The organism is Pseudoalteromonas sp. CuT4-3 (assembly GCF_035666335.1).
Lineage (GTDB): Bacteria > Pseudomonadota > Gammaproteobacteria > Enterobacterales > Alteromonadaceae > Pseudoalteromonas > Pseudoalteromonas atlantica.
The window spans coordinates 310,514-425,856 of sequence record NZ_CP142030.1; the positions used below are offsets into that span (position 1 = coordinate 310,514).

A 115,343-nucleotide genomic window follows, 5' to 3' on the forward strand; every position below is an offset into this window, starting at 1 on the left:
AACATGTAAAAGTAGCAACGGTAACAAATTTTCCTAGTGGTGATGCGCCACTGAGCGATGTGATAAACGAAACACTGATAGCAATTGAGCGCGGCGCGGATGAAATAGATTTAGTGATCCCGTATAAAGCACTTATTGCTGGCGAGCACAGCAAAGTGCTGGAGTATGTAACTCAAAGTAAAAAAGCCTGCGGTACAAAAGCGCAATTAAAAGTAATTATAGAAAGTGGCGAACTTAAAACTGCAGAGCTAATCACTAAAGCTACAAACTTGGCTATTCAAGGCGGAGCTGATTTTGTAAAAACCAGCACAGGTAAAGTGGCAATAAATGCAACGCTTGACGCAACAAACGTGATGCTCAGCGCTATTAAAGAGTCGGGTAAGGTTGTTGGTTTTAAAGCCGCAGGCGGAGTTAAAACTGTTACTGATGCAAAGGAGTATTTAGCACTGACACGCTCAATTATGGGCGATGACTACTTACAAGCCGCTACATTTAGGTTTGGCGCATCAAGCTTACTAAGTGATGTATATAAAGTATTAGAAAAATAACCAAGGACATATAATGAAACCAAGAAATTCAGGGATGCAAAACCTGGTCAATAACCTTGTTAAAGGTGCCATTTTGGCCGGTGTTGTAGGGTTTGGCTTAACTGCATGTACTAACCCAAGCACGCCTGCAGGTGAAGAAGGGTATGTGTACGAAAAACCAAGAATATTTGGCGAAGGGGGCTACCAAGGCACCATGAAAGGACCTGCTAACTATGGTGTTTCTTTACTTCGTAATGAAGTGGTAAATATTGATATGCGACCTAATACGTATACTGAAACATTCAGAATTCTTGCTAATGATGATTTAAATATAAAATTTGATTTTCATGCAGTAATAGGGATTCAAAGTGGCTCGGTAAAAACAGTTGTAGAAGAGTATGGCGCTGAGAACTGGTATAAACGCTTTGTGCGTGAAACGTTTAGAACCTATGTGCGTGACATTGTGCAAAAGTACGACAGTGGTGAGCTGAAAACAAACCGCGAACAAATAGCGCAAGAAGTTAGTTTGCGTTTACAAACTTATTTATCATCAACGCCCTTTAAATTAGCAAATGTAGTAGTGGGAGATATTAATTACCCAGCCATTGTCGCAAATGCTGTAGAGAAAAAGCTTGCCGCGCAGCAGTTACTAGCAGAGAAAGAAACACAAAAAGAAATAGCACGCAAAGATGCTGAAATAAGAGTGGAAGAAGCAAAAGGTATTGCCCAAGCTCAAAAAATAATTAACGCAACGCTTACTGCAAATTATTTACAACATGAAGCTATAAACGCGCAGGCAAAAATGGCTGAGTCGCCTAACCATACAACGGTTTATATTCCAGTTGGTAATAATGGCGTGCCGCTAGTAAAAGGGGCTAATTAAGCCTTTTTATTATTAAGGACTTAATAGTTTATCGAGATTTTGCAATGTGGGTATCTTTTAGACTTGTGTTAATGATTTGCGTAAGTATAATAGGCATCCACTTTGCAGGGGCGTAGTTCCAATTGGTAGAACAGCGGTCTCCAAAACCGACGGTTGGGAGTTCGAATCTCTCCGCCCCTGCCATTTTTACTCATAAGTTGAGTAAGTCTGGGGTTAAAAATCGGTTTAAATAAGTCTGTTTTTAAGTTTAGATTTTAATGGATTAACCCTGCCGTTGTGTAGGGTTGTTGTGTCTGTAGTTAAGGTAATAATATTATGAGCACGAATGTAGAAACACCATCAAGTGCGATGGAGTCGGTAAAGTGGTTAGTAGCAATCGCGCTACTTGCAGGCGCAGTTGTTGGTAATCACATGTTTGCAGATCAGTCTGTATTACTACGTGCAATTGGCGTTGTGGTTGCTATAGCAGCAGGTTTAGGTATTGCCTCGCAAACCGCTAAAGGCCGTGACTTTTTAGCATTTGCTAAAGAAGCACGCATTGAAGTACGTAAAGTTGTTTGGCCAACGCGTCAAGAAACTACCCACACGACATTAATCGTAATGGTTGCAACAGTGATTATGGCGCTTATCCTTTGGGGATTAGATGGCATTTTATTCCGCGCTGTAGGCTTTTTAACTGGATTGGAGATCTGATCCCATGTCGGATGACAATAACGAAAAGAAATTACGCTGGTACGTTGTACAAGCATTCTCTGGTTACGAAAAGCGTGTAGCGCAAACGTTATCAGAGCACATTAAAATTGAAGGTCTTGAAGAGAGCTTTGGTGAAATATTAGTACCAACAGAAGAAGTTGTTGAGATGCGCGCCGGTCAAAAGCGTAAATCTGAGCGTAAATTCTTCCCAGGTTACGTACTAGTACAAATGGACATGAACGATGCAAGCTGGCACTTAGTGAACAGCACTGAACGTGTAATGGGCTTTATTGGTGGTACTTCTGACCGCCCAGCGCCTATTAGTTCTAAAGAAGCAGAACGCATTCTTAACCGTCTTCAAGAAAACGCTGAAGCACCTAAACCAGCTACATTATTTGAGCCAGGTGAAGTTGTGCGTGTTACTGATGGTCCATTTGCTGACTTTAGCGGTGTTGTTGAAGAAGTTGACTACGAAAAGAGCCGCGTGAAAGTGTCGGTACTTATTTTTGGTCGTTCTACACCGGTTGAACTTGAATTTGGTCAAGTTGAACAAGATAAGTAATTGATTAAAAAAGCTTCGCCATTATTTACTTAAATTTTGGCACGAAGCTTGAAAAAGGCCGCTGATTAACTTATAATCAGCGGCCTTTTTGTATTAAGGCAAAAATTTATTTTTGCTCGCAAAAAGTACGAAACCAATTTTTAAACTGGGAAGCCGTTAGAGTACGCGTCCTCGCGCGCACAAGGCTAAGACCCACCAAATGAGGTATTTATAATGGCTAAAAAAGTTGAAGCTTTAATCAAGCTACAAGTTGCCGCTGGTATGGCTAATCCTAGTCCTCCAGTAGGTCCTGCACTAGGTCAACACGGTGTAAACATCATGGAATTCTGTAAAGCGTTTAACGCGCGTACAGAGTCTATCGAAAAAGGCGCTCCAGTTCCTGTAGTGATCTCTGTTTACGGTGACCGTTCATTTACGTTCGATATGAAAACGCCACCTGCTGCTTACTTACTTAAGAAAGCTGCTGGTATCAAATCAGGCTCAGGCCGTCCTAACACTGAAAAAGTAGGCACAGTAACTCGTGCTCAACTTGAAGAGATCGTTGAGACAAAACGAGCTGACCTTACAGCGGCTGATATGGACGCTGCGGTTCGCACTATCGCAGGTTCTGCGCGTGCGATGGGCTTGAACGTAGAGGACTAAGAAATGGCTAAATTAACTAAACGTATGCGTACTATCCGCGAAAAAGTGGAAGTAACTAAAGATTACGAAATCAATGAAGCAGTTGCTCTTTTAAAAGAGTTAGCGACAGCTAAATTCGTAGAAAGTGTTGACGTTGCTGTTAACCTTGGTATTGACGCTCGTAAATCTGACCAGAACGTTCGTGGTGCAACTGTACTACCTAACGGTACTGGCCGTGATGTTCGTGTTGCTGTATTCACTCAAGGCGCTAATGCAGAAGCTGCAAAAGAAGCCGGTGCTGAATTAGTAGGCATGGAAGATCTTGCTGAACTAGTTAAGAAAGGCGAGATGGATTTTGACGTTGTTGTTGCATCACCAGACGCTATGCGTGTTGTTGGTCAACTAGGTCAAATCTTAGGTCCACGTGGTCTTATGCCTAACCCTAAAACTGGTACTGTAACACCTAACGTTGCAGAAGCAGTTAAAAATGCGAAAGCAGGTCAAGTACGTTACCGTAATGACAAAAATGGTATCATCCATACTACTATCGGTAAGGTTGATTTCACTGCTGAGCAACTTCAACAAAACCTTGAAGCTCTAATCGTTGCGCTTAAGAAGGCTAAACCTTCTCAAGCTAAAGGTGTTTACGTTAAGAAAGTAACCATCTCTACAACAATGGGCGCAGGTGTTGCTGTTGACCAAAACACTTTAAGCACTTCTGTAGCTTAATAGGTGTTTACATGGCGTGAAATTTGTACTATAATTTTGCGCCATTTTGTTGAATAATTTATTATTTAACAAGTAAAGAATTCGGGTTGAAGTCCATAATTTCGCTAAGCTCTTGAGTGATGCGATAAATTGGGCTTCCGTCCAAGACCGTAGGCGGCTTCGGCCTTAATATTACCTACGTAGACGGTGTGAATCCCCAGATAGATTTTTCCTAATCTCTTCTGGCTCTCGCCGTAAAAAGCATCTCTATCAAGTTTGTTGATAGGGAAGAGTAAAACAGGGAAGCCGAGTGTCGGTGACCCATTAAACCAGGAGTAACACCCATGGCTTTAAATCTTCAAGGCAAAAAAGCAATTGTTGCTGAAGTCAACGAAGCAGCCAATGGTGCTCTTTCTGCAGTTGTTGCAGATTCTCGTGGTGTAGCAGTAGGCGCAATTACAGCCCTTCGTAAAGAAGCTCGTGAAGCTGGTGTATGGATGAAAGTTGTTCGTAACACTCTAGCAAAACGTGCTGTTGAAGGTACTGAATTTGAATGTCTATCTGATTCGTTAGTTGGTCCAAGCTTAATCGCTTTCTCATCAGAGCACCCTGGTGCTGCTGCGCGTATCTTCTCAGATTTCGCGAAAAAGAATGAGAAATTTGAGCTTAAAACGGCCGCTTTTGAAGGTAACATCGTAGACGCAGCAATGCTTGCTACATTACCTACATACGATGAAGCTGTTGCACGCTTAATGAGCGCTATGAAAGAAGCGTCTGCTGGCAAATTGTGTAAAACAATTGAAGCAGTACGTGTACAGAAAGAAGAGCAAGCTGCTTAATTTTAAGCTGTTTAACCTCTCTTTCGGTGTAAATTTATTTGGACCTAGAGTCCGTTAATTATTAGGAAATTTGTAATGTCTGTAACTAAAGACCAAATCCTTGACGCAATTGCTGAAATGTCAGTAATGGACGTTGTTGCTCTTGTTGAAGCAATGGAAGAAAAATTCGGCGTAACTGCTGCAGCTGCTATGGTAGCAGGTCCTGCTGCTGAAGCTGCTGAAGAGAAAACTGAATTTGACGTAATCCTTACTGGCGCTGGCGCTAACAAGGTTGCGGCAATCAAAGCTGTACGTAGCGCAACAGGCCTAGGCCTTAAAGAAGCGAAAGCTCTTGTTGAAGCTGCTCCTGCACCTATCAAAGAAGGTGTATCTAAAGAAGAAGCTGAAGCACTTCAAAAAGACCTTACTGAAGCTGGTGCTGAAGTTGAGGTTAAGTAATCTAGCTCACGCTAGGTTCGCTGCCTGAGTAATCAGGCAAGGGCTGGTGATTATTTAATCACCGGCCTTTTTGCGCTATAGAGTTATGTATTCCTGTAGCTCAAATAAAATCTGATTTTCTCTTTACTTTCAACGCTTTATAGTTTGCTAGTGTTGCTAAGACGGAGTTAATTAGAACAACAATTAAATGTTGTAAATCTTGGCATAGATGCCAGTTAAGTCTGTTCTTACAAGAACAGGTCGGGTCAAAGATCAGCAAGCTGAGGAACCCCATGGCTTACTCTTATTCTGAAAAGAAACGTATCCGTAAGGATTTTGGTAAACGTCCACAAGTTTTGGATATACCTTTCTTACTGTCGACACAGTTAGAATCGTTTAAAAAATTCTTAGTCCCAGACGCTGATGGCGATCATGGTTTGGAAGCAGCCTTCCGTTCTGTGTTCCCTATTAAAAGCTACTCGGGAAATTCTGAGCTTCAATACGTAAGTTATCGTATTGGTGAGCCAGTATTCGATGTAAAAGAATGTCAAATTCGCGGTGTGACTTATTCTGCTCCACTTCGCGTGAAACTGCGTCTAGTAGTTATGGACAAAGAAGCTCCAGGCACAGTTAAAGACATTAAAGAGCAAGAAGTTTACATGGGCGAAATTCCGCTCATGACTGATACCGGTACTTTTGTAATCAATGGTACAGAGCGTGTTATCGTTTCTCAGCTACACCGTAGCCCTGGTGTATTCTTTGATAACGACCGCGGTAAAACCCATTCATCGGGTAAAGTATTATATAACGCACGCGTTATACCTTACCGTGGTTCATGGTTAGACTTCGAATTTGATGCAAAAGATAACTTATATGTACGTATAGACCGTCGTCGTAAATTACCGGCGTCTATTATTTTACGTGCACTTGAGTACTCTAGCGAAGAAATCTTAGATATGTTCTTCGATACTACCGCGTTTGAAGTAACTGACGGTAAAGTTCTTATGGAACTTGTGCCTTCACGTTTACGTGGTGAAACTGCCGCTTTTGATATCAAAGGCGAAGACGGTGAAGTACTTGTTGAAAGCGGTCGTCGTATTACGGCACGCCACATCAAGAGCATCGAGAAAAAAGGCATTAATCAATTAGAAGTACCACATGAGTACATCATTGGCCGTATTGTAGCTAAAAACTATGTTGATGAGTCAACAGGTGAAGTTATTGCAAACGCTAATGACGAGCTATCACTAGAGTTGATGGCTGAATTGGTTAAAGCAGGTCACACTAAAATTGAGACGTTATACATCAATGAAGTGGACAGCGGCGCTTACATGTCAAATACATTAAATATTGACTCGTCTAGCAACCGTTTAGAAGCATTAGTAGAAATTTACCGCATGATGCGCCCAGGCGAGCCACCGACGAAAGACGCGGCTGAAGCCTTATTCGAGAACTTATTCTTCTCTGAAGAACGTTATGACTTATCTACTGTAGGTCGTATGAAGTTCAATAGCCGTGTTGGTTACGATACAGACACAGGCCCTGGCACATTAAGCAAAGAAGACATCGTGTCTGTTATGAAAGTATTAATTGCTATTCGTAACGGTCAAGGCGATGTTGATGATATTGACCACTTAGGCAACCGTCGTATACGTAGTGTTGGCGAAATGGCTGAGAACCAATTCCGTGTTGGTCTAGTACGTGTAGAACGTGCTGTACGTGAGCGTTTAAGCTTAGGTGACCTTGACGCGATAATGCCACAAGATCTTATTAACGCTAAGCCTATTTCGGCAGCGGTTAAAGAGTTCTTCGGTTCGTCTCAGTTATCACAGTTTATGGACCAAAATAACCCGCTATCAGAAGTAACGCATAAGCGTCGTATTTCTGCATTAGGTCCGGGCGGTCTAACGCGTGAGCGCGCTGGCTTTGAAGTACGTGACGTTCACGTAACTCACTATGGTCGCGTATGTCCAATCGAGACTCCTGAGGGTCCAAACATCGGTCTAATTAACTCGTTATCTACGTACGCACGTACAAATGATTACGGTTTCTTAGAAACACCTTACCGTAAAGTGGTAGATGGTGTAGTAACTGATGAAGTTGATTATTTATCAGCCATTGAAGAAGGTCAGTTTGTTATCGCACAGGCGAACTCAAACTTAACCGAAACCAATGAGTTTGTTGATGAACTTATTCCGTGTCGTCACAAAGGTGAATCTACCTTTATGGGTCGCATGGACCAGCAATATATGGATGTATCACCACAACAGGTGATCTCTGTAGCGGCAGCACTTATCCCGTTCCTAGAACACGATGATGCTAACCGTGCATTGATGGGTTCAAACATGCAACGTCAAGCAGTACCAACATTGAAAGCGGATAAGCCGTTAGTAGGTACAGGTATTGAGTTAACACTAGCGAAAGATTCTGGTGTAACGATTGTTGCTAAACGTGGTGGTGAAGTAATGTACGCCGATGCTAGCCGCATCGTTGTAAACGTACATGACGATGAGCGTATTCCTGGTGAAGCGGGCATCGATATTTACAACCTTACTAAATACACACGTTCTAACCAAAATACATGTATTAACCAAAAACCAACGTGCATGGTTGGCGAACCGGTTACTCGTGGTGACGTGTTAGCAGATGGTCCTTCGACTGACTTAGGTGACTTAGCCCTTGGTCAAAACCTTCGCGTGGCATTCATGCCATGGAACGGTTATAACTTCGAGGATTCAATCTTACTATCAGAGCGCGTAGTTGAAGAAGATCGTCTAACGACTATCCACATTCAAGAACTACAGTGTGTTGCCCGTGATACTAAATTAGGTCCTGAAGAGATCACTGCAGATATCCCGAATGTGGGTGAGTCTGCGCTAGGCAAGCTTGATGAATCAGGCGTTGTTTATATTGGTGCTGAAGTTAAAGGCGGCGATATCCTAGTAGGTAAAGTGACTCCGAAAGGCGAGACGCAATTAACACCTGAAGAGAAGCTACTGCGTGCTATCTTCGGCGAAAAAGCGTCTGACGTTAAAGACAGCTCTTTACGTGTACCAAACTCTGTAACTGGTACTGTAATTGACGTACAAGTTTTCACCCGTGATGGTGTTGAAAAAGATAAGCGTGCGTTAGAAGTTGAAGATATGCAGCTTCGCGAAGCGAAGAAAGACTTCAACGAAGAGTTCCGTATTCTAGAAGCTGGTGTATTAGACCGTGCTCGCAAGCTACTTGCTGCAGCAGGCTTCGATGAAGACAACTTAGCGTCACTAAATGCTGAAAAGCTACTTACTCAAAGCCTTGCACAAGAAGACAAGCAAGCTGAACTTGAGCAACTAGCTGCACAGTACGATGAGCTTAAAGCTGAATACGATAAGAAGTTTGAAAACAAACGTCGTAAAATTACTCAAGGTGATGACTTAGCACCAGGCGTACTTAAGATTGTTAAAGTATACCTAGCTGTTAAACGTCGTATCCAACCGGGTGATAAAATGGCGGGTCGTCACGGTAACAAAGGTGTTATCTCGACTATCGTACCAGTAGAAGATATGCCATACGATGATAAAGGTCGTACGGTAGATATCGTACTGAATCCACTAGGTGTACCATCACGAATGAACATCGGTCAGATCCTTGAAACACATATGGGTCTAGCTGCACGTGGTATTGGTGAGCGCTTAGAGGAAATGATGAAGGAACAACGTGAGCTACATGAGCTACTTGAATTCATCAAGCAAGCTTACGAAATCGGTGAATCTCGTCAAGAAGTAGATATTGCTAGCTTCTCTGATGATGAAATTCGTCGTTTAGCTGATAACTTAAAAGGTGGTTTACCAATCGCTACTCCTGCATTTGATGGCGCTAAAGAAGACGAAATCAAAGATATGCTAGAGCTTGGTGGATACCCAAGAAGTGGTCAGGTTACACTCTATGATGGCCGTACTGGCGATCAGTTTGAACGTCAAGTAACTGTTGGTTACATGTACATGCTTAAACTTAACCACTTGGTTGACGATAAGATGCACGCACGTTCTACTGGTTCTTACAGCCTTGTTACTCAGCAGCCGCTGGGTGGTAAAGCACAGTTCGGTGGCCAGCGTTTTGGTGAGATGGAAGTATGGGCACTTGAAGCTTACGGTGCTGCTTACACTCTACAAGAAATGCTAACAGTGAAATCGGATGACGTGAACGGTCGTACTAAGATGTATAAAAACATCGTTGATGGTAACCATAAAATGGAACCAGGTATGCCAGAATCGTTCAACGTATTGTTGAAAGAAATCCGCTCACTGGGTATCAACATCGAGTTGGAAGAAAATTAAGCCAATTAGATGCTGCAGTTAACCCTGCAGCATCTGTTACGGCTGAATAGAATGTAGGGGCGAGATTATCCGCCCTCAAGATTAACTCCGACAGGAGAGCTAAGGTGAAAGACTTACTTAAGTTTCTGAAGCAACAAAATAAGACCGAAGAATTCGATGCAATTCGCATTGGTCTTGCTTCACCAGACATGGTTCGTTCATGGTCATACGGTGAAGTAAAGAAACCTGAGACTATTAACTACCGTACTTTCAAGCCTGAGCGCGATGGCTTATTCTGTGCCCGTATTTTCGGCCCAGTGAAAGATTATGAGTGTTTATGTGGTAAATATAAACGCCTTAAACACCGTGGTGTGATCTGTGAGAAGTGTGGCGTTGAAGTTACACTTACAAAAGTGCGTCGTGATCGTATGGGTCATATCGACCTTGCGAGCCCAGTAGCACATATATGGTTTTTAAAATCATTACCGTCTCGTATTGGCTTAATGCTTGATATGACACTTCGTGATATTGAACGTGTTCTTTACTTCGAATCATTCGTAGTGACTGAGCCTGGTATGACAACGCTTGAGCGTGGTCAACTATTAGGTGAAGAAGAATACCTAGATGCACTTGAAGAGCACGGTGATGAGTTTGAAGCTAAGATGGGTGCAGAAGCAGTATTAGACTTGCTTCGTGAACTTGATCTTGGCCAATTAATTGCAGAAATGCGTGAAGAGTTACCAACAATTAACTCTGAAACGAAGCGTAAAAAGATCACTAAGCGTCTTAAGTTAATGGAATCGTTCCACCAATCAGGCAATAACCCTGAGTGGATGATCATGACAGTACTTCCAGTATTGCCACCTGACTTACGTCCATTAGTACCGCTAGACGGTGGTCGTTTTGCGACATCTGATCTAAACGACCTTTACCGTCGTGTTATTAACCGTAATAACCGTCTTAAGCGTCTATTAGATTTAGCTGCACCAGATATTATCGTACGCAACGAAAAACGTATGTTACAAGAAGCGGTAGATGCGCTACTTGATAACGGTCGTCGTGGTCGTGCAATTACAGGTTCTAACAAGCGTCCGCTTAAATCTCTTGCTGATATGATCAAGGGTAAGCAAGGTCGTTTCCGTCAGAACTTACTTGGTAAGCGTGTAGATTACTCTGGCCGTTCTGTAATCACGGTTGGTCCTACACTTAAGCTTCACCAATGTGGTCTTCCTAAGAAGATGGCACTTGAGCTATTCAAACCATTCATCTATGGCAAATTAGAGCGTCGCGGCATGGCTACGACAATCAAGGCTGCTAAGAAAATGGTAGAGCGCGAAGTAGCGGAAGTATGGGATGTACTAGACGAAGTAATTCGTGAACATCCAGTATTACTTAACCGTGCACCTACACTTCACCGTTTAGGTATCCAAGCGTTCGAACCTGTACTAATAGAAGGTAAAGCAATCCATTTACACCCATTAGTATGTGCGGCTTACAACGCCGACTTCGATGGTGACCAAATGGCGGTACACGTACCGTTAACGCTTGAAGCTCAGTTAGAAGCTCGTGCACTAATGATGTCTACTAACAACATTCTATCTCCAGCGAATGGTGAGCCAATCATCGTTCCTTCACAGGATGTTGTATTAGGTCTTTACTACATGACGCGCGATCGCATTAATGCGAAAGGCGAAGGCATTGTATTTAAAGATCCTAAAGAAGCAGAAAAAGCATACCGTAGTGGTAACGCAGAACTTCACGCGCGCGTTAAAGTGCGTATTAGTCAGTCAATCACTAACGAAGCAGGTGTTGTTGAAGACACTGTAACGCTTATCGACACTACTGTTGGTCGTGCAATTCTGTCTCTAATTTTACCTAAAGGCATGCCGTTTGAGTCAATCAACCAAGCATTAGGTAAAAAGCAGATTTCTGGCTTATTAAACGAGTGTTACCGTCGTCTAGGTCTTAAAGACACTGTTGTGTTTGCTGACCAAGTTATGTACACCGGTTTCCACTACGCAATGAAGTCAGGTGTTTCAATTGGTATCGATGACTTAGTTATCCCACCAGTTAAAGCATCAATCATTGAATCAGCTGAAGCTGAAGTAACTGAAATCAACCAACAATTCCAATCAGGTCTTGTAACGGCTGGTGAAAAGTACAATAAAGTTATCGATATCTGGTCACGTGTAAATGAAAACTTATCACGTGAAATGATGGCCAACTTGTCTAAAGACACGGTTATCAATGCCAAAGGTGAAGAAGAAGAGCAACCGTCATTTAACTCAGTGTTTATGATGGCCGACTCAGGTGCTCGTGGTAGTGCCGCTCAGATCCGTCAGCTAGCAGGTATGCGTGGTCTAATGGCACGTCCAGATGGTTCAATCATCGAGACGCCAATCACGGCTAACTTCCGTGAAGGTCTAAACGTACTACAGTACTTCATCTCAACGCACGGTGCGCGTAAAGGTCTTGCCGATACAGCACTTAAAACAGCTAACTCAGGTTACCTAACGCGTCGTCTAGTAGACGTTGCACAAGATTTGGTAATCAATGAAGACGACTGTGGCACAGAAGATGGCTTAACAATGAAACCGCTTATTGAAGGTGGTGACGTTGTAGAAGCACTTCGCGAACGTGTACTAGGTCGTGTTGTAGCTGAGCCTGTGGTTATCCCTAATACAGATACTGTATTAGTAGAACGTAATATCATGCTTGATGAAAAACTGTGTGACCTTTTAGAAGAGCACTCAGTAGATGAAGTTCGCGTACGTTCTGTTATCACCTGTGATAACGACTTTGGTGTATGTGCTAAGTGTTATGGTCGTGACCTTGCACGTGGTCATATCATCAACGCGGGTGAATCAGTAGGTGTTATCGCGGCACAATCAATCGGTGAGCCGGGTACACAGCTTACGATGCGTACATTCCACATCGGTGGTGCGGCATCAAGAGCATCAGCTGAAAACAATGTACAAGTTAAAACTGACGGTACGTTAAAACTACATAACGCTAAGTATGTACTTAATACCGACGGTAAGATTGTAATTACTTCACGTTCAACTGAAATCACTATCATTGATAGCTTCGGTCGTGAAAAAGAGCGTTATAAAGTACCTTACGGTGCGGTACTAACAGTACAAGACAATGCAGAAGTTCAAGGTAACGACATCGTTGCTACTTGGGACCCGCATAGTCACCCAATCGTTCTTGAGCATAAGTCAAAAATCTCGTTCAGCGATATTGATGACTCAAATACTGAAGCACAAACTGATGAACTAACCGGCTTAACCCGTGTAGTTGTTAAAGACCTTGCTAAAGTAAATGCGAAAGAGCCTAAGCTTATCATCGAAAGTGAAGAGCGCGGCTTGCAAGAAACACGTCTACCTTCATTCACTACGATTGAAGTGACAGATGGCGTTACAGCAAACCCAGGTGACGTACTTGCACGTATTCCGCAAGAAGGTTCGAAAACTCGTGATATCACGGGTGGTCTACCACGCGTAGCCGACTTATTTGAAGCACGTAAGCCAAAAGATCCAGCTATCTTAGCTGAAATCACAGGTACTATTAGCTTCGGTAAAGAGACTAAAGGTAAGAAACGTTTAGTTATTACACCAGCTGAAGGCGATCATTACGAAGAGATGATTCCTAAGTGGCGTCAACTTAACGTGTTTGAAGGTGAGCAAGTGTCTAAAGGTGAAGTTATCGCCGATGGTCCTGAATCACCACATGACATCTTACGCCTACGTGGTGTGACTCATGTTGCTAACTACATTGTTAACGAAGTGCAAGAGGTTTACCGTTTGCAGGGCGTTAAGATCAATGATAAGCACATTGAAACAATTATTCGTCAGATGCTACGTAAATGTACCATCCTTGACGGCGGTGATACTGAGTTCTTAGCGGGTGAGCAAATTGAAGTAGCTCGCGTTAATATCGCTAATCGTGACCTTGAAAAACAAGGTAAAATCCCAGCGAAGTTTGAAATACAACTTATGGGTATCACGAAAGCATCACTAGCAACCGAATCTTTCATCTCGGCAGCGTCTTTCCAAGAAACAACACGTGTTCTTACAGATGCCGCAGTGAATGGTAAGAGCGATGAGCTTCGTGGTCTGAAAGAAAACGTAATTGTGGGTCGTCTGATCCCAGCCGGTACTGGCTTTGCGTATCACCAAGACCGTATGGCTCGCCGCAAGCAGGGTGAAGTTGTTGAAGAGCAAACAGTAAGTGCAGAAGAGGCAACTCAAGCACTAACAGATGCTCTGAACGCAGATTTATCTGGAAATCAATAAACTCTTATTAATCAACAGATTAATAAATCGTAAGACAGTTATCTACTGTCTTACGATGAGTTTAGGTTGACAGGTTAAACTTTGCTCATTAAAATTCCGCCACCCATTTACTTGCATGTATGTTACAAGCTTGTAAAAAGGGCGGATTTTTTTATTTTTTTCAGTAGTAATTTTAATTTCAGGAGCTATTTAAATGGCAACTATTAACCAGCTAGTGCGTAAGCCACGTCGTAGCAAGGTTACTAAAAGTAACTCAGCTGCGCTTAAAGCGTGTCCGCAAAAGCGTGGTGTATGTACTCGCGTATATACAACTACACCTAAGAAACCAAACTCAGCGTTACGTAAAGTAGCTCGTGTACGTTTAACTAACGGTTTCGAAGTAACATCATACATCGGTGGTGAAGGTCATAACCTTCAAGAGCACAGTGTAATCCTAATCCGTGGTGGTCGTGTTAAAGATTTACCAGGTGTGCGTTTTCACACTGTACGTGGTGCACTTGACTGTGCAGGCGTTAGCGACCGTCGTCAAGCTCGTTCTAAATACGGTGCAAAACGCCCTAAAGGCTAATTGTTTTCCGTTAGTAAGGCCAAGCACTAAATATTATTAATTATTGTTTTGGGTGATTGTTCCAAAAGGACAAACCTGAATAAACCGGAGATACAAAATGCCTAGAAGACGCGTAATAGGTCAACGTAAAATTCTTCCAGATCCTAAGTTCGGATCGGAACTTCTTGCTAAATTCGTTAACATCGTAATGTTAGACGGCAAGAAATCTACTGCTGAAAAAATTGTTTATGGTGCGCTAGACGTGGCTGCTGAGAAATCAGGCAAGTCGCACCTAGAAATCTTTGAATCTGCACTTGATAACATCCGTCCACAGGTAGAGGTTAAATCTCGCCGTGTTGGTGGTTCAACTTATCAAGTTCCAGTTGAAGTACGTCCAGTACGTCGCAACGCATTAGGTATGCGTTGGTTAGTAGACGCTGCACGTAAGCGTGGCGAAAAATCTATGGGCTTACGTTTAGCTCAAGAAATCGTTGACGCTGCTGACAACAAAGGCACTGCGGTTAAGAAACGTGAAGACGTTCACCGTATGGCTGAAGCGAATAAAGCATTCGCACATTACCGTTGGTAATCTGTCCTTAACCTTTAAGAGGATCATATGGCACGTACAACTCCACTTGAGCGCTACCGTAATATCGGCATAGTAGCTCACGTAGATGCAGGCAAAACCACCACAACAGAACGTGTTCTGTTCTACACAGGTCTTTCTCATAAGATCGGTGAAGTACATGATGGCGCCGCAACTATGGATTGGATGGAGCAGGAACAAGAGCGTGGTATCACAATCACTTCTGCTGCAACAACGTGTTTCTGGAAAGGGATGGACGCGCAATTTGACGACCATCGTATCAATATTATTGATACTCCAGGACACGTAGATTTCACTATCGAAGTAGAGCGTTCTTTACGTGTACTTGATGGTGCGGTAGTTGTTCTTTGTGCTTCATCAGGTGTACAGCCGCAAACTGAGACAGTTTGGCGCCAAGCGAACAAATACGAAGTTCCAAGAATGATCTTCGTAAATAAAATGGATCGCACCGGCGCTGACTTCTTAACGGTTGTAGACCAGGTGAAATCTCGTCTTGGAGCAACGCCTGTTCCAATCCAGTTGCCAATTGGCGCTGAAGACGACTTTAAAGGTGTTATTGACCTTATAAAAATGAAAGCCATTAACTGGAACGAAGCGGACCAGGGTATGACTTTCTCTTATGAGGCAATACCGGCAGAACTTCAAGAGCTCGCTCAAGAATGGCACTCTCATTTAGTTGAAAGTGCAGCTGAAGCCTCTGAAGAACTAATGGATAAGTACTTAGAAGGTGAAGAGTTAAGTGAAGCAGAGATTAAATCCGCCTTACGTCAACGCACATTAGCGAACGAAATTGTTCCCATTACGTGTGGTAGTGCATTTAAAAACAAAGGCGTTCAAGCTGTGCTTGATGGCGTTGTTGAATACATGCCTGCACCAACACAAGTGAAACAAATCCAAGGTATCCTAGAAAATGGAACTGAGGAAGAACGTCCAGCTGATGATAAAGCGCCGTTTGCTGCACTTGCATTTAAAATTGCAACAGACCCGTTTGTTGGCACTTTAACCTTTTTCCGTGTTTACTCTGGTACTGTTAAACAGGGTGACGCGGTTTATAACCCAGTTAAAAGTAAGCGTGAGCGATTTGGTCGTATCGTACAGATGCATTCAAACTCACGTGAAGAGATCAAAGAAGTTCACGCAGGCGATATTGCGGCAGCTATTGGTCTTAAAGACGTAACAACAGGTGAGACACTGTGTGATCCGAACTCTATCATTACGCTAGAGCGTATGGAGTTCCCAGAGCCAGTTATCTCTGTTGCGGTTGAGCCTCGCACAATCGCTGACCAAGATAAGATGGGTATTGCACTAGGTAAACTAGCCGCAGAAGATCCGTCTTTTCGTGTACAAACTGACGAAGAATCAGGCCAGACTATAATCTCTGGTATGGGTGAACTTCACCTTGATATCATTGTCGACCGTATGAAACGTGAATTCAGTGTTGAATGTAACGTTGGTAAGCCGCAGGTTGCATACCGAGAAACTATTCGTTCAACTGTTGAAGTTGAAGGGAAGTTTGTACGTCAATCAGGTGGTCGTGGTCAATATGGTCACGTCTGGGTTAAACTTGAACCGATGGATATTTCGGATGATGAAGCACCAATTTATGAGTTCGTTAACGAAACTGTAGGTGGTTCGGTTCCAAAAGAATTTATCCCTGCGGTAGACAAAGGTATCCAAGAGCAAATGTCTCAAGGTGTACTGGCAGGCTACCCATTACTTGGCGTTAAAGCGACTTTATATGATGGTTCATTCCATGATGTAGACTCGAATGAAATGGCATTTAAAATTGCAGGTTCAATGGCAATGAAAGCTGGGGCGCTTAAAGCTGACCCTGTACTTTTAGAGCCAATGATGAAGGTTGAAGTAATCACTCCTGACTCAAACATGGGTGATGTAGTTGGCGACTTAAACCGTCGTCGCGGCATAATCGAAGGCATGGAAGATGCAATAGGTGGACTTAAGCAAGTTAATGCTCAGGTTCCTCTTTCTGAAATGTTTGGTTATGCAACTGCTTTACGATCTGCAACACAGGGCCGTGCTTCTTACTCTATGGAGTTTTTGAAGTACGCTGAAGCCTCTAAAAATGTTGCAGATACAATAATTTCAGCTCGCGCTGTTATATGATTTTAGCTTGTCTGGCTCAATAGTGAGTCAGGCTTTAATTTCTTAATTAGGAATTTTTTAAGATGGCAAAAGAAAAGTTTGAACGCGTAAAACCGCACGTAAACGTTGGTACAATCGGCCACGTTGACCACGGTAAAACTACACTAACTGCAGCAATCACTAACGTACTTGCAAAAGTATACGGCGGTGTTGCTAAAGATTTCGCATCAATCGATAACGCTCCAGAAGAGCGCGAGCGTGGTATCACAATCTCAACTTCTCACGTTGAGTACGATACACCAACTCGTCACTACGCACACGTAGATTGTCCTGGACACGCCGATTATGTTAAAAACATGATCACTGGTGCTGCTCAAATGGACGGCGCTATCTTAGTAGTAGCTGCGACTGACGGCCCTATGCCACAAACGCGTGAGCACATCCTACTTTCTCGTCAGGTTGGCGTACCTTACATCGTTGTATTCATGAACAAATGTGACATGGTTGACGACGAAGAGCTACTTGAGCTAGTAGAAATGGAAGTTCGTGAACTTCTTTCTGAGTACGACTTCCCAGGTGATGACTTACCACTAATTCAAGGTTCTGCTCTTAAAGCACTTGAAGGCGAAAAGCAGTGGGAAGACAAGATCGTTGAGCTTGCAGAAGCACTAGATTCTTACATCCCAGAGCCAGAGCGTGACATCGATAAGCCATTCATCATGCCTATCGAAGACGTTTTCTCAATCCAAGGCCGTGGTACAGTAGTAACTGGTCGTGTTGAAGCTGGTATCATCAACGTGAACGACGAAGTTGAAATCGTTGGTATCAAAGAGACTACTAAGTCTACTTGTACTGGTGTTGAAATGTTCCGTAAGCTTCTTGACGAAGGTCGTGCTGGTGAGAACATTGGTGCACTTCTACGTGGTACTAAGCGTGAAGATGTTGAACGTGGTCAAGTACTTGCTAAGCCTGGTTCAATCAACCCACACACTACATTCACTTCAGAAGTATACGTACTTTCTAAAGATGAAGGTGGTCGTCATACTCCTTTCTTCAAAGGTTACCGTCCACAGTTCTACTTCCGTACAACTGACGTAACAGGTGACGTACAGTTACCAGAAGGCGTAGAAATGGTAATGCCTGGTGATAACGTTAAGATGACAGTAACTCTAATCGCGCCAATCGCGATGGACGAAGGTCTTCGTTTCGCTATCCGTGAAGGTGGCCGTACTGTAGGTGCTGGTGTTGTAGCAACTATCGTAGAGTAATAGTTAACGTTTAAGTTAATTAATACTATAAAAAGCCCGAGCTTAGCCTCGGGTTTTTTAATGCCTGAAATTTACGTCATGTGAAGGTGGCGCTATTACCTTTAGGCGTAGGTGCAACGTAGCAACGTTCAATGAGTAATAGTTAACGTTTAAGTTAATTAATACTATAAAAACCCGAGCTTAGCCTCGGGTTTTTTAATGCATGAAATTTACGTCATGTGAAGGTGGCGCTATTAGCTTTAGGCGTAGGTGCTATGTAGCAACGTTCAATGAGTAATAATTAGCCTAGCTAATTAATACTAAAAAGAGGTCACATCGGTGGCGCTATTACCTTTAGGCGTAGGTGCAACGTAGCAACCTTCAATGAGTAATAGTTAACGTTTAAGTTAATTAATTCTATAAAAACCCGAGCTTAGCCTCGGGTTTTTTAATGCCTGAAGAAAAGTGATTAGTGTTTAGCTATCAGCTTTTAGCTGCTTTGCGTTAATGTAAATAATGCTGTTTGGGCTGGCTTTACAAAGCCCGAGTAGAAGTGGTCACTGGTGTGTAAGGGGGTTTATTGAGTGAATAACTATCGACACTTACAGGGTATTAGCCTAAGCTAAAAATGGCTTAAATTTACAACAGGAAATGGGCGATGAATAATAAAAATAACTATCCGCAAGGTATATTTTGCTGGGCTGAACTGTGTACTCATAATTGGCAAGACGGGAAAGCTTTTTATACCTCGTTGTTTGAGTGGGGAAATGATGATCAGCCCATTGGCGATGATGAGTATTACACTATGCTACAAAAGCAAGGTGACGATATTGCTGCCATGTATCAAATGCCTAAAGAGCAAGTGGCCTCTACGCCTAGCTACTGGCTTACCTATATTGCCGTAGATGATGTTGATGCATGTGCAATTAAGGCGCAAGAGCTCGGTGCGCAAATTATAGCAGGCCCTCATAATGTTATGGATGCAGGGCGTATGTTAATGCTTAAAGACCCCGCGGGTGCCACGGTGGCATTGTGGCAAGGTAAAGAGCATATAGGATGTAAGCGTCCTTGTGAGCTCAACACGCCTTATTGGCATGAAATGGCAACGCGCGATAGTGAAACAAGCCGTCATTTTTACTGTGAACTATTGGGGTGGAAAAGTGAAACAAAGCCTATGGAAGGTATGGATTACACCTTGTTTTTAGTTGCAGGTAAGCCGGTAGCAGGCATGCTACAAATGACTGATGAGTGGCCACAAGACGTACCTCCCCATTGGATGATTTACTTCGCCGTGGATAACTGCGATAGCTATGTAAAAAAAGCGGCGACTCTTGGAGGGCAAGTATGTGTACCTGCCACAGATATTCCTGATGTAGGGCGTTTTAGTGTTATTTGCGACCCTCAAGGCGCCGTATTTTCTATTATTGAATCGGCAATGGATGATATTAAAGCTTAGTCATTAACAGCGCTTAAGGCTAAATTTTAGACTTTAGTGTGGTTATTTAGGCGCAGTAATTATGTGCTTTTTTGCTATAATGGCGGGTAATTACACCGTCAGTCAGCAAGAGAGCACAATGGAATTTGAACAAGATAGTAAATTAACCTTACCGTTATTTATTTTAAATGAGTCGCTTAGTGAGCGAGATGTAGAAAAGCCCGATTTAGACATTTCATTTGCTCTTGATGATGAGCTACTGACGCAGATATGCCAAAACCCAGCACCTGATAGCAGTATCGCTATTAGTTTAAAAGAGTATGAGCTTGCGCCGCATAGCAGCGAATTTAATGCGTTATTAAACCAAGAGCACGATGCACAAATAACGCTGACCCACGGCCCACTGTTAAGTGTGGTGTTAAATACCCACGACAACCAGACTTTTGTCTCTCCACAAATGGATATGATGCCAACCTTCGACCTGGGTGATGAGGATGAAGAATGAAAAAAATTCTGATCAGCACATTCGTTTTTATTATCCTCAGCGGGTGTGCTTATTTAGGCAATGCTCACTACAACGACTTATTTGGTGATGAACAAACGCAGCAGCGTATAGTGCCGCATGATACAGGTGCTGGTGCCGAGTTTTTGCAAGAAGTAAAACCTGTGCTAGATACACGCTGTGTAGTATGCCATGGCTGTTATGATGCGCCTTGTCAGCTAAAGCTTTCGTCCCCTGAAGGGATAGATAGAGGGCTAAGCAAAGAGCTTGTTTATGATGGTACACGGCTATTAGCCACTACACCAAGCCGGTTATTATTTGATGCAACCAGCACTGAGCAATGGCGTAAAAAGGGCTTTACTCCGGTACTTAACGAACGTGACCAAAACCCAGAAGCAAACCTTGCCGGTGGGGTTTTATTTAATTCTTTAGTGCTTAAGCAAAGTGCACCGTTACCAGAGAATGAAATTCTTGATGATGAATTTGACTTTTCACTTAGCCGCTCTCAAACATGCGCCACTATGGGAGAATTCGATCGTTTAGCTGCAGAGCAGCCTCATGGCGGTATGCCTTACGGTTTACCGGGCGTGTCTAGCCAGAAATTTTATCATTTACAAAAGTGGCTTAAAGACGGTGGAAAAATGGCGCATATTAAACCGCCCACCAAAGCCGAGCTAACAAACGTTAAAAACTGGGAAACGTTTTTAAATCAAGACAGCTTAAAATACCAATTAGCCGCACGTTATATTTACGAGCATTGGTTTTTAGCCCATATTTATTTTGGTTCTGATAAACCACAGAGCTTTTTTAAACTGGTTCGTTCAAGTACGCCGCCAGGCGAAGAAATTAAGCTAATTAATACGCGCCGACCATACGATGACCCTAAAGTAAGCCGTGTGTATTACCGTTTACTACAAGACCGCTCAACTGTTTTATCAAAAACACATTTACCGCTAAAGCTTGATGATGCAAAGCTTGCACGTATTTATGAGCAATTTATAGCTCCCGATTATACGGTCACTAAAATGCCAAGTTATAAGAGCGAGGCGGCATCTAATCCTTTTAAAACGTTTGAAGTAATTCCTATTAATTCCAAGTATCAATTTATGCTTGATGAGGCTGAGCTAATTATTATGGGCTTTATTAAGGGGCCTGTATGCCGCGGCCAAATTGCACTTAATGTGATTAACGATCATTTTTGGGTTGCCTTTGCAGACCCTGAAAAAGTCGCGACTCCAGCAGTTGAAGACATGTTACTTCAGCACGAAGAAGCCCTTGAATTACCTGCAGCAGAAGAAAGCAATGTATTGCCTATCTCTAGCTGGGTTAAATACTCAGTGCGTGAGAAAAAATACTTACAAGCCAAAGTTGAGCTGGCTAACGAGATGTTTAAAAACGGAGAGCATTTAACCACCGACCTATTGTGGAAAGGTGAAGGCCATAACAAAAATGCAGCGCTTACAATATTTCGCCACTTTGATAGTGCTACGGTAGTGAAAGGCTTTATTGGTCAAGAGCCTAAAACTATGTGGGTATTAGATTATGCGCTATTTGAGCGTATTCATTACTTACTTGTTGCAGGCTTTGATGTATACGGAAATATCGGCCACCAATTAGTGACCCGCCTATACATGGACTTTTTACGTTTAGAGGGTGAGCAAAACTTTTTGGCTTTATTACCTGAAGCGAAGCGCCATCAAATTAAAAAAAGCTGGTATAGAAAGTCTCCGCCAAGCTTATCTAAGTTTTTTAAAAACAACCGAGAGTTTAGCCAACCTAGCGGTATTGAATATAAAACGGATGACCCACAACACGAGCTGTATGGGTTAGTTAAGCAAACTTTAGCGCCAGTACTGAGTGAGCACTACGACTACACAAAAGTACCCACGCCATTAAATGCACTGAACAATATGCCAGCTAAGGCTATAAATTTATTACCGCAGTTATCGTATATTTTGGTTAAGCAAGACGATGCTTCACATAAAGCTTACACGCTTATTCATCACAACGCGCATTACAATATTTCCAGCTTATTAAATGAAGATGGGCAGCGCGCTTATGATGAAGATACCGCCACCCTAGTGCCAGGCTTTATTGGTGATTACCCTGCGGCTATTTGGTATTTAAATGATCAAAATGAAGTGGGTGAGTTTGCACAGCTATTACCTATGATGCAAATTGAAGCAGATTATGCTGCATTAAAAGTAAAATTTGGTATTCGTCGCTCACATCCAGAGTTTTGGAAATACAGCGACATAATGCACCAAGTAGCTAAAGAGTATCGTGGCGTTGAATTTGGTATGTTTGACTACAACCGATTAGAAAATCGCTAACTGGTAATTACAAAAGTGTCGCAAGTATTGCCCTTTTTGCCTCACACTTAATACATTTAGCCCAGTCATGTTACTGGGCTTTTTATTTATATAATTACTAAAGCTGATGTTGAGTTTTCTATATATAGGCTACACTTAAAATAAAAAAGCGGCCTTGTATGTTTAAAATTATTGCCAATGTAAGACAGCGTTACCGATGGGCGCTTATTGCTATTGCTCTGTTAATAAGTGGCTCAGCATTGTTGCTGCAGTATGGTTTTTCTGTACAAAAGTACGATGCCAAAATTATTAATATGGCAGGTAAGCAGCGCATGCTCTCGCAAAAAATTGCTTGGCATAGCAATGCACTTCTTTCATCACGAATCGATGTTGCTACCCATACCAATTCCCTCGAACACTCTCTCGCACAATTTAAAACAGCTCATGAGGTATTACTTACCAAGCAAGGTAGTAGTTACCGTTATTTAACGCCAGAATTAGTAAAGTTATACTTTGCTGAGCCAGCTAATCTAGATAGCGAAGTGAATGAATTTATTGCCCAAGCTAGTTGGCTGCTGTACCAAAAAGGCGAGGTAGACACACAGGTGCTCAACGTAGTACATGTAGAAAACCTGCTAGCTAAGCTTGACCGCGCGGTTACTTTATTTGAGCAACATGCAGTAAAAAAAGTTAACCGCGTGTCTAATTTAGAATTGCTGTGCTGGTTAGTCGCCATGGTGTTATTGCTCGTTGAGCTAAGATTTGTGTTTATGCCGATGGAAAAAGAGGTGGAACGCACCTTAACAGCTCTTCAAAAACAAAAGGACTTTGTAGCGCAAATGAGCCAAAACAAAGAGCACTTTATTGCCAGAGCAAGCCACGAATTTAGAACACCGTTACAGGGATTAATTACGTCGATTGATGAGCTAACCATCGATTCCGAGCAGCAAAATATTAAAACGCAAGCAAGCTACTGCGCCCTTAGACTTCTATCTATGCTTGATGAGCTACAAGACCTACAAGCACTAAGCACAGGAAAGTGGGCGCCAATTCTTAAAAACGAAAACCTTTTAGAATCCATAAACAAAGTGGTGTTGGCGTATGAGTATGCAGCGCAGCAAAAAGGGCTAACATTAATCACTCATTTTGATGAGTCTCTTAATTGTTTTTGTAAATTAGATCATCAGCGCTTACAGCATGTATTAACCGAGCTAATTAGCAATGCAATAAAGTTTACCGACAAGGGCGAGGTTGAAGTTGCTGCAAACATGCAAAACTCGCAATTACAATTAACCGTTAATGATAGTGGGTGTGGTTTTTCTAGCGAAATAACAGAACTAGAGTTTGACTCATTTAAACAAACTAACCACTTTCAAGGCCTAAGAACCGGATTAACACGGGCGCAGTATGTTGTTAAAGCGCTGCATGGTTCGCTTTCATTTAAAAACAACGCAGCGAGTGGCGCTCATGTTACGCTTAACTTGCCGATTGAAATTACGAACCAGCAAACAGAAAGAGAAGTCGAAAAAAGCTTTTTTGCCTTGTGGTTGAAGACAACGAATTAAACACCTTGTTACTCACACGTATTTTGGCAACGTTAGGTGTGGACTATGAATGCGTTGTAAATGGCCTAGAAGCCTGCGAAAAGGTAGGTAAGGCTGACTATGATGTGGTGTTTATGGATTTAAACATGCCGGTCATGGATGGCTTTGAAGCGACTAAAAAAATACGCAAAGAGCTAAATAAAACCATGCCCATAATCGTTGTTACAGCAAATACCTCAGCCGAAGACATGGACTTAATTTATGAATATGGCGCGAGTGAGCATATTCATAAGCCCATAAGTAAGCAGGCAGTGGCTGATGCATTGGTAAATGTATGCATAGCTAATGAAATAAATTAATACGCAATTAAATACGCTTGCTAAAGCAATTTACTATACGTTAAGTTGTTTATTTAGCTTATGGTAAAGGCAGTATTGTGCAAAGTATTGTATTTGAACAATTTAGTGGTTATTTAAAAGGGCATGGTAAAAGCCGTTACACAATTAATGACTTAAGTTGGCAAGTGAATGCTGGTGAGCACTGGCTATTACTAGGCGCTAATGGCGCAGGTAAATCGGCATTGAGCGCCGCATTAACGGGTGAAGCTAAGCAGCAAAGTGGTACTTTTAAAAGTACCTTTAATAGCACGCAGCTTGTGTCATCTGATGTGCAAAAGCAGTTAATCAAAAATGAAATTGAGCATGAACATCACAGCTTAGTAAAAGATTTTATCTTCCCTCAAAATAGTAGCTACAACCATGAGCTACGTACAAAACTAATAGATGCCTTTAATTACAGCGCCCTTTTAGAGAGGCATTTTAGAGATCTCTCTACCGGCGAAACCCGTAAACTCCTACTTATAAATGCGCTAAGTAGTCATGCTGATTTAGTGGTACTAGATGAGCCATATGATGGCTTAGATAAACATTCGTGTGAAGTGCTAAACACTTTATTAGAAACAGTTAGCTCAACAATTAACTTTGTGTTTGTGTTAAATAGGCTTGATGAAATCCCGCCGTTTATTACTCATTACGCTTATGTAAATCAGGGGCAGTTGCAGCATGTACTTAATAATCCAAACGCAGAGCAGCGTGCTGACTTGCTTAAACTACTGCATTTAACCCATGCCGCTTTAGAAATACCTCAACCGGATGACTCCCAAGGCCGTGCAGAGTATACCGCCGATACATTGATTAAGCTTAGTAATGCAAAGGTTAGCTACGCTGGGGTTGATGTATTTAAAAATCTCAATTGGCAAATTAATAAACATCAACACTGGCAACTTAGTGGTAAAAATGGCTCAGGTAAAACCTGCTTATTAAATTTAATCACTGGCGATAACCCTCAATGCTACAGCAATGATATTCAGGTATTTGGTTTTAAACGCGGAAGTGGTGAAAGTATTTGGGATATAAAACAACATATTGGCTATATATCAAATGCACTGCATATGGATTATCGAGTAAGTATATCGGCATTGAATACGGTTATTTCTGGATTTTACGACAGCATTGGTTTATATCAAAAGCCAACAAAGTCACAGGTAAATACAGCTAAGCAATGGTTAGCGCTGATTGGGTTAAGCGATAAACAAAATAGCTCATTTACGCAACTTTCATACGGCGATCAGCGCATGCTATTAATAGTGCGTGCTATGGTAAAACACCCCACGTTACTTATTTTAGATGAACCTTGTTTGGGGCTTGATGAAGCAAATAGACAGCGAGTACTAATATTAATAGAGAAAATTTGTGCCGCAAATACCAGCACCGTTATTTATGTAAATCACCATGCGGCAGACAAAATTAAAGGGATTGAGCATTACTTAAAAATGGAAGATTTTAATTAAAGGCTGGGCTGAATATGCCCAACCTTTAACGCCACGTTATAGGCGAGTAATGGTAAAGCCTGCATCAGTTAACTGTTTAATTAAACCGTGTTGCTCTGGTAAGTGCAGCGCGCCTACAGCAATAAACAGCTTTTCGTTAGTTAAGCGAGGCACTAATTGCTCCACCCATTTATTATTACGATTAACTAGCATAACTTGCTCGCTTATTTCACCGTAGTTACTCTCGTCAAAACTCATGTTGTAGTATTCAGTCAGCGTATCCATATCACCATTTTTCCAGGCGTTTACTAACTTAATAAAATAAGTATTAATATCGGCAAGCTGTTCAAACGTTTCTTCAATCATTTCATTACTGAGCAAAGCCATGCCATCAAACATTTGCAGTTGCTGCTCTAGCGTTTCTAACTCTCCAATCGTGATATTTTGCTTTTTAGCGTAAGCAAGTACTTGCTTGTCTATACCTGTTTGGTCAGAAAACCCTGCATTTTGAAATTCAATTTGCATCATGGTTACCATTACAGCCCAAGGTTTGAGGCCATTAAACATAGCTATATCAATCGATTTTTTAGCAAAGTAGTCTTTAAGCTTATTGTAGTTTTGTTTTGAGAGTTCTGTTTGTAATGTTTTGCCATCTTTAAGCATCATAAAGGGCATTGAACGCTGCTGCATTTGCAAAGGCGTGAGTTTACTAATATCTACTTCAACAACAACTTGCTCGCTTTGATCTATAGCCTTAGTTACTTTTTCTGGTAAGCCTTTCATGCTGGCGTCGCCTACGTGAACCGTGCCAAACAAGTAAGAGCTAGTACCGTTTTTTTCTACTTTAAATAATGCCGGCGCTGCGACACTATTAAAACTAGTTGCTATAAAAAGTGCCAGTATAAAGAACTGACTAATTCGAGAGAGGGCTTGCATGGTTTGTCCTTAAATCTAATTGAGTTGCCTAAATACTAGCTTAAATTAAAGCGCTTTAATAAACCTATTTGGTTATATTAAACACTTTTAAATGCGCTTATGAATTTAGTTGCACTAGGGCACTTTATTTAAATAGGGTGAATGTAATTGAGTGGTGCGTAATAGGGCTTGCGGAGTAAACCTGCCTAATTAGCAAAGTTTTAAGTTATTTACCGTGCTGCGCTGTTATTTGTACTACAATGTATCAAAAATTAATCAAGCCCTATATGGCTATTATGTGGCTAGTGAATTTACTTGATGCAAATTAACGTATAGATTTTTCATTTAAGCCTTTTTTTGTGAATTTAAAATCCGTTTAAAGTCGCTTTTTGCTCTTTTGTTGAATTAAGTTTGGTGTTGACTTACTCGCCTCAGCGCGGTACAAATACATATACAGAGCGAAGAGTAATACTTCGTAACAAATGAACACATTTTGGTATTAATTACATGCTTACAAATGCACTTAACCTAGTCCTGATTATTATCGTGGTGATTATTCCCGCGAGGGCTTCGTAGTGCTATAAACTTAAGCATTAAAAAGCCCTCCGCACCTAACCGTTCGGAGGGCTTTTTAGTTTTAAGCACAAAGTTTTAAAGATTTTATACCAATTCGCTTAATTAAGTGATCTATTTTGAGGATAGATAAACGTGTTGATAGCTAGGCAAAAAATTCGCTATTTAGTTGTTCTAAATGAGAATTTTTTAACGCAGATAGCGACACTTTTAGCCCCCTAAAAATAATTAAGTATTATTGCGGATTGGTATTAGCTATAAGTTTTTTAAGTAAGTATGTAATTGGGTTGTCACTGAGGAATGAGGATTAATTAATGACAGGCGCAGAACTAACAATCGATTTATTAGCCAAGCACGGCGTAAATGAAGTATTTGGCTACCCTGGCGGAGCTATTATGCCCATTTACGATGCGCTGTATGGCGCGCCTGTAAAGCATTACCTTACTCGCCATGAGCAAGGCGCTGGTTTTGCCGCAGTGGGTTATGCTCGCAGCACAGGCAAATTAGGCGTTTGTTTTGCTACCTCAGGCCCAGGCGCTACTAACTTAATAACAGCACTTGCCGATGCAATGATGGACTCAGTGCCATTATTAGCAATTACAGGTCAAGTACCGACTGCCGCTATTGGCTCAGATGCATTTCAAGAAGTCGATGTACTAGGTATGTCACTGTCGTGTACTAAACATAGCTACATGGTAGAGCGCCCAGAAGACTTAGCTGAAATATTACAAGAAGCCATGCACTTAGCTCAAAGTGGTCGCCCAGGCCCAGTGCTTGTAGATATTCCAAAAGATATTCAAATGGCGCAAGTACCTTTTAAACCTTGGTTAGCTGCTGATGAATATTTACCACAACTTGATTTAAACCAAGTAGCCATTGCAAACCAGTTATTAACTGAAGCAAAGCAGCCAGTAGCGTATGTAGGTGGTGGCGTACAAGCCGCCGATGCGCAAAATGAGTTAATGCAGTTTTTAAACAAAACACAAATGCCAGCGGTATCAACATTAAAAGCGCTAGGCAGTGTGTTACCAGATTACGAGCACTACTTAGGAATGTTAGGCATGCACGGCACACAAGCGGCTAACATAGCAGTACAAGAGTGTGATGTACTTGTATGTATAGGCGCGCGCTTTGATGACCGCGTAACGGGCAACTTAGCCAAATTTGCAGCCAAAGCAAAAGTAATACACTTAGACATTGACGCGGCCGAAGTAGGTAAACGCAAACCTGCTAAAGCGTCCTTAATTGCTGATCTAAAAACCTCATTACCCGCACTTGAGTGTGTTGTAACACCTAAAGCATGGTGCGATACAAATAAGCTCATGAGCGAAAAACACGCATGGCGTTACGACTACCCAGGCGAAAAAGTATTTGCCCCGTATTTATTGAACCAGTTAAGCCAGCGTATGCCAAAAACAGGCGTAGTGTGCTGCGATGTAGGCCAGCACCAAATGTGGGTGGCGCAACATATGAAATTTAACCACCCAAGTAATCACTTAAGTAGTGGTGGCGCAGGCACTATGGGCTTTGGTTTACCAGCGGCTATTGGCGCACAAGTAGCACGCCCAGACGATTTTGTAATAACGGTGTCGGGCGATGGCTCAATCATGATGAACATTCAAGAGCTTGCCACTATACGTCGTAACAATTTACCAGTAAAAATACTAATATTAGATAACCAACGCTTAGGTATGGTTCGTCAATGGCAGGAACTGTTTTTTGAAGGGCGTTACTCTGAAACCAATCTTTCAGATAACCCTGATTTTGTTCAGTTAGCGGCGGTATTTGGTATTCCTGGGCAAACAATTACTAAAGCCAACGAAGTAGACGATGCAATCACTGCACTGGTAAACAGCGAAGGGCCGTATATTTTACATGCCTGTATAGATGATAAAGAAAACGTATGGCCGCTTGTACCACCAGGGGCTGCAAATGACGAAATGATTACGGAGAAAGCACAATGAAACACAGCTTAACTATTGCATTGAAAAACCAAAGTATTGCGGTGGAGCGCTTTTTACGTGTTGTGCGTCACCGTGGTTTTGACCTTACGCATTTTCAGCTTAATACAGATGAAGCTCAATATACGATAGCAATGACGGTCGATAGCGATAAGCCTATTCATCTATTAACCAGCCAGCTAAATAAGTTGGTAGACGTGAAAGAAATCAGCTTAGAAAATTTACAGCAACAAGCAGTGTAACTGCTAACGAAACACATTTACGCGTTACTGAATATAACCATCAGTAACTCAACAATTTTTAGAATGAGGAATGCCCGCTTACACAGCGGCAAAACAGAGGTAACTATGGCTAAATTAAGAAGTGCAACAACAACTGAAGGACGTAAACGCGCAGGCGCACGTGCATTATGGCGCGCAACAGGCATGACCGACACCGACTTTGGTAAACCCATTATTGCTGTAGTTAACTCGTTTACGCAATTTGTACCAGGGCACGTACACCTTAATCAGCTTAGTGAGCTAATGGCTGAAACAATCACGCAAGCGGGCGGCGTACCAAAAGAATTTAACACCATCGCAATTGATGACGGTATCGCAATGGGCCACGGTGGTATGCTTTACTCACTGCCTTCTCGTGACTTAATTGCAGACTCTGTTGAATACATGGTTAACGGCCACTGCGCCGATGCGATGATCTGTATTTCTAACTGTGACAAAATCACCCCAGGGATGATGCTTGCAGCGCTACGTTTAAATATACCGGTTATTTTTGTATCGGGCGGGCCAATGGAAGCGGGTAAAACCAAACTTGCTAACATCGATATTAAACTAGATTTAGTTGATGCCATGGTAAAAGGCGCTGATGAAACAGTAAGTGATGCTGATTCAGAGCAAGTAGAGCGCTCTGCGTGTCCTACCTGTGGCTCGTGTTCGGGTATGTTTACTGCCAACTCAATGAACTGTTTATTAGAGGCTATTGGCCTTGCACTACCGGGTAACGGCACAACGCTTGCAACGCATAAAGATCGTAAGCAACTGTATGTAGAAGCCGGCGCTCGCATTGTTGACTTGTGTCGCGAGTACTACCAAAAAGACAACCACGACGTGTTACCGCGTGCAATTGCAAACAAAACAGCCTTTATGAACTCTATGGTGGTTGATATTGCCATGGGTGGTTCATCTAATACCGTATTGCATTTATTAGCAGCAGCACAAGAAGCCGGTGTAGATTTTGATATGTCGCACATTGATGAGCTATCTCGCAAAACCCCATTTTTATGTAAAGTAGCCCCAGCTACACCTGAGTACCACATAGAAGATGTGCATCGCGCTGGTGGCATGATGGCAATTGTACGTGAGCTAGGTAAAGCGGGTTTAGTTGATTTATCGGTAAACCACGTAGCGGGTATGACGATGGGAGAGCTTGTTAAAAAGTGGGATGCGACTGATCCTACAAACGAAGCAGCACAAAAGTTTTACCGTGCGGGCCCTGCCGGTATTCGTACTACAAAAGCAATGAGCCAAGAGTGCCGTTGGGATGAAGGCGATAACGACCGAGAGCATGGTTGTATCCGTAGTGTTGAGCATGCCTTTAGACAAGATGGTGGCTTAGCTGTGCTTTCAGGAAACTTAGCGGTTGATGGCTGTATTGTTAAAAGTGCAGGTGTAGTTGACGAAATGCTGCATTTTGAAGGCACCGCCGTGGTGTACGAATCACAAGATGATTCAGTAGAAGGTATTTTAAACGACGAAGTAAAAGCCGGTGATGTTGTGGTTATTCGCTACGAAGGCCCTAAAGGCGGCCCAGGTATGCAAGAAATGCTTTACCCAACGAGCTACTTAAAATCAAAAGGCCTTGCTGAAAAATGTGCCTTGATCACCGATGGACGCTTTTCGGGCGGCACCTCTGGTTTATCAATCGGCCACGTATCGCCAGAGGCGGCAAGCGGTGGTGCTATTGCGTACGTTGAAAATGGCGACAAAATTATTATTGATATTGCAACGCGTGAGATCACGCTTGCATTAAGCGAGGAAGAGTTTGAAGCGCGTAAACAAAAGCAATTAGCGCGTGGTAAACAGGCGTATAAGCCCCTTGACCGTGAGCGTTATGTTTCGTCGGCATTAAAAGCCTATGCACTACTTGCAACCAGTGCCGATAAGGGCGCAGTACGTGATTTAGCCAAACTGGAGGAGCTTAGCTAATTATGGTTTCTCAAGAGCTCGATTATTTTCGCGCTATTATTCAGGCCAATATGGAACCGCTAGCTAAAGTGACTGAGGTCAGCGAAATGCGCGACCTCAGTGATAAATTAGGCAACCATGTTTGGTTAAAGCGTGAAGATCAACAGCCCGTGTATTCGTTTAAGTTACGCGGTGCTTATAATAAATTAAACAAGTTACCAAAAGGGTCTGTTGTTATTACGGCATCTGCGGGTAACCATGCACAAGGTGTGGCGCTTAGTGCTTCACATCTTGGCCATAAAGCCACTATTGTTATGCCAGTTACCACGCCTGAAATAAAAGTAAGTGCGGTACGTGCGCTGGGCGGTGAAGTGGTTTTACATGGCCATCATTTTGATGCTGCAAAAGCACATGCACTTGAACTAACAGAGCAACGCAATGGCGTATTTGTACCGCCTTTTGATGACCCTGATGTAATTGTGGGGCAAGGCACAGTGGCTCGCGAGCTTATGCAGCAACTCAACGAGCTTGATGCGGTATTTATCCCTGTTGGCGGTGGTGGTTTACTTGCTGGTATGGCGGTTTATATCAAATCATTACGCCCCGATATAAAAGTCATTGGCGTAGAAGCTGACGAAAGTGCATGTTTACAAGCCGCGCTTAAAGCGGGCGAGCCTGTTGAGCTTGACCGTGTTGGCAGTTTTGCCGATGGCGTAGCGGTTAAAATTATTGGCAGTGAAACATTTCGCTTAGCGCAAAAATTTTGCGATGAAGTTGTAACTGTTAGTGGCGATGAAATTTGTGCCGCTATGCAAGATATTTTTGTCTCTACGCGCGCAATTTCAGAGCCCTCAGGTGCACTTGCAACCGCAGGGCTTAAAAAGTGGAGCCAGCAATCGGGCTTAAAAGGGCTGCATTTAGCAGCGGTGCTTTCGGGTGCTAACTTAAATTTTGACCGCTTACGTTATGTGGCTGAGCGTACTGCGCTAGGTGAAAAAAACGAAGCACTACTTGCGGTGACCATTAAAGAAGAAAAAGGCAGCTTTAAGCAGTTTTGCACCTCTTTAGGTGGCCGGGCTATTACTGAGTTTAACTACCGTTATGCAGGCCCAGGTGAAGCGCAAATATTTGTAGGTATTGCCCTGCGCCAGGGTGAGCAAGAACTCAACGAGCTAAAACAAGACCTAACTAACAACGACTACCAATTTTGCGATTTATCAGATAACGAACTCGCTAAATTACACGTACGTTATATGGTAGGAGGTAAAGCACCGGAGCAGTTACACGAAAGGTTATTACGGTTTGAATTTCCGGAATACCCAGGAGCCCTTGCGCGCTTTTTAGATACCTTAGGTAGCAATTGGAATATTACTTTATTCCATTATCGCAATCATGGGGGGTCTATCGGAAATGTACTGGCGGGCTTTGCTATTGAGCCAAGCCAATTTGATATGTTTAACGAGCACTTAAACCGCTTAGGTTACAGTGTACAAGATGAAACACATAACCCGTGTTTTACGCAGTTTTTAACCTCTCAGCCACAAAGCCCAAACGTTGACAATTTAGCCTCAGCTTAGGGTTTTTATAAGCAAGTATGCACGTTTGCATGCTTGCTTTATCGTGTGTTTTAAATATAGTTACAGCTAATGACTACTATTTGGAACACCCAGTTGCTTATTAAAGGATTAATATTTGTAATTTTGCTTTTTTGCAGCCAACTAATGGCTCAAGAATCAGTCACTTTACAACTAAAATGGACCCACCAGTTTCAGTTCGCCGGCTATTATATGGCTCAGCAAAAAGGCTACTACAAAGACGCCGGACTTGATGTAACCATACGCGAAGCCAATCCTAAAATGCCTGACACTTTCACGCCTGTAGCAAGTGGAGAAGCCCAATTTGGCGTAGCGCATTCGGGTATTTTACAACAAAGAGTAAACGGCCAACCGTTTGTAGCAATGGCGGCTATTTTACAGTTTTCTCCTTACTGTTGGATGGTAAAAGACAGCTCTGATATTTTTCACCCCCGCGATTTTACCGCTAAACGTATTACCGAAGTGAGTAAAAAAGACAGTACCGAGCTGCTAGTTATGCTTAAACGCAGCGGTATTGATATTGCTACTTTAGAGGTATACGAAGGCGATGAGCCCGCGCTACAAGCGTGGCAAGAAAACAAACTTGATGCAATGCAAGTGTATGTCACCACTCAGCCTTACTTTATGACTCAGCAAGGGGTATCGCACCGCCTTATATGCCCACAGCGCTATGGTATGGATGTGTATGGTGATGTGCTATTTACCAGCGAATCAATGCTTAAAAAGCACCCGCAAACGGTCGAAAAGTTTTACCAAGCGAGCTTAAAAGGTTGGCGCTATGCGATGATGAATATGGATGAAGCCATAGCAATTACTCAGCAAGTGTATGCGCCAAACAAAAGTTTTCATCAGCTAGCTTATGAAGCCGAAGTATTGAAAGACTACATAATGCCGCCTACGACCCATTTAGGGAATATGTCGATGGCCAAGTGGCGCTTAATTGCAGATTATTATGGCATTAAGCAAACGCAATTTGACGAGCACAAAGCTGGGTTTGTTTATAAATACCAAGAGCCAGAGCGATTACAACTGTCGTGGATGCTAATAGCCGCCTTTATTGTGAGTATTATTTCGATCCCTCTTTATTTGCGTTTAATACTTGGAAAAAAATAACCGCTTAATGCTGCTCTGCGCAACTGGTATAATTAAACGTCTTTTTACTATTTTAAGTTGTTATGAACCTAGCTGAGCAGTTTGCAGCACTCGATGCAGTGCTAATGAATACCCGCGAATATTGGCAATGTACAGCATTTGATTTTGATGAATTACCGTGGCCTGAGCTACAAGCGGCGTTAAATAACTTATCAGATGAAGATGTCGCAAGGCTTGATAACGATCAGCAACAGCTTTATCAATTTTTTAGCCCGTTTATTGCTGGGGTAGAGCAGCTACCTGAGCTGTGTAATTTACCAAAAAGCCAGCAGCAACGTAGTGAATACCCGTTTTGGATAAGTAACGGTATTAAAGGGCGTAAGTTTGAGCAACTGCAAGACTTTGTTTCAGCATTAACGAGTAACACACAGCCTGTACTTGAATGGTGCGCAGGTAAAGGGCATTTAGGCCGAATGCTTGCTTATAACGGCGCGCAAAGCGTACACAGTGTTGAGCTACAAGGGCACCTTTGCGAGCAAGGAGAGAACAGTGCACGCAAGCAAGGTTTGGCGATGAAATTTAGCCAAGCTAATGTGCTTGAAGATGAAACACGCCATTTTTTTAATACCGACACACATGCGGTTGCACTGCATGCATGTGGCGCATTGCACCAAACATTTATGCAGCACGCCAGCGCCGCTAGGGTAAAACGTATTAGTTTTTCGCCGTGCTGTTATCACTTATTTACCGATAGTCGTTATCAGGCAATGAGTGAGCTTGCTCTTGCTAGTAAGCTTAATTTAACGCACCGCGATCTAAAACTGGCGCTGCAAGAAACAGTTACAGCCCCTTCACGTGTAGCTAAAATACGAAAAACTGAGGTGGAATGGCGCTTAGGGTTTGACGCACTTCGAAAGTCACTCACTCATGAACAATATTACGTGAGTGTGCCTTCCGTTAACAAAGCCGTGTTTTCTGATACGTTTGCACAGTTTTGTGCTTGGGCGGGGGATAAAAAGTCTATAAGTATCCCTCAAGATACTGATTACGATAAGTTTTTGTTAATTGGTAAGGCGCGTAAAAAAGTAACAGAGCGAATCGAACTGGTTCGACATGTGTTTAGAAGAGCAATAGAAGTTTGGCTTGTGCTCGATCGTGCTTTATATTTGCAACAGCAAGGTTATCACGTTTCAGTTACCACCTTTTGTGAGAAACAATTAACTCCTCGCAATATTTTAATTCTTGCAAACACCAACTAAAAAGGCGCTCATTATTTGTCTTTTCTGGGGTGTAATTTCTATCCCGTCCTAAATAAGAGATGCAATGAGAAAGCTAAAAAATTTATTCGAAAACAACAAACGTTGGGCTGCACGTACAACCGAAGCCAACCCTGAGTTTTTTAAAATATTATCAATGCAACAAAACCCAGAGTACTTGTGGATTGGCTGTTCAGACTCGCGTGTTCCTGCCAACCAAATTGTTGATTTACTGCCGGGTGAATTATTTGTACACCGTAATGTAGCTAATGTGGTAGTACATACTGACCATAACTGTTTATCGGTAATGCAATACGCGGTAGAGGTGCTTAAAGTAAAACATATTATGGTGGTTGGCCACTATGGCTGTGGTGGTGTTCAAGCGGTATTAAATAACGCCAAATTTGGTTTTATTGATAACTGGTTACGCCATGTTGGCGATGTAAAAGAAAAACACTTAGAGCAGCTTAATGCAATGGATGAACAACAGCGTTTAAGCCGCTTGATTGAGCTAAACGTTATTGAGCAAGTACGCAACGTGTGCAGAACAAACATAGTTCAAGATGCATGGGATAAAGGCCAAGAGCTAACGATTCATGGTTGGGTATATGGATTAGAGAACGGCCACTTGCACGACTTATCATCGGTTGTAACCTGCGCCGATGAAGAAGGCGATGTGTATAAAAAAGCCGTTGCACATGTACTCGCTAAAGACGGTTGCGAGTAATTTAAACAATGACTAAAACGGCAATAATCATAGGGGCAACAGGGGTTGTGGGGAGTGAGCTATTAACGCTTTTACTGCAAAGCCCTGCGTTTGGCCATGTGATTGCTATAACTCGCCGTAAGCTGGACGTTGAACATACTAAGCTCACTAATCAGGTTATTGATTTTGATTGTTTAACTAACTACTGCGCGTTATTTAAAGGGGATGTGTTTTTTTCGTGTTTGGGCACTACTAAAAAGCAGGCTGGCTCAACAGCGGCGCAGCGTAAAGTTGATTTTGATTATCAGTTTATTGCGGCGCAAATGGCGGCAAACAATGCAGTGAGCCATTACTGCTTAGTGTCATCAAGCGGCGCTAATGCGCACAGTATCAGCCCTTACTTAAAAATGAAAGGCGAGCTTGAGCAGCACATAAAAACGCTGGGCTTTGCAAAAGTAAGTATATTCCAGCCGTCTTTATTGATTGGTGAGCGAAACGATACACGAATAGCTGAGCAAATAGGCGCATTTGTGTTACCTGTTATTACTCAACTTCCTTTTTTAAAACGTTATAAACCCATTACGGGTAAGCAAGTGGCGCTAAAAATGTGCGCTGTAAGTTTAGCGCAGCAACAATCACTGCAATACTATGTATTAGAGGCACTTTTTGATACATAGTGGGCTTTTAGTTAAAACTAAAAGCAAAAAAAGCAGCCTTAGCTGCTTTTTTTGTGGCTGAGTATACATACGTAAATACGTGCTACTCGGCGTTATTTTTAGCATTTAGTTGTTGCTCTAGTAACACAACTTTTGCTTCAAGCTCAGTGAGTTTTTCACGAGTACGAATAAGTACTTGGCTTTGCACATCAAATTCTTCGCGGCTAACAAAGTCCATTTCAGCCAGCTTATTTTGTAAAACTTGTTTGGTTTTACCTTCCAGTGTATCTGCTAGGTTTTTTACACCTTGCGGCATGTTGTTGGTGATTTGCTTAGCAATTTCTTCAAGTTTTGCTGGATTGATCATAATCGTCCCTTGCTGTTGCCCTAAAATGATAATGACTAATATTACCTTATACCTAAGGTATTTAATACATGATCACCACAATGGAATTAATTAATCTAATGGCTATGCCTGTATCTGTGGTTACGGTAAAATTAGCTGCCTTTTAAAACTCCATGGTCGTTATGAAACTCAATCCAAAACAAGATGAAGCAGTAAAATATATTAGTGGTCCGTGTTTAGTACTCGCGGGTGCAGGCTCAGGTAAAACGCGCGTAATCACTAACAAAATTGCTTATTTGGTGCAAAAGTGCGAGTACAAAGCACGTAATATTGCTGCGGTAACGTTTACGAATAAAGCGGCCAAAGAGATGCGCGAGCGTGTATTACAAACGCTTAATAAGCAAGAAGCGAAAGGGCTGTGGGTATCAACCTTTCATACCCTAGGGCTTGAAATAATTAAAAAAGAGCTCAAAACGCTTGGCTTTAAAGAAGGTTTTTCGCTGTTTGATGACCAAGATACTAACCAGCTGTTAGGTGATTTAACCGAAGACGAACTTAAAAAAGACAAAGACCTACTTAATCTATTAAAAATGCAAATAGGCAGCTGGAAAAACGAATTAATCTTGCCAGAGCAAGCCATACGCGAAGCACGTGATGCGCAAAAGGCGTTATTTGCGCAGCTTTACGCGCGTTATCAAAATCAGCTGCGAGCATATAACGCACTGGATTTTGACGATTTAATAATGATCCCCACCTTATTACTGAGTAGTAATGCCACCTCACGAGAGCGTTGGCAGCAACGATTTAGGTATTTGCTGGTGGATGAATACCAAGATACCAATACCAGCCAGTACCAGCTTGTTAAGTTATTAGTAGGCGAGCGAGCGCGTTTTACTGTGGTAGGGGATGATGACCAATCTATTTATTCATGGCGCGGAGCCCGCCCCCAAAACTTGGTACTGTTAAGTAAAGATTACCCCGGCCTTAGGCTCATAAAGCTTGAGCAAAACTACCGCAGTGCCCAGCGCATTCTAAAAGCAGCAAATATTTTAATTGCCAATAACCCGCACGATATCGAAAAAAAGCTATTTAGTGAACTTGGTTACGGTGAGCCGATTAAAGTGATTGGCTGTAGGGATGAAGAGCATGAGTGCGAGCGAGTTGTTGCTGAAATAATTTCTCATAAATTTATGAAGCGCACCAGCTATAAAGATTACGCTATTTTGTATCGCGGTAATCACCAGGCGCGCGGTTTTGAAAAATCATTAATGAGTAACCGCATTCCCTATAAAATTAGTGGCGGAATGTCGTTTTTTTCGCGTTCAGAAATTAAAGATATTATGGCGTATTTACGCTTGTTGGTTAACCAAGACGACGATAATGCTTTTTTACGCATTGTTAATACGCCGCGCCGTGAAATAGGCACCGTTACACTTGAAAAGCTAGGCACACTTGCAAACGAAAAGCACCAAAGCTTATTTGCCACCTGTTTTGATAACGACCTAGGCTACCGCCTTAAAGGGCGTGGCTTAAATGCGCTTTCGGGGTTTGCACGTTGGGTTGTTGAGCTTTCAGATAATGCAGTGCGTAGCGATACGCTCGAAGCGGTAAAAGACTTGGTACGTAATATTAACTACGAAGCGTATTTATATGAGTCATCGCCAAGTGCCAAAGCGGCAGAAATGCGCATGAAAAACGTCTCTGAGCTGTATCGTTGGATCACCGATATGCTCACCGGAGATGCCGATAACGAACCGATGACCTTACCTGAAGTGGTCAGTAAATTAACGCTTCGCGATATGCTAGAGCGTAACGAGGAAGAAGATGAGTCTGATGCGGTACAGTTACTTACTTTGCATGCATCTAAAGGCTTAGAATACCCGTACGTATTTATGGTTGGGATGGAAGAGGGGTTATTGCCACACCAAGTAAGTATTGACGAAGAAAACGTAGATGAAGAGCGCCGTTTAGCATACGTAGGGATCACACGGGCCCAGCAAGAGCTGACACTAACGTATGCAAAAATACGTCGTCAGTTTGGCGAAACCTCACAAACAGAGCTAAGCCGCTTTGTGCAAGAGTTACCGCAAGATGACCTAGCGTTTGAAAACAAAAAAGCCCCAAGCTCGCAAGCTGAGCGCATGGAAAAAGGCCAAGCACGGGTCGCTAACTTAAGGGCGATGCTGAAAAAACCTAGTTAATAGACTGCGCGGCGTTGTTATTAGCCGCTACTGGCTCCGATAAGCCTTGCTGCTTAGCAACAAATAAGTTTAGTCCGTATTTATCTAGCAAGGCTCTAAAGTTGAGTATAGAAGGGCCTTTGGCAATAACTTTTATGCCTTTTAGCTGAGTGATTGCCAGTACACCTTGTAATTGCAAGTTAAAGCTTTCTTGTTGCAGTACGCGTTTACTAAAGGTTGAGCTAAGTAGTACATAATCGAAGGTAATGTCGGTCAGTGCATTTAGCTCACAGCGGTCTTTTGCAAAGTTATTTAAGCCAATGCTGTAGCCAAGCTGCGAGAGCTTTTTAAGATTTTCTAGCTGAGTTGCACAGGCGTAACGTATTTCTTGGTCGTCAAACAATAAACACAGTTGGCTTTGCCCTTGCAGCTTACTTAATACCTCAGTAAATAAATTAAATTCAAGCGCTTCTAAAAGTAGCCCTGAGCATGGCAATAACACCATGGCTACATTTGCCGCTAAGGCATGGGAATAGGCGTGTTGTAATAGTTCTAATTCAACTTGGAGGTGCTGCTCTTTATCGGTTGCAAACTTTTTCAGTACTTCAAAACTGGTATAGCCTAATACAGGGTGTTCACCAAAGGCTTCAAATAGTGATTCTGATTGCTGTTGTTCATCAAGGTTTATAATATCTGCACTTCTAAAGCTCATCGGGAGTGAATCAAGATGGTGCTGTGCTGGAGATTCTGCACTTGTTAGTGTTTGTGTTAATAGTGGGTGGAACAGCTCATAGCGGTCGCGCCCTGCATTTTTAGCGTAATACATAGCAGCATCGGCATCGCGAATAATTTCATCGGTATGCTGATAACTTGAATTTGAGTACGTTATACCAATACTTGCACCACTTTGAATGCAGGTACCTTTGCTGCAAAATGGCTTTTTCATTATATTAATAATGCGATCAGCTACATCTTCTGCTTGTTGTAGCTCTGTTAAGTGGGTAAGCAAAATTACAAATTCATCACCACCAAGGCGAGCGAGTAAATCGTGTTCGCGAATACAATGCGAAAATAAATCAGCCACACTTATTAAAAATTGATCGCCGGCATGGTGACCTAGTTGATCGTTTATATCTTTAAACTTATCTAAATCAATAAATAACACAGCAAAGTGATGATCAGGAAAACGATGGTAATGCTGCAGTGTTTTTTCTAGCTGGGTTAAAAACAAGCTGCGGTTAGGCAGGCCTGTTAATGAGTCGTGATGCGCATCATGATAAAGCTGTTGCTCTACTTTTTTACGCTCATCAATTTGCATTTGTAAATGTAGGTTAGCTTGCTGCAGCGCTTTTGTTTTTTCGTTAACTCGATACTCTAACTCTTGGTGGCTAGATTTAAGTGCTTGAGTGGCTAATTTTGTTTGTAAAACCGTGGCAATTTGGTGTGATACAAACGTAATAAGCTCGCAGTCATCGTTGCTAAAAATATGATTGTTATTATACGCTTGGCATACTATTAAGCCGATAACCCCTTGCGATGTTTTAAGCGGCGCACCTAGCCAGCTGGTGGCCATTTGCTCTTTAGGTACAGGTGTAGAGCGTTGTACTACACCCTTTTTTAGTAACTCTCTCGCTCTGCTTGGGTTAATAAGCTGAGTTCGCTCAGTACTAATTACTAATTCACTATACCCTTTTGCAAAACGCCTAGGCTTTGCCTCTGATCTAAATTCGTCGGCGTAATATGGGAAGTCTATCCACCCAGTTTTCTTATTATAAAGAGCGATATACAGATTATCAGCATATGTAATCGTTCTAATTATTTGATGAATTTTTAAATAAGCATCATTAAGATTTTTTGCCTGTGTGGCTATTTCTGAAATCTTAAATAGGATCTGCTGTCGTTGAGAAGCACGTTTACGCTGCTCAACTTCTATGTTGAGCGCTTCGTTGCTTTGAGTAAGTGCACGTGTACGAATTTTAACTTCAGATTCAAGAAGTTCACGTTTCTTTACTCGCTCTATAGCAGTGGCTAAATAAAGTGACATGACCTCTAAAAGCTGAATTTGCTGAGAGCTGTAGTATTTTTCAGTATCATAGCTTTGCGCAGCAAGTACACCAATAATATGCTCACCTTGGTAAACTGGTACGCCCACCCAATGCTCTGCTGGCGTGCCCAGCGCTTTGAATAAGCCTCGGTCTGCGGCGTCTCGCATTTGTTGCTTAGTAAAATACGTTGTTTTACCTTCCTTAAATACATAGCCCGTTGCACCTTCATCGAAACTATTTGCTTGATGAAGCGGTACCGAAATACCATCTTTCTCATCTGCAAAATAAGATAGTTCAAGTGAATTGCTATATTCGTTTAATAGTACAACATAGAAGCTTTTACTGGGTACGTACTTTTGTAAAATATCGTGGATGGCTGGGTATAAAAGTATTAATTCAGCCACAGTACTAGCTTGCTCTGATAGTTGTATCAGGGCATTTTGTAAGTGGTGGGATTGTCTGTACTTTTCAAGTAGTGCTCTAAGTTTCTTATTTTGGTGCTCTAATTTACTCGGTTCAGTTCGTTTATCTTCCAATGATAGTAGCCGATAGTTATTATTGTATGTTTATTAGCCATATGATTTCATTGTTCAGGTCTATCGTCAAGTGACTATCACACTAAAACTTGCTATTAAAACACTAAAAGTGGTACAGAAAGGCTTTCCTAATTAACTTAAGTCAGCCTTATCGGGTTTATGGTTATTTAGATGTCATGAAATCAATAGCTGCGCTAATCTCATCATCAGAACAATCCATACATGTTCCTTTTGGCGGCATCGCATTAAAACCGTTGATAGCGTGATCAAGCAGTACATCTTTACCTTTAGCGATACGCGGTGCCCAGTCATCAGCTGATTTAGGTGCACCTAGTGCGCCAGTACCGTGACAGGCAAAACATGCGCCTTGGTACACTTGCTCACCAGAGCGAGGGCCAGTAGGAGCTGCGGCTGCAGCAGCTTTCTCGCCTTCAAGATAAACAGCGCCAACTGGTGCTAAACGTTTTTTAATCGCATCTTCAGTCATAGAGTTATCATATGGCTGTGCGTATGCGGTGGTTGCTAGCACTAATAATGCTGCAGCTGATAGTTTTTTCATTTTGCCTTGCTCACTTCGATTTGAACGTGATCAATCACGATTATAGATGACGGAAATTAAACCGATTATACCTTTGTGTAACAATTTATAAAACGCCCACTGGTGTTTTTATCGATAAAACTGGCTAATTTTTGCGTTAACGCAATAAAATTGCATGTTTCAGTTAACAAACATTTATAATCGGTGGCTTAGTAAATCACTATTTAAGCTAATGCTAGTACGCTTTTAACCAATTTTTCGATCCCCGCATCGGCATCTAAAATAGACTGCGCCAGCATATAAGCAGGGGTGGTAACGAGTTTATTGTCCTCATCAATCACAATATCATCAACCGCACAGGCTGTGTGAGTAGAGCCTAGCTGGGTTAAAGCGCTTGCGGTCTGTTCATCATTACCTATGGTTAAAGTAGCCTTGGGATATATAAACGGAATTAAAGCCGGCGCAATACACATGTAGCCAGCGGCTTTTTGTGCATTAGCAAATTGTTTACAGGCCTCTAATACTAGGTCGTTTATCTGCGCATCAGCGCCTTTAACGGCAAAATCACATAAGTTTTTAGCGGCGCCAAATCCCCCTGGTACTATTAACGCATCAAATTCAGATGCCTTTAATTCGCTTAATGATTTTATATCACCACGGGCAATGCGTGCTGCCTCAGTGAGTACATTACGGTTGCTTGGCATTTCTTCACCGGTGAGGTGATTAATGGTGTGAAGTTGTTCTATATCAGGAGCAAAACATTGATATGCAGCACCGTTTTTAGCTATGTGCAGCAGTGTTAATACTGCTTCGTTTATTTCACTGCCATCGTACACACCACAGCCGGCTAATATTACAGCTATCTTTTTCATGCTTTTGTGCTCCTTAAGTATTTTAAATAAGTCGTTTGGATGAAGTTTAACACGGGCCAAAACACACACTAAAATAATTTTTTAGTTTAAAAAGTATTCGCAGTGCAAGTTGTATTGCGGTTTATGTCATTTTTGCCTGTGCGCTCATAAAAAAAATTATAAAGGATCGCTATGATCTTTGATCCATTATGCTAGAATACTCCTCCTGTTATTTAAATGGATACAAATAACTAAAGTGACTAACAGCGGATGTATCAGTTAGAAAACCTTTTTCCACATTGGTTTTAAAATAATAAAAAAAAGAACCTCGTATTATCTTTTTTAAACAAAACAAGCAGTTATTTATTTTTCTAAGCATTTTATTATGCATTGGAGGAATAGCTCGTGGCTGTTATCTACAAAGTTATCCACAGGTTGCTCCGCAATAATTATGGCTACTAAGCGTAATTCACTGTCGTTTTATTCACAACCTTATGGCATGCTTGTAATAATATTACTTTTTTGTATTTAGGATCCAAATTCACCATGGCTCAGATCCCCGAAAACCCGCTAATTTTAGTTGATGGCTCTTCATATTTATTTCGTGCTTATCATTCTCCACCGCATTTAACCAACTCTAAAGGTGAAGCAACTGGCGCTATTTATGGCGTGGTAAACATGCTTAAAAGTTTGATCAAACAATATGATCCGAGCCACATGGTGGTGGTGTTTGACGCCAAAGGCAAAACGTTCAGAAACGACATGTATAGCGAGTATAAAGCTAACCGTCCGCCTATGCCTGACAATTTACGAACGCAAATAGCGCCACTGCACAGTATTATTAAAGCGATGGGCTTTCCGCTAATTAGTATTGAAGGGGTTGAAGCCGACGATGTTATTGGTACGTTTTCGCGAATAGCAACTGAGCAAAAGCGCCATGTATTGGTTTCTACAGGCGATAAAGACATGGCTCAGCTAGTTAATGAGCATGTTACGCTAATCAATACCATGACCGACAGCATTTCAGATCCTCAAACCGTTGTTGAAAAATTTGGTGTGGGTCCAGAGCTAATCATCGACTATTTAGCGCTAATGGGTGATAAGGTTGACAACATCCCTGGTGTTGAAGGCTGTGGACCTAAAACAGCTGTTAAATGGTTACAAAAATATGGATCGCTTCAAGGTGTAATTGATAATGCCGGCGATATTAAAGGCAAGATTGGTGAGAAGCTTGCAAACGCCCTTGATCATTTACCACTTAGTTATGAGCTTGCCACCATTAAATGTGATGTTGAGGTAGAGTCAGACCTAGATACCTTTAAAGTACAAGAGCCAAATAAAGATGAGCTTATTGCACTGTATGGTGAGTGTGAGTTCCGCCGTTGGTTAGCTGAGCTGCTTGATAACCCAAAAGATGCAGAAAAAGCGCTCCCTACTGAGGCAAATGAACTGCCAAAAGTAGAAGATGCACATTACGAAACTATCTTAACCGAATCACAATTTGATACGCTTATTGAGCAGCTAAATAGCGCTGAGTTATTTGCCTTTGATACCGAAACAACCAGCCTTGATTACATGCAAGCGCAGTTAGTAGGTATGAGCTTTGCTGTAAAAGCAGGCGAAGCTGCTTACTTACCAATTGCACACGATTACCCGGGTGCACCAGAGCAATTAAGCCTTGAATATGTAATGCAAAAGCTTGGGCCAATCCTCGCCGATGCTAACAAAGCTAAAGTAGGGCAAAACCTAAAATACGACAAGAGCGTACTGGTTAATGCAGGCTATGAGCTCAATGGCATTAAGTTTGATACTATGCTTGAGTCGTACGTATTTAATAGCGTGGGCACTCGCCATGACATGGATTCATTAGCGCTTAAATACTTAGGCCATAAAAACATTAGCTTTGAAGATATAGCCGGCAAAGGGAAAAAGCAGCTTACCTTTAATCAAATTGAGCTTGAGCAAGCTGCGCCTTATGCAGCAGAAGATGCCGATATTACACTGCGTTTACACCAAGTACTTTGGCCAAAATTAGAAGCTGATGAGAAGTTAAAGTCAGTATTTGAAACAATAGAAATGCCATTAGTGAATGTTATTTCTGATATTGAACGCACCGGCGTAGCAATTGATAGCAACATGCTGGCGGCGCACAGCCAGCGTTTAGGCGAGCGTTTACTTGAACTTGAAAAAGAAGCGTTTGAGATAGCTGGCGAACCATTTAACCTAAGCTCGCCAAAGCAGCTGCAAGTACTTTTATTTGAAAAACTTGAGCTGCCAGTCATTAAAAAAACACCTAAAGGTGCACCTTCAACGGCTGAAGAAGTGCTACAAGAACTTGCCCATGACTACCCACTACCTAAGGTGATTATTGAGCACCGTGGTTTATCTAAGCTTAAATCAACCTATACCGATAAATTACCATTGATGGTTAATGAGAAAACACAGCGCGTGCATACTTCTTATCATCAAGCTGTTACGGCCACAGGGCGTTTGAGTTCTACCGATCCTAACTTACAAAATATCCCAATTCGTTCTGAAGAAGGACGCCGTATACGTGAGGCATTTGTAGCGGCACAAGGCTATAAAATTGTGGCTGCCGATTACAGTCAAATTGAGCTGCGTATTATGGCGCATTTATCGCAAGACAAAGGGCTACTAAATGCCTTTGCTAATGGGTTAGATGTACACAGTGCAACCGCTGCTGAGGTATTTGGAGTTGAGCTAGAGGATGTAACCACAGATATGCGTCGTAAAGCTAAAGCAGTAAACTTTGGATTAATTTACGGCATGTCAGCCTTTGGTTTAGCGCGTCAGCTTGATGTGCCACGCCACGAAGCGCAGCACTACATAGATAAATACTTTGAGCGTTTCCCTGGGGTACTTGAGTACATGGAAACAACCCGCGAAAAAGCGGCCGAGAACGGGTACGTAGAAACTATTTTTGGGCGTCGATTACACTTACCCGAAATTAATGCACGTAATGGAGCTCGCCGTAAAGGCGCCGAACGTGCAGCAATCAATGCACCAATGCAAGGCACAGCCGCTGATATTATTAAAAAAGCAATGCTGAGCGTGCATAGCTGGGTTAATCAACAAGCTCCCAATACCATTAAGTTACTAATGCAAGTACACGATGAATTGGTGTTTGAGATTAAAACCGATTGTGCGCAAGCATACACAAAGCAGATTTGTGAGCTAATGTCGCAAGCGGCTAGCTTAGATGTCCCTTTAATTGTAGAAGCTGACGAAGGTGAAAACTGGGAACAAGCCCACTAACCTAAAACATGCTTACATTTTAAAAGCGCCGCAAGGCGCTTTTTTATTGCCTCTAAATAACTCACTCAATTAAGCGAATCGATATAAGTATTTCTACGCGTAAACAAAGTTTAGTTAAAAGTAGGTTAATTTAAGCAACTATTTGTATTAAATAGTTATATGTTCGTCAATTCGAACTATTTTGGCGGAATACCATTGTATTTTTATGCGCGCTTTTGCTAAAGTGCGCGCGTCCTCATCCTGTAGGACATCCTGTTGATGATGCATCTGAAAAGGTGCAACAAATTGATAGCTTCTCCCCAGTTTGCTATATCGGCCTGCTTGTTTTAAGCAGGCTGCTTTTTCTTCCTCATTAGATTGCCCTTTAAAGCTAAATGGCTCCTCTAAGCGCTTTTTTACTATTCACACTTTATGCTCATTTATGTTTATTATTTTTTTTGCCATACCTAGCGCGCCCTCAAACGGGTATATGTATAAAGCAGTTATAATGCAAACGTAGGCAAGTAAAGCTATCTCACGCAATTATTAGCGTGGATGTTGCGGTATGGCCCTAAAAAGCATCAGTTATAGGCTGTTATATCGTTATTAATTTTTTAATAACAGTACGGGCTAAGTAATTTAGCGCCGTCTTTAATTTGAGGTGGTTTGCCCCTATTTCAGGTGATAGTATCGAAAGCGCTATTATTCTCATTTTATTTTAGGAGTGCGTTATGTTTAAAACGTTAGCCATTATCGGTTTATCGTTATCAAGTGTTGCTTTGTCTAATGCCGCTCATGCAGATTGGCAGCTAGTCAATGACAAGAGCCAATTAAGTTTTGTTTCTATCAAAAAAGACTCGATTGCTGAGGCACATCATTTTACTAACCTAGAAGGAACACTTTCAGACAGTGGTGCTTTTAGTGTAAATATAGACTTAACCTCTGCAGAAACACAGATCCCTATTCGCAATGAACGTTTAACTCAATTTGTATTTGAAGCGGCTAAGTTTCCTCATGCAGTTTTAACTGCGGATTTAAAAAAGCAATTAAGTAATATTAAAAAACCGGGCCAGCATGTATTAAAAGAGGTTGATGCGCAGCTTGATTTTCATGGTAATAAAAAGCCATTAAAAATAAATGTACTTGTTAGCAGTGCCGAAAATGGCGATTTAAGCGTGTCGTCGTTTACGCCTGTGATTGTAAATAGCCAAGACTTTGGTGTGACCGAAGGCGTTAAAAAGCTACAGCAATTAGCTGGTTTACCTGCCGTTGCTACAGCCGTACCAGTTACTTTTGCGCTAACACTTAAAAAACAGTGATCTCGTTAACGGCGCTTAGTAAGCAATTAAGCGAGCCTAGCAAACCGTTTGGTAGTTGGCAGCCTACCGAGTGTGGTGAGCTGCCGATTATGATTAACGAGCATGGGCAGTGGTTTTACGATGGCAGCGAAATTACTCGCCCCGCGATGGTAAAACTGTTTGCCAGTGTTGTATGCAAAGAAGGTGAGCAGTTTTATTTAAAAACACCCATCGAAAAAATAGCGATAGAGGTGCAAGATGCGCCTTTCGTTATCGTAAGCTGGCATATTGAGAACACAGCGCAAGGGCAGGTTATGTGTTGTGTAGATAATTTAGCACGGCAATGGTTAATCAGTGCTGAGCAGCCTCTTTATATAAAAAACTATAAAAATGCAGCGGTGCCTTATTTGCAATTACCTTATGGGTGTAGCGCGCGGGTATCACGAAGTGTGTTTTATCAGTGGGCTGAAATAGCCGACGCTGATGAGCGCGGCTATTTTATAAAATCAGCAGGGGGAAAGTTTTATCTTTCGTAGGTGCTTATTTTTAAGCGTCTGAGCTGTCTTCATCACTTTGCGGCGGTGCAACAGCCACAATTGGCCCTAAATACCACTCATCTAGCTTTTTAGCGACTTCCGGTAAACCTGTTCCCTTAAGTGATGAAAAAGCGTGTACAGTAATATCACCGTCTAGTTCACTTAATTCACGGCGTACTTGCAGTACTTGTGCTTTACGCGCACCTTGCTTGAGCTTATCGGCTTTAGTTAAAAGCGCCAGTACCGGGATTTCGCTGCCAATAGCCCAGTTAATTAGATCTTTGTCTAAATCTTTTAATGGGTGGCGAATATCCATTAATATAACAATACCTTTTAAACTTTGACGTTTTTGTAGGTACTCACCCAGTGACTTTTGCCACTTCTTTTTCATTTCAATAGGCACTTTAGCAAACCCATAACCGGGTAAGTCGATTAAGCGCATATCATCTACTTCACCTAATTCAAAGGTGTTGATTAACTGCGTACGACCTGGCGTTTTACTGGTACGTGCAAGTTTTTGATCTGTCAGTGCATTAAGAGCACTTGATTTACCTGCATTAGAGCGACCTGCAAACGCGACTTCAATTCCCGTATCAGCAGGTAATTTAGTGATGTCTGGCGCGCTTGTTACAAAAGACGCAGTATTATATTTGATACGAGATTTGAGCACAGGCTCTCCTAAAAACGTAAAAGTTAATCTTATTGAGCTAAATTCACTCAGGGCGCGTATTTTATACTATAAAGGATGTATTAAAAAGCGTATTTAAACACCTAAAAACTCTATAAATGGCACTATTAAAGCTGCTTAAAGGTTAATCTAGGTCAAAACCCTATAAATTATAAGCTTAATATGAGTAGAAAACGTGCCAGAGAATTTTTTATCGTGTAGAATACATGAATTACAACATCCATATTGTAGATGATACAGGGTCGGAAACAGAGAATTCACCATGAAAAAAATAGCACTATCTTTAACAATATTGCTTGGTGCGTTGTCAGCAAGCAACGCAACAGCATTTGATGGCGATGTAAACGCAGGTAAAGAAAAATCAGCAACGTGTGCGGCTTGTCACGGCCCAGACGGTAATGCACCGGTTAATATTTACCCTAAACTTGCAGGCCAGCACCCAGATTACATCCTTAAACAACTTAAGGATTTAAAATTAGGTATGACTTCAGGCGGTAAAGAAGGCCGTATGGATCCTGTAATGAGCGCGATGGCTATGCCACTTAGCGAACAAGACATGAAAGACCTATCTGCTTATTTTTCTTCATTGAACATGACTGAAGGCGCCACCCCAAAAGACGTGGTTGAAGTTGGTCAGATGCTTTACAAAGCAGGCGATGCTGAACGTGGTATTCCGGCTTGTGCGGCGTGTCATGGTCCGCGAGGCAATGGTTCGTCTCTTGCTAAGTTTCCTAAAATTTCTTTTCAGCACCCAGAGTACATTAAAGCTCAGCTAGAGAAGTTTCGTGATGGAACCCGTAAAAACGACCATAACGGTATGATGCAAGATATAGCGAAAAAGCTAACTGATAAAGATATTGAAGTACTATCTCAATACTTAGGTGGCTTACACTAAAGTCGTATTTATCTAGTATAAGCTAGTGTAATACTATGTAATATGATTAAAAAGCAGCTTGAGCTGCTTTTTTTGTGTCCATATTTTAACGATATCACCCTTTAGTTTGTGAGACATTTGCCATGCTATTTTGTAAGAAATAACTTATTTTAAAAATATTTTTACAGTTAAACTTATGTTTATTATAAATTTTTTGTTTTTTATATATGCTCTATGTAAGAAAAATTATATAAACCAGTTGTAACAAAAATATTAACGGGTAAATTAACCACTGTCGCAAAACAACAATAACAACATGGATTATGCTAAAGGAAAATGGCGCTACACGACTGAATAGCACATTGAAGGTGCTACAAAAGGAAATAACAAGAAAGCGTCAGGATGACCGTAAATAATAAAATCTCAAGGAAGTTTAATAATAAAAACAAAATGGAATGTAACAAGGAAGGTTAAAATAATAACAATACGGATTGATAATAATAAAAATAATAAAGACTAAAAAAAGTCGAAGGGAGAAGTGTCCAGATAATGGCGCTCAGATTAGTAGGCGGTAGAGATGTTTTCTCTACCGCCTTTTTATTTGTCCTGTTACAATACCCACCGTTTAGCAATAAGCTAATGCGCTAATTCAACGAGCAACCCAAGCTTTAATGCGCAAATCGAATTCTTCTGGCTAGGCCAGCACTGCGATGCTCATGTTATGTGCCTCGCTCAAAACCTCTTAAGTGAGATGATCAAGATATGAGTAGAAAGAAAAAATCACGCAAAATTCCTTCAAACGGCCCTGTTCGTTTAAGCCAAGATAAGCTTAAAGAAATGCGTGCGTTAAAAGAGCAACGAGTTAAAAAACCAAAGGGTGCTAAGCCTGGTTCTCGTAATGCACCTGAGCTATTAGATAGCGATACTAAAAAAGCAAACTCAGCGCCAAAAGATAAGCGCGTCGGCAGTAAAAAAGCCGTGCCTTTAGTGGCTAGTGCACCACAGCCGCAAGTAGAAATGAAGCGTAACTTAAAGCCAACAGTTGAGCTTAAAAAGGTTACAGAGCCAGAGCTTACGCCTGAGCAAGAGCTAGAAGCGCTTGAAAACGATGAGCGTTTACTTAAGCTCGTTGAGCGCCATGAGCAAGGTGAAATGCTGACGGGTAAAGATGCGAAGTACTTTAATAGCCGTATTGCTCGCCACCAAGTACTTTGTAAGTTACTAGGTATCGAAGATGAAGACGAAGACGAGTTTGAAGATGATTTTGAAGATAACTTCGAAAGCGACGGTAACTCAGATTTCGATAAGTACCTTTCTGATGATTTAGCCAATGAGTGGCTAGATGATGATGACGACAAATAGTAAGGGCGCTTAATGAGTACCGCAGTGATTGTAGCCTTGTTTGTAGGTGCTGTTATTATTGCTGGCTTAGCATTTTATGCAGGTCAGTTGCTCTATAAGCTTAACGCGCAAAAAAAGTTAATTGCGCAAAAGCAAGCTGAGCAACAGCAAAAGCTTAAGCAGTCGCGCTTAAAGCGTAACGCTAAACTTGCAGATAGCATTCATCTAATTGCTCGTGCAATGGCTGAAGAGCAATGTGAGTACTCTGAAGGCTGTTTACGGATTTGGGTTTTAATGTCTCAGTACGCTTTTGAAGATGAGCGAGATTTAACGCTAGCGTACCCAGGCATTTATAAAATGTATAACGTTGTGAAAGAAATGCCGACCCACGATGCACGAAAAAAATACTCTAAAAAAGAGATTTTTAAGCAAGATACAGCACGTTGGCGAGCTGAAGAAAACTTTAGTGATGAGATTAAAGCCGATTGCGACAAAATCATTGTTGAGTTTAAAGCTGCGCCGGGCAGCGAAAACATCGTGTTTAATTAAACCCAATAGAAAATACAAAAAGCAGACTCAGGTCTGCTTTTTTTATGCCTGCTTATCAACACGTTTTTACCACCTCAAACGTGATAAGCGAATTGGTATATTAATTAAATCACTCGTGAGAAACGGGTTTTACTTATTTGCTTTTGTAAGTGAGCATCAAAGCACATACATATAATACGAATAAATAGATTTCCGCGAGGCGTGACGCGTATTACCTTATCGTTTATATGCACCATGTCATCGTCTATTAAAGGCTTTAGCGCTAACAGCGCATCCGCAAAATACTCATTAAAATGTATAGAATGCTTTTTCGCAAATGCGTGCGTGTCTAATTCAAACTGGCAAATAAGTGATTTAATAGCCTCCGCGCGTATTACATCATCGTGCGTTAAATGCATTCCTTTATGTATAGCACTGCCGGCTTGCGTTTCTATTTCGTGATAATAATGCTTAAGCACTTTTTGGTTTTGTAAAATGGCCGTGCCAATTTGCGAAATAGACGAGACCCCTAAACCTAATAAGTCGCAATTACCGTGAGTAGTATAGCCCTGAAAGTTGCGATGTAACTGCCCTTTATTTTGCGCGACTGCAAGTTCGTTGTCGGCTTTTGCAAAATGATCCATACCAATAAACTGATAGCCTGCAAAGGTCATTTGCGCCAAGGTGTTTTTAAACATGGTTAGCTTGTCGTGGGCACTGGGTAAGTCAGCCTCTTTTATTTTACGTTGCGCTGCAAAGCGCTCTGGTAAATGTGCGTAATTAAATACAGAGACTCTGTCTGGGCATAAGGCAATTAATTGCGCTATTGTTTTTTCAAAGCTTTGGGGTGTTTGTTTAGGTAGGCCATAAATCATATCTGCATTTATAGACTTAAAGCCAAGCTCGCGGGCTTGGGTTATCAGTGCTTTAACGGTATCTACTTGCTGCGTGCGGTTAACCGCTTGCTGTACCTCATCGTTAAAATCTTGAATACCAAAGGATACGCGGTTAAAGCCTAAAACCCGTAAGTGTATAAGCATATCTTTAGCAAGGGAACGTGGGTCTATTTCAATGCCTCGCTCAGTGTTGCGGGTAAAGTGAAAGTGCTGCTCTAATAAGTTAATTAAGCGCGTCATTTGCTTTACAGTCAAAAAGGTTGGCGTACCACCCCCTAAATGCAATTGCTCCACTGTGTAGTGTTTAAATAAAGGGGCATGTGCTGCTATTTCTTTTGTTAAATAATCTAAATATACATCGGCTTTAGACTGATGGCGTGTGATCACCTTGTTACATCCGCAGTAATAGCAAAGCTCACTGCAAAATGGGATATGAATATACAAAGAAAGTGAGCGACTAGATGATGATTTTATAGCGCTAACAAGGTCTTGTTGCTGATACCCCTCGCTTAAAGATAAAGCGGTAGGGTAGGAGGTATAGCGGGGCCCTGACACGTTATACTTATTTATAAGAGTTTGATCCCATTTTGGAAGCTTTATCATCACGCGCACCTTATGTATTAATGAGGTGTTGAGTATAAAAAGCTTTTAAGGGAGGGGTTTTGATCTACAACAAAAAAGGTGCCTAAGCACCTTTTTAAAAGAGTATTTTTTGTTAATACGTTATGTTGTGGGCATCTTTTAAGTATTGAAACAATTCTTTATAGCCTTTGCCTGGCTTTTCAGCTTTAACTTCTTTAGCGGCGTTGCGTACCAATTGGCGCATTTTTTGGCGCTCAAGGGTTGGGTATTGCTCAATAGTTTCGTTAATTAAATCATCGCCTTGCTCAATTAAGTCAGTACGTAATTGCTCAATTTTTTTAATTAAAACCTCAGCTTGGTTATTTTTATTAAGCATTACGTCAATAATGGCTTTAATTTCTTCAACGTTTTCTACTGTGCGTAGCGTTTTAGCAATGTAATTTAAGTGGCGGCGGTACGCATCGCTTTTATTACTGATTTTATCAGCAACTACCATGGCTGCTTTCAAATCGTCATTGAGTGGTAAGCGTTCGCGTTGCTTTTTCCCCATTTTAGCAATTTCAGAACCTAACTGATGAAACTCTTGCGCGTCGCGCTTTAGTTCACTTTTTGATACGTAAATAATTTCTTCTTCAATTTCAGCAGGCTTGCCTTTTTTCTTCGCCATGGGGTGCTCTTAAGTAAAAATAACTTTTGCCATTATACGCGATTCTTTTAGTGATTAATATTAGCTGATGTGGTGCAGTGAGTGTGTTAGCATTTAGAGATAAGAAATGCGTGCAATATTGCCTTAAGGCTCAGGACTTAATTTATGAAAAGCCAACAACACGATCCAATTTATTCTCAAATCTCTCAAGTAAAAGATGCCGTAGCTGAAGTGCTCGAGCATGCTAAAAAATTGGGTGCCACTGCCGCAGAAGCTGCTATGTCTAGTACATCGGGTTTATCGGTAAGCACACGCATGGGTGAAGTAGAAACCATAGAGTTTAATCAAGATGGTGGTTTAGGTATCAGTGTTTATGTAGGGAATAATAAGGGCTCGGCGTCTACTGCTGATCTAAACCCAAAAACACTGCGCACGGTAGTAGAAAAAGCCATTGATATTGCCAAATTTACCTCAGACGACCCTTTTAATGGTATTGCCGATAAAGAACTACTCGAGTTTGCCCCTAAGGACCTTGATTTATATCACCCGTGGGATGTAAGCCCTGAGCAAGGTATTGAGCTATGTCACGCTGCAGAGCAAGCCGCTTTAAATGCTGATGAGCGTATTGTTAATTCAGATGGTGCAAGTTTTTCATCGCACCAAGGCTTACGTGTGTATGGTAATAGCCATGGTTTAATTGCTGGTTTTCCACGTACGCGCCACAGCATTAGCACTATGGTAATAGGCAAAGAAGGCGAGCACATGCAGCGCGACTCTGCTTATACTGTTGCTCGCGATCAGGGCGGACTTAACGACGCTGCTGCGGTAGGCCTAGAAGCCGCCACCGAAACTCTGGCTAAACTAAATAGCCAAAAGCTGGGTACTATGAAAGTCCCTGTTATTTTTAGAGCCGATATTGCCAACTCATTGTTTGGCCATTTAGTGTCGGCAATTGGCGGCGGGGCGCTTTATCGTAAATCGAGCTTTTTACTCGACAGCTTAGGCACTCAAGTATTTAGTAAGAACGTTAATATTGCTGAGCGTCCTCATATATTAAAAGGATTAGCGTCGTCGCCTTTTGATAGCGAAGGGGTAAAAACGATTGACCGTGAAATTATTCAAGGCGGTGAGCTGCAAACGTACTTATTAGCAAGTTATGCAGCGCGTAAACTAAATATGGCTCCAACAGGCCATGCAGGCGGTATTCATAACTGGTTAGTTGAGCAAACGCACAACGATTTATCGGCTTTATTAAAAACCATGGGAACAGGCTTATTAGTTACCGAGCTGATGGGGCAAGGCGTAAACACCGTTACGGGTGACTACTCGCGTGGAGCAGCTGGTTTTTGGGTAGAAAACGGTGAAATTCAGTACCCTGTTAGTGAAATTACCATTGCCGGAAATTTAAAAGACATGTTTAAAGGTATTTCGGCCATAGGGGGCGATATTGAGCGCAGAGGCGGCATTCAAACCGGCTCAGTACTTATAGAGCAAATGCAAATAGCAGGCGCTTAATAGCAATTAGCAATAATACTTAATTAAGCGAATTGGTATAATATAAAAGCACATATTAAAGCCGAGCATTTAAACGCTTGGCTTAAACGTGCTTTATTTAAATTTTTGAGGTGTTGAATGGCTAAAGATAGGTACGCACCAAAACCCCTGACTGACATTATGGCAGGCCTTAATAATCGCTTATCGGCCTATGCAGGTAAAAGCCAAGCGCTTGATAAGCAACAGGTGTTGCTTAAAGAGTTTTTAGGCCCAAAGCTTGCTGAAAAATGCCGTGTGAGTAATTACCGCGATGGCACGTTGATGATTGAAGCTGTATCGGCGGCAATTGCCCTTAAACTTAATTATTTAAAAATGGATATGCAGTCGCATTTTAGAGCGGCAGGCATGGCAGAGCTCGGACAAATTAAAATTGTTGCAAACCCTCAAGCAACAGCGCGCTTAAGCCCAACTGCAGATAAACCCGGCCCCGCAGGTAAAGCACCTGGCAATTCAAGAAAAATGAGCCAGCAAACTTCAGATTACCTTAATGCCATTGCCGCATCAGCGCCACCTTCGCTGAAAGAAAAGCTAGAGCGCCTTGCTCGCCATGGTAAAAAATAACTCCCAAAAGCGCGATTATGTTTGTTGGTAGGGCTATTTTGTTACCTCGTCTCATAGAAAATACTTTGTTACATATTCTATTTTATTGTTTCTTTAATGGGGTTTATCATACAAATTCGGCGTGTTGTTTTAACCGCCTAAATATTAATTTCATTAAGTGAAAGCATCGCAGGGCGCTTTTATTTTTTCTCTGGCATGCAATAGTTTAATGAAATAGATATTTTATTCTTTACTAACAAACGGAATAATTATGAAAAAAGTAACTATTACCGCTGCAAGTATCGCACTTGCACTGGGCCTAGTAGGTTGCGGTGAAAAACAACAAGAAGCGCAAGTGGCCGACACCGCTGCCGTTACAGCACCGGCAGAAAAAACGCTTGAGCTAGGTGTAAACCTTGCCAATATGGATGAGTCGGTTCGTGCACAAGATGACTTTTATTACCATGTGAATGGACAGTGGCTTGCTAAAACAGAGATCCCTGGCGATAAGTCGAACTACGGCTCGTTTACACAGTTATACGACGAGTCGCAAAAAGCGATGAAAACAGCGCTTGAAAGTGCCGCTAATAATAGCAGTGCTAAAAAAGGCAGCGATGAGTACAAAATTGGCGCTTTTTACAAAAGCTACATGGATAAAGACACACGTGATGAGTTAGGTATTACACCTTTACAACCTTCACTTAATACCATTGATAGCCTAGATTCAAAAGCTGATCTTGCTCCTTTAATGGCTAAAATTCAACAGCAAGGTGCGAGCTTACCATTTGGCTGGTTTGTAAATAACGACGCTAAAAATTCAAGTGAATACGCGCTGTACTTATCGCAATCTGGACTTGGCTTACCTGATCGTGATTATTACTTAAAAGATGATGAAAAATTTACTAAAATTCGCGCATCTTACGAGCAATACATAACAGATATTTTAGCTAAATCTGGCGTTGAAAATGCCGCTGATGCTGCGAAAAGCGTTATCGCATTTGAAAGCGCTTTAGCTGAGGCGCAATGGAGCCGAGTACAAAGTCGTGATGCAACTAAGTCATACAATAAAATGACCGTAGCTGAGGCAAACAAGCTAACAGGCGACTTTGATTTAGCTGCATTTTTCAATAGTGCTGGGGTAGATACCTCAGACATTATTGTACGTCAGCCAAGCTACTTAGAAGGGTTTGCTGATGTGTACAAAGAAACAGATTTAGCAACGTGGAAAAACTATTTAAAGTTTCATTTTGTAAGTGGTTACGCGCAGTTACTGAGCACTGACTTGGTTGATCTTAAATTTGATTTTTACAGCACCACATTACGCGGCGTAAAAGAGCAAGCGCCACTTTGGAAAAAAGCGGTTGATGCATCTAACAGCGTACTTGGCGAAATTTTAGGTAAAGTATACGTAAAAGATAACTTCCCGCCTGAAGCAAAAGCACGTATGGAAGAGCTGGTAGATAACGTTATTAAAGGTTACGGCGTTGCTATTGAAAACCTTGAGTGGATGAGCCCTGAAACCAAGCTTGCAGCCCAAGAAAAGCTAAACAAATTTACCCCAAAAATTGGCTACCCAGATAAGTGGAAAGACTACTCACAGCTGAGCATTAACCCTGATGAATTAGTGGGTAACTACATACGTTACAGTCAGTGGGCTTATAGCGACATGATTGCTAAATTAGGCAAGCCAGTGGACCGCTCTGAGTGGCACATGACGCCACAAACAGTTAATGCTTACTACAATCCTGTAAATAACGAAATTGTATTCCCAGCTGCTATTTTACAGCCACCGTTCTTTAATTTAGAAGCCGATGACGCTGTAAACTACGGTGCAATTGGCGCAGTAATTGGCCACGAGCTAGGTCACGGTTTTGACGACCAAGGTGCTAAATACGATGGTGACGGTAACTTACGTAACTGGTGGAGTGAGTCTGACCTTAAACAGTTTGAAGAGCGTACCGGCGCGTTAGTAGCGCAATACAACGAATATAAACCATTTGAAGATGCGGGTGTTAACGGCGAGCTTACCCTTGGCGAAAACATTGGCGACCTAGGTGGTTTAACGGTGGCTTATAAGGCGTATCAATTATCGTTAGGTGAGAACAAAGCGCCCGTTATTGATGGCTACACCGGCGATCAGCGTTTCTTTATGGGTTGGTCACAAATTTGGCGTCGTAAGTACCGCGATGAAGAGCTACGTAACCGCTTAATGACAGACCCGCATTCACCAAGTCACTACCGTGTTATCGGTATCTTGTCGAACATGCCTGAGTTTTACCAAGCGTTTGACGTAAAAGAAGGCGACAAAATGTATATCAAACCAGAAGACCGCGTAAAAATTTGGTAATTGATAGCCTGTTAGTTAACCTGAATCTGGTTAAGAGATAAATTACCCCGCATTTAGGTTGATAAATAAAAGCCAGTAAGTGTTTAGCTTACTGGCTTTTTTATATTTAAATACTGAGTACTAATACCAATGCGCAATAATACTTAATTCAGGGCTACTGCATGAGTGTTTTATGCATCCAGCTTTGATTACTTAAAATATCTTTATACAAAGCAAGCTGGTTTTGCGCACGTTCTAAATTATGTTCTGCATGGGTGGTTTTAAAGTACACGTCGTTATTTAAGTAATCAGTTAAAAACCGCACACTGAGCATTAACGGCATAACTTTAGCGCCAAGCAGCAAACTTGCTTGCTCTTTGTTGCTAATAGCCGATTTAAGGGGGGCAAGGTAGCCTTTAACAAGCGCAGTAAATACCTCTTTGCGAATAACCACTTTATCAAGATTAATCGAATCTTCTGGCTCAGCGCAGCAAAATGTGCGCACCATGTCTCCAAAGTCATACAATAAAAAGCCTGCCATACACGTATCTAAATCGATAACTGCTTTTGCTTTATATGTATTGCTGCAATACAGCATATTATTTATTTTAGTGTCGTTGTGGCACACCCGGGTGGGCAAATCGGCTGTTACGTCAGCGAGTTCTTTTACTAAATGCTGTTGTGCAATGCAGTAGTCAATGTCGTTTTTACACTGCTGGAGCCGCTCTTTAGTGGCGGTGCTAATAGCTGTATTAAGCTGCTCAAAGCGCATAGCTAAGTTATGAAAGTCAGTAATAACAGGGTAGAGACTTGATGCGTCAAAATCGAGCAAGGCACGTGTAAAGGTGCCAAATGCAAATGCGGCTTGCTGTGCGTGATGGGGCTCTGTAACCACATCTTCGCTAATACTTTGGCTAATAAAATTAAGCACGCGATAGTACGCGTTGTTAATTGTAATAAGGTATTCACCTTGGCAAGTACTTATATGCTTAACAATGTCGAGCGGGTAAGTATTTGCTTGTTGTTTAGCGCTTAGGTGCTGCTCAATTAACTGGGCGTTATTGACCAGTTGTGCTGGCTTTTTAAATACATGAGTATTGAGCTTTTGAACAACAAATTGCTGCGCAGCATTAGTTAACAGCCACGTGGTGTTTATATGTCCGCTGCCTAAAGAGCTCACCTGAGTAAGCTCAGGGTTTAGCGCTAATAGCTCACTTAATTTATTTTGTATTGCTGTATTCATGTACTTTAGGCGTATCGCGCTTGTATTTTTTCGATAATCTCGGCGTTAGCAGCAGGGAACTCATAGTTACTAAGCTCATTAATAGCGACCCATTCACTTGGTTGCCCTTCGGCGCCATGTGCTTCACCGCTAAAGTTACTCACAACGTGAATATCAAGTTTTACACATTTATCGCCATAGTCATGTTCAATCACCATCAGTTGGCTAGAGCTGTGAATGGTAATGCCAACTTCTTCACTTAGCTCACGTTTAAGTGCAGCAAATACGCTCTCGCCAGCTTCTACTTTCCCGCCTGGAAATTCCCATAAGCCACCTTGATGTTGCTCATCAGCGCGCTTGCAGATAAAGATGGCGTTATTTTTTTTTATTACGCCTACCGCTACATTTACAATTTTTGTTGTCATGTTTTTTCTCCATAAAAAAAGCGACGCTAGCGTCGCTTTTTAATTACATACAATGCGTCGTTACTTTAATTTACCACAACATTGCTTAAACTTTTGTCCTGATCCACACGGACACGGATCGTTACGGCCAACTTTAGGCGCTGTTCTTGCCATTACAGTTGCGCTTTGAGGTGCTTCACCGCCTACATGTTCAGCTTCTTCGTGTTGGTACTCGCGAGGGGCATTTTCACTTTTACGGTGTTGCTCTTCTACTTTTTCAACATCTTCTTCGGCACGAACTTGTACTTTACTTAAAATGCCCACTACATCAACTTTTAAGTTTTCAAGCATTTCGGTGAATAGCTCAAACGACTCGCGCTTGTATTCTTGCTTAGGATTCTTTTGTGCATAGCCACGTAAGTGAATACCTTGGCGTAAATGATCCATTGCAGCAAGGTGATCTTTCCAGTGCTGATCAAGACTTTGAAGCATAATCGCTTTTTCAAACTGACGTAGTACAGAGTCGCCAACTTGCTCTTCTTTTTGCTTGTAAGCTTGCTCAACCGCTTGCTCAATACGCTCACGAAGTTTTTCTTCGTATAGTTTATTGTCATCTGCTAACCACTGCGTGATAGGCAGCTCAATCAGGAAGTCTTGTTTTAAGCGCTCTTCAAGGCCTGGTATATCCCACATTTCAGCAAGGCTTTGTGGTGCAATGTATTGATCAATAACACCGGCAAGTACATCACCACGGATTGCTGTAATGGTTTCTGAAATATCGCCTTCTTCAAGCAGCTCGTTACGTTGAGAGTAAACAACACGACGTTGATCGTTTGCTACATCATCGTACTCAAGTAATTGCTTACGTACATCAAAGTTACGTGCTTCTACTTTACGCTGAGCGTTTTCAATTGCGCGGTTAACCCAAGGGTGCTCAATGGCTTCGCCGCGTTGCATGCCTAGTTTACGCATCATGTTAGTCATGCGCTCGCCGGCAAATATACGCATTAACGCATCATCCATCGATAAGTAAAAACGGCTAGAGCCGGCATCACCCTGACGACCAGCACGGCCACGTAATTGGTTATCTATACGGCGCGATTCATGACGCTCAGTACCAATAATGTGTAAACCGCCAGCTTCAATTACTGCATCGTGGCGAATCTTCCACGCCGCTTTAATTTCAGCAATTTGCTCATCTGTTGGGTTTTCTAGTTTTTCAACTTCGCTGTTCCAGTTACCACCAAGCACAATATCGGTACCACGACCAGCCATGTTGGTTGCAATTGTTACAGTACCTGGTAAGCCTGCATCCGATACGATGTCAGCTTCTTGCGCGTGGAATTTAGCATTAAGTACGTTATGCTTAATTTTTTCTTTGCGTAAAAACTGCGATAAATACTCAGAGCTTTCAATCGAAATAGTACCTACAAGCACAGGCTGTCCGCGCTCTTGGCAATCTTTAATATCGGCTAAAATAGCTTCGTATTTTTCTTCTTGTGTTAGGTAAACTAAATCGGCGCGATCATCACGGATCATCGGCTTATTAGTTGGCATAACAACCGTGTCTAGGCCGTAAATAGATTGAAACTCAAATGCCTCAGTATCGGCTGTACCAGTCATACCGGCTAAGGTTTCGTATAAACGGAAGTAGTTTTGGAAAGTAATTGAAGCCAGTGTTTGGTTTTCGTTTTGAATTTTTACACCTTCTTTAGCTTCAACAGCTTGGTGTAAACCTTCAGACCAACGACGACCTTCCATTGAGCGCCCTGTGTGCTCATCGATAATAATGACTTCGTTTTCTTTAACAACGTAATCAACATCTTTTTGATAAAGCTTATGGGCACGAAGTGCTGCATACACGTGGCTCAGTAAGGTAATGCTTCCGGCAGAGTAAAGCGAGTCGCCTTCTTCAATTAAACCACGCTCAGTAAGTAGGTCTTCTACTTTAATTTGACCGCGCTCAGTTAAATGAACTTGCTTAGACTTTTCGTCAATTGTGTAATCGCCATCGCCTTCAATGCCTTCTTCGTCTTCTTTTTCTTGAAGCTCTAAAAGCGGCACAATTTTATTGATTTCGATGTATAGCTCAGAGCTATCTTCAGCTGGGCCTGAGATAATAAGTGGTGTACGCGCTTCATCAATTAAGATTGAATCCACTTCATCCACTACTGCATAAAACAATGGACGCTGTACGCGCTCATCAATGCTAAATGCCATGTTGTCACGAAGGTAGTCAAAACCAAATTCGTTATTTGTACCGTAGGTAATGTCAGCAGTATAAGCTTGCTTTTTCTGTTGTGGCATCATGCCTGGTACGTTACAGCCCACAGTTAGGCCTAAGAACTCAAATAACTCGCGGTTTGTTTCAGCATCACGTTTAGCAAGGTAGTCGTTCACGGTAATTACGTGCACGCCTTTGCCTGTTAAGCCATTTAAGTAGGCTGGAAGTGTGGCTGTTAGGGTTTTACCTTCACCGGTACGCATTTCTGCAATACGACCTTGATGTAAAACCATGCCGCCTAATAGCTGTACGTCAAAGTGACGCATGCCATTTACACGCTTTGACGCTTCGCGTACCACAGCAAATGCTTCTGGTAGAATGTCGTCAAGGCTTTGTCCGTTATCGTAACGTTCTCTAAACTCAGCTGTCTTAGCTCTTAAATCTTCATCAGAAAGCGCTTCTAATTGCGTTTCTAGCGCATTAATTAGCGCGACCGTCTTTCTTAGGTTTTTAATAGTGCGGTCATTGCGACTACCAAAAATCTTGGTAAATAAATTAGATATCATGATAAAACCGTTACAATGTATTCTTTGTTAACCGAGTGTCGGCTAACCCATTTTTTACAATTGGTAATTAATATGTACTTTTACATAACCTGTAGAACATATTAATTAGCAATTTTGTATTAAAGAGCCTCAAAGCACTGTTTAATACGTGTGCTACTATACCAGACTCTGCCAAACAACAAACTATCTCAACTAAAAGATGTGTATTAAAAACAGAAAAATTTGATCTGATGCGTAAAAACCACTTTAACTGATTTAATTACGCTAAAAAATAGCAGCAAGTTGTGAAGATATGGTGTTAAAAAATTTAAAAACAAGAGTGCTAGGGCATGCAGGCCTCGGGTGATTGAAATTCATTCAATCCACAAAGCTCAACACGCCCTAGATGGGTTAATTTTATACTTAGTTACCCACCTTATTACGCTGTGTATTTAAAGCTTAAACTGATTAACCGTTTTGTTTAAGGCAACAGCAAGGTCGCTTAAATCGCGCGCTTCATCTGCTAAAATGTGTGCGTGATCAGCGGTGCTGTTTACTAAGCCATTAATTGCTGCAAGGCTGGTATTAATATCCTCTGCGACAACGGTTTGTTGCTCAGTTGAAGTGGCAATTTGGTGGCTTTGGTCTTGCACTTTAGTTACCGACTGAGCAATGTTTTGTAATGAACTTAGCACTTCTTTTGTTTGCGATACTGAGCCTTCAGTTTGCTCTTGCCCTTGTAGCATCATTACCGACGCTTGTTGGGCAATTTGCTGTAAGCGAGAAATCATATTACGAATATCGTCTGTTGATTCTTGCGTACGGCTTGCCAGTGAACGTACTTCATCGGCAACTACCGCAAAACCACGGCCATGCTCACCTGCACGCGCAGCTTCAATGGCGGCATTTAGAGCAAGTAAGTTGGTTTGATCGGCAATGGAGTTAATTACATCCACCAATGCACCAATGTTATTACTTTCTTGCTCAAGTCCTGCTACCACTTTAGATGCTTCACCTATGTGTAGCGCAAGTTCGGTCATCACACGTTGTGCTTGAGTTGAGCGGTCAGCCCCTTCGGCAGTAATGGCTTGTACTTCTTCGGCGGCGCTGTTGGTATGCTGTGCGTTACGCGATATTTCAAGTACAGTGCTGGCCATTTCGGTTACGGCGGCACTTACGCTGTCTACTTGTTGTTTTTCTTGCTGTATTTCGGTGTTGGTTTGAGCAGACACGTTTTTAAGTTGCGCTGCGGCATTAGTCAACTGCTCAGCTTGTGCGGCTGTTTCTAGCATCATGGCGCGCAGCTTATCAATGAATGTATTCATGTGATTGGCAAGCTGGCCGACCTCATCCTGGCTGGTAATATTAATCTTTTGGGTTAAATCGCCTTCGCCCGATGCAATATCACGCATTATATTAGTTAAAGTGGTAATAGGCTGCGAGATCATGTGGGTTGCCCATAATATCATCGCTAAAATGATCACTAAAATAATCACCACTGCGGTGGTTGTGGTGGTAACCGCCTCATTAACGGGGGCTTCAATCATGCTGGTTGGGATCAGTATACCTACATACCAATCTAGATAAGGTTGCTCTAGTTGTAAGCGATGGTACACCACATAATACTCTTCTCCTTTTAAGGTCACCAATTGGCTGCCTTCGAGGTTATTACGCATTTGTGCGTTAAGCTCTGTAAAGCCTGAAGTATTATTAAACTGGCTTTCAAGGCCATCTAGCCCTTCTTTACCTTTAGGGCCTTCGTCGGTGTTAGACAGCTTATGGCCGGTAGCATTTGAAAAGTGTACAACCTTTTGATTGCCATCGAGTAAAAAGCCATAGCCTTGGCCGTTAAAGCGAATACCTTCAACCATATCGTTGATTTTATTAAGCTGTAAATCAACGCCGCCCATACCAATAAGTTTACGCTGTGCGTTGTATACCGGCTGTTGTACAACTGCTGAGGCAACCCCAGTGGTTAAATCGACCGATATAGGGCCTACGTAAAGTTTATTAATTTGCAGGGCTTCTTGCCACCAACCACGTTTATAGGCGTAGTAAGGTTGGCCATTGTAATGGCTGGTACGCTCGTTTTCTTTAAAGTATTCACCGGTGGTTGCTGATGCGAAAAACGCCGACAGTACATTTTCGTCATTTGAGCTAATGCGTACAAAGTCTTGATTAACTTCGTTGTAGCCGGGGGCATTTTTAATCGGCTGATCGCGAGTATCCCAATTTTCAAAAAAATTAACTAAATGCGGGTTATTAACAAACGTAGAAACCAGCTTGCCATACTTTGCAAAGTAGCTTTGCATTGAAAGTTGTTCGCTTTGTAGGTAGCTTTGAGCTTCGCGCTCAATGTTTACTCTGGAAAGGTTAGCGATGTGATTTACAAAAAATGTTGAAGCAATAATTAGCAAAATGGTGATGGTGCCACCAATCAATAATAATATTTTCTTCCGTAATGATAAATTATTTAGCATAAGTGCACGTATTATTGTTTTTTAGTAGGTTGTATCTAATCATATCTTACTTTAAATCTCTATGAAGTTAGATAAAAAGCACTAATTATGCGTTTAAAATGAAGGGTTATGCAAAAATGGAAACAAAAGCTAATAAATTAGTAGTATTAGGCGCAGGCTGGTTGGGTCATACTTTGTGCCTACAAGCTAAACAGGCGGGTTGGCAGGTACAAGGTACGCATAGAAGTGATGAGCACACAGACGATTTTCAGCGTCAATTTGTACTGATTGATGGGCAACTAATACACCAAATAGATTTACACGACGCTTACTGGGTGTGTGCAATCCCCCCACGAAGCAGACACAGTGAAAGTAACTACCCAGAAACACTAAGCGCTGCACTTTCACTTTCTAAACAATTAAATGCAAAGGGCTTTATTTTGTGCTCATCTACCGGTGTGTACGACCAAGAGCCAGGTGTTTACACTGAAAGCAGTGAAATAAGTTGTACCAATGAGCGACAAATAAAACTATACGATGGCGAAGAAAAGGTGCTTGAGCAAGATGGTAAAGTTCTGCGTTTAGCAGGGTTATTAGGACCTAACCGCGAGCCGGGGCGCTTTGTTGCTGGGAAAGAATTAAATTCATCGAGCCAGCAGGTGGTTAATATGGTGCATCAACAAGATGTGATAAACGCCATTTTTGCGGTAATAGAAAACTATAACTCGGGGCAAAATATTTACAACGTGGTAAATCCATCGCACCCAACTAAAGCGAATTATTATGCACAAAAGTGTGCAGAGCATGGCGGCGAAATGCCAACCTTTACCAGTAATGAAAGTGCTGAGCGCAAAGTACTTGGCTCAGCAATTGAAGCGTTAGGTTTTAGCTATCAGCATGGAATTTAAAATACGATGGTAGTGGGTTGTGGTGAATAAAGTCGCACAATGCCCCTTGTGCTAAAAGTGTATTGGTTGCGTCTATATCGGGGGCAAAGTAGCGGTCTTTATCGTAGTAACTTACATGCTCGCGCAGCAGAGCTTTTGCTTTTTCTACTTGTGGTGAAGGTTTAAGTGGGGCTCTAAACTCAAGCCCTTGAGCAGCTCCAAGCCATTCAATTGCTAATACCCCGCGGGTGTTATTGGCCATTTCCTTTAAGCGCCTTGCTGCAAAGGTTGCCATAGAGACATGATCTTCTTGATTTGCTGATGTTGGCAAGCTGTCTACCGAGGCGGGGTGCGCAAGCGATTTGTTCTCGGAGGCAAGCGCAGCTGCGGTTACTTGGGCAATCATAAAACCTGAGTTAACTCCGCCGTTTTCAACTAAAAAAGGTGGCAGTGTAGAGAGGTTTGAATCAATAAGTAGCGCGATTCTTCGCTCTGCCAGCGCGCCTATTTCGGCAATCGCAATAGCTAAGTTATCAGCTGCCATAGCAACGGGCTCTGCATGAAAGTTACCACCGGATATAATATCGCCCACATCGGCAAATACTAGTGGGTTGTCGGTAACGCCGTTTGATTCACATAACAACACATCTGCGGCGTGGCGAATTTGTGTTAAACACGCGCCGAGTACCTGAGGTTGGCAGCGAAGGCAGTAAGGGTCTTGTACTTTTTCGCAGTTTACGTGAGATTGGCTAATTTGTGATTCAGTACTAAGTAGCTCTCTAAATACACTGGCCGTATCAATTTGGCCGCGTTGCCCCCGTATTTCGTGAATGCGTGCATCAAAGGGCGCGCGGCTGCCCATTGCAGCTTCTATGCTAATAGAGCCTATAACACAGCTTTGTGCATATAAATCCTCTGCTTTGAAAAGCCCTTGTAACGCAAACGCGGTAGAGGCTTGTGTACCATTTAACAGTGCCAGTCCTTCTTTTGCGCCTAATGTAATAGGTGAAAGATTGGCAATTTTCAGCCCTTGCTCTGCACTTATAATTTCACCTTTGTGGCGCATTTTGCCTTCACCTAATAGTGGAAGGCACATATGAGCAAGAGGCGCTAAATCGCCCGAAGCACCCACAGACCCTTTTTGTGGTACGCACGGGTACACTTCACTGCACAGTAGTTGCATAAAAAATGCGATCACCTCTAGGCGTATCCCAGAGTAGCCCCGAGACAAAGAGTTTACTTTTAAGGTCATCATTAGTCTTACAGTGCTGTCGTCCATGAACTCCCCAATACCGGCAGCATGCGAAAGCACAATACTGCGCTGCAGTAGCTCAAGCTCGTCATCTGCTATTTTTGTATTGGCTAATAAGCCAAAGCCGGTGTTAATACCGTACACCGTTTGGCGTTTGTTTATTACGTTTTGAACAGTTTGTGCGCTGGCCGCTATTTGTGTACTGGCGCCATCGACTAAGTTAAGTGTGACAGCTGAGTCATTAATTTTTCTTAGGGTGCTTAAGTCTAACTGCCCTGGTGTGAGAGTGTGTGAAATCATGACTATTCCTTGTTTAGCATAGGGAGATCTAGGTGGTGCTCTTGCGCGCAATTTTTTGCAATATCGTAGCCTGCATCAGCATGGCGCATAACGCCGGTAGCAGGGTCGTTCCAAAGCACACGAGCTATGCGTTGCGCAGCTTGTTCACTACCATCTGCAACAATAACCACGCCTGCGTGCTGGCTAAAGCCCATGCCCACTCCGCCGCCATGGTGCAGCGACACCCACGTTGCGCCACCCGCAGTATTAAGCAAAGCATTAAGTAACGGCCAATCAGAAACGGCGTCAGAACCATCTTGCATACTTTCGGTTTCACGGTTGGGGCTTGCTACAGAGCCAGAGTCGAGATGATCGCGACCAATTACAACCGGCGCTTTAAGCTCGCCATTTTTAACCATGTCGTTAAAGGCCAGTGCAAGGCGGGCTCGGTTTTTTAAACCAACCCAGCATATACGCGCTGGCAAACCCTGAAATTGAATGCGCTCACGCGCCATATCAAGCCAGTTATGTAAGTGAGTATCTTCTGCGATAAGCTCTTTCACTTTTGCATCGGTTTTATAAATGTCTTCGGGGTCGCCTGAAAGCGCAACCCATCTAAATGGGCCAATTCCTTCACAAAATAACGGACGGATATAAGCAGGCACAAAGCCCGGAAAATCAAACGCGTTAGTAACGCCTTCTTCAAATGCCATTTGGCGAATGTTATTGCCATAGTCGGTAGTGGCAGTACCGGCTTTTTGAAGTGCTAGCATGGCGTTTACTTGCACTGCCATAGATTGTTTAGCGGCTTTAACCACTGCCTGTGGGTTTTGTTCACGCATTTTTGCTGCGTGTTGCATGCTCCAACCTTGCGGTAGGTAGCCGTTGAGTGGGTCGTGCGCTGAGGTTTGGTCGGTCACTATATCAGGGGTAATATTGCTGTTTGCCAGTGCAGTAAAAATATCGGCAGCATTACCTAATAAGCCTACCGATAATGCCTTACCTTTAATGCAAGCATCGGTAACTAGCTCAAGCGCGTGCTCAAGTGTCTTGGCTTTTACATCAACGTAGCCGGTTTTAATTCGAAAATCGATACGGGTTTCGTCGCATTCCACAACTAATGCGCTAAAACCTGCCATCGTCGCGGCGAGTGGTTGTGCGCCTCCCATACCGCCAAGGCCTGCTGTTAAAACCCATTTACCTTTTGCATTACCGCCAAAGTGTTGTTTTGCCATTGCTACAAAGGTTTCGTAAGTGCCTTGCACTATGCCTTGTGAGCCAATATAAATCCAAGAGCCCGCGGTCATTTGCCCATACATCATTAAGCCTTTTTTATCGAGCTCATTAAAGTGCTCCCAATTTGCCCAATGTGGCACCAGGTTAGAATTAGCAATGAGAACGCGCGGCGCGTTTTCGTGGGTTTTAAATACGCCCACGGGCTTACCCGATTGCACAAGCAGGGTTTCGTCGTTTTCGAGCCTATCAAGGGTTTCAATTATTTTATCAAAGCTTGGCCAGTCTCTTGCCGCACGGCCAATACCGCCATATACCACTAACGCGTGAGGGTGCTCTGCCACATCAGGGTCTAAATTGTTCATTAACATGCGTTTAGCGGCTTCTGTTTGCCAACTTTTAGCGCTAATTTTATCGCCATGAGGCGCGCGGATTTCTCGGTGTGTGTCTAGCCGGTTGTTCATGAATTTCTCCTGTTGTATATACAAGATGGTCAGCTACAAAAAAACGCCCTTGAGCGTTACGTTGTTATTATTTTTTAAATGTTAAGTGCCCGCCCAAACGGTATTTACTGCCCGGTGATACTAAGCGAGCAAAGCTCACTATGCCTTTTGTAGACCAAGTACGACGAATAACCTGTAAGCAGGGTTCTTCGTTATACAGGTTAAGCCATTGGCACATTTGCGAGTTGGGCATAACCGCTTCCACTGTGTGGCGCGCTTGTGTGAGCGGCGCTACGCTCGATAAGTATTCATGCGGGGTGAGGGCGCTAAAGTCTTGTTGTAAATAACCCGCGGCTAAAGCTGGGTTTACAAATCGCTCTTCTACTTGCAGTGGTTTGTCGTTCTCATTGTGTACAAGCACACTGCGATACACCACGCTATCTACTTCAACGCCAAGCGCAATGGCTATGGGTGCTACCGCATTGATTGATTCAAGCACTTGCACACTACAGCTGTATTGCCCGTTACGTTCTGTTACTTCATCGGCTATGTTTTTAATTTCAAGTAGTGAAGACTGCGATTTAAAACTGGCTACAAACGTACCTAACCCTTGGCTGCGCGTTAAAATACCGGCATCTGTTAATTCGCTCAGTGCACGTCGTGCGGTCATACGGCTTACAGAAAATTGGCTGCTAAGCTCGTTTTCTGAAGGGACACGTTGGTTTTCTTGCCATGCGCCATTTTTTATTTTATCGACAATAAATTGTTTAATTTGTGCAAATTTAGGTGTGGTCATTACTATTATTAGCTGTACTTAAAATAAACTATTTAATAAAGATGGCATAATTATCTTGTATATACAAGGTGTATTGTTAGACTGTATTTTAAGCACGTTAGGGAGCTAAGTATGCAAAATAAAACAACGGGTTACGCCTTGGAAGATCTCGACTTATTATTGACTGATGCCAACATAGCAACCATGGATAGCACAATTGATGCACCTTATGGGGCTATAAAAAATGCGGCACTGGCGATTAAAAACGGCGAAATTGTATGGTTAGGTGAGCAATCAAACTTACCCAGTTTTGATGCCTTTGCTACCCCTACATTAAGTATTAAAGGGCAATGGTTAACGCCTGGGCTTATTGATTGCCATACACATTTAATATTTGCAGGCTCCCGAGCTGAGGAATTTGAGCAGCGCTTACAAGGTGTAAGCTATGAACAAATAGCTGCACAAGGTGGCGGTATAGCCAGTACCGTTAAGGCCACTCGCGCGGCAGATCATGAGCAGTTATTTGTTGATGCAAAAGATCGCTTAAACACTTTACTTGCCGAGGGCGTAACGACTGCTGAGATAAAGTCGGGATACGGGCTTGATGTTGAAAACGAAATAAAAATTTTAGAAGTGGCGCGTTTGCTTAATGAGCATCATCCTATTGATATTAAAACCACGTTTTTAGGTGCACATGCGCTACCCCCTGAATACAAAGGCCGTGCAGATGAATTCATTGATTTAGTATGTACGCAGATGCTTGAGCAGGTAGTGGCTAATAACCTTGCCGATGCTGTGGATGTATTTTGTGAAAATGTAGGCTTTAGTCTTGTACAAACAAAACAAGTGTTTGATGCAGCTACAAAACATAACTTGCCGGTAAAATGCCATGCTGAGCAGCTTTCTAATCAGCAGGGCGCACAGCTGGTGGCTGAGTATAAAGGCCTTTCAGCTGATCATATTGAGTACCTTGATGAAAACGGCGTAAAAGCCATGGCAGAGGCTGGCACTGTGGCTGTTTTATTACCTGGGGCTTTTTATTTTTTACGAGAAACACAGCTCCCTCCCATCGATTTGCTGCAAAAATACAATGTGCCTATTGCTATTGCCAGTGACTTTAACCCAGGAACCTCGCCTTTATGTTCTGTGCAATTAATGATGAACATGGCATGTACTTTATTTAGGCTCACCCCTGAGCAGGCCCTTGCGGGAGTAACCCGCAATGCAGCGCAGGCACTAGGTTTAAAAGACAGAGGCGTGCTAAAGGTTGGAGCAAGGGCTGATATTGCGCACTGGCAAATAGGTCACCCTGCACAATTAAGTTACCAATTTGGCGTAAATAAACTGTTAAATCTATGGATTTTGGGTAGAATTAATTAGTTTGTATTATTTTTGTCCATATTTAACATGCTTTTATTAAATTTTATAGCTAGTGGAGTGGCGTAAGCTTGAGTATTTTGACTGACAGTAACTTTCCAATATTTTTTAGCGGCGCGCTGTTAATGGCGATGGTCGCTACGTTATTTGCGGTTAAAAATACCAGTATTAAATTTAGTTACTTATGTACAGGCGTTGTCGGTTTAGCCATTTTAAGTAGCGGGGCTGCTTGGTTAGCAATCTTGCTCGCTTTTGGTTTTTGCTTTCATTTATGGCAAGCGTTTGAGCGTAATAGTTGGAGCATGATTATCACAAGCGCCGTTTCAGGGTTGCTATTTGTGGTGTTGTTTTCAGCGCATTTACTCATGGACGTGCCCCTATTTTGGGTGGTGGTGGCTATTATTCTGCTAGCGGTTGTAGGACTAATGAGCGAGGAAGAAGAGCTCAAAGTTGAAGATTCGCATAACATTAATGAGCCTGAGCCGTACCAAGATGACTCTCCTCTTGCTGCATTTGCAGATAAACAGCAGTTACGCCAAGGTTATTACAGCTGGTGTAAAGAAAAACAGCTAGAAGCAGCACTGGTGATTGTTCGTCTAGAAGGGTTTGAGCAAGTTAATCAGCACATAGGCAGAGATTTTGGTGATTTGTTGTTGGCACAATCAGCCAACAGAATAAAAGACTTACTAAATAACGACAATGTGATTGATTTAGGTAGCCAAGAAAAATTGGCGCATTTAGGCGGTCTTAACTTTGCCTTTATTTGCAGCTTAGCTGTGCACAAACATAGCCATGAACACATCATTGAGCAAATTATTGGCGCAACACTTAAACCGTTTAACGTCGCTAATTGTACCGTAGAGGTAAAAGCAAGGGCGAGTTACGTTAATTGCGATGAGCAAGACGCTAACTTTGATAACTTAGTATCGTGTGCTTACTTAGCCCTTGACAGTCAGCCTAAAAAAGCAGTGGTTGTGTACCATCAACAAATGATGGTTGAGCAACTTGAGCAGCAAGCCCGTTTAAAAGAGCTGGCTAATATTGATTTTGTAAGCGAGCTTGAACTTTATTTTCAGCCTATTATCCGCAATGACGACGGCAAAATTGAGTTTTTAGAACTTCTGTTGCGTTGGCAGCACCCTCAACAAGGTATTTTATCTGCCCACCGATTTATTGATGATATTCATATTGCGGGTTTAGCTTACCCACTGGCTAAATTTGTTATAGAGCGGGCCGCAGAGCTTGCCATGGCGTTGCGTATAGAGGGAATTGCTATACCGCTGAGCATTAACTTATTTGGCCCCGAAATGCTTAACGAAGAGTTTGTTGAGTTTGTAGATAGTGTGGTGAGTGAGCACAACTTACAGCACGGAGATTTAATTGTTGAATGCCCGCTGCATATATTCACAGATTTAGATAATAAGGGCCGTGCGATGATTGCCCGATTAAATAATATAGGCTTAAAAATATGCGTTGATGGGTTAGGCGATAACCCCATTGTTCTTTCTAAGCTGCCAAATCTAGCTGTTGAATACATTAAGGTAGCGCCATCGCTTACTGCAGATTTTAGCAATCAAAATAATATACGCAGCCTAGTAGGCGGTATGGTTGAAATGCATAACCAACAAAATACCAAGGTTATTTTTGAGGGCGTTGAAACCTTAGACCAATTAAAGTTTGTAAAAAGTTTAAAAGCGCACGCAGCACAAGGTTATTATTTTGGCCACCCGTTAAGCAGCATTGGCTTAATGAGTTGGCTAAAGCAGTGGCAGGCCCACCAAACACAATAAGTTATGCCCAGCTGCAATAATTATTTTGTAAGGAAAATTCTGCAATTAGCTGCGATAAGATTACTCACTTATGAGCGTATAGCGTGCAAAAGTGAGTTATACACCTGCCAATAGTAAGCTCAATTAACTCACCATTATTAGCTAAGCCAGTAAGGCAATTTGGTGGCCTTAAAAAATGCAGCGATTAATTAAGCTAATTACAATTAACACTTTTTTGCATGTAAGTAGGCATTAACTAATGCACTAATAATTTGCCCACAGCTTTGCATACCTGCTGTTAACCCAGCAGGGTGATTTAGCGGTGCAGCTTCACACAAATGTAGGTAGCGGGCAGTGCTGTGTTTTGCTGTTAAATAAACATAATGCTCAGCATCACTAACGCTAAAGCCGCAGCATGTATACGCGCTGGCCGGTAAAAATGAAATACTGTCTAAGTCGAGTTCAATACCAAGTGGCGCATTATTAAACGCTGCTAAGGCGTGTTGTACGGCATTGGTTAGTGATATTTCTCGGCGTATATTAATAGCCTGATAGCTGTGAAAACTACATTGATTTTGCGCGATTAAGTCAAAAATGGCTTGGTTATTTTTTTGCTCATGCAGGCCAATAATATGATATTGCTGCAATGCATTGTTCCTCAAAGCATAGCTAAAACCATTGCCGCTGTGGCGACCTTCGCAAGGCCGTAAATCTGCATGGGGATCAAAATTTATAGCGTTAACTGAAGCCCCGCTATGTTTGCTTAAAGCACTGAGTATGCCAAAGCTATTATTGTGCCCACCGCCGATAATAATAGGCTCAAGGCCCGCATTAAATATAAGTGTTAATACTGCCTCTACTCGCTCATCTATTGTTGCGCATAGTTTACGTAGTTGAGCCAGCTCTTCAGCATGCTGGTTATTTAAGCCTTGGGCTTGCACCATTACATCATCAACGTCAATTTCGCCTAACAGCAATACCTGCTGGGTCGCGTTAAACTGGTTAACTGGTTGGTTCAAAAAGTATTGTAAAAAAGCGGGCCAAGCTTGATGTGAGCCGCCATTGCCTAAATTAGCGCGAGGGCCTATATCTTCACATATACCAATTAATACGTAGCGAATACCAAATTGCGCTGCATCGTTAAGGGCTTGTTGTACATTTACATGGGTGTCTAATAGGGCAACAGACTGCCAGGTTTTTGTTTCGTTAACGCGTGTGGAGCAGTAGGGTTTAACGGCGTTTTCATCATACACTTTTAAGGTAGGGTGCACTGTGTTGAATCCGTATTGAGCAGCAAAAATTATTCGTGGTGGCGTAAGCAGTGCTCTGTTGAGCACTGCTTGTTACTTTATTCTTCGATAACTTCTAGTTCAAGTTCTTCTGCTGATAATACAATGCCAGTACTATCTGCATAGATAAAATCGTCATCAAAAAACGACACACCGGCAAAGTTAACACCAATGCCATCTTCACCAGCGCCTTCGCTGTCGGCGGCAACAGGAATAGATGCAATCGCTTGGATACCTAAATCAATTTCTTCTAACTCATCTACATGACGCACAGCACCAAATACAATAATGCCGTTCCAGTTGTTATCAAGCGCAAGCTCTGCAAGTTCAATGTCGATAAGGGCGCGTCGTGTTGAGCCACCACCATCGATAAGTAGTACTTGATCAGTACCGTCTTGTGAGAGTATTTCACGGATCAGTTCATTATTTTCAAAACATTTAACCGTTTTAATTCGGCCGCCAAACGTGTGTCGACCACCAAAGTTGATGAACATCGGTTCAAGCACGTCAACCACATCGGCAAAAAAGTCACATAAGTCAGAAGTGCTGTAATCCATTATTTTATCCTCAAAGGGTACATAAGTTACCCTCAGTATACCCTCCTTATATGCAATAACAACGACTTAATAGCAGTAAATTTATTCAAAAAATGCCGAAATTAGAAATGGCAACAATAGTGTCTTAAAAGCGTCACTCAATTGTTATTTTCTGCCACTAAGCTTTAACTATGGTTATATATTGTGCAGCTAAGGGTAAATAATGAACGACAATAACGTGCTTAAAAAAATGGCTCAAATGGATGAACAACTCTTTTTAACGCTGTTTAATTATAATTCACCCAAATGGCTGAAAACGGCTGCGCTTGGTTTATCTAAAAGTGGTAATGGTGGTTTATATTTACTTATGTGTGGCGCCATTTGGTGGCTAAGTGCCAATGAGCAGCATCAGTTATTGCCAATATCGGTGTTACTGGGGTTTGCAATTGAAAGGCCTATTTATTTTTTAGCAAAACGTAGCTTCGGCCGAATCCGCCCCTGTGATTGCTTAGTCAGTAATGCGTATATAGTGCCTAGTGACAAATTTAGTTTGCCTTCGGGACACAGTGCAGCAGCATTTTTAGTTGCGGTAATATTGAGTCACTTTTTTGCAGAGTATACGTGGCTTTGGTTTAGTTGGGCATCGGGGGTGGCGGTTTCTCGCGTAGTATTAGGCGTACATTTTCCGGCAGATATAATAATAGGCGCCGTTATTGGCAGTTCATGCGGTTTATTTGCGCTAGCTTTGGTGGTGCCTGTATGAAGATATTATACGGCATACAAGGCACAGGTAATGGCCACATTACGCGCGCCCGTGTTATGGCAAGTTGTTTTAAAGAGTTAGGTATAGATGTAGATTACGTTTTTTCAGGACGCCCTGAAAAAGACTACTTTGATATGCAGGACTTTGCTGATTACAAAACCTTTCGGGGTTTATCGTTTAGCACTAAAAACGGCCAAGTAAAAAGCTATCAAACATTAAAAAATGCCCGAGTGTGTAAGTTAGTTAACGATATAAAATCATTTAATGTAAAAAAATACGATTTTGTCTTAAATGACTTTGAGCCTATTTCAGCTTGGGCAGCAAAGCGCGCAGGCGTGCCTGTAGTCGGTATTAGTCACCAGGCGGCTTTTTTATCTAATAGCGTGCCTATGTTTGGCCGTGGTTTATTTAGAAAATCTCTCATTAAGCACTACGCGCCAGCAAGCACCTATTTAGGCGTACATTGGCAGCCCTTTGCAGATAATATTATACCGCCCTTTATTGCAAACCATAACCATGGCAATCCTGTCGCCGTTATGAATAAAGTGCTGGTGTATTTACCCTTTGAGAACCTCGACAACATTATTGATTATTTAAAGGACTTCCCAGAAAAAGAGTTTTACTGTTACCACCCGCATGCGCAGGATAAATCCCTCGGGCATATTCATTTGCGCACTCCTTCACGAGCGGGGTTTTTAAACGACTTAGCAAATACCAGTGGCGTAATTGGTAATGCAGGCTTTGAGCTGGCAAGTGAGGCCTTAAAGCTTGGGAAAAAATTATTACTTAAACCTCTTGATGGTCAGTTTGAACAAGATGCAAATGCACAAACATTGCGGGCGATGAAAATGGCCCATGTAATGAATTATTTAAACCCGCAAGCGCTGGATGATTGGAATAGTGCCCCGCAAAACAAACAAATTAATTTTCCCAGTGATCCTGCCCCTTTGGTTAAATGGCTACTTAATAAACAGTGGCATGACACTCACTCATTGCATAAAGATTTATGGGGGAGTGTTAATCTAAAAGCATGAGTTATATGTATAAAAAGTTAATAAAAAATTCAATATAAAGCGCCAGAACGTACTACACTATTAGTGCATATTAAATATAGGTGTTTTCAATGAATTTTTTACAAAACTTAACCATTAAAAGGCGTTTGCAACTTAATGCAGTGGTAGTCGGTCTGGCAATGGTCATTTTGTTGTGTGTGATAATTTATGAGTCACGCGTAACACTCAATCTGAATAAAACAATTCAGCTTGCAGAAGAGCTCAACGTACATGCACTAGAGCTTAGAAAGCATGAAAAAAACTTTCTTTTTTACAAGCAGCAGGAAGCACTTACATCATTTGATAAGGATTTTAAACAGCTAAGCACTAAAATCAAAAAGCTGCAGGAGGTAATGCAACAGCAGGGCATTACCACAGCGCAAATTGAGCATTTTCATACGCTTATTACTAACTACAACAACAATTTTTCAGAGGTTGTTAGGTTACAGCAGCAGATAGGTTTAAACCCTAAAGATGGGTTGTATGGCAAGCTCAGAACTGCAGTGCACGAAGTTGAGGTGCTATTAAAAGAGCAAGATAACTTTGAGCTTTTATCGGCAATGCTACAGCTGCGACGCGCTGAGAAAGATTTTATGCTGCGCTTTGATGCAAAATACTTAACTCGCTTTAACGAACTTATTAGTACGTTTAAACAAAAAATTACCCAAGCTGATTTGCAAAGTAGTTATAAGTCGCAAATAAGCCCTTTAATAGATACGTATCAAAGTGCTTTTCAAAATCTTGTAAAGGCACAAACGCAGTTAGGGCTCGATTTAGACTCTGGTGCACTAGGCGTTATGCGTATTAACGTAGAAAAAAGCGATCAGGTTGTTGGTCAAATTGTTGAGTCAACCAAGCTGGAAGTTGAGAAAAGCGTTGACCAAGCGCAGTTTATTGCCATCGTTGTATTTGTTATTTCGGGCATTATAGTGTTGGCGCTGGTGTACTTTACTAGCCACTCGATTATTGTGCCTATTGAGCGGGTATATCACACCATAAACGACATACGCCGTAATAACGATTTAAGCGTAATGATAGAACAAACAGGTAATGATGAAGTTACCATTATGACCTCGGACTTTAATAGTTTAATAGGCGATTTTAAAAACCTCATAAACGAAGTGAATACCGCGCTTAATACGTTAAATGTTGCAACAGAGCACTTATCTGAAAGTACTTCTGCAACAAGTTCAGGCATGCAAGAGCAGTTACACGAAGCGGATATGGTTGCCACTGCGGCTACGCAAATGCAGGCAACGATTCAAGATATTTCTCATAATACCGAAGCTGCCGCTAAAAAAGCAGAGTCAACCAACTTAAGCGCGCAGCAAGGGCGCAATGAAGTAGACTCTACGGTTAAGCACATACGCGATTTATCTTCGTCGTTAGGTAACGCATCAAGTGTGGTATCGCAACTTGAAAAAGACGGTGAAACCATAGGCTCAGTGCTCGATGTAATCAGAGGCATTGCAGAGCAAACCAATTTACTCGCATTGAATGCCGCGATAGAAGCCGCTCGTGCTGGGGAGCAAGGGCGAGGATTTGCTGTTGTGGCGGATGAAGTACGCTCGCTTGCGCAACGTACACAAGAGTCTACCAGTGAAATTGAAGGCATTATTAATACGCTTCAGCAGCGCACGCAAGAGGTAGTAAGTATTATGCATCAATGTCGCTCGCAAGGTGATGAAAGTGCTTCACAAGCTATTAAAGCGGGTGATTTACTCGGCGCTATTACCGAAGATGTGCAAACCATAATGGAAATGAGCACTCAAATTGCCGTTGCTATTGATGAGCAAAGTCAGGTGGCATCAGAGGTGAACAAAAATGTAGTACGCATTAGAGACATTGCCCAAGATGCCTCTGAGCATGCAGTTAATAATGCGCAAACCAGTGAAGAAGTCTCTGAACAAGCGCGCGTATTATTTGCGGCTATTGATAAGTTTAAAGTGTAATACAGTGTAGCGTTTAAAAAGCCAATAAGGTTTAGGGAACAAACTTTATTGGTACGCTATCTTTGTTTTGTTCGTGCTCGGCAAGACGCGCTTGGTATTTATCCCACAAGGTTTCGTGCTGCGCTTGTAGTGTTTCAAAGTAGCTCCAGCTAAATAGCCCGCTGTTATGACCATCATCAAAGTCTAATCTCAGTGCGTAATGCCCCACCGGTACAATCTTTTTTATACCAACATGTTGTTTATTAAGTACCAACTTCATTGGCTCTGCACCATGCCCTTGCACTTCGGCCGAGGGAGAGTGAACGCGTAAAAACTCGCAGCTAAATACAGCCATACTGTCATCATCAAAGTAAACATCTAGGTTTTTACTCACGCTATGATAATGCACTTTTGTTACGTGTTTCATTTTATATGTCCCATTAAAAAGCCCCCAATATGGAGGCTTTTAGTATAGTATTTTTGCCTACCTTATAAAATAAAGCGGCTTAAATCTTCATCTTCAACTAATGCGCCTAAATGTTTTTCTACATAAGCGGCGTCAATAGTAAGGGTAGAGCCAGCTTGTTCAGATGCATCGTATGAAATTTCTTCCATTAGCTTTTCCATTACCGTATGTAAGCGACGAGCACCAATGTTTTCGGTTTTCTCGTTAACCTGCCAAGCGGCTTTAGCAATGCGCTCTATTGCATCATCGTTAAACTCAACATTTACTTGCTCAGTTTTAAGCAGTTCACGTTGCTGCTCAGTAAGTGAAGCATGTGGCTCGGTAAGAATTCGTTTAAAGTCATTAGCACTTAGTGCTTCAAGCTCTACACGAATAGGTAAACGACCTTGTAGCTCAGGGATCATGTCTGATGGTTTAGCCATTTGGAACGCACCCGATGCAATAAATAGCATGTGGTCGGTTTTCACCATGCCGTGCTTAGTATTAACGGTTGAGCCTTCAATTAGTGGAAGTAGGTCGCGTTGTACACCTTCACGGCTAACATCTGGGCCTGACGAATCGCCACGCTTACAAATTTTGTCTATTTCATCAATAAACACAATGCCGTTTTGCTCTACTGCAAAAATAGCCTGCTCTTTTAGCTCTTCAGGATTAACTAATTTAGCGGCTTCTTCTTCGGTTAATAACTTAAAAGCTTCTTTAATTTTTAACTTACGCTTAGTACGTTTGTCGCCACCCATGTTTTGGAACATGCTTTGCAGCTGGTTGGTCATATCTTCCATACCAGGAGGCGCCATAATCTCTACATTTGGCTGTGCTTGCGCTAGATCTATTTCTATTTCTTTATCATCAAGCTGGCCTTCGCGTAATTTTTTACGGAATGTTTGACGAGTAGATGAGTTGTCATCGCGCTGTGTTTCACCGTATTGATCTTTAGCTGGTGGTAAAAGTGCATCTAAAATACGCTCTTCTGCTGCTTCTTCTGCGCGGTGTTTAAACTTTTTAGTTTGTTGCTCGCGGGTCATTTTAATTGATACATCAACTAAATCGCGAATGATAGTCTCTACTTCTTTACCAACATAACCCACTTCAGTAAATTTAGTCGCCTCTACTTTAATAAAAGGCGCATTAGCGAGTTTAGCTAAACGGCGGGCAATTTCAGTTTTACCGACACCGGTTGGGCCAATCATTAAAATGTTTTTAGGGGTTACTTCGCTGCGTAAGTCATCGTTTAGTTGCATACGGCGCCAGCGATTACGCAGGGCAATAGCCACGGCTTTTTTAGCATTAGCTTGACCAATAATATGCTGATCTAACTCGTGTACAATTTCTCTTGGGGTCATAGCAGACATAATGGGTCCTATTATAATTCTTCGATTGTTTGGAAGTTGTTGGTAAATACACAGATGTTGCCAGCAATGGTCAGGCTTTTTTCTACGATATCGCGAGCGCTTAAATCGGTGTTTTCTAATAGGGCAGTGGCTGCTGATTGAGCAAAGTTACCACCGCTACCAATGGCAATTAAATCGTTTTCTGGCTGCACTACATCACCATTGCCGGTGATAATTAGTGAAGCAGTTTCATCTGCAACCGCAAGGAGTGCCTCAAGCTTGCGTAAGGCTCTGTCGCTACGCCAGTCTTTGGCCATTTCTACAGCGGCTTTAGTGAGGTTACCTTGGTGCATTTCTAGTTTGCTTTCAAAGCGTTCGAAAAGGGTAAAGGCATCAGCAGTACCGCCGGCAAAACCAGCAATTACTTTGCCATTATAAAGGCGTCGAACTTTACGGGCGTTGCCCTTCATTACGGTATTACCAAGTGAAACTTGGCCGTCGCCACCAATTACTACTTTATTGTCGCGGCGTACACTTACGATAGTGGTCATGTTATTCCTCATCATCAAGCTGCGGGGGCAGCTTGTAAAAAACGATTATGATGAGGTTATATGGGTGAATGGACTAATTTCAAGTCCAGCCCCAAATTCCGCAGCTAACAACATGCACTCGTTTGAGTTTGTTTTTGTCGCTTTCGGCTTGGCGCTTTGTTTTATAAGGACCTAAACGCACTTTATACCAAACACCATTAGTACCTGTGGTCTTTTTAATTTCAGAAATTAAGCCCGCAAAGGCAATTTTAGCTTTGAGGGTTTCGGCTTGTGCGTGTGTTCTAAACGACCCACACTGCATAACATAGGGGCCTTTTTGCTCAATTTCTCTTACTTCAACTTGGATCTCGTGCTCTTTAATTTCTTCAATGAACTTAGGAGCGCGAGGTTTAGCTATTTCTACTTTTTCAGCTGTTTTAGGGTGCGCCTGCTGCTCAACAAGCTCAGGGTCGGCGTTATTTTTAATAAACCATAAGCCGTAAGCAAAGCCGCCTACAAGCAAAACAGTAATAACAACCAAAAGTATAGGAAATGGTTTTTTAGCAGGGGCTTGCTTGGTGTTTTTTCTACCCGCTGGTTTTTTATTAATATAATCGTGCTGTGCCATTTGGCTTTAACCTAAATCATGTCTATAGGGTCAACATCAAGGCTCCAGCGCACTTTTTGTGCAAGTTTGCTGGTGCTTAAATAGTCGACCATTTGCGCAAGATACTGATGCAATACTTTGCGGTCTTGCGCTTGAATATGCAATTGAAACCGGTACATACCCGCCACTCTTTCTAGTGGGGCAGGAATTGGACCGAGCAATTGTATACCAGATACACCGTTAACAGGAACCAAATCCGTCAAAAAATCGACAACGAGCTTAATACTGTGCCCTTGTGCTCTAACTATAGCCATATTGGTAATGGGTGGAAGGTCGGCATCATCACGCTCACTTAAAGCAAAACGGGCAAAATCTTGGTAGCCATTATTTACTAAGTCTTGCAATAAAGGGTGTTCAGGAAAGTGGGTTTGCAGTAATACTTGGCCTGGCTCACCAGAGCGACCCGCGCGCCCAGCAACTTGAGTTACCAGCTGGGCTAAATGCTCTGTGGCTCTAAAATCGCACGAGTACAAGCCGCTATCTACATCTAATATAAGCACTAAGCTAACATCGGCAAAATGATGACCTTTAGCCAACATTTGTGTGCCCACTAAAATACGCGCCCCGCCTTGGTTTATCTCCTCTAAGGCTTTTTCTAAGCTCCCTTTACGGCGGGTTGAATCGCGGTCGATGCGGGTTACGGGTGTATCGGGGAATTCACTCGATAAAAATTCTTCAATTTGTTCGGTGCCTTTACCGTTAGGAAAAATTTGTGTGCTACCGCAATCAGGACACTGGTGAAGTACTGGGTGTTGCTCCCCACAGTGGTGGCAAATCATTTGGCCAATGGCTTTATGAAAGGTTGCGCTGGTGCTGCAGCGATTACACTCACTCAGCCACCCGCATTCGTGACAAATTAGCGTAGGAGAAAAGCCACGACGATTTAAAAACACCATAACTTGCTTACCACGGTTTAAATGTTGGCGCATAGTGGCAAGACTTGCGTGTGCAATACCGGCTTGGTCGGGCTGGCCTTTCATATCGAGCAACATAAACTGATTATCGGTCGCAGTTTGTGCGCGCTCTGTAAGGCTTAAAAGTTGGTATTTGTTGTTTATAGCTTTGTGCAGTGTTTCGAGCGCAGGGGTGGCACTGCCTAAAATAAGCGGTATTTTGTGCTGAAATGCCCGATAAGCGGCTAAATCGCGTGCGTGGTAGCGTAAGGTATCTTGCTGTTTAAACGATGAGTCATGCTCTTCATCAACCACTATCATTCCTAACTTTAAAAAAGGTAGAAAAATACTCGAACGGGTACCTATTACAATAGCGCAGCTGCCTTTTTCGCAAAAACGCCATGTTTGCAAGCGTTCGTTATCGGTTAGGGCAGAGTGCCATAGCATAATTGGCGTATCGGGAAAGCGACGACGAAATCGGTTAACAGTTTGTGGCGTTAAGCCTATTTCAGGCACCAATACTAAGGCTTGCTCGCCACGTTGAAGGACTTCTTCTAGGCATTGTAAATATACTTCGGTTTTACCACTGCCTGTCACACCTTCTAATAAAAAGCTTTTAAAGCCAACACTTTGATTTATTGTAGTGCACGCTACGGCTTGCTCTTTATTAAGTACTGGCTTAGTGCCAACTGTGGGGGCAACGCTTTGCCATTGATTATCATGCTCAATGCTTTGGGTTATAAGCTCTTTATCTATTAAGGCATCTATTGTTTTTTTACTAAAGCCGAGCGCTTTTAGCTCGGTTATCGACGACTTACCCGATTGTGCGAGTTGCTTTAATAAATTTAGCTGAGTTTTCGCTTTTAATGATGGAACCTTTGCGCCTTTTTCGGTAAGGCTAATCATGTTAATGCTGGTTTTATCTGGGTTTTCACCTTGGCGAAGCGCACCTGGCAGCGCAATGTGTATGGTTTCGCCGAGCGGATAGCAATAATAGCGTGCAGTAAAGCTAAGCAGTTCTAAATGCTGTGATGATAAAATAGGGGTTTGGTCAATAACCTCAGTAACCTCTTTAATTTTGTTCTCTGGCACGTCGGTATGCGTTTTAAGAGCAAGAACAACCGCTACTTTCTTTTGATTGCCAAAGGGTACTAAAACACGCATCCCTGGCATAATAGGCGCCGAGGGCGAGATGAGTTGTTCATCTATTTTATAATCAAAGGTGCGTGGTAACGGAACTTTAATAGCAACTTCAACAAAACGCATAACAACTCATGTGATAAAGGGTAATAGCTTAATGTACTAAAAATAAGACTAAAAACCTACATACAAATGGATGCGGTAGCGCTGGTTGGTTACTTTTTTGGCAAAAAGCGTAATTAAAGCTTGTGCGGGGCAAGCTAGTTGGATAAAATCCGCGGCCTATAAATTTGTTTTAACGACGTATGGTGCCAGACTTCGGGTTTGGAGAGCGATGCGGCCTTAACTAGAGGTTCCTATGAAAGAAGGTATTCACCCTAAGTACGAAGCAATTTCTGCAACATGTTCATGCGGAAACAAATTCGAAACTCGTTCTACTCTTTGTAAAGACATTCACCTAGACGTATGTTCTGCGTGTCACCCGTTTTACACTGGTAAGCAAAAGATTTTAGACACTGGCGGCCGTGTTGATCGCTTCAACAAGCGCTTCGGTGCACTTAGCAGCAAGAAGTAATTATTGCTGTTTAGTAAAAAAAGCACCTTCGGGTGCTTTTTTTGTGCCTAAAATTCATCATTTTTACTAAAAAATCACCGATTGTTGCCGTACTACGTGTGCATAACTATTTCCTGTTCTTATTCTGAATATGCATAAACCTTTGCAGACAAACTCACAATTCTTCTCTATATTTTTTATACGTTAATTTTTAACCAAGCTGCTAAAAGTGCTTATCGTGGCGATATTTGTTTTTAACGGTGATAAACGCGCCATATTGGTGCATTTTACTCTTTTAATATTCTGCTATTTTACAAAAATACTGGCAGGGCAAAATGAACCTCAAAAAGCACTTTTTGAATGAATTTTTATTTGTTTAATATTGATAACTTTTAGCGAAGTTGCTGATAAGTCACTTAAAATTAACGGATATAGCATATAACAGGATAGACCTGATATTGCTTGGAATTTAAAAATAATAAGAGTATCTTAGCCCCATACTCCCTCTCACTTAACTTAAATTGCAGGATACCATCGCGTTATGTCAGATTTTCGTGAACAAGCATTACACTACCACTCTCACCCCGTTCCAGGCAAAATCAGCATTGAGCTAACAAAACCAGCCGAAACGGTGCAAGATTTAGCATTAGCATACAGCCCTGGTGTTGCAGAGCCTGTGCGCGAAATTGCAGCAGACCCAGCCAATGCATATAAATATACCGGTAAAGGTAATATGGTTGCGGTGATCAGTAATGGTACGGCAATTTTAGGTTTGGGTAATTTAGGGCCATTAGCCTCTAAACCTGTTATGGAAGGTAAAGCGCTTTTATTTAAACGTTTTGCTGGCCTAGATTCTATTGATATTGAAGTTAAGCATCGCACCACCGAAGACTTTATAAATACAGTGACTAATATTGCCGATACGTTTGGTGGCATTAACTTAGAAGATATTAAAGCGCCAGAGTGTTTTGAAATTGAAAAAGCACTTATTGAGCGTTGCAGTATTCCGGTTTTTCATGATGACCAACACGGTACCGCTATTGTAACTGCGGCAGGTATGCTTAACGCCTTAGAAGTGCAGGGCAAATCAATAGAAGATGCCATTATTGTATGTTTAGGTGCAGGCGCTGCAGCGGTTGCTTGTATGGAGCTGTTAATTAAGTGTGGTGCACTGCGCGAACATATTTATATGTTAGACCGCAAAGGGGTTATTCATACTCGCCGCGATGACTTAAACGAATACAAACAGCTTTTTGCTAACAATACAGATAAACGTACTCTACAAGATGTAATTGCTGATGCTGATGTGTTTGTAGGTGTATCGGGTCCTAACTTACTTGCACCTGAAGATCTAAAACTAATGGCTGATAAGCCAGTGGTGTTTGCATGTTCAAACCCAGATCCTGAAATTGCACCTGAGCTTGCGCACAGTGCACGTAAAGACTTAATTATGGCAACGGGGCGTTCTGATTTCCCTAACCAAGTTAATAATGTTTTATGTTTCCCGTTTATTTTCCGTGGTGCACTTGATGTACGTGCAAGCGCAATTAACGATGAAATGAAAATAGCGGCTGTTGAAGCTATTCGTAGTATTGCTAAAGAGCCAGTGCCTGAGCAAGTATTAAAAGCAGCGGGTGTAGAAAAGCTCGAATTTGGTGCAGACTACATTATTCCTAAACCGATGGACCCGCGTTTATTACCACGTATAGCCAAGGCGGTTGCTATTGCTGCTGTTGAGTCGGGCGTGGCACAAATTGACTTACCGGAAAATTATATGGCGTAATATATAGCGCTGAAACAAAAAAACCTCAGCATGCTGAGGTTTTTTTGTTTAAAAAGACGTTTTATTCTTCGTCTAAAATAGGCACTTCTAAACCCATTTCTTGCATTATTTTTTTAACCTCTTCAGGTACTTTTTCTGCGTTATCTTTACGTAGGTCATCATCATTAGGTAATGGCTGGCCTGTAAAGGCATGCAAAAATGCTTCGCATAGTAACTCGCTGTTTGTTGCATGACGCAGGTTGTTTATTTGACGACGTGTACGCTCATCAGTTAATACTTTTAATACATTTAGCGGGATCGAAACGGTGATCTTTTTAACTTGCTCTGATTTTTTCCCGTGTTCTGCGTATGGGTGAATATACTCACCATTCCATTTAGCCATAAGATGTATCGTTGCCTCAGATTATTAATTTCTCACACGGCGTAAAAAGCGTGTAAATATGCGTGAAATTCTATCGTTTTAAAAAAGATAGTCAAATAATAGATAGCAATCTATCTTAATAAGCTGGCTGTAATAGTAAATACAGCCTCCTTGAAGTTTTACACATCTGTTATTTTTAGCCATCTAGAGCTTTAAAAGCTTTGACTTATTATAATGGATAACTTACTCTTTTAGACGTCTAAACATCCAAATTGATCAGGTGACGAATATGAGCGAAAAAAACAAAGCAACCATTGCTGTACGAAATGGGGTTGATGCCGATAAACATCATGGCGCCGTTGTACCGCCAATTTATTTATCGACGACTTATTCGTTTGCCGATTTTGATACTAAGCGCGCATACGACTATGGACGCAGTGGTAATCCTAATCGCGATATTTTAGCTGACACTCTAGCAGAGCTTGAAGGTGGCGCACGCGGAATTATTACTGCTACGGGCATGGCAGCAGTGCACTTAGCCACACAGTTATTAAATAACGATGATACATTGGTTATTCCTCACGATTGTTATGGCGGCAGCTACCGTTTATTTACGTCGTTAGAAAAGCGCGGCTTGCTTAAACTTAAAGTGCTTGATTTAACTAAACCAGAAAGCCTAGAACAAATTTCAACCATTAAACCTAAATTAATTTGGATAGAAACACCAAGTAACCCTGTGCTGCGCCTAACGGACATTAAAGCCGTGACGGATATAGCTAAACAGTGCGGTGCATTAGTGGCCGCCGATAACACCTTTTTATCACCGGCATTACAAAACCCAATTAAGTTTGGCGTAGATATTGTTGTGCACTCAACCACTAAATATATAAACGGCCATTCTGATGTTGTAGGCGGTTCAGTTGTTGCTGCAACACAAGAGCTAGGTGATGAGCTTGCTTGGTGGGCCAATAACATTGGTATTACCGGCGCACCATTTGATAGCTATTTAACATTACGTGGTTTACGTACTTTAAATGTGCGTTTAAAACAGCACCAAGAAAATGCCCTGGCAATTGCTAAATACCTAGAAAGCTCTGAGTATGTTAGCCAAGTTTACTACCCAGGCCTTGAATCGCATCCTCAACATGCGCTTGCTAAAGCCCAACAGCTTGGGTTTGGTGGTATGGTTAGTTTTGATATTAAAGGCGATGTGAATGATGCCGCGGCGTTTTTAACAAGCCTTAAAGAATTTAGCTTAGCAGAATCGTTAGGTGGAGTTGAGAGTTTAATTTGTCATCCTGCGACCATGACTCACGCAGGTATGGAAGCTCAAGCACGTTTAGAGGCGGGTGTGGGCGATACGCTAATTCGTATTTCGGTCGGTATTGAAGATATAGAAGACCTACTGGCTGATTTTGAACGTGTATTTAACTTAGTTAAACCTGGTCAAAATAAAAATGTAGGGCGTGTTGGTAAAGCTGCAGGCAATGCCAATGGTGATGTAAAGCAGCAGGCTGCTCATCCAGCGTTGTGGTGATTGAGTATGGTAAAAAGTGTACATAAATTTGGCGGCTCGAGCTTAAGCTCGGGCGAGCGCTATCAAAGTGTGGCAAAAATAATTATTGGCCACACACAGCCTGGCGATTGCGTGGTTGTATCTGCTGCGGGTAAAACTACCGATACATTGGTTTCGCTGTGGCAAAGTTATCAACAACAAGATAAGCAAGCTGTCGCTGATATTTTGCTGCAATTGAGTAATCACCAAACGGCATTAATTGAAGAGTTATTAAAAGCCGATGCTAAACACACGGCTTTAGCTGTGTTAGCGCAAGAGCTAAGTGATGTAGCAGAGCAAGCCAGCAAGCAGCAGTTGCAAGAGGCGGCTTTACTGGCGCATGGTGAGCTGTGGTCTGCGCGATTATTAGCAGCCTATTTAACGCAATTAAACATTCAAGCGTGTGCTCATGATGCTAGAGCGCTGTTTAGTGTAACAAGCGGGGAGCTTTTGCATGCGCAAAACAAACAGCAATGCAGCCAAGTTATTGATGCAAATAAAATTAACGTAGTAACAGGGTTTATCGCAGCAAGTGCTGATGGTAAAACAGTTACGCTTGGGCGCAATGGCAGTGATTACAGCGCCACCTTATTAGCCAATTATTGCGACGCACAAAATGTATGTATTTGGACTGATACGCCAGGGGTATTTAGTGCCGACCCACGTAAAGTTGAAAAGGCGATTAAGTACAACAAGGTGTGCCGTGAACAAGCTAACTTATTAGCTCGATTGGGTAACCCTGTGTTACATGCTAAAACGCTTTCGCCTTTAAAAAACAGTAATATTAAACTGGCTGTACGTAGTAGTTTTGATGTGCAAACTGCTCCTACCGATATTGTAAAACAAGGCAAAGCTAAGCAAAAACGTTTTATTACTACATTACAAAACGTTGATTTACTGCTCGTTGAAGGCCTTAACGCGGGAGAAGTGGCGCATGTTAGCCAGCTTATTCAGCACAGCCTTCATCATTTTATACACAACGGCGATACATACTTAGTTGTGCCCGCGGGTGCAACGCATCAAGTAGTGAGTTTTTTCGCTGGGCGAGCAAATATAAGCGAGTCTAATTTAAATGGCTGCGCGGTGGTTGCGCCTACGCAAGATGTTTATACGCTAAGTACATTAGCGGCTGAGGTTTTAAATCAGCAAAGTATTCACCCTCGTTTTATCCATCAAGATACAGGCTATACATTGCTATTAACGGATCAGTTAATAGAAAGCGATGTACTTAGTTTATTGCACGAAAAATTAATTAATAAAGGCCAAGAAGTTGCTCTGGTTGTGGCTGGCTTAGGTAATGTAGGCGATGAATTTTTAAGCCAGCTAGATGCTCAATTTAAGCGTTTGTCGGGCGATTATAGTATTAAGCTAGTTGGGTTAATTCGCTCGCAACATATGCTATTTAATGCCTCGGGTATTACACTCGGACAGTGGAAAAAACAATGGCAGCATAATGCCGTTGCTTATGAGCAGGCGGATTTATTAAGTGCATTAAACGAACTTGATTACGAGCACAAAGTTGTTGTTGATATAACGGCAAGCGAGCAATTTAGCCAATTATACACCGACTTTGTAGAGCGAGACTGCCATTTAATAAGTGCTAACAAGTATGCGGGCACTGCTGCATCTAGTTGGTATAACGCGCTGCGCCAAAGTATTAGCGAGCGTAATTTGCATTGGCGCTACAACACCAGTGTAGGGGCAGGGTTGCCGATTAACTTTGCGTTGGCCGATTTACAAAATAGTGGCGATAAAATTACGCGTATTGAAGGTGTTTTCTCGGGGACACTCTCGTGGCTATGCAGTAAGTACGATGGCAGTGTGGCATTTTCTGACCTTGTTCTTGAAGCGCAAAAAATGGGCTTTACAGAGCCTGATCCTCGCGAGGATTTATCGGGCCGGGATATGCAACGTAAATTGCTGATACTTGCGCGCGAGCTTGGCATTGAATTAGATTTAGATGATATAAGCTTACAAGCATTAATGCCTGATGAGTTAGCCCAAGGTTCATGGGGTGACTTTTTAGCGAATAAAGATAAGCTAAATGCCTTTATTAAACACCATGCCGATGCGGCAAATGCTCAAGCTGCTGTACTTAGGTATACCGGTTTATTGGCATTAGAGCAGGGTAAAGTATCGGCGAAGGTAGGTATAACTTACGCGCCTAAAGGGGACGCCTTAGCTAACTTAACACCTGGCGATAATATCTTTGTTATTAATAGCCAGTGGTACAACGAAAACGCCTTAGTAATACAAGGCCCAGGGGCGGGCAAAGAAGTGACCGCCGCGGGCGTGCACTCTGATTTATATTGGTTAGTTAAAAACTTAAAATAGCGCAGCAAATATTAATAGTAAAACGGCAGCTTGTGTAAGCTGCCGTTTTTGTTTTTAGAATAACTCTTCTTCTGTTTTTGTATCTTCTTCAAAAATATCAGTTGGCTGAGACAGCACATATTTTGTAGGCGCAGTGCCTTTTTCAAAATATTCAAAGCGACTGGTGTAGTCGTTTTTATGACTTAACAAACCTGTTTTTAAATCGATACGAATTGAAACTAGCCCTTCAGGAGGCTCTATTGGCGCCTCTGGTGTGCCCTCAAGCGCCACTTTCATAAAATCAACCCAAGCAGGTTGTGCCGTTTTGGCGCCCGATTCAGCGCCAGAGATTTGGCTGCTATCTAGGTTGTTATTATAGGTGGAGCGCCCTAACGAGTTACCTGGGTTGTCAAAACCAACCCATACAGACGTTACTACATTGCGGTTAAAGCCGCTAAACCAAGTATCAACAGAGTCATTGGTTGTGCCTGTTTTACCCGATAGATCGCGTCTATCTAATGCTTGCGCACGCCAACCTGTCCCGCTCCAGCCTGTTTTATGGGTCCAGCTACCGCCACCCCATACTGCGCTGTGCATTGCTTCAGCAATTAAAAAAGCATTTTGCTTTGAAATAACACGTGGTGCACAACGTGGTTGCGTGGCTGTATCATCTGTTATGTCGGTATCTAGGTTATTGTTGGCAAAGCTATCCACTGCTTGAGAGACGGGTAATAGCTCGTCTTCATCGCAAGCAAGAGCCGGGTTTGCTTTAAATAGTACATTGCCATAAGCATCTTGAATTTCAGATATAAAGTAAGGTTCAATTAAGTGACCGCCATTAGCAAATGCGCTCATGCCGCGAGCAAGTTCTAATGGCGTGATTGATGCACTGCCTAATGCTAACGATTCACTGCGGTTAATATCAGCATCTTTAAAACCAAACTTAAGCAAGTGATCGGCGGTGCGTTGTAACCCTACACCGCGAAGTAAGCGCACAGAAATAACGTTTTTAGATTGCGCAAGTGCACGGCGAATACGTATAGGGCCATTATAAACTGCTGGGCTGTTTTTTGGTCGCCACGCTACACCTAAACTTTTATCCCACTGGTTTATTGGCGCGTCGTTTAAAATAGAGGCTAATGTATAGCCATTTTCGAGCGCAGCAGAATATATAAAGGGTTTAATATTAGAGCCAACTTGGCGTTTAGCTTGTACCGCTCGGTTGTATTGGCTTTGCTCAAAACTGTAACCGCCTACTATAGCTTTAATACGGCCATCTTGTGGGTCGAGTGAAACAAGTGCACTGGCAGCTTCTGGTATTTGGCTTAGTAGGTAACTGTCGTCGTTATTTTTACGCAGCCATATTTGCATGCCAGGGGTAAGAATGTCAGTAGCGGCTTTAGGGGCAAAACTTTGGCGGTAGCGAGTAATGTATTTGCGCGCCCATTTTAAATTATCCCAATCAAGTGTGGTGCGCTGGCCATTCTTTAAAATAACGTCAGCGGTTTTCTCTGTCACATTTAACACCACGCCAGCATGCAAATCAGCTATTTCTTTAACAGGTTTTAGCCTTTCTATAATTTGCTGCTCACTTAAGGCGGGCTGTGTTTCTGGATCCCATAACACGTCTACAGGCCCACGAAAGCCATGACGCATATCATAGTTATGTAAATTATTAACTAAAGCTGTTTGCGCAGCCTTTTGAACTTTAGACTCCACAGAGGTAAATATTTTAAAGCCAGAGTTATATGCTTTTTCTACACCGTAGCGCTCAACCATCTCAGCACGAACCATCTCAGAGATATAAGGGGCGTAAAGGTCTATCTCAGCACCGTGAAAATAAGCTGTGATAGGCTGGTTAGCCGCATCGTTGTATTGCTGTTGCGTAATATAGTTTTCAGTAAGTAAGCGACCAAGCACTACATTACGACGTGCTTTAGCTCTAATTGGGTTACGAATTGGGTTAAGCGCCGAAGGGGCTTTAGGTAAACCGGCAATCATTGCCATTTGTGCAAGAGTGAGGTCTTTTAGCTCTTTACCATAGTAAACTTGAGCAGCAGCCCCAATACCAAATGCACGATTACCTAGTTCTATTTTATTAAGATACAGCTCAAGAATTTCGTCTTTTGTTAATACACTTTCAATATGTAGAGCTATAAAAATCTCTTTAACTTTACGAATATACGCTTTTTCTCGTGTTAAAAAGAAGTTACGAGCAAGCTGCATAGTAATGGTACTCGCGCCCTGTTTTTTCTCACCTGTTGAAATTAACACAATAGCAGAGCGGACAATACCAATAGGGTCTATACCAATATGGTCATAAAAACGGTTGTCTTCTGTTGCTAAAAAAGCATCAATTAAAGGCTGGGGGATTTCGTCTATAGTGACGGGGATGCGGCGTTTTTCACCAAATTGATTAATTAAGAGTCCATCTTTGGTAAAGACTTGCATAGGGGTTTGTAATTGCACGTCTTTTAAAACTTGCACACTGGGGATATCAGGTTTAACGTAATAATAAAGGCTGATTAAAGTGATCAGACCAAATAACGTGCAAATGATAAAAAATTGTAATGTTCGTTTTAATAAAATCACTTATATTTCCCTAAATGGACTCCCAATTGCGAGTTTAGACTGCTAGTATATATTGATTAAAAAATGAATAATATTTTTTACTAAAAAAATTATAACTTGTTTATTATTAAAACAAAGGTCAAGTTGCAAACATGCTAAGTCAACTATTTCAAAAGCCATCCACTGCGATGGTCGGAATTGATATCGGATCGCACTCTATCAAAGCAGTGCTTTTAAGTGAAATTGAAACGGGATTTCGACTAGAAGCACTTGCAATTGAACCTATGCCAAAAGGCGCAATGAGCGAGCGCTCTATTCAGGATATTGAAGCAATTGGTAACATAATTACAAAATTAAAAAGAAAACTACCAAAATCTTTAAAATCAGCGGCAGTGGCTGTATCAGGGCAAACCGTTATCACTAAAGTTATTTTTATGGATGTTTCATTAAGCGACGCTGAATTAGAGTCACAAATTGAAATAGAAGCTGACAGCTTAATACCTTACCCCCTTGATGAAGTGAGTTTAGATTTTGAAAAGCTCTCTACCAACGAAGCCGATCCGAGTAAAATGAATGTGCTGTTATCTGCTGCGCGTACAGAAAGTGTTGAAGCCCGTGTGGGCGCACTAGAGGCGGCAAACTTAACCGCTAAAGTGGTTGATGTTGAAAGCTATGCGTTAAGTAGAGCAATGGATGTGTATTATCAGCAATTACCAAGTGACGCCTTTAATAAGTGTGTTGCGGTGGTAGATATTGGCGCTGTTTTAATGTTGGTGAGTGTTGTTCAAGCAGGTGAAACAATTTATACCCGTGACCAAGTGTTTGGTGGCGACCAATACACTAACAGCATTGTGTCTTACTATAACAAAGGCTTTGATGAGGCTGAAATAGGCAAAACAACGGGTGACTTACCCCCTAATTATACCTTTGAAGTGCTGGCACCGTTTCAAACATCATTATTGCAACAAGTGCGCCGTGCGGTACAAATGTTTTTAACAACCACAGGTAAAGATCAAGTAGATTATATTGTGCTAACCGGCGGTACATCGATGATTGACGGTTTAGATAGGTTGTTAATTGAAGAGCTCGGTATTCATGCTGTGGTTGCTGAACCATTTGCAAATATGGAAGTTTCGCCAAAAGTAGACAGAAATGTAATGCAGCGAAATAGAACGCAGTTTGCAATTGCTACTGGTTTGGCATTAAGGAGCTTTTCATCATGCCACATATAAATCTATTGCCGTGGCGAGAGCTACAGCGTGAAGAATCAAAAAAGAAATTTATAACAATTTTAGTGGCCGTTGCAGTATTCTGTTTTTTAAGTATGTATTTACTTAGCTCTTTTTATGCGGGTTTAAAAGATGGTCAAAATTTAAAAAATAATTATTTAAGCTCAGAAATCAGCATGCTTGATAAAAAAATCAGTGAAATAAGAGGTTTAGATAGAAAAAAAGAAAACTTACAACAACGTATGCATTTGATTGAAGAGCTACAAAGCAGCCGTAATTTAGGTACTCAAATTATGGATGAAGTAGCTAAAATTGTTCCTCAAGGCGTGTATTTAACTAAGCTTGAGCGCCGTGGTAGTCAAATTGATGTAGTAGGGCGCAGTGAATCAAACAATCGTTTATCTACTATGCTGCGTCAGGTGCAAGGCTCATATTTATTAGAAAGACCTACCATGCAAGGCATTGTGGCAGGCGATCAAACATCACGGTTACTCAGTGATTTTAATATGGAGTTTTACGTAAAACCATTTGATGAAATCGGTGAGGTAAGTGATGAACCTTGATTTAAAAGCCTTAAATGAAATAGATTGGAATGAAATTGAGCTCGACAACATTGGCGAGTGGCCCGTTGCAGTAAAAGCAATTTGTTGCTTATTTATAGCCGGTTTAGTGTTGTTTTTTAGTTACAGCCTATTGGTATCTGATGAAATAGACAGCTATCACAGCGCGGTAGCTAAAGAAGTAGAGCTACGCAGTACCTACAGAACAAAGTATGCCGTAGCCAGTAAGCTTGATATATACCGCCAGCAAATGGTTGAAATGGAAGATAAGTTTTCACAACTACTAAAGCGATTACCTACCTCAAATGAAACCCCAGGCCTGTTAGACGATTTATCTTATGTAGGTACTACTAGCGGTTTAACATTTTTGAAAATTGGCTGGTTACCTGAAGTCGAAAAAGAGTTTTATACTGAGCTGCCAATTAAAATTGAAGTAATAGGCACTTACCATGAATTTGGTGAATTTGTAGGAAAAGTAGCCCAATTACCACGAATTGTAAGTTTACACGACTTTTCGATTGTATCATCTGGCGAAAAGCAACTAACATTCAGTGTGGTAGCAAAAACATATCGTTATGAAGAAGGGGTTAAAAAGTGAGATTAGTCCCTTTATTATCATTGTCAGTTTTATTGTTGGCAGGTTGTAACGACGATACGTCTGAGCAAAAAGAATTTATTGACCAAGTTAAGGCAAGCACTACTGCTAAAGTAGAGGAAATACCTGAATTAACGCAGTTTGAACATTTTGAATATAATGCATCGCAGTTACGCAGCCCTTTTGTGGCTCCGCAGCCTGAAATTATTCAAAATAAACTAACGCAAGTTAAAAATTGTTTACACCCTGACCCTGATAGAGTGAGAGAGCCACTAGAAAAGTACCCGCTCGATAACTTATCAATGAAAGGTACATTAGGCTCTAACGGGCAAATGTGGGCACTGATCACCGCAGCGGATGAAACGCTGCATAGGGTAACGGTAAATAATTACTTAGGGACGTATGACGGTAAAGTTAAGTCTGTAAGTAGTGATTATGTAGAACTAGTTGAATTAATCCCTGATGGGTCGGGTTGTTGGAAAGAGCGGCTGACTAAATTGGAAATGTTAGAGGCGGCAAATAATGGCGCAAATTAATAATAAAAAAGGTAAAACACACATGCATAAGGATGTACTTTGGCATCATCGTTTTCAAACGATGTTATTTGTCATATTGGCTCTTTTTGTTGTAAAAACAGCCAGTGCAGCGCCGCTACTTTATGATGTACGTTATAACCCCTTGCTAAAAGGCGAGACAGAGTTACAACTTGTATTTGACGAAGAGCTAACACAACAACCTAAAATTCAAGTACACAACACACCAGCGCGCATAGAAATGCTATTTGATGGTGCAGAACTAGAACAGGGTCTTGAAAATGTGCCGGTCGATCACGCAGGTATTAACAGTGTAAGCAGCGTACTGACAGAGCAAGGCTTAAAAGTTACGGTAAATTTAGAGCGTTTAAAAATATACGAAACACAAGTTAATAATAACTTAGTGTCGTTGCGCGTATCTGATAACCCGCTTACTGAGCAAGCTTCTGATGAAAGCAGCAATAGTTATGATGCCTCAAGCGCTTATATTAATCGGATTCAATCTATTGATTTTCGCCGTGGTGAAAAAGGCGAAGCAAAAGTTTTAGTATTTTTACAAGACACGCAAGCTGCAATAGAAGTACATGAAAGTGGTGGAAAAATAATTGCAGAGTTTCATCACACAGATATTTTAGACGACTTACTGTATGAATTAGATGTGCTAGATTTTGGTACTGTAGTAAGTAGCATTGAAACCTTTAAAGAAGATAGCTTAAGCCGTGTAGTTATTGAGCCTAATGCTGCTTTTACCTTTACCTACCAGCAAATAGATAACATTTTAACGTTAACCATTGAAAAAGATGAAACGCAAAATGCCTATTTAGATGGCGGCAAGGAATATCAAGGTCGTCCAATGACCTTAAACTTCCAAGATATTTCGGTTAGAGCTGTACTGCAAATCATAGCGGGTTATAACGAGTTTAACTTAGTAACGAGTGACTCAGTAACCGGCAATATTACGCTTCGTTTAGATGGCGTTCCATGGGATCAAGCTTTAGATGTTGTACTACGTATTAAAGGCCTTGATAAGCGTATGGATGGCTCTATATTGATGGTTGCGCCAGCTGAAGAGCTCGCCGCTCGTGAAGCTAAAGATTTACTAGCAAAACAAAAGGTCGAGGATTTAGAGCCGCTTTACAGTGAGTATATTCGTTTAAACTACGCTAAAGCTGAAGATTTTGCGGATTTACTGAAAACCGACACTAACAGCATCATTTCTGCCCGAGGCAGTGTATCGGTTGACCAGCGTACCAATACATTACTTATCAAAGATTCAGCGAAGAGCATTGAGAGTATTCGCCGTATGATTGAAACACTCGATATTCCAGTGCAACAGGTTGTTATTGAATCACGTATGGTAACAGTGCGCGATAACGTCACAGAAGATTTAGGCGTGCGTTGGGGATTTAGTGATCAACAAGATAGCGATGGTATCTCTGGCTCGCTTGAAGGAGCTGAGTCTATCTCAAATGGCACTATTCCTGATTTATCAGACCGTCTTAATGTAAACCTACCCATTACTAACCCTGCGGCAAGTATTGGTTTACACATAGCTAAGTTGGCTAATGGCACTTTAATTGATTTAGAGCTAAGTGCTTTAGAAGAAGAAAATAAAGGTGAGATTATTGCGAGCCCGCGCATTACTGCAGCTAATCAGCAAAAAGCACGTATTGAGCAAGGTACTGAAATCCCCTATACCGAATCAGCCTCAAGTGGTGCTACTACTGTAAGCTTTAAAAAAGCGGTATTGAGCCTTGAGGTTACACCGCATATAACGCCTGATAACAAAGTTATTTTAGACTTAGTTATTACACAAGATACTCGTGGCGAAACGGTTCAAACCGGAACAGGTGAAGCGGTTTCGATAGACACTCAACAAATTGAAACACAAGTGCTGGTTGATAACGGCCAAACCGTTGTGCTGGGTGGTATTTTTCAGCAGCAAATAATTAATACCACAAATAAAGTACCTGTACTTGGTGATATTCCATATGTTGGACGCTTATTTAAGAGCACCAGCGAGTTTAATGAGAAACGTGAATTACTTATTTTCGTGACACCGAAAATACAAATAGACTAAAATTTAGTGGTTTTATGTTCGTCAACGAGTGTTTATTGATAATAATTGCTCGTTATATGGCTTTTTATTGTAATAGACTTGAAATACCCGGCCAATTACTGAGATAATCCCCTCCTTAATTTTGGGGCCAGGTCGTTAGGCGGGGTTTTATTTCAAATTTTAGAGTTCGTTTGTACTAAAAGATATGGCTGAGAAACGTAATATATTTCTAGTTGGCCCCATGGGGGCTGGCAAAAGCACGATTGGTCGTCACATCGCTGACCAATTACACCTTGAATTTGTCGATTCTGATCAAGAAATCGAACGCCGTACCGGTGCAGATATTGCCTGGGTGTTTGATCTTGAGGGTGAAGAAGGCTTTAGACTTCGTGAAGAATCTGTTATTGGCGACTTAACCGAAATGCAAGGTATTGTACTTGCAACCGGTGGTGGTTCAGTAATGAGTAAAGAAGTTCGAAACAAGCTTTCGGCTCGTGGTATCGTTGTATACCTAGAGACACCTATAGAAAAGCAAGTTGCACGCACGCAACGCGACAAGCGTCGCCCATTACTGCAAACTGAAGAAGCACCTCGTAATGTACTAGAGCGCTTAGCAGAAGAACGCGAGCCACTATACAAAGAAGTTGCCGATTTTGTTGTACGCACCGATGAGCAAAGCGCTAAAGTTGTTGCTAACCAAATCATCGAGAAATTAGATTTTTAAAAACCAATAATAAAGGAAATAACAAAGCATGCTTGAATTAACTGTTAATTTGGACGAGCGAAGTTATCCTATTTTTATTGGTCAATCTGCACTTCAAGATAATGGCCGCCTTGTTCACCACATTGGTGATTGTCGGCCTATCATTATCACTAACGACACAGTTGCGCCTTTATATTTACAAGGACTGCTTGATTCGTTAGCTGATCTAGACCCTCTTTCTTTTGTCATTCCCGATGGTGAGCAATACAAGTCGCTTGAATGGTTTGAGAAAATATCTGCTTTTTTATTGCAAAATAATTGCGGCCGAGACACATGCTTAATTGCACTAGGTGGCGGCGTTATTGGCGATTTAACAGGTTTCGTTGCTGCATGTTATCAGCGCGGTGTACCGTTTATTCAAATTCCGACCACGGTACTATCACAAGTTGACTCCTCTGTAGGGGGCAAAACAGCGGTAAATCACCCACTGGGTAAAAACATGATTGGGGCGTTTTATCAGCCGCAAGCGGTTTTTATTGATACTAATTCACTTCACACTTTACCGGCGCGCGAATTTGCAGCGGGTATGGCCGAAGTTATTAAGTATGGTTTAATTTACGATACCGAGCTATTTGCTTTTATTGAGCAAAATGTAGAAAAGCTACAGCAACTAGATGAAGCAAGTTTGCAGCATATTATTTATAGATGTTGTGAAATTAAAGCGCTTATCGTGGCGCAAGATGAAAAAGAAAATGGCCTTCGTGCATTACTCAACTTAGGGCATACCTTTGCGCATGCAATTGAAGCGCAAATGGGATACGGTGTATGGCTACATGGCGAGGCTGTTGCTACCGGAATGGTACTTGCTGCTAAATTAGCGCATACACGCGGTGACTTATCGCAAACTGAGGTAGATAGAATTGTAACGCTACTCAAGCTTTATAATTTACCGACTGAGATCCCAAGTGAAATGACTGCTGAGCAGTTTTTAATGCATATGCGTAAAGACAAAAAAAATAAAAAAGGCACTATCCGCTTTATTTTACCTACTCAATTTGGTCAATGCGCATTGGTAGATGACGTATCAGACGACCAAGTTAGAGCGTTAATCGAGCAATAATGCAGGCGCAAATTTTACCAAGCCGTGCGGCGTTGGTGGATAGAATCGCTCTGCAATTTGAATACGGGCAAAACTTAATTGTATTACTAGGCACCTCTGGCCTAGGCAAAAGTTATATGCTCGAAACCTTCATCACCGACAAATACAACAGTTTTAATAAAGCATTTGTACAAGTAAGTGCCAGTGTAAATGATGTATCACTGATGAGTGATATATTAGAGCAAAGCTTTAACTCTCCGCTGATTGACCACGATTTATCGTTAAGTGAAAACTTTTACCAATTGTTGCAGCAGCAGCCGTGTGAGGCTTGTTTGTGGGTGCTCGATAATGCAAGGCACCTATCTGAAGAGCTATTACAGGAGTTAGAGTTACTTGCCAAAAACAGCCCTGTAACGCTTTATATCATGCTAGCTTCGCAATCAAAGCTAGCTATTAATAATGCCGTTGAAATTTACTTAGAGCCTTTATCTGCACATGAATCTAAACAGCTGATGAGCTGGTATTTTCCTAATTTACCGTACGATGAAGACCCTGTATTTAGTGCATTTTTAAATGAAGCGAAAGGCAACCCCAGCTTATTATTAGCGTGGCAACCAACGGAGCATGTGGCTGATATTGTAAAAAAAGATAAAGTGTCGTGGCGAGTACACTTAATCTCGTTGTTAATTATAATTATGCTACTTATCATTGGGTTGCTGTATAAAAATGACATGACCCAGTGGTGGCAAACGTACTATCAAAATCAACAAAGCCAGGACATAGATACCGCTATTCCTGCTTCTAAAATTACCGCTATCCCAAGCGCGGATAAAGAAGTCAGTAATGACAATTCTGATATATCAAAAGCGGATTTGCCTTTAGAGGCGGTCAGCAATAAATCACAAGTGAATGTAGCGCCCCATAAAAACGATGTGCCGGCGATAATGCAAAGCCTAACGCGTGAGGCTCAACAAAGCGCTCAGAGTGAGCAAAGTGAACAAAGCGAGGGGTTACCACAAAGCTCAAACACTCCTGAAACTATTGAGCCAATTGAAAGTGACGATAAAGAAAGCCCGCAGCCTAAAACCTCAAATAACGTATCAGATAACGCTTGGTATTTAGCTCAGCCAGATAATAATACAACTGTGCAGCTGCTAGCTGTTACACAGGAAAAAATCACCCGTGAGTTTATTATTCAACATAATTTAAGCCAGCGCGCTAAGGTTTACCAAACTAAGCGAAATAATAAAGTGTGGTGGGTGGTTACCATTGGCAGTTATGCATCACTCGCTGATGCTAAAAGTGCGTTGTCTGCCTTGTCGAGTGCGCTTAGAAAGAACAAGCCTTTTTATAAAAAAATCAGCAAAATAAAACAAGAAATTGCACGACTTGATCAGTAAACTGACTCACTTTAGTGTAAAATCGCGCTACAGCAGATTGAAGTTAAGAACCAATGCAACAAAAGAGTAGAGCCTTCCTAAAATGGGCTGGTGGTAAATACAGCCTAGTTGAAGATATTAATGCACGTTTATCTCAAGCCAGCAAACACGCTGAAACCTTGGTAGAACCTTTTGTAGGTGCAGGCTCGGTATTTTTAAATAGTAATTTTAAACACTATTTACTCAACGACATCAATGCTGATTTAATTAACTTATACAAAGAGCTCAAGCGCTCGCCTGATGAGTTTATAAGTGACTCTAAAAAACTATTTGTTGATTTAAATAACCACCCAGACGCTTACTACGAATACCGTGTACAGTTTAATAAAAGCAATGATGTATATGAGCGCGCAATGCTCTTTTTATACATGAATCGCCATGGTTACAATGGGCTGTGTAGGTATAATCTCAAAGGCATTTTTAACGTGCCATTTGGTAAATATAAAAAGCCTTATTTTCCTGAAAAAGAAATGTACTTTTTTGCCGAAAAAGCACAAAAAGCCACATTTACCTGCCTAAGCTACGATGATGTGTTTAAGCTTGTGCCAAACAATGCGGTTATTTATTGCGATCCGCCTTATGTGCCGCTAAGTAAAACAGCGTCGTTTACCTCTTATGCTAAAGGCGGGTTTAATTTAGACGATCAAGCAAACTTGGCAAACTTAGCCGAGCAAGCCGCGTTTGAAAACAATACGCCAGTGCTTATATCTAACCACGATACCGTGTGGACGCGAAAAATTTATAGTCAAGCTACACTTGGTAAAATTCAGGTAAAACGTACTATCAGCCCTAAAGGTGGATCACGCAACAAGGTCGACGAGTTAATGGCTATGTATTTAGCACCCAAGCAACCACTGCGTAAATTGTCACTACAAAAATAACAAAAAACAGCACAGCTAAAGCAATAATAAAAAGAGGGGAGTGTTGTTGGAAGTCGGCTTGGCGTTTGTGCTCTGATTGCACACCAAAAAATGCTGCTAGCACACTTTGCAACGCGCTAATAAAGTGCAGCATTATTTAAAATAGAGGTTTTATTGAAGGCGTATTCTTAGCGTCTTCTGAGCTAGTTAATAGCTCTAATAAATCTAAATAATGAAACTGCGCACTGCGGCTATCGCCTGTTAGCCACGAAAACCACGATGAGTCTTCTTCTACTTTCGCACACGTTAAGGTATTTGAAGCGTTTTTACTACTTGCCTGATGCTGACAATTGCTAACTAAGCTTAAATCTTGCTCAGAACTTGGCGCAAAACTAAATGCCCCAATAAATAATAATGCCGACGCAATTAAGATCCCTGTTTTAAATGCACGCATAATATTAGCCTAAAATTAAGTTACTCCTTTAATAATAACAAAAGCTGTATAAATAACAAACTAATATTTATCTGTAATAGCTAAGGCCTGTTGAAACTTACGAGTTAAAGTGTGTTCTCAAGCTAAGAGTTTTTAAATCGCGCCCCGAAGTTTGTAATCGAGTGGGCACAATAACTGCTCTTGCGTTAATCTAATAGCTTACATCATGTAAGCAAAGCTTGTGTGTCCTACTCACGGCCTTGCCAAAAATTAAACACGCTGCCCAAAACTCAAGCATTAAAGCTCAACACGCCCTAAAGCTTTTTATAAATAAATACTTATATATTTAAATCGATATTTTTAGTTATGCCTAATTTACAGTGTATTACTTGGGAAACCTTAGCATTTACGGTACATTAAGGCATACTTTACTGATTGACGGATTACTATGTTAAACCCTGAACAAAAATACTTAATTGCGCCTTCTATTTTGTCAGCCGATTTTGCAAAATTAGGCGAAGATGTGGATAAAGTACTCGCTGCAGGCGCTGATGTAGTACATTTTGATGTCATGGACAATCACTACGTGCCTAACCTCACTATTGGGCCTATGGTGTGTAAAGCGCTTAGAGATTACGGTGTAACAGCCCCTATAGATGTGCACCTAATGGTAAAACCAGTCGACAGTATAATTCCTTTGTTTGCAGAGGCCGGCGCATCAATAATTACTTTTCACCCTGAGGCCAGCGAGCATATAGACCGCACCATACAGCTCATTAAAGACCATGGTTGTAAAGCAGGCTTAGTATTTAACCCTGCCACTAGCCTTAGCTACCTCGATCACGTTATTGATAAGCTAGATACTATTTTATTAATGTCGGTAAACCCAGGCTTTGGCGGCCAAAGCTTTATTCCCCACACCCTTGAAAAACTAGCTCAAGCTAAGCAGCGTATAGTTGCGTCGGGTCGTGATATTCGCCTAGAAGTAGATGGTGGTATTAAGGTTGATAACATAGCGGCAGCAGCGCAAGCAGGTGCCGATATGTTTGTAGCAGGGTCTGCTATTTTTAATGAGCCTGATTACAAGGTTGTTATTGATCAAATGCGTGAGCAGTTAGGAAACGTAAAGTAATGAAATATGATGTAGCTTTGTTCGACCTTGACGGCACACTTGTTGATAGCGTTTACGATTTATACCTAGCAGTAAACTTAACACTGAGTGATTTAGCGTTTCCTATTGTTAGCCAAAGCTTGGTTGAAAGCTGGATAGGCAACGGTATTGAAATCCTAGTCAAGCGTGCACTCAGCGGCGATATGCAAATTAGCGAACATTTAGATGAAGCGCTTAGTGCAAAAGCCATTGCCTTATTTTACCAACATTATGAGCAGCTAGTGGGCAAGTATAGTGTGTTGTATCAGCATGTAGAAACAGGGCTCAGTGCTTTGCGGGGCATGCCAAAAGCACTTGTTACTAATAAGGCGCGTCTATTTACCGAGCTACTGCTTGATAAGCTTTCCCTTACCAGTCACTTTGAAGTGATAGTGTGTGGAGACGATATGGCTAAAAAGCCTTCACCAGTGCCTTTACTGTATGCATGTAAAAAGCTGAATGTTGAGCCGAGTAAGGCTATTATGATTGGCGATTCAAAAAGCGATATATTGGCAGCACATGCCGCTAAAATTGATGTAATAGCGGTGGATTATGGTTATAACCAAGGCGAAAATCTTGAGGATTATAATCCACAGTACCTATGCGATAACTTCTTAGATATAATATCAACACTAACACAGCGTTAAAATTTTTAATTAACTAAACAGTAAAGGAAAATCATGAGTAAACCAGTAGTTTTAAGTGGCATTCAGCCAACCGGTGGTATGACAATAGGCAACTATGTTGGCGCTATTAACCAGTGGCTAAAGCTACAGGAAGACCACGAAAGTTTCTTTATGCTTGTTGATTTACACGCGATTACTGTTCGCCAAGAGCCTGAACTTCTTCGCTCTCGCGTATTAGATGGTATAGCGTTATACGCGGCATGTGGCATAGACCCTGAAAAATCGGCCTTATTTGTACAGTCGCAAGTGCCAGAACACGCGCAGTTAGCATGGGTGCTAAATTGTTATGCGCAAATGGGCGAGCTTAACCGCATGACCCAGTTTAAAGACAAGTCATCTAAGCATGCTAACAATGTAAACGTCGGTTTATTTTCGTACCCAGTATTGCAAGCAGCGGATATTTTATTATACCAAGCTGACCAAGTACCGGTAGGGGATGACCAAAAGCAGCACTTAGAGCTAACGCGTGATATAGCTACACGCTTTAATAATTTATACGGTGACGTATTTAAGTTACCTGAGCCATATATTCCCGAATTTGGCGCACGTGTAATGAGCCTTCAGGATCCGCTCAAAAAAATGTCTAAGTCTGACGAAAACCCTAATGGCTACATCATGCTATTAGATGAGCCTAAAAAGATTGAGAAGAAGCTTAAAAAAGCAGTAACCGATTCAGACGAGCAAGCGCGTATTTACTTTGACCGTACTGAAAAGCCAGGCGTTTCTAATTTACTTACTTTATTAAGCGTAGCCACTAAGCGCTCAATTGAAGACTTAGTGCCAGAGTATGAAGATAAAATGTATGGCCACCTGAAAAAAGACACAGCCGATGCAGTTGTTAGCATGATTGAGCCAATCCAAGCACGTTTTAAAGAGATCAGAGAAGATCAAAACCTACTTGATAGCATCATGAAATCAGGCGCAGAAAAAGCCAGTGTACGTGCAGAAAAAACACTTAAATCGGTTTACGATGCACTAGGGTTTATTCCTCGTACATAAATTAGTATAAGCAAATAAAAATGCCGCTAAATTTAGCGGCATTTTTTATAACTTCTAATACTTCATTCATCACTTAAAAAAGCTATAATTTATTAGCTAGTGGACTTAAACGCAGGCGATTCGCAGGCTTTTACAATAAAAGAATAGCCATAAGGCATAGTTTCATTTGGCGTAATCTCTACTATTTCGTAATCGTTCAACTCTACCACTTTGCTATTTTTGGCTTTTTTACACCTTGAGTATTCATCCGCTTCGTAATTAAATGCAAACATCGCTATAAGGTGTTTACTACGCCCAAAATAACCTTCAGTAGCAACAAATGAACTTGCAGATTCGGCGAATTCATTTATTTCTTCTGCTTTTGGCGAGCTGGGTTGAGTTTTTGTTTCCTGTTTAGCCAGCCTTTCATTTAGGTTGACCATAGCATGCCCCTTCACTTCAGGAGAGTCACTAGCCAGCTCTCTTCCAAAATAGAAACCGTTTTCTATATCTGATAGAAATGTTGCTTCATCCCTATCGTCCAATAAAGGATAGAGGGTACTTAAAGTTATGAAGGCTAATATTAATCTAATAGATGCGGTAAGTAAGGGAGAGTAGCTTTGACTTATATATTTAATGCTTTGCGATCCAAATGGCTTTATAAGTAACAGCATTATGATATAAAAGGGTAAAATAAATTGAAATATTAGTAATGTACAGAGTGTAATTCCTAATGCCCAAATGGGTAAATATATCAAAGTTGCAAAATTGTGTGTGTAGCTCATGTTTGCAGCTGATACGTGAGTTACATCGTTAACAATACTGCTTGCATTTGCCAAAACAAAATTAGCAATGGTTGCATAAAAAACCAAAATTAAAGCTTTGCCTGCTAAAGAGTGCCATAGTTTATTAAACTTTGGCCAAAATTCAATTACCAAGGCAGTCATTGTCAAAAGCGCGCAAAATGACCAGGATTTAAAGAAAATCACAGATATAAGCGCTGCTAAGTAAAGCTTTTGCGCGGTGCTAAGGCTAAACCATATGGGTTTAATATGCTTATCAATATCAGCTTTAAGAGGCTGCAATTTTTTTTGCAGCTGTTTAAATAGCCTACTTGCTCGCCATTTTATAATTTTATAACGCCTTAACACCGACTTTCCTTATCGTATGAGGTAATAAACCCCAGTTAGTTTAATAGGGGTTTTAGGTAATGCCCAGTATGCGAGCGTTCACATTCGGCTACTTCTTCGGGCGTACCTGCAATGAGTATTTCACCGCCGCCAGCGCCCCCTTCAGGGCCTAAATCAACCACCCAGTCTGCGGTTTTAACCACATCTAAGTTATGCTCAATTACCACAATGGTATTACCATGATCGCGCAGGCGATGTAATACCACAAGTAGCTGTTCAATATCGGCAAAGTGAAGGCCGGTTGTTGGCTCATCAAGTATATACAGTGTTTTACCTGTATCGCGTTTAGAAAGCTCACGAGCCAGTTTTACACGTTGTGCTTCACCACCAGAGAGCGTGGTAGCAGCTTGCCCTAGGCGAATATACGATAAACCAACGTCCATTAGCGTTTTAAGTTTACGCGCTATTGCAGGTATTTTGTCAAAGTAGTCGTGCGCGTCTTCAACGGTCATTTCGAGCACTTGGTGAATGTTTTTACCTTTGTATTGTACTTCTAAGGTTTCGCGGTTATAGCGCGCGCCCTTACATACATCACACGGTACATATACATCAGGTAAAAAGTGCATTTCTACTTTAATTACACCATCCCCTTGGCATGCTTCACAGCGCCCGCCTTTCACGTTAAAGCTAAAGCGACCTACTTTATAGCCGCGAGAGCGGGCTTCTTGTGTCCCTGCAAATAACTCACGAATACCGGTAAAAATACCTGTGTAGGTTGCAGGGTTTGAGCGCGGTGTGCGACCAATTGGGCTTTGGTCAATATCAATCACTTTGTCAAAATGATCAAGGCCACTAATTGATTTGTAAGGCGCGGCTTCTGCTGTGGTCGCGCCATTAAGCTCAGTATGCGCAAGCTTAAAGAGTGTATCGTTAATGAGCGTTGATTTACCTGAGCCCGATACCCCTGTAATACAGGTTAATAAGCCAAATGGAATTTTTAAATCTACATTTTTTAGGTTATTCCCTGTTGCGCCAAATAGCTCAAGCCATTTTTCGCTGGTTGGGTTACGCTCTTGTGGCACTTCTATTTTGCGCACGCCTGATAAAAACTGGCCAGTTACCGAGTCTTTAGTGGCTAAAATATCGTCACGTGTACCTTGTGCAATAATATGTCCGCCGTGCACTCCCGCGCCTGGGCCAATATCAATAATGTGATCGGCTGCGCGAATCGCATCTTCATCATGCTCAACTACAATCACGGTGTTACCTAAGTCGCGTAAATGCACCAATGTTTGTAATAAACGGTCGTTATCGCGCTGGTGTAAACCAATTGATGGTTCATCCAGTACGTACATTACACCTACAAGGCCTGCACCTATTTGGCTGGCTAAACGAATACGCTGGGCTTCACCACCTGAGAGGGTATCGGCACTGCGCTCAAGCGATAAGTAATTAAGGCCTACATTAATTAAAAACGATAAGCGGTCACGAATTTCTTTCAGGATTTTTTCAGCTATTTGGGCTTTTTGGCCTGTTAGTGATAGCCCTTCAAAAAAGTCCATCGCTTCGCCAATACTCATAGTCGTAATAGCAGGTAGGTTTGTTTGACCTATAAATACGTGGCGTGCTTCTTGGCGCAAACGCGAGCCATGACAACTAGGGCACGCTTGGCTAGTTTGATATTTAGCGAGCTCTTCACGCACCGAGTTTGACTCAGTTTCGCGATAGCGACGGTTCATGTTGTTTAACACGCCTTCAAACTCGTGGTTGCGTGTTATTAAATCGCCTCTGTCGTTACGGTAGTTAAAGGCTATTTTTGTTTGCCCTGAGCCTTCTAAAATAATTTTTTGCGATTCTTTAGCCAGCTTTTCAAATGGCACATCTAAATCAAAGTTATAGTGCTCGGCGACCGCCTGTAGCATTTGAAAATAATAAAAGCTGCGTTTATCCCAGCCTTTAATAGCACCACCGGCAAGGCTGAGCTCTGGGTTATGTACCACACGGTTAGGATCAAAGTATTGGCGTACGCCTAAACCATCACAGCTTTGACACGCACCGGCAGGGTTATTAAACGAAAATAAGCGCGGTTCTAATTCGGTCATTGCGTAGCCACAGGTAGGGCAGGCAAAATTTGCTGAAAACAGCATTTCTTCTATCGTGCTGTCGTCCATGTAGGCTACATTTGCCACACCGCCAGACATCTCAAGTGCGGTTTCGAACGACTCTGCTAAACGCTGCTGTTGGCCATCTTTTACTTTAAAGCGGTCAACAACCACTTCAATAGTGTGTTTTTTATGAAGCTCAAGTGTTGGCGGATCTGATAAGTCGCATACTTCACCATCTATACGAGCGCGAATGTAGCCTTGGCTTGCAAGTTGCTCAAGTAATTTAACGTGCTCACCTTTACGATCTTTAACCACTGGCGCTAAAAGCATCAGCTTAGTGCCCTCTGGCAGTGCTAAAACGGTATCAACCATTTGGCTAATTGTTTGTGCTGCAAGTGGTAAGTCGTGGGTTGGGCATCGTGGTTCGCCCACGCGGGCAAACATTAAACGCAAGTAATCGTATATTTCGGTAATGGTACCCACTGTTGAGCGAGGATTGTGCGATGTAGATTTTTGCTCAATAGAAATGGCGGGAGAGAGGCCTTCAATATGATCAACGTCGGGCTTTTCCATTAACGATAAAAATTGCCTTGCGTAGGCAGAAAGTGACTCAACATAACGACGCTGTCCTTCTGCATATAAAGTATCAAATGCCAGTGATGACTTTCCCGAACCAGATAGGCCTGTGATAACAATTAATTTATCACGTGGGATGGTTAGGCTGATGTCTTTTAAATTGTGCGTACGGGCGCCTCGGACTTCAATGTTTTCCATGCTATCTCGTTTATTACCAAAATTATTTGTCCAGTATCGCATAATACGAAACATTATTAATCAATGATCAACGAAAAAATCCTTACTTATAGGCGATTAATTATTGCCAAGCTTGTGGTAGAATCCCAGCCTAAATTTTTAATATCGTAAGAATACGCAGATAATGACCGCATCTTCACTTAATTCACGAGAAAAGCGCGCCGCTGTATCGCTGGCGAGTGTGTTTGCATTTAGAATGCTCGGCTTGTTTATGCTGATGCCTGTATTGGCTATTTATGGCCAATCGCTTGATGGTTTTTCGCCTATGTGGATAGGATTTGCTATTGGCGCGTATGGCTTAACGCAAGCGGTACTGCAAATTCCTATGGGGCGTTTGTCAGATAAAATAGGCCGTAAAAAAGTAATTGTTGGTGGCTTAGTTGTGTTTGCGTTGGGCTCTGTTATTGCAGCCTTTGCTGAATCTATTCAAATGGTTACAGTGGGCCGTGCACTACAAGGTATGGGCGCTATAGCCAGTGCGCTGCTTGCTTTTGCCAGCGACTTAAGCCGCGACGAACAGCGCCCTAAAGTAATGGCGGTGATTGGTATGAGCATAGGGATGAGCTTTGCTTTTGCTATGTTACTTGGGCCTATTGTTGCCGCGTCGTGGGGTGTAGCGGGAGTATTTTGGTTAACTGCAATCCTTGCCGTGTTCGGTATTGGTATTATTTTATTTTTAGTGCCCAACGCAGTAAACAAAGCGCCAAAAGGCGATACCTTGGCAAGCTTTAGTGATATTAAAAAGCTTATTAAGCATCCGCAATTATCGCGCTTAAATGCAGGTGTATTACTGCTACATTTAACGCTAACCACTATTTTTGTGGTACTACCTAGCCAACTAATAAAAGATGGCTTAGTGGCAAACCACCATTGGTATTTATATATTCCGGTATTGCTGTTAGCGTTTATTTTAATGGTCCCTATTATGATTGTTGCCATTAAAAAAGAAAAAGAAAAACAGGCGTTTATTGGCTCAGTAGCACTGCTTTCTATTAGTATGCTTGCTATGTCTATTTGGGTGAATAGCGTGGTTGGCATTGCCATTTGTATGCTGCTTTATTTTGTAGCATTTAATTTTTTAGAAGCCACTATGCCTGCGCTTGTATCGCGTATTGCGCCCGCTAGCCAAAAAGGTTCTGCTATGGGTGGGTATTCGTCTAGCCAGTTTTTGGGGGCTTTTTTAGGTGGTATTTTAGGGGGTTATGTTGCCCAAACTACAAGTACGCAAGCTGTGTTTGCGGCAGCAGCACTTGTTGGGTTAATATGGCTTATTATTGCGTGGAAAATGCAAGTCCCACCGAAAAGTAAAGTTATTAGTTTAATGACCAATTTAAGTTCTGAAGAGCAAGCTCAAGCACTTGCTTCTCAGCTAGTTGCTTTACCTGGCGTAATAGAAGCAACAGTAGTACGCGACGAAAGCCGCAGCTATTTAAAGATTAATGATAAAGAATTTGACCTAGACCAAGCACGTAAAGTAGCTGGTTTAATCTAACGTTTATAGGAGATGGTTCCATGGCACGCGGTGTGAACAAAGTAATTTTGGTTGGTAATTTAGGACAAGATCCTGAAGTTCGTTACATGCCTAATGGCAATGGTGTAGCAAATATTACCTTAGCAACGTCAGACAGCTATAAAGACAAAAACACTGGCCAAATGGTTGATAAAACTGAATGGCACCGTGTAGTATTTTTTGGCAAGCTAGCTGAAATTGTTGGTGAGTACTGCCGTAAAGGCTCGCAAATTTACGTTGAAGGTAAACTTCAAACACGTAAATGGACCGACCAACAAGGCCAAGAAAAATACACAACAGAAATCGTTGTTGATGGCTTTACGGGTCAAATGCAAATGCTAGGTGCTCGCGGTGGCGATCACCAAGGTGGTGGTTATCAAGGTAATCAAGGCGGCCAACAAGGTGGCGGTTACCAAAATAATCAACAAGGCGGTGGCTATGGTCAAAACAACCAAGCTCAAAACAGCCAGCAAGGTGGCTATGCACCACAACAACAAGCTGCACCAGCACAACGCCCAGCTGCAGCACCTGCTCCACAGCAAAATAACCAATACCAACAATCAAACAACAGTGGCTTTGCTCCTGGGCAAAGTAATGCGCCACAGCAGCAAGGTGGTTTTGCACCTAAGCCGCAAAACGCCCCTCAGGGCGGTGCATCAAATCCTATGGAACCAACAATAGATTTTGATGACGACATTCCGTTTTAACCAAAGACAAAAAAACAAATGTTGAAAAATAATATTAAAAGCCGCTATTTAGCGGCTTTTTTGTAACTACACGTTGTCTTGTCCTGAAATGTGTTTACACATTTAGGACTTATTTTATGAAAACCACTAAAACTAAAGACGTTAAGCGTACTCAGCGAGATTATACATTAGGCTTTAAATTATCTATTGTTGAGCAAGTAGAAAAAGGCGACTTCACCTATAAACAAGCGCAAAGTCATTACGGCATTCAAGGCCGCAGTACCGTTCTGGTATGGCTGCGAAAACATGGTAAATTAGATTGGTCTAAACCAACTTATATAGCCAACATGCCTAAATCGAAAGAAACCCCAGCACAAAAAATTAAACGTTTAGAGCGCGAGATAGAAGAGTTACGCCTAAAGGATTTAATCAAAGATGAAATGATTAATATTATGGATGAAGAATATGGAGCGGGCTTGCGAAAAAAGTACATATCCGAGCTATCACGCGCGCAAAAGAAAACCATCAAATAAAGCTTACTCCGTTATGCCGTGCATATGGCATAACGCGACAAGGTTACTATCAAGCTATGCGCAGAATAGATGCTCGGAATAAAGAATTGGAGCCAGTCAAAGAATTAGTGATGTACTGGCGGCAATTCATGCCTCGTATTGGTGGGAAGAAACTTTATCTGATGATAAAGCCAGACCTGCAAGAGCGTGGCATTAAACTAGGTCGTGATTGTTTTTTTGATTATTTGAGAGAGCATGACTTTCTTGTAAAACCAAAGAAAAATTACACTAAAACAACAAACAGTAACCATTGGATGCGCAAGCATCCCAATTTACTAAAGGAATACATGCCTACTGCGGCCGAGGAAGTCTTCGTTAGTAACATTACATACGTAAAGTCAGCGCAAGGCGTGCATTACCTATCGTTAGTCACTGATGCTTACAGTCGAAAAATAATGGGTTATGAGCTGAGTGATGAAATGAAAGCAACCGATGTAGCCAAAGCATTAGAAATGACAATTAAGCAACGCGTATATAAATGTGATGCCATTCATCATTCAGATAGAGGTTTACAATATTGCTCTGAAGTATATCAAAATGCGCTATTAAAAGAGGGCATTAGACCATCGATGACCGATGGGTATGACTGTTATCAAAACGCATTAGCAGAGCGTATTAACGGGATATTAAAGCAAGAGTTTTTACTGTATAAATGTCGCAATATGGCAGAGTTAAAACAGCTCGTTGAAGAATCGATATTTATATACAATGAAATGCGACCGCACTTAAGTTTGGATATGAAAACACCAAATCAAGTGCATAAAAAAGACCTGGCGCTTTCGCACCAAGTCTTTCATTAAAACCGTCAACCTATTTCAGGACGGGACACGTTTTAGCACAAAAGGCGCTGTTTCTACCTACCTTTTAATACTTTAAGGTCACTCAAAACGCGCTATTAGCGCCTTTTTATAGGCTAAAAATTAAATGGCACATATAACTAAAAAGCAGCCTGAGTAAGTGACTAACTGAGCAACTGGATCGGGGCGAACAAAATATTCATGTAACAGCGCCCCAATTAACGTACCCGCCAATAAAACATACGCAACATAGGTAAACAGTGCTTTTTGCTTTTCATTTTTAATAAACAAAAGAGCAAGCATCATTAAACCCACTACCAACTCCAGTAAACCCACGCTATACATATAAATTTTAGCGTTAACGGGCAGTACCTGCGCAAAGTAGCTAAAGGTTTTAACGCTTACTTGCGCTGCTAATAATTTTGGCAGGGCAAACTGAAACATAAAAAGCGCGCTGGCTAAATTTAAAAGGTTACTAAATAAGTTTTTCATGAAAGCTTATTGCCTTAATAAAGCAGCCGTAAGGTAATAAACGCCACGGCTGCAATTTAAATGGTTACACAACAGTGCCGCGAATAGGGTAGTTATTTTGCTCTTTAATAAACTTTAGGCCTCTTACAACCACGTCTAACTCAGGGCGTAAATACGGGGCATTAGAAATATTTACTGCTTGCAATATCCCTTGCTCATTTACGACAAAAATAGCGGGCTCTGCAAAGTTGTGGTCGGTTTCTTGCTCAGAGCGAGGTGAGGAAATATACAGCCCAAGTTGTTTCATTTGCTGCTGTGTTAAACCATAAGCTATAGGAAAGCTAACCGAGAGCGTGTCCATGCATTGTGTTAGCTGTGCGCGGTTATCTGCAGAAACAGCACAAACGCTTACGCCAAGTTCCTTTAATGCGGGTAATTGCGCTTCTAGTAAATTTAAGTAACGCATACAAAGCGGGCAGTGCTTGCCTCTGTATACCACGAGAATTTGCCACTCGGCGCCACCGTGCGGCTTACTTAGATCTGCGGTTGTCCCATCGAGCAAGTGTGCAGTAACTGTTGGAAATGAATTACCGGCTATTAATTTAAATGACTCTGACATAAAAACCTCTTTTATACTGATTGTGAATGATTTTTTTTAACAAATAAGTACAGCGCAGTGAGTGCACATAAGCTGATACAGCTAATAAAAATATTGCGAGTGCCTCCGGGGATATATTCAACAAACGATGTTAAAAATTGCCCAGAAAAAACAGCCATTGTGAAATAAGAGAGGTTACGACCGCGAACAGAGGCTGCGCTACGCTCTACGGTCATATGGTTTAATAGTGGGATGCTAAAACCAAAGCCAATACCGCTAAACACAGCGCCTATTACCAATAACGCTGTACCCGTTTGTAAAAAGAAAGCAAATGATGCCCCATAGCCTATAAATGCCAACGCAGGTACTTTTTGCTCGCCCATTTTTTTAGTTAACTGAGGCATAAAATGTGCCCCCACAACAGCCACTAACGAGATGAAAGAGAGTAAAAACCCTACTTGTTCTTCATTATAATTTTGCGCATGCATTGTGCTGGGTAGTAAAACAATTGCGCTAAAAAACGTGACCATTGCAAGCACAGCCAGCGAATACACATGCTTAAGAGATAAGCCTTTATTTGATATTATGTGCTCTTGTGTTGCTTGTACCTCTTGTGCCTCTTGTGCTTGAGGGTGATTACGCGGCACAAAAAGTAGTAACATGGCTAAAAATACCCAAGAAATAAGGTACAACGATAATGGTAAAGCCCAATGCTGCACAGCAAGTAGGCCACCTATAAATAGAAATATAACGCCACCTAGCTCTATTGCCATGCCTTGCTTAGCAAGCATGCCTAGGCGCGCTTTACCAAAGTACCACTGTGATATTAAAACGGTACATCCGGCCATAACAATTGAGGTAACACCGCCAAGTAAAATACGGTTAGCAAAAACCAACAGCGGCCCTTGTAACTAATACACGCTTGCACCTAAAAAGCCGTATAAAAATAAGCCAATAATTAATGAACGGTAAGCGCCATATTTATCAATTAATTTACCTGCAATAGGCGCAAATATAACAGCCCCTAAAGCCGGTAAGGTCACTAAAAATACCGCACTGTCAGCAACATTTAGGGCTGTTGATATACTGATTAAACCAGGTGCAACCAATGCACCCACCATGATTGTTAAGCAAGCTATACACAGCAAAGTGTAGCTTCCTGCGTTATTGAGTTTATTCATAAGTATTCTCTGTTTTTAAATGGGGCAACTAAGGGGTACTTATGCTTAGTTGCAAGGAGTTAATGGCGGTTATTTTTTTGCGAGA

General features: G+C 41.8%; 94 protein-coding genes, 1 tRNA gene and 1 pseudogene (2 of these 96 running past the window's edge). 63 read left to right on the plus strand and 33 right to left on the minus strand.

The window, feature by feature from the left end; all coding sequences use genetic code 11:
• The 20 genes and pseudogenes from deoC to VOI46_RS01515 all read left to right on the plus strand — a co-directional run.
• Positions 1–548 carry the 3' portion of a deoxyribose-phosphate aldolase gene (gene deoC / locus VOI46_RS01420; RefSeq protein WP_282338014.1) on the plus strand. 196 nt of this gene lie to the left of the window's left edge, so only the last 548 of its 744 coding nucleotides appear in the window; its start codon lies beyond the left edge, outside the window; the stop codon is at positions 546–548.
• Between the two features lie 13 nt (positions 549–561).
• Positions 562–1,410, plus strand: coding sequence for an SPFH domain-containing protein (locus tag VOI46_RS01425; protein WP_029774147.1), 849 nt, complete (start codon positions 562–564; stop codon positions 1,408–1,410).
• A gap of 106 nt (positions 1,411–1,516) precedes the next feature.
• Positions 1,517–1,593: transfer RNA gene (locus tag VOI46_RS01430), tRNA-Trp, on the plus strand.
• 132 nt (positions 1,594–1,725) lie between these two features.
• Positions 1,726–2,103 (plus strand): preprotein translocase subunit SecE, encoded by a 378-nt coding sequence (gene secE, locus VOI46_RS01435; protein WP_004588203.1) that lies wholly within the window; start codon positions 1,726–1,728, stop codon positions 2,101–2,103.
• 4 nt (positions 2,104–2,107) lie between these two features.
• A complete protein-coding gene (nusG, locus tag VOI46_RS01440) occupies positions 2,108–2,665 on the plus strand; it encodes a transcription termination/antitermination protein NusG (protein ID WP_004588204.1) in 558 nt (185 codons plus the stop codon).
• Positions 2,666–2,878: 213 nt separating this feature from the next.
• Positions 2,879–3,307 (plus strand): 50S ribosomal protein L11, encoded by a 429-nt coding sequence (rplK, locus tag VOI46_RS01445; protein WP_004588205.1) that lies wholly within the window; start codon positions 2,879–2,881, stop codon positions 3,305–3,307.
• A gap of 3 nt (positions 3,308–3,310) precedes the next feature.
• Positions 3,311–4,015 carry a 50S ribosomal protein L1 gene (rplA, locus tag VOI46_RS01450; RefSeq protein ID WP_004588206.1) on the plus strand — a complete coding sequence of 235 codons (705 nt, stop codon included), beginning with the start codon at positions 3,311–3,313 and terminating at the stop codon, positions 4,013–4,015.
• Positions 4,016–4,338: 323 nt separating this feature from the next.
• A complete protein-coding gene (gene rplJ, locus VOI46_RS01455) occupies positions 4,339–4,833 on the plus strand; it encodes a 50S ribosomal protein L10 (RefSeq protein WP_004588207.1) in 495 nt (164 codons plus the stop codon).
• 75 nt (positions 4,834–4,908) lie between these two features.
• A complete protein-coding gene (gene rplL, locus VOI46_RS01460) occupies positions 4,909–5,271 on the plus strand; it encodes a 50S ribosomal protein L7/L12 (protein ID WP_004588208.1) in 363 nt (120 codons plus the stop codon).
• A gap of 272 nt (positions 5,272–5,543) precedes the next feature.
• Positions 5,544–9,569, plus strand: a complete 4,026-nt coding sequence (gene rpoB, locus VOI46_RS01465; protein ID WP_324738129.1) for a DNA-directed RNA polymerase subunit beta — start codon at positions 5,544–5,546, stop codon at positions 9,567–9,569.
• A 104-nt stretch (positions 9,570–9,673) separates the two neighbouring features.
• Positions 9,674–13,846, plus strand: coding sequence for a DNA-directed RNA polymerase subunit beta' (rpoC, locus tag VOI46_RS01470; protein WP_004588210.1), 4,173 nt, complete (start codon positions 9,674–9,676; stop codon positions 13,844–13,846).
• Positions 13,847–14,039: 193 nt separating this feature from the next.
• A complete protein-coding gene (rpsL, locus tag VOI46_RS01475) occupies positions 14,040–14,414 on the plus strand; it encodes a 30S ribosomal protein S12 (RefSeq protein ID WP_002958885.1) in 375 nt (124 codons plus the stop codon).
• Positions 14,415–14,511: 97 nt separating this feature from the next.
• Positions 14,512–14,982, plus strand: coding sequence for a 30S ribosomal protein S7 (gene rpsG / locus VOI46_RS01480; RefSeq protein ID WP_004588211.1), 471 nt, complete (start codon positions 14,512–14,514; stop codon positions 14,980–14,982).
• 27 nt (positions 14,983–15,009) lie between these two features.
• Positions 15,010–17,124 (plus strand): elongation factor G, encoded by a 2,115-nt coding sequence (fusA, locus tag VOI46_RS01485; protein WP_004588212.1) that lies wholly within the window; start codon positions 15,010–15,012, stop codon positions 17,122–17,124.
• Between the two features lie 62 nt (positions 17,125–17,186).
• Complete coding sequence (gene tuf / locus VOI46_RS01490; RefSeq protein WP_004589660.1) at positions 17,187–18,371, plus strand: elongation factor Tu; 1,185 nt, start codon at positions 17,187–17,189, stop codon at positions 18,369–18,371.
• 637 nt (positions 18,372–19,008) lie between these two features.
• On the plus strand, positions 19,009–19,806 hold the full coding sequence (locus VOI46_RS01495; protein ID WP_004589288.1) for a VOC family protein: 798 nt from the start codon (positions 19,009–19,011) through the stop codon (positions 19,804–19,806).
• A gap of 118 nt (positions 19,807–19,924) precedes the next feature.
• Positions 19,925–20,290: a hypothetical protein gene (locus VOI46_RS01500; protein WP_029774302.1), complete on the plus strand. Its 366-nt coding sequence runs from the start codon at positions 19,925–19,927 to the stop codon at positions 20,288–20,290.
• Positions 20,287–22,620 (plus strand): fatty acid cis/trans isomerase, encoded by a 2,334-nt coding sequence (locus VOI46_RS01505; protein ID WP_004589290.1) that lies wholly within the window; start codon positions 20,287–20,289, stop codon positions 22,618–22,620. Before VOI46_RS01500 ends, VOI46_RS01505 begins: the two co-directional genes overlap by 4 nt.
• A 158-nt stretch (positions 22,621–22,778) precedes the next feature.
• Positions 22,779–24,502 (plus strand): annotated as a pseudogene (locus VOI46_RS01510) (response regulator).
• Between the two features lie 77 nt (positions 24,503–24,579).
• Positions 24,580–25,992 carry an ATP-binding cassette domain-containing protein gene (locus VOI46_RS01515; RefSeq protein ID WP_004589292.1) on the plus strand — a complete coding sequence of 471 codons (1,413 nt, stop codon included), beginning with the start codon at positions 24,580–24,582 and terminating at the stop codon, positions 25,990–25,992.
• A 36-nt stretch (positions 25,993–26,028) separates the two neighbouring features.
• Here the strand turns inward: VOI46_RS01515 and VOI46_RS01520 are convergent, their stop codons facing one another.
• Positions 26,029–26,907 carry a TraB/GumN family protein gene (locus tag VOI46_RS01520; RefSeq protein ID WP_004589293.1) on the minus strand — a complete coding sequence of 293 codons (879 nt, stop codon included), beginning with the start codon at positions 26,905–26,907 and terminating at the stop codon, positions 26,029–26,031.
• A gap of 866 nt (positions 26,908–27,773) precedes the next feature.
• On the opposite strand from VOI46_RS01520, the gene ilvG reads away from it, so the two are divergent.
• The 8 genes from ilvG to VOI46_RS01560 all read left to right on the plus strand — a co-directional run bounded on the left by ilvG (position 27,774) and on the right by VOI46_RS01560 (position 36,929).
• Entirely contained in the window at positions 27,774–29,423 is a 1,650-nt protein-coding gene (ilvG, locus tag VOI46_RS01525) for an acetolactate synthase 2 catalytic subunit (RefSeq protein ID WP_004589294.1), read from the plus strand.
• On the plus strand, positions 29,420–29,662 hold the full coding sequence (ilvM, locus tag VOI46_RS01530; protein WP_004589295.1) for an acetolactate synthase 2 small subunit: 243 nt from the start codon (positions 29,420–29,422) through the stop codon (positions 29,660–29,662). Before ilvG ends, ilvM begins: the two co-directional genes overlap by 4 nt.
• A gap of 105 nt (positions 29,663–29,767) precedes the next feature.
• Positions 29,768–31,624 (plus strand): dihydroxy-acid dehydratase, encoded by a 1,857-nt coding sequence (ilvD, locus tag VOI46_RS01535; RefSeq protein WP_004589296.1) that lies wholly within the window; start codon positions 29,768–29,770, stop codon positions 31,622–31,624.
• A gap of 2 nt (positions 31,625–31,626) precedes the next feature.
• Complete coding sequence (ilvA, locus tag VOI46_RS01540; protein WP_004589297.1) at positions 31,627–33,180, plus strand: threonine ammonia-lyase, biosynthetic; 1,554 nt, start codon at positions 31,627–31,629, stop codon at positions 33,178–33,180.
• Between the two features lie 144 nt (positions 33,181–33,324).
• The gene (locus VOI46_RS01545; RefSeq protein WP_039972499.1) at positions 33,325–34,311 is read left to right on the plus strand and encodes an ABC transporter substrate-binding protein; all 987 of its coding nucleotides are present in this window, start codon (positions 33,325–33,327) and stop codon (positions 34,309–34,311) included.
• Positions 34,312–34,373: 62 nt separating this feature from the next.
• The gene (locus tag VOI46_RS01550) at positions 34,374–35,549 is read left to right on the plus strand and encodes a methyltransferase (protein WP_004589299.1); all 1,176 of its coding nucleotides are present in this window, start codon (positions 34,374–34,376) and stop codon (positions 35,547–35,549) included.
• A gap of 64 nt (positions 35,550–35,613) precedes the next feature.
• Positions 35,614–36,273, plus strand: coding sequence for a carbonate dehydratase (gene can / locus VOI46_RS01555; RefSeq protein ID WP_004589300.1), 660 nt, complete (start codon positions 35,614–35,616; stop codon positions 36,271–36,273).
• An 8-nt stretch (positions 36,274–36,281) separates the two neighbouring features.
• A complete protein-coding gene (locus VOI46_RS01560; protein WP_004589301.1) occupies positions 36,282–36,929 on the plus strand; it encodes an NAD(P)H-binding protein in 648 nt (215 codons plus the stop codon).
• A gap of 82 nt (positions 36,930–37,011) precedes the next feature.
• Here the strand turns inward: VOI46_RS01560 and VOI46_RS01565 are convergent, their stop codons facing one another.
• Positions 37,012–37,275, minus strand: a complete 264-nt coding sequence (locus VOI46_RS01565; protein WP_004589302.1) for an accessory factor UbiK family protein — start codon at positions 37,273–37,275, stop codon at positions 37,012–37,014.
• 161 nt (positions 37,276–37,436) lie between these two features.
• Here VOI46_RS01565 and rep point away from each other — a divergent pair, with 161 nt between their 5' ends.
• Positions 37,437–39,455 (plus strand): DNA helicase Rep, encoded by a 2,019-nt coding sequence (gene rep / locus VOI46_RS01570; protein ID WP_004589303.1) that lies wholly within the window; start codon positions 37,437–37,439, stop codon positions 39,453–39,455.
• Here the strand turns inward: rep and VOI46_RS01575 are convergent.
• The 3 genes from VOI46_RS01575 to elbB form a co-directional block, all read right to left on the minus strand.
• Complete coding sequence (locus VOI46_RS01575) at positions 39,448–42,015, minus strand: diguanylate cyclase (RefSeq protein WP_004589304.1); 2,568 nt, start codon at positions 42,013–42,015, stop codon at positions 39,448–39,450. The two genes, rep and VOI46_RS01575, sit on opposite strands and share 8 nt — an antisense overlap.
• A gap of 163 nt (positions 42,016–42,178) precedes the next feature.
• Positions 42,179–42,574 (minus strand): cytochrome c5 family protein, encoded by a 396-nt coding sequence (locus VOI46_RS01580; protein ID WP_004589305.1) that lies wholly within the window; start codon positions 42,572–42,574, stop codon positions 42,179–42,181.
• Between the two features lie 203 nt (positions 42,575–42,777).
• Complete coding sequence (gene elbB, locus VOI46_RS01585; protein ID WP_004589306.1) at positions 42,778–43,425, minus strand: isoprenoid biosynthesis glyoxalase ElbB; 648 nt, start codon at positions 43,423–43,425, stop codon at positions 42,778–42,780.
• A 525-nt stretch (positions 43,426–43,950) separates the two neighbouring features.
• Here elbB and polA point away from each other — a divergent pair.
• The 3 genes from polA to VOI46_RS01600 all read left to right on the plus strand — a co-directional run bounded on the left by polA (position 43,951) and on the right by VOI46_RS01600 (position 48,493).
• A complete protein-coding gene (gene polA / locus VOI46_RS01590) occupies positions 43,951–46,680 on the plus strand; it encodes a DNA polymerase I (RefSeq protein WP_004589307.1) in 2,730 nt (909 codons plus the stop codon).
• 710 nt (positions 46,681–47,390) lie between these two features.
• Positions 47,391–47,978 (plus strand): YceI family protein, encoded by a 588-nt coding sequence (locus VOI46_RS01595; protein WP_004589308.1) that lies wholly within the window; start codon positions 47,391–47,393, stop codon positions 47,976–47,978.
• Positions 47,975–48,493 carry a DUF1285 domain-containing protein gene (locus tag VOI46_RS01600; RefSeq protein WP_004589309.1) on the plus strand — a complete coding sequence of 173 codons (519 nt, stop codon included), beginning with the start codon at positions 47,975–47,977 and terminating at the stop codon, positions 48,491–48,493. Before VOI46_RS01595 ends, VOI46_RS01600 begins: the two co-directional genes overlap by 4 nt.
• 10 nt (positions 48,494–48,503) lie before the next feature.
• Here the strand turns inward: VOI46_RS01600 and yihA are convergent, their stop codons facing one another.
• The gene (gene yihA, locus VOI46_RS01605) at positions 48,504–49,163 is read right to left on the minus strand and encodes a ribosome biogenesis GTP-binding protein YihA/YsxC (protein ID WP_004589310.1); all 660 of its coding nucleotides are present in this window, start codon (positions 49,161–49,163) and stop codon (positions 48,504–48,506) included.
• A 280-nt stretch (positions 49,164–49,443) separates the two neighbouring features.
• On the opposite strand from yihA, the gene VOI46_RS01610 reads away from it, so the two are divergent.
• The 3 genes from VOI46_RS01610 to VOI46_RS01620 all read left to right on the plus strand — a co-directional run bounded on the left by VOI46_RS01610 (position 49,444) and on the right by VOI46_RS01620 (position 51,945).
• Positions 49,444–50,076, plus strand: a complete 633-nt coding sequence (locus VOI46_RS01610) for a c-type cytochrome (RefSeq protein ID WP_004589311.1) — start codon at positions 49,444–49,446, stop codon at positions 50,074–50,076.
• A 741-nt stretch (positions 50,077–50,817) separates the two neighbouring features.
• Positions 50,818–51,417, plus strand: coding sequence for a Der GTPase-activating protein YihI (yihI, locus tag VOI46_RS01615; protein WP_004589312.1), 600 nt, complete (start codon positions 50,818–50,820; stop codon positions 51,415–51,417).
• Positions 51,418–51,429: 12 nt separating this feature from the next.
• Positions 51,430–51,945, plus strand: a complete 516-nt coding sequence (locus VOI46_RS01620; protein WP_004589313.1) for a DUF2489 domain-containing protein — start codon at positions 51,430–51,432, stop codon at positions 51,943–51,945.
• A gap of 104 nt (positions 51,946–52,049) precedes the next feature.
• On the opposite strand, the gene hemN is transcribed toward VOI46_RS01620, so the two are convergent.
• Together hemN and yjgA are read right to left on the minus strand one after the other, a co-directional pair.
• Entirely contained in the window at positions 52,050–53,423 is a 1,374-nt protein-coding gene (gene hemN / locus VOI46_RS01625) for an oxygen-independent coproporphyrinogen III oxidase (protein ID WP_004589314.1), read from the minus strand.
• 112 nt (positions 53,424–53,535) lie between these two features.
• A complete protein-coding gene (gene yjgA / locus VOI46_RS01630) occupies positions 53,536–54,069 on the minus strand; it encodes a ribosome biogenesis factor YjgA (protein ID WP_004589315.1) in 534 nt (177 codons plus the stop codon).
• A gap of 144 nt (positions 54,070–54,213) precedes the next feature.
• Here yjgA and pmbA point away from each other — a divergent pair, with 144 nt between their 5' ends.
• The 3 genes from pmbA (at position 54,214) to VOI46_RS01645 (ending at position 58,489) form a co-directional block, all read left to right on the plus strand.
• Complete coding sequence (pmbA, locus tag VOI46_RS01635) at positions 54,214–55,563, plus strand: metalloprotease PmbA (RefSeq protein ID WP_004589316.1); 1,350 nt, start codon at positions 54,214–54,216, stop codon at positions 55,561–55,563.
• Between the two features lie 117 nt (positions 55,564–55,680).
• Complete coding sequence (locus VOI46_RS01640) at positions 55,681–56,163, plus strand: DUF721 domain-containing protein (RefSeq protein ID WP_004589317.1); 483 nt, start codon at positions 55,681–55,683, stop codon at positions 56,161–56,163.
• Between the two features lie 250 nt (positions 56,164–56,413).
• Positions 56,414–58,489 carry a M13-type metalloendopeptidase gene (locus tag VOI46_RS01645; RefSeq protein WP_004589318.1) on the plus strand — a complete coding sequence of 692 codons (2,076 nt, stop codon included), beginning with the start codon at positions 56,414–56,416 and terminating at the stop codon, positions 58,487–58,489.
• 154 nt (positions 58,490–58,643) lie between these two features.
• On the opposite strand, the gene VOI46_RS01650 is transcribed toward VOI46_RS01645, so the two are convergent.
• The 4 genes from VOI46_RS01650 to VOI46_RS01665 form a co-directional block, all read right to left on the minus strand.
• Positions 58,644–59,711 (minus strand): phosphotransferase, encoded by a 1,068-nt coding sequence (locus VOI46_RS01650; protein WP_004589319.1) that lies wholly within the window; start codon positions 59,709–59,711, stop codon positions 58,644–58,646.
• A gap of 5 nt (positions 59,712–59,716) precedes the next feature.
• A complete protein-coding gene (gene mutT / locus VOI46_RS01655) occupies positions 59,717–60,115 on the minus strand; it encodes an 8-oxo-dGTP diphosphatase MutT (protein WP_004589320.1) in 399 nt (132 codons plus the stop codon).
• A gap of 60 nt (positions 60,116–60,175) precedes the next feature.
• A complete protein-coding gene (secA, locus tag VOI46_RS01660; protein ID WP_004589321.1) occupies positions 60,176–62,884 on the minus strand; it encodes a preprotein translocase subunit SecA in 2,709 nt (902 codons plus the stop codon).
• Positions 62,885–63,315: 431 nt separating this feature from the next.
• On the minus strand, positions 63,316–65,343 hold the full coding sequence (locus VOI46_RS01665) for a methyl-accepting chemotaxis protein (protein ID WP_029773386.1): 2,028 nt from the start codon (positions 65,341–65,343) through the stop codon (positions 63,316–63,318).
• A 116-nt stretch (positions 65,344–65,459) separates the two neighbouring features.
• Between VOI46_RS01665 and VOI46_RS01670 the strand changes: the two genes are divergently transcribed.
• Positions 65,460–66,230 carry a hypothetical protein gene (locus VOI46_RS01670; protein ID WP_004589323.1) on the plus strand — a complete coding sequence of 257 codons (771 nt, stop codon included), beginning with the start codon at positions 65,460–65,462 and terminating at the stop codon, positions 66,228–66,230.
• Here VOI46_RS01670 and hutH read toward each other — a convergent pair.
• From hutH to hutC, 3 genes are all read right to left on the minus strand, one after another.
• Positions 66,208–67,761, minus strand: a complete 1,554-nt coding sequence (gene hutH, locus VOI46_RS01675; protein ID WP_004589324.1) for a histidine ammonia-lyase — start codon at positions 67,759–67,761, stop codon at positions 66,208–66,210. The genes VOI46_RS01670 and hutH overlap by 23 nt on opposite strands.
• A 2-nt stretch (positions 67,762–67,763) precedes the next feature.
• Positions 67,764–69,437, minus strand: coding sequence for a urocanate hydratase (gene hutU, locus VOI46_RS01680; RefSeq protein WP_004589325.1), 1,674 nt, complete (start codon positions 69,435–69,437; stop codon positions 67,764–67,766).
• Between the two features lie 67 nt (positions 69,438–69,504).
• Positions 69,505–70,212: a histidine utilization repressor gene (gene hutC, locus VOI46_RS01685; protein ID WP_004589326.1), complete on the minus strand. Its 708-nt coding sequence runs from the start codon at positions 70,210–70,212 to the stop codon at positions 69,505–69,507.
• A 111-nt stretch (positions 70,213–70,323) separates the two neighbouring features.
• Here hutC and hutI point away from each other — a divergent pair, with 111 nt between their 5' ends.
• A complete protein-coding gene (gene hutI / locus VOI46_RS01690) occupies positions 70,324–71,571 on the plus strand; it encodes an imidazolonepropionase (RefSeq protein ID WP_004589327.1) in 1,248 nt (415 codons plus the stop codon).
• Between the two features lie 122 nt (positions 71,572–71,693).
• The gene (locus VOI46_RS01695) at positions 71,694–73,358 is read left to right on the plus strand and encodes a bifunctional diguanylate cyclase/phosphodiesterase (protein ID WP_051063453.1); all 1,665 of its coding nucleotides are present in this window, start codon (positions 71,694–71,696) and stop codon (positions 73,356–73,358) included.
• 203 nt (positions 73,359–73,561) lie between these two features.
• On the opposite strand, the gene VOI46_RS01700 is transcribed toward VOI46_RS01695, so the two are convergent.
• Positions 73,562–74,608 (minus strand): formimidoylglutamase, encoded by a 1,047-nt coding sequence (locus VOI46_RS01700; RefSeq protein ID WP_004589329.1) that lies wholly within the window; start codon positions 74,606–74,608, stop codon positions 73,562–73,564.
• Between the two features lie 77 nt (positions 74,609–74,685).
• Complete coding sequence (gene rraA, locus VOI46_RS01705) at positions 74,686–75,183, minus strand: ribonuclease E activity regulator RraA (protein WP_004589330.1); 498 nt, start codon at positions 75,181–75,183, stop codon at positions 74,686–74,688.
• Positions 75,184–75,385: 202 nt separating this feature from the next.
• Between rraA and VOI46_RS01710 the strand changes: the two genes are divergently transcribed.
• The 3 genes from VOI46_RS01710 to VOI46_RS01720 all read left to right on the plus strand — a co-directional run bounded on the left by VOI46_RS01710 (position 75,386) and on the right by VOI46_RS01720 (position 78,929).
• The gene (locus tag VOI46_RS01710; protein WP_004589331.1) at positions 75,386–75,925 is read left to right on the plus strand and encodes a phosphatase PAP2 family protein; all 540 of its coding nucleotides are present in this window, start codon (positions 75,386–75,388) and stop codon (positions 75,923–75,925) included.
• Entirely contained in the window at positions 75,922–76,959 is a 1,038-nt protein-coding gene (locus tag VOI46_RS01715; RefSeq protein ID WP_004589332.1) for an MJ1255/VC2487 family glycosyltransferase, read from the plus strand. Before VOI46_RS01710 ends, VOI46_RS01715 begins: the two co-directional genes overlap by 4 nt.
• Positions 76,960–77,048: 89 nt before the next feature.
• Positions 77,049–78,929 (plus strand): methyl-accepting chemotaxis protein, encoded by a 1,881-nt coding sequence (locus VOI46_RS01720; RefSeq protein ID WP_004589333.1) that lies wholly within the window; start codon positions 77,049–77,051, stop codon positions 78,927–78,929.
• A gap of 31 nt (positions 78,930–78,960) precedes the next feature.
• Here VOI46_RS01720 and VOI46_RS01725 read toward each other — a convergent pair whose 3' ends face one another.
• The 5 genes from VOI46_RS01725 to priA all read right to left on the minus strand — a co-directional run bounded on the left by VOI46_RS01725 (position 78,961) and on the right by priA (position 84,061).
• Positions 78,961–79,335 carry a gamma-butyrobetaine hydroxylase-like domain-containing protein gene (locus tag VOI46_RS01725; protein WP_004589334.1) on the minus strand — a complete coding sequence of 125 codons (375 nt, stop codon included), beginning with the start codon at positions 79,333–79,335 and terminating at the stop codon, positions 78,961–78,963.
• Between the two features lie 62 nt (positions 79,336–79,397).
• A complete protein-coding gene (gene hslU / locus VOI46_RS01730; protein ID WP_004589335.1) occupies positions 79,398–80,726 on the minus strand; it encodes an HslU--HslV peptidase ATPase subunit in 1,329 nt (442 codons plus the stop codon).
• Between the two features lie 11 nt (positions 80,727–80,737).
• Positions 80,738–81,256 (minus strand): ATP-dependent protease subunit HslV, encoded by a 519-nt coding sequence (hslV, locus tag VOI46_RS01735; RefSeq protein WP_004589336.1) that lies wholly within the window; start codon positions 81,254–81,256, stop codon positions 80,738–80,740.
• Positions 81,257–81,335: 79 nt separating this feature from the next.
• Positions 81,336–81,863: an SPOR domain-containing protein gene (locus VOI46_RS01740; RefSeq protein ID WP_004589337.1), complete on the minus strand. Its 528-nt coding sequence runs from the start codon at positions 81,861–81,863 to the stop codon at positions 81,336–81,338.
• An 11-nt stretch (positions 81,864–81,874) separates the two neighbouring features.
• The gene (gene priA / locus VOI46_RS01745; RefSeq protein WP_004589338.1) at positions 81,875–84,061 is read right to left on the minus strand and encodes a primosomal protein N'; all 2,187 of its coding nucleotides are present in this window, start codon (positions 84,059–84,061) and stop codon (positions 81,875–81,877) included.
• Positions 84,062–84,293: 232 nt separating this feature from the next.
• On the opposite strand from priA, the gene rpmE reads away from it, so the two are divergent.
• Both rpmE and VOI46_RS01755 read left to right on the plus strand, forming a co-directional pair.
• Positions 84,294–84,509, plus strand: a complete 216-nt coding sequence (gene rpmE, locus VOI46_RS01750) for a 50S ribosomal protein L31 (protein ID WP_004589339.1) — start codon at positions 84,294–84,296, stop codon at positions 84,507–84,509.
• A gap of 520 nt (positions 84,510–85,029) precedes the next feature.
• Positions 85,030–86,271, plus strand: coding sequence for a malic enzyme-like NAD(P)-binding protein (locus VOI46_RS01755; RefSeq protein WP_004589340.1), 1,242 nt, complete (start codon positions 85,030–85,032; stop codon positions 86,269–86,271).
• 61 nt (positions 86,272–86,332) lie between these two features.
• Here VOI46_RS01755 and metJ read toward each other — a convergent pair whose 3' ends face one another.
• Positions 86,333–86,653 (minus strand): met regulon transcriptional regulator MetJ, encoded by a 321-nt coding sequence (metJ, locus tag VOI46_RS01760; protein WP_004589341.1) that lies wholly within the window; start codon positions 86,651–86,653, stop codon positions 86,333–86,335.
• Between the two features lie 268 nt (positions 86,654–86,921).
• On the opposite strand from metJ, the gene metB reads away from it, so the two are divergent.
• On the plus strand, positions 86,922–88,169 hold the full coding sequence (metB, locus tag VOI46_RS01765; RefSeq protein ID WP_004589342.1) for a cystathionine gamma-synthase: 1,248 nt from the start codon (positions 86,922–86,924) through the stop codon (positions 88,167–88,169).
• Positions 88,170–88,175: 6 nt separating this feature from the next.
• Positions 88,176–90,521: a bifunctional aspartate kinase/homoserine dehydrogenase II gene (gene metL / locus VOI46_RS01770; protein ID WP_004589343.1), complete on the plus strand. Its 2,346-nt coding sequence runs from the start codon at positions 88,176–88,178 to the stop codon at positions 90,519–90,521.
• Positions 90,522–90,575: 54 nt separating this feature from the next.
• Here the strand turns inward: metL and VOI46_RS01775 are convergent, their stop codons facing one another.
• On the minus strand, positions 90,576–93,092 hold the full coding sequence (locus VOI46_RS01775; protein ID WP_004589344.1) for a PBP1A family penicillin-binding protein: 2,517 nt from the start codon (positions 93,090–93,092) through the stop codon (positions 90,576–90,578).
• Between the two features lie 131 nt (positions 93,093–93,223).
• Here VOI46_RS01775 and VOI46_RS01780 point away from each other — a divergent pair, with 131 nt between their 5' ends.
• From VOI46_RS01780 to VOI46_RS01820, 9 genes are all read left to right on the plus strand, one after another.
• Positions 93,224–94,303: a pilus assembly protein PilM gene (locus VOI46_RS01780; RefSeq protein ID WP_004589345.1), complete on the plus strand. Its 1,080-nt coding sequence runs from the start codon at positions 93,224–93,226 to the stop codon at positions 94,301–94,303.
• On the plus strand, positions 94,291–94,863 hold the full coding sequence (locus tag VOI46_RS01785; RefSeq protein ID WP_004589346.1) for a PilN domain-containing protein: 573 nt from the start codon (positions 94,291–94,293) through the stop codon (positions 94,861–94,863). Before VOI46_RS01780 ends, VOI46_RS01785 begins: the two co-directional genes overlap by 13 nt.
• On the plus strand, positions 94,853–95,458 hold the full coding sequence (locus VOI46_RS01790; protein ID WP_004589347.1) for a type 4a pilus biogenesis protein PilO: 606 nt from the start codon (positions 94,853–94,855) through the stop codon (positions 95,456–95,458). Before VOI46_RS01785 ends, VOI46_RS01790 begins: the two co-directional genes overlap by 11 nt.
• Positions 95,455–95,991 carry a pilus assembly protein PilP gene (locus VOI46_RS01795; RefSeq protein ID WP_004589348.1) on the plus strand — a complete coding sequence of 179 codons (537 nt, stop codon included), beginning with the start codon at positions 95,455–95,457 and terminating at the stop codon, positions 95,989–95,991. Before VOI46_RS01790 ends, VOI46_RS01795 begins: the two co-directional genes overlap by 4 nt.
• Positions 95,978–98,068, plus strand: coding sequence for a type IV pilus secretin PilQ family protein (locus VOI46_RS01800; protein ID WP_004589349.1), 2,091 nt, complete (start codon positions 95,978–95,980; stop codon positions 98,066–98,068). Before VOI46_RS01795 ends, VOI46_RS01800 begins: the two co-directional genes overlap by 14 nt.
• Before the next feature lie 184 nt (positions 98,069–98,252).
• The gene (gene aroK, locus VOI46_RS01805; RefSeq protein WP_004589350.1) at positions 98,253–98,771 is read left to right on the plus strand and encodes a shikimate kinase AroK; all 519 of its coding nucleotides are present in this window, start codon (positions 98,253–98,255) and stop codon (positions 98,769–98,771) included.
• A gap of 28 nt (positions 98,772–98,799) precedes the next feature.
• On the plus strand, positions 98,800–99,870 hold the full coding sequence (aroB, locus tag VOI46_RS01810; RefSeq protein ID WP_024032528.1) for a 3-dehydroquinate synthase: 1,071 nt from the start codon (positions 98,800–98,802) through the stop codon (positions 99,868–99,870).
• The gene (locus tag VOI46_RS01815) at positions 99,870–101,249 is read left to right on the plus strand and encodes an AAA family ATPase (protein WP_096738982.1); all 1,380 of its coding nucleotides are present in this window, start codon (positions 99,870–99,872) and stop codon (positions 101,247–101,249) included. Before aroB ends, VOI46_RS01815 begins: the two co-directional genes overlap by 1 nt.
• Before the next feature lie 53 nt (positions 101,250–101,302).
• Positions 101,303–102,169, plus strand: coding sequence for a Dam family site-specific DNA-(adenine-N6)-methyltransferase (locus tag VOI46_RS01820; protein WP_004589353.1), 867 nt, complete (start codon positions 101,303–101,305; stop codon positions 102,167–102,169).
• On the opposite strand, the gene VOI46_RS01825 is transcribed toward VOI46_RS01820, so the two are convergent.
• Together VOI46_RS01825 and VOI46_RS01830 are read right to left on the minus strand one after the other, a co-directional pair.
• Positions 102,117–102,302: a DUF2970 domain-containing protein gene (locus VOI46_RS01825; protein ID WP_024032525.1), complete on the minus strand. Its 186-nt coding sequence runs from the start codon at positions 102,300–102,302 to the stop codon at positions 102,117–102,119. The genes VOI46_RS01820 and VOI46_RS01825 overlap by 53 nt on opposite strands.
• A gap of 3 nt (positions 102,303–102,305) precedes the next feature.
• Positions 102,306–102,602 carry a hypothetical protein gene (locus tag VOI46_RS01830; RefSeq protein ID WP_029771857.1) on the minus strand — a complete coding sequence of 99 codons (297 nt, stop codon included), beginning with the start codon at positions 102,600–102,602 and terminating at the stop codon, positions 102,306–102,308.
• Between the two features lie 427 nt (positions 102,603–103,029).
• On the opposite strand from VOI46_RS01830, the gene rpe reads away from it, so the two are divergent.
• Genes rpe through trpS form a run of 3 tightly spaced genes read left to right on the plus strand, consistent with a single transcriptional unit; the run spans position 103,030 to position 105,416 of the window.
• The gene (rpe, locus tag VOI46_RS01835) at positions 103,030–103,713 is read left to right on the plus strand and encodes a ribulose-phosphate 3-epimerase (protein WP_029771856.1); all 684 of its coding nucleotides are present in this window, start codon (positions 103,030–103,032) and stop codon (positions 103,711–103,713) included.
• Positions 103,713–104,378: a phosphoglycolate phosphatase gene (locus tag VOI46_RS01840; protein ID WP_324738130.1), complete on the plus strand. Its 666-nt coding sequence runs from the start codon at positions 103,713–103,715 to the stop codon at positions 104,376–104,378. The genes rpe and VOI46_RS01840 overlap by 1 nt, the downstream gene beginning before the upstream one ends.
• A 33-nt stretch (positions 104,379–104,411) precedes the next feature.
• Positions 104,412–105,416, plus strand: coding sequence for a tryptophan--tRNA ligase (gene trpS / locus VOI46_RS01845; protein WP_029771853.1), 1,005 nt, complete (start codon positions 104,412–104,414; stop codon positions 105,414–105,416).
• A gap of 92 nt (positions 105,417–105,508) precedes the next feature.
• Here the strand turns inward: trpS and VOI46_RS01850 are convergent, their stop codons facing one another.
• Complete coding sequence (locus VOI46_RS01850) at positions 105,509–106,546, minus strand: hypothetical protein (protein WP_324738131.1); 1,038 nt, start codon at positions 106,544–106,546, stop codon at positions 105,509–105,511.
• A 35-nt stretch (positions 106,547–106,581) separates the two neighbouring features.
• Complete coding sequence (uvrA, locus tag VOI46_RS01855) at positions 106,582–109,404, minus strand: excinuclease ABC subunit UvrA (protein WP_324738132.1); 2,823 nt, start codon at positions 109,402–109,404, stop codon at positions 106,582–106,584.
• 163 nt (positions 109,405–109,567) lie between these two features.
• On the opposite strand from uvrA, the gene VOI46_RS01860 reads away from it, so the two are divergent.
• The 3 genes from VOI46_RS01860 (at position 109,568) to VOI46_RS01870 (ending at position 113,011) form a co-directional block, all read left to right on the plus strand.
• Positions 109,568–110,935, plus strand: a complete 1,368-nt coding sequence (locus VOI46_RS01860; RefSeq protein ID WP_324738133.1) for an MFS transporter — start codon at positions 109,568–109,570, stop codon at positions 110,933–110,935.
• 20 nt (positions 110,936–110,955) lie between these two features.
• Complete coding sequence (gene ssb / locus VOI46_RS01865) at positions 110,956–111,660, plus strand: single-stranded DNA-binding protein (RefSeq protein WP_004589361.1); 705 nt, start codon at positions 110,956–110,958, stop codon at positions 111,658–111,660.
• 116 nt (positions 111,661–111,776) lie between these two features.
• Positions 111,777–113,011, plus strand: a protein-coding gene (locus tag VOI46_RS01870) for an IS3 family transposase (RefSeq protein WP_324738134.1) whose coding sequence is annotated in 2 segments (ribosomal slippage) — positions 111,777–112,128 and positions 112,128–113,011 — 1,236 coding nt in all. Because the reading frame shifts where the segments join, the coding sequence is not laid out codon by codon here.
• Between the two features lie 120 nt (positions 113,012–113,131).
• On the opposite strand, the gene VOI46_RS01875 is transcribed toward VOI46_RS01870, so the two are convergent.
• From VOI46_RS01875 to VOI46_RS01895, 5 genes are all read right to left on the minus strand, one after another.
• A complete protein-coding gene (locus VOI46_RS01875) occupies positions 113,132–113,500 on the minus strand; it encodes a hypothetical protein (RefSeq protein ID WP_004585731.1) in 369 nt (122 codons plus the stop codon).
• Between the two features lie 64 nt (positions 113,501–113,564).
• The gene (locus VOI46_RS01880) at positions 113,565–114,098 is read right to left on the minus strand and encodes a redoxin domain-containing protein (protein WP_004585732.1); all 534 of its coding nucleotides are present in this window, start codon (positions 114,096–114,098) and stop codon (positions 113,565–113,567) included.
• A gap of 11 nt (positions 114,099–114,109) precedes the next feature.
• Positions 114,110–114,973 carry an MFS transporter gene (locus VOI46_RS01885; RefSeq protein WP_232423951.1) on the minus strand — a complete coding sequence of 288 codons (864 nt, stop codon included), beginning with the start codon at positions 114,971–114,973 and terminating at the stop codon, positions 114,110–114,112.
• 15 nt (positions 114,974–114,988) lie between these two features.
• A complete protein-coding gene (locus VOI46_RS01890) occupies positions 114,989–115,258 on the minus strand; it encodes a hypothetical protein (RefSeq protein WP_232423952.1) in 270 nt (89 codons plus the stop codon).
• Positions 115,259–115,327: 69 nt separating this feature from the next.
• Positions 115,328–115,343, minus strand: partial view of an MFS transporter gene (locus VOI46_RS01895; RefSeq protein WP_004585733.1) — the 3' portion only. It continues 1,157 nt past the right edge of the window; the window shows 16 of its 1,173 coding nt (coding positions 1,158–1,173); its start codon lies beyond the right edge, outside the window; it ends in the stop codon at positions 115,328–115,330.

Bases quoted from the DNA above. Each gene is read 5' to 3' on its own strand.
- VOI46_RS01720 (WP_004589333.1), top strand. From the start codon at position 77,049: ATGAATTTTTTACAAAACTTAACCATTAAAAGGCGTTTGCAACTTAAT.
- VOI46_RS01875 (WP_004585731.1), bottom strand. From the start codon at position 113,500: ATGAAAAACTTATTTAGTAACCTTTTAAATTTAGCCAGCGCGCTTTTT.
- ssb (WP_004589361.1), top strand. From the start codon at position 110,956: ATGGCACGCGGTGTGAACAAAGTAATTTTGGTTGGTAATTTAGGACAA.
- VOI46_RS01595 (WP_004589308.1), top strand. From the start codon at position 47,391: ATGTTTAAAACGTTAGCCATTATCGGTTTATCGTTATCAAGTGTTGCT.
- VOI46_RS01815 (WP_096738982.1), top strand. From the start codon at position 99,870: ATGCAGGCGCAAATTTTACCAAGCCGTGCGGCGTTGGTGGATAGAATC.
- VOI46_RS01520 (WP_004589293.1), bottom strand. From the start codon at position 26,907: ATGCAAGCCCTCTCTCGAATTAGTCAGTTCTTTATACTGGCACTTTTT.
- hslU (WP_004589335.1), bottom strand. From the start codon at position 80,726: ATGTCTGCTATGACCCCAAGAGAAATTGTACACGAGTTAGATCAGCAT.
- rpsL (WP_002958885.1), top strand. From the start codon at position 14,040: ATGGCAACTATTAACCAGCTAGTGCGTAAGCCACGTCGTAGCAAGGTT.
- VOI46_RS01505 (WP_004589290.1), top strand. From the start codon at position 20,287: ATGAAAAAAATTCTGATCAGCACATTCGTTTTTATTATCCTCAGCGGG.
- polA (WP_004589307.1), top strand. From the start codon at position 43,951: ATGGCTCAGATCCCCGAAAACCCGCTAATTTTAGTTGATGGCTCTTCA.
- rplJ (WP_004588207.1), top strand. From the start codon at position 4,339: ATGGCTTTAAATCTTCAAGGCAAAAAAGCAATTGTTGCTGAAGTCAAC.
- VOI46_RS01580 (WP_004589305.1), bottom strand. From the start codon at position 42,574: ATGAAAAAACTATCAGCTGCAGCATTATTAGTGCTAGCAACCACCGCA.
- VOI46_RS01500 (WP_029774302.1), top strand. From the start codon at position 19,925: ATGGAATTTGAACAAGATAGTAAATTAACCTTACCGTTATTTATTTTA.
- VOI46_RS01495 (WP_004589288.1), top strand. From the start codon at position 19,009: ATGAATAATAAAAATAACTATCCGCAAGGTATATTTTGCTGGGCTGAA.
- VOI46_RS01860 (WP_324738133.1), top strand. From the start codon at position 109,568: ATGACCGCATCTTCACTTAATTCACGAGAAAAGCGCGCCGCTGTATCG.
- VOI46_RS01550 (WP_004589299.1), top strand. From the start codon at position 34,374: ATGAACCTAGCTGAGCAGTTTGCAGCACTCGATGCAGTGCTAATGAAT.
- secA (WP_004589321.1), bottom strand. From the start codon at position 62,884: ATGATATCTAATTTATTTACCAAGATTTTTGGTAGTCGCAATGACCGC.
- VOI46_RS01645 (WP_004589318.1), top strand. From the start codon at position 56,414: ATGAAAAAAGTAACTATTACCGCTGCAAGTATCGCACTTGCACTGGGC.
- VOI46_RS01640 (WP_004589317.1), top strand. From the start codon at position 55,681: ATGGCTAAAGATAGGTACGCACCAAAACCCCTGACTGACATTATGGCA.
- rpoB (WP_324738129.1), top strand. From the start codon at position 5,544: ATGGCTTACTCTTATTCTGAAAAGAAACGTATCCGTAAGGATTTTGGT.
- VOI46_RS01425 (WP_029774147.1), top strand. From the start codon at position 562: ATGAAACCAAGAAATTCAGGGATGCAAAACCTGGTCAATAACCTTGTT.
- VOI46_RS01710 (WP_004589331.1), top strand. From the start codon at position 75,386: ATGAACGACAATAACGTGCTTAAAAAAATGGCTCAAATGGATGAACAA.
- VOI46_RS01880 (WP_004585732.1), bottom strand. From the start codon at position 114,098: ATGTCAGAGTCATTTAAATTAATAGCCGGTAATTCATTTCCAACAGTT.
- rpmE (WP_004589339.1), top strand. From the start codon at position 84,294: ATGAAAGAAGGTATTCACCCTAAGTACGAAGCAATTTCTGCAACATGT.
- VOI46_RS01820 (WP_004589353.1), top strand. From the start codon at position 101,303: ATGCAACAAAAGAGTAGAGCCTTCCTAAAATGGGCTGGTGGTAAATAC.
- VOI46_RS01725 (WP_004589334.1), bottom strand. From the start codon at position 79,335: ATGAAACACGTAACAAAAGTGCATTATCATAGCGTGAGTAAAAACCTA.
- elbB (WP_004589306.1), bottom strand. From the start codon at position 43,425: ATGAAAAAGATAGCTGTAATATTAGCCGGCTGTGGTGTGTACGATGGC.
- metB (WP_004589342.1), top strand. From the start codon at position 86,922: ATGAGCGAAAAAAACAAAGCAACCATTGCTGTACGAAATGGGGTTGAT.
- VOI46_RS01790 (WP_004589347.1), top strand. From the start codon at position 94,853: ATGAACCTTGATTTAAAAGCCTTAAATGAAATAGATTGGAATGAAATT.
- yihI (WP_004589312.1), top strand. From the start codon at position 50,818: ATGAGTAGAAAGAAAAAATCACGCAAAATTCCTTCAAACGGCCCTGTT.
- aroB (WP_024032528.1), top strand. From the start codon at position 98,800: ATGCTTGAATTAACTGTTAATTTGGACGAGCGAAGTTATCCTATTTTT.
- ilvA (WP_004589297.1), top strand. From the start codon at position 31,627: ATGGTTTCTCAAGAGCTCGATTATTTTCGCGCTATTATTCAGGCCAAT.
- VOI46_RS01695 (WP_051063453.1), top strand. From the start codon at position 71,694: ATGGCGATGGTCGCTACGTTATTTGCGGTTAAAAATACCAGTATTAAA.
- ilvG (WP_004589294.1), top strand. From the start codon at position 27,774: ATGACAGGCGCAGAACTAACAATCGATTTATTAGCCAAGCACGGCGTA.
- metL (WP_004589343.1), top strand. From the start codon at position 88,176: ATGGTAAAAAGTGTACATAAATTTGGCGGCTCGAGCTTAAGCTCGGGC.
- VOI46_RS01610 (WP_004589311.1), top strand. From the start codon at position 49,444: ATGAAAAAAATAGCACTATCTTTAACAATATTGCTTGGTGCGTTGTCA.
- ilvM (WP_004589295.1), top strand. From the start codon at position 29,420: ATGAAACACAGCTTAACTATTGCATTGAAAAACCAAAGTATTGCGGTG.
- VOI46_RS01715 (WP_004589332.1), top strand. From the start codon at position 75,922: ATGAAGATATTATACGGCATACAAGGCACAGGTAATGGCCACATTACG.
- rpe (WP_029771856.1), top strand. From the start codon at position 103,030: ATGTTAAACCCTGAACAAAAATACTTAATTGCGCCTTCTATTTTGTCA.
- can (WP_004589300.1), top strand. From the start codon at position 35,614: ATGAGAAAGCTAAAAAATTTATTCGAAAACAACAAACGTTGGGCTGCA.
- VOI46_RS01565 (WP_004589302.1), bottom strand. From the start codon at position 37,275: ATGATCAATCCAGCAAAACTTGAAGAAATTGCTAAGCAAATCACCAAC.
- mutT (WP_004589320.1), bottom strand. From the start codon at position 60,115: ATGACAACAAAAATTGTAAATGTAGCGGTAGGCGTAATAAAAAAAAAT.
- hutI (WP_004589327.1), top strand. From the start codon at position 70,324: ATGCAAAATAAAACAACGGGTTACGCCTTGGAAGATCTCGACTTATTA.
- hslV (WP_004589336.1), bottom strand. From the start codon at position 81,256: ATGACCACTATCGTAAGTGTACGCCGCGACAATAAAGTAGTAATTGGT.
- secE (WP_004588203.1), top strand. From the start codon at position 1,726: ATGAGCACGAATGTAGAAACACCATCAAGTGCGATGGAGTCGGTAAAG.
- uvrA (WP_324738132.1), bottom strand. From the start codon at position 109,404: ATGGAAAACATTGAAGTCCGAGGCGCCCGTACGCACAATTTAAAAGAC.
- VOI46_RS01620 (WP_004589313.1), top strand. From the start codon at position 51,430: ATGAGTACCGCAGTGATTGTAGCCTTGTTTGTAGGTGCTGTTATTATT.
- pmbA (WP_004589316.1), top strand. From the start codon at position 54,214: ATGAAAAGCCAACAACACGATCCAATTTATTCTCAAATCTCTCAAGTA.
- aroK (WP_004589350.1), top strand. From the start codon at position 98,253: ATGGCTGAGAAACGTAATATATTTCTAGTTGGCCCCATGGGGGCTGGC.
- metJ (WP_004589341.1), bottom strand. From the start codon at position 86,653: ATGGCTAAATGGAATGGTGAGTATATTCACCCATACGCAGAACACGGG.
- hemN (WP_004589314.1), bottom strand. From the start codon at position 53,423: ATGATAAAGCTTCCAAAATGGGATCAAACTCTTATAAATAAGTATAAC.
- VOI46_RS01800 (WP_004589349.1), top strand. From the start codon at position 95,978: ATGGCGCAAATTAATAATAAAAAAGGTAAAACACACATGCATAAGGAT.
- rplL (WP_004588208.1), top strand. From the start codon at position 4,909: ATGTCTGTAACTAAAGACCAAATCCTTGACGCAATTGCTGAAATGTCA.
- rplA (WP_004588206.1), top strand. From the start codon at position 3,311: ATGGCTAAATTAACTAAACGTATGCGTACTATCCGCGAAAAAGTGGAA.
- VOI46_RS01545 (WP_039972499.1), top strand. From the start codon at position 33,325: ATGGCTCAAGAATCAGTCACTTTACAACTAAAATGGACCCACCAGTTT.
- ilvD (WP_004589296.1), top strand. From the start codon at position 29,768: ATGGCTAAATTAAGAAGTGCAACAACAACTGAAGGACGTAAACGCGCA.
- VOI46_RS01785 (WP_004589346.1), top strand. From the start codon at position 94,291: ATGCCACATATAAATCTATTGCCGTGGCGAGAGCTACAGCGTGAAGAA.
- trpS (WP_029771853.1), top strand. From the start codon at position 104,412: ATGAGTAAACCAGTAGTTTTAAGTGGCATTCAGCCAACCGGTGGTATG.
- rraA (WP_004589330.1), bottom strand. From the start codon at position 75,183: ATGGATTACAGCACTTCTGACTTATGTGACTTTTTTGCCGATGTGGTT.
- VOI46_RS01825 (WP_024032525.1), bottom strand. From the start codon at position 102,302: ATGCTGCACTTTATTAGCGCGTTGCAAAGTGTGCTAGCAGCATTTTTT.
- hutH (WP_004589324.1), bottom strand. From the start codon at position 67,761: ATGATTTCACACACTCTCACACCAGGGCAGTTAGACTTAAGCACCCTA.
- VOI46_RS01755 (WP_004589340.1), top strand. From the start codon at position 85,030: ATGTCAGATTTTCGTGAACAAGCATTACACTACCACTCTCACCCCGTT.
- VOI46_RS01740 (WP_004589337.1), bottom strand. From the start codon at position 81,863: ATGGCACAGCACGATTATATTAATAAAAAACCAGCGGGTAGAAAAAAC.
- hutU (WP_004589325.1), bottom strand. From the start codon at position 69,437: ATGAACAACCGGCTAGACACACACCGAGAAATCCGCGCGCCTCATGGC.
- VOI46_RS01830 (WP_029771857.1), bottom strand. From the start codon at position 102,602: ATGCGTGCATTTAAAACAGGGATCTTAATTGCGTCGGCATTATTATTT.
- VOI46_RS01670 (WP_004589323.1), top strand. From the start codon at position 65,460: ATGGAAACAAAAGCTAATAAATTAGTAGTATTAGGCGCAGGCTGGTTG.
- VOI46_RS01560 (WP_004589301.1), top strand. From the start codon at position 36,282: ATGACTAAAACGGCAATAATCATAGGGGCAACAGGGGTTGTGGGGAGT.
- yjgA (WP_004589315.1), bottom strand. From the start codon at position 54,069: ATGGCGAAGAAAAAAGGCAAGCCTGCTGAAATTGAAGAAGAAATTATT.
- VOI46_RS01650 (WP_004589319.1), bottom strand. From the start codon at position 59,711: ATGAATACAGCAATACAAAATAAATTAAGTGAGCTATTAGCGCTAAAC.
- nusG (WP_004588204.1), top strand. From the start codon at position 2,108: ATGTCGGATGACAATAACGAAAAGAAATTACGCTGGTACGTTGTACAA.
- VOI46_RS01665 (WP_029773386.1), bottom strand. From the start codon at position 65,343: ATGCTAAATAATTTATCATTACGGAAGAAAATATTATTATTGATTGGT.
- VOI46_RS01780 (WP_004589345.1), top strand. From the start codon at position 93,224: ATGCTAAGTCAACTATTTCAAAAGCCATCCACTGCGATGGTCGGAATT.
- rpsG (WP_004588211.1), top strand. From the start codon at position 14,512: ATGCCTAGAAGACGCGTAATAGGTCAACGTAAAATTCTTCCAGATCCT.
- rep (WP_004589303.1), top strand. From the start codon at position 37,437: ATGAAACTCAATCCAAAACAAGATGAAGCAGTAAAATATATTAGTGGT.
- VOI46_RS01890 (WP_232423952.1), bottom strand. From the start codon at position 115,258: ATGAATAAACTCAATAACGCAGGAAGCTACACTTTGCTGTGTATAGCT.
- rplK (WP_004588205.1), top strand. From the start codon at position 2,879: ATGGCTAAAAAAGTTGAAGCTTTAATCAAGCTACAAGTTGCCGCTGGT.
- fusA (WP_004588212.1), top strand. From the start codon at position 15,010: ATGGCACGTACAACTCCACTTGAGCGCTACCGTAATATCGGCATAGTA.
- hutC (WP_004589326.1), bottom strand. From the start codon at position 70,212: ATGACCACACCTAAATTTGCACAAATTAAACAATTTATTGTCGATAAA.
- tuf (WP_004589660.1), top strand. From the start codon at position 17,187: ATGGCAAAAGAAAAGTTTGAACGCGTAAAACCGCACGTAAACGTTGGT.
- VOI46_RS01840 (WP_324738130.1), top strand. From the start codon at position 103,713: ATGAAATATGATGTAGCTTTGTTCGACCTTGACGGCACACTTGTTGAT.
- priA (WP_004589338.1), bottom strand. From the start codon at position 84,061: ATGCGTTTTGTTGAAGTTGCTATTAAAGTTCCGTTACCACGCACCTTT.